This window comes from Citrobacter europaeus (assembly GCA_020099315.1).
Classification (GTDB): domain Bacteria; phylum Pseudomonadota; class Gammaproteobacteria; order Enterobacterales; family Enterobacteriaceae; genus Citrobacter; species Citrobacter europaeus.
Genome location: CP083650.1, coordinates 1,038,086 through 1,153,428, shown reverse-complemented (window position 1 = coordinate 1,153,428; position 115,343 = coordinate 1,038,086). Strand labels below are relative to the sequence as shown.

The window sequence follows — 115,343 nt, the reverse complement described above, 5'->3', positions numbered from 1 at the left end:
TGGCGCAGATTGGTGAATTTGCCTTTATCCTGGCGGGTCTGGGAATGGCGTTAAACCTGCTGCCGCAGGCCGGACAGAATCTGGTGCTGGCCGGGGCAATCCTGTCCATCATGCTTAACCCGGTGCTGTTCGCGGTGTTAGAAAAATACCTCGCCAAAACAGAAACGCTGGAAGAGCAGACGCTGGAAGAAGCCATCGAAGAAGAGAAGCAAATTCCGGTGGATATCTGTAATCACGCCCTGTTGGTTGGCTTTGGTCGTGTCGGTAGCCTGCTGGGTGAGAAATTGATGGCTGCGGGGATCCCGCTGGTGGTTATCGAAACCTCGCGTACCCGGGTAGATGAACTGCGCGAGCGCGGGATCCGCGCAGTGCTGGGAAATGCCGCCAACGAAGAGATTATGAATCTGGCGCATCTGGATTGCGCACGCTGGCTGTTGCTGACCATTCCCAATGGTTATGAAGCGGGTGAAATTGTCGCTTCTGCACGTGAGAAATGCCCGTCGATTGAGATTATCGCCCGCGCGCATTATGACGATGAGGTGGAATATATTACCGAACGCGGTGCCAATCAGGTCGTCATGGGTGAGCGTGAAATCGCCCGTACCATGCTGGAGCTAATTGAAACGCCGCCTGCCGGGGAAGTTGCTACCGCCAGTTAATGTACGTGCCGGATAGCGCTGTCGCTTATCCGGCCTGTGCCTGATTTAACGGTCCCAGTAAGACTCCTCAAGACTGTCTTCACGTTCCGGCAAACCGCGCGTCAGGCGCGGTGAATGCTGGTTCAGCACCTGATAACTCACGCGATTAGCATATTTACACACCTGGGCTAGCGACGAATAGGTCAGCCAGGTGAACTTGTGCTTGCTGGAGTTAGGCACGTTACTGCGGTGATAGCTGTTGGCGGTGATATCATGCAACAATGCCGCCAGCGCGCCGTCACCCGCGCCGTTGGTATTCATTATCTTTTCAGGCCCGCCCATATACGGCGCAATGTGCGAATACACGCGCAGCGGATTGATACAGTCTTTATGGCGCATGGCGCGGCTGAATTCGTACTGATTAAATTCGGCAATAGCCCCGGGCAGCAGCGGATGCTGGGTTTTACGTTTAACTTCTTCTTCCGTAAAGCCCGCCATATACAGACCCGCCGGACCCGCGGTGCACAGCACCAGGTCCACCCAATCCAGCGCTTTGTCGGACGCCAGCAGCGGATCGTTCTCGCCGGTCAGCGCTTCGGCCTCTTCTTCATTCATCGCCAGAATAGAGACATGCTCTTTAAGGAACGCCTGCCACCACTGCGGGTTATCGGCAATGACGAATTTGGTGCCCAGCGTCAGTACCACCGGCACATTGTGTTTTTTAGCATATTCAATTGCCTTCATGGTCGCTTCCGGCATCGGCTCGCCCGGCTCGCAGCGCACCAGATAGGACGTCAGCACCAGCGCGGACGCTCCGGCAATCACCGATTCAGGGATGCTATCTGCCCGTAGCTTATTCATATGCCCTGGGCTGATCGCGAAGGTACGCTCACCTGACTCGCCAATCAGCGTAAAGCAGCGGCCAATCGGTCCATTAACGCCTTGCAGATAGTTCAGATCGGTACGGCTGGAGGTATTGCATAAATAGCGGTACGCATAGCTGCCAATCTCGATATTGCTGCACATCACGCCCAGCAGCACCGAGCGGTCATCCGCCAGCACGGAGTAGTTGTGCATCGTGTTACCGATAGTACCGCCCGCAAACTGATGGGTGATCAAATTTTCACGCACCAGCTCCTGATAGAGCGCTTCTGCGACATCATCGGCAATCACCAGAGAATGCCCGGCGCTTAATCCATAACGTTTTACAAAGCCATCATCCACTTTGGCTTCAATATCCACCAGCGTCTGGTCAATACCCACCACCCAGGCTGCGCTGGTTTCATTTTCTGGCTGAATTTGTTGCAGCAACGGATCGCGCGCGCTGACGGGAAAATAGTGTTTGGATTTGCGTTTACCGGGAAATTTCATGGTCGATTTTACGGGTGGTTAACTGAGCGATGCATGGTAGCACATTCCCTGCTGCGCATGCGATGCGGCGCTGAGTTTCAATATCGGACGGTGAGATCGCAGTTTAAACGGGATTAATTTCTACAATAACTCACCTTCACAAGGAGCGTTTTATGAAGCCGGAAAACAAGATCCCCGTACTCGACAAAATTTCGGATGAAATGAAAAGCGTGGTGAATTTTCATCGCGACGATTTGCCGCCGTGGCCCGCTGCCGATGACATAGTGGCCCAGCGCCAACACTATATTCATGAACGACAGCTGTGGAATGCCGATGCGCCACAGATGAATACCCGTGAATGCGTTATTTCTACCGCGTGCGGCCCCGTTGCCACACGCATTTACGCTCCGCAGCCCCATAGCCAGGCGACGCTATATTACCTGCACGGCGGCGGTTTTATTCTCGGTAATCTGGATACCCACGATCGCATTATGCGCTTACTGGCGCACTATACGCAGTGCACGATAATTGGTATCGACTATTCACTCTCGCCGGAAGCTCGTTTCCCGCAAGCCATCGAAGAGATTGTCGCCGTTTGCCAGTATTTTCATCAGCACGCTGGCGACTATTCCCTTAATGTGGATCATATTGGATTTGCCGGTGATTCCGCCGGGGCCATGCTGGCGCTGGCCAGCGCACTGTGGCTGCGGGATAAACACATTGTCTGCGGCAAGGTGGCTGGGGTGCTGTTGTGGTATGGACTTTACGGCCTGCAGGATTCACTGAGCCGACGGCTGATGGGCGGAGCGTGGGATGGTTTAACCCGCGAGGACTTGCAGATGTACGAAAACGCGTACCTGCGTAGCACCGACGATCGCGAGTCACCGTATTATTGCCTGTTTAATAACGATCTGACGCGCGATGTGCCGCCGTGTTTTATTGCCGGCGCGGAGTTTGATCCGCTGATTGACGATAGCCGCTTATTATTCCAGACGCTACAGACGCATCAGCAGCCCTGCCAGTACAAAATGTACCCCGGCACGCTGCACGCCTTCCTGCACTATTCGCGGATGATGAAAACCGCCGACGATGCGTTGCGGGAGGGCGCGCGTTACTTCAGGGCGCAGCTTTAACGGTAAGCTGCAGTCAGATTGACCATCATTTCGATATGTTCCGGCGTGGCGTTCAGCGCCGGGATATACTCATATTGCTTACCGCCAGCCTCGAGGAAAATCTCCCGATTTTGTACCGCTATCTCTTCCAGCGTTTCGAGGCAATCGACCGCAAAGCCCGGACACATAACCTGGATATGTCGGGTCCCTTTCTCCGCCAGCATTTTTAACGTTTCGTCGGTATACGGCGTCAGCCATGGTTCGCGGCCAAAGCGAGACTGGAAGGTCATCATGACTTTTTCCGGCGGCAGACCAAGCGCTGAAACCAGCTCACGCGTCGTATCGCGACAGCGCTGCGGGTAGTCATCGCCTTCATCGGCGTAGCGCTGCGGAATGCCGTGGTAGGAGAGCAGCAGTAAATCAGGTTCGCCATGCTGAGCAAATGAATCCCGGGCGCTCTTGACCAGCGCATCAATGTAGCTGCTGTCATCGGCGTAATCACGAATAAACGAGACGCCAGGAATACCGCGTTTACGCGCTAAGATGCGCGCCAGTTCATCCCAGACCGCCGCTACCGTCGAACAGGAATATTGCGGGTACAGCGGTAACACCACTATGTGTTCTACCCCGCTTGCCAGCAGCTCATCAACTGCGCTTTCGAGCGACGGTGAACCGTAACTCATCCCCAGCGCGACAGGCGTATTTGGCAAACGTTGTGCCAGCGCCTGCTGTTGCGCCTTGCTGTAGACCATCAGCGGGGAACCGTCTTCCATCCAGATTGACTGGTACAGTTTTGCCACTCGCGGGGCACGCAGCGGCAAAATAACGCCGCGCAACAGTGGCCACCACAGCGCAGGTGACGTATCGACTACGCGTTGATCGCTTAAAAACTGGCGCAGATAGCGCTTAACGGCTTCGGGGGTTGGGGCATCGGGAGTACCGAGGTTTGCCAGCAGGATACCGGTTTTCGTCTGACGCATTACCGCCTCTTATCGATTCAAATTGTTGATAATTGTAGCGGAAAAGCGATAAAGAAGAACTAATTGCTGTGAGAGGTAAGACGAGAATTTGCCGGATGGTGGTGTATACACCACCATCCGGCATTAACCGCGTTAAAAAATTAACCGAGGATTTTTTCCAGCGCTGCGCGCACGTCAGCCACGGCCTGGGTGCCGTCAACTTTCGCGTATTTGGTGTTACCCGCCTGCGCTTCTTTAGAGTAATAGCCGATCAGCGGAGCGGTCATCTGATGGTATTCCACCAGGCGCTTACGTACGGTCTCTTCCTGATCGTCTTTACGGGTGGTCAGCTCTTCGCCGGTCACGTCGTCTTTACCTTCAACCTTAGGCGGGTTGAATTTGATGTGGTAAACGCGGCCAGAAGCAGCGTGTACGCGACGCCCCACGATACGGTCAACGATCAGCTCGTCAGGTACGTCAAACTCCAGAACGTAGTCCACGTTGATGCCTGCTTCTTTCATGGCGTCAGCCTGCGGAATAGTACGCGGGAAGCCATCAAGCAGGAAACCATTACGGCAGTCTTCCTGAGCAATACGCTCTTTTACCAGCGCGATCACCAGCTCATCAGTCACCAGCTTACCGGCGTCCATGATGTCTTTCGCTTGTTTGCCCAGCTCGGAGCCAGATTTCACGGCGGCACGCAGCATATCACCGGTGGAGATTTGCGGAATACCATACTTCTCCATGATGAACTGAGCCTGAGTTCCTTTACCCGCGCCCGGAGCGCCAAGCAGAATGATACGCATTACGAAAATCCCCTTAAAGGTTGTCGATATTTTTTAAAAAGCGCTAAACGATACCACCATCACGCAATTGGCTCAAGGAAGACGCCCGACGCTGAAACGGTTAACGGAGGAAAATGAAGAAAAGAGAGGATAAAAAAACGCCCGATGGCGCTACGCACATCGGGCTTTCATAAGCTGCCTGCTCGTTGGCCGGATAAGCGTTAGCGCCATCCGGCATTACATTACGGCTATCAGGACACCAGCAACTGGTTCATACGACGGATGAACTGGTTCGGATCTTCCAGCGTGCCGCGCTCGGCAAACAGCGCCTGATCCAGCAGCAGTTCAACCCACTCTTTGAACTGCGCTTCATCCTGGGTATCCGCCGTGCGTTTTACCAGCACGTGGTCTGGGTTCAGTTCAAAGATGTATTTCACTTCCGGTACGGCCTGGCCCGCAGCGGCGAACAGTTTCGCCATCTGGGTGCTCATTTCGTCCGCATCGGTGGTGACGATGGCCGGCGTGTCGGTCAGGCGGTGGGTCAGTCGCACTTCTTTTACGCGGTCGCCCAGCAGGGTTTTCACGCGCTCAACGAACGGCGTCAGCGCTTTTTCCGCTTCTTTTGCCGATTCGTCAACTTCATCCGCCAATTTGTCGATGGACTCGTCAGCTTTGGCGACGGACTGGAATGCCTTACCGTCGAACTCGGTCAGGTAGTTCATCATCCACTCATCGATGCGGTCAGAAAGCAGCAGAACTTCGATGCCTTTCTTACGCAGCAGTTCCAGGTGCGGGCTGCTCTTCGCCGCCGCATAGCTGTCTGCAGTGATGTAGTAAATTTTCTCCTGCCCTTCTTTCATCCGCGACACGTAATCTTCCAACGACACGGTTTGCGCGGAGGAGTCAGTGTGCGTAGACGCGAAGCGCATCAGTTTAGCGATCGTTTCCTGGTTGGCATGGTCTTCCGCCGGTCCTTCTTTCAGCACCAGGCCGAACTGTTTCCAGAAGGTCTGGTATTTTTCCGCGTCGTCTTTCGCCAGTTTTTCCAGCATCTGCAGTACGCGTTTGGTCAGCGCGCTACGCAGGTTACGGGTGACGGTGCTGTCCTGCAGGATCTCACGAGAAACGTTCAGCGGCAGATCGTTGGAATCTATCAGGCCGCGCACAAAGCGCAGATAGTTCGGCATGAACTGCTCGGCGTCGTCCATGATGAACACACGCTGAACATACAGTTTCAGCCCATGCTTGTGATCGCGGTTCCACATATCCCACGGTGCCTGGGACGGGATGTACAGCAGGCTGGTGTACTCCTGCTTACCTTCCACACGGTTGTGGCTCCAGGTCAGCGGGTCAGTGAAGTCGTGGGCGATATGCTTGTAGAATTCGTTGTACTCGTCGTCTTTGATTTCCGACTTGTTACGGGTCCACAGCGCCTGCGCCTTGTTGATCTTTTCCCAGGAAACCACGGTCTCGCCGTCTTTCTCTTCGGATTTTTCGATCTCTACCGGCAGCGCGATATGGTCGGAATATTTGCTGATGATGGAACGTACGCGCCAGTCATCCAGGAACTCGTCTTCGCCTTCGCGCAGATGCAGAGTGATTTCGGTGCCGCGATCGTCTTTGGTGATGTCGGCTACGGTGTACTCGCCTTCGCCCGCAGATTCCCAGAACACGCCGTTTTCCGGTTTATCGCCCGCAGCGCGGGTACGTACGGTAACTTTGTCCGCCACGATGAACGCAGAGTAGAAACCAACCCCGAACTGGCCGATCAACTGGCTGTCTTTCGCCTGATCGGAGCCCATGGATTCGAGGAAAGATTTGGTGCCGGATTTTGCAATGGTCCCCAGATGATCGATAACGTCATCGCGGTTCATCCCCACGCCGTTATCGGCAATGGTCAACGTACGCTTATCTTTATCGAAGGAAACACGTACACGCAGCTCACCATCACCTTCATACAGATCCGGGTTAGACAGAGCGCGGAAACGCAGCTTGTCTGCCGCATCCGAGGCGTTAGAGATAAGCTCACGCAGGAAGATTTCTTTATTGGAATACAGAGAATGGATCATCAGGTGCAGAAGCTGTTTTACTTCTGACTGAAAACCACGAGTTTCTTGTCCTTTCATGTAGATCTACCTCAACAATGCCATTTTCAATGGTAAAAACACGTTGAGGGTGAAATGGGGACAAGCGGGAAGGATTTCAAGCGGAAGCCGCCGTCGCGGCCTCCGTTTGTTCAGAATTTAATCTTGTGTCGTCCTGCCAGAGAGTGCGACAGCGTGGTGCCATCGACCATTTCCAGCTCGCCGCCTACCGGAACGCCATGGGCGATACGGCTGGCTTCAACGCCATACTGCATGCAAAGCTCAGCAATATAGTTGGCGGTCGCCTCTCCTTCGACCGTGGGATTGGTCGCCAGGATCAGTTCGTTGATTTGCTCAGACGCCAGTCGCTGTTCGAGACGATCCAGCCCGATATCATCAGGGCCAATACCGTCCAGCGGCGACAGGTGTCCCATCAGCACGAAGTAACGTCCGGAAAATTGCCCAGTTTGCTCAATGGCGTAGATGTCCGCCGGACTTTCCACCACGCAAATCTGACCGTTCTCCTGGCGACGCGGGTTCGAGCAGATGTTGCAGACGTCCTGCTCTGTGAAGGTGCGGCAATCGGCACAGTGGCCGATTTCCGACATCGCCTTCGTTAACGCCTGCGCCAGACGCATCCCGCCGCTGCGATCGCGCTGAAGCAGCGTGAACGCCATGCGCTGCGCAGACTTCGGGCCAACGCCCGGCAGACAGCGCAATGCTTCCATAAGCTGAGTTAACAGCGGGCTGGTTTGCATCAGAACGGCATCTTAAAGCCAGGCGGCAGCTGCATTCCGGAGGAAACAGAAGCCATCTTCTCTTTCTGCGTCTCTTCAATGCGACGCGCCGCGTCGTTGAATGCCGCAGCGACAAGGTCTTCCAGCATTTCTTTGTCGTCTTCCAGCAGGCTTGGATCGATCTCCACGCGACGGCAGTTGTGCGCGCCGTTGATGGTCACTTTAACCAGGCCCGCGCCAGATTCACCGGTCACTTCCAGCTTGGCGACTTCTTCCTGCATCTGTTGCATTTTTTCTTGCATCTGCTGGGCCTGTTTCATCAGGTTACCCAGACCGCCTTTACCAAACATAGGCTTCTCTCTCAATCACGTTAAGGGATGACGACCGTCAAACCATTAGGCTCACGATCAAATGGGGCGAATACTCTCTTCGTCCAGGTCCGCATCGAAAAAACGACGCAGCGTCTGAATGTTATTATCCGCAATAATCGACTCACGCGCCTGCGCGAGCTTCTCTTCATAAATGGCCTGACGCCACTCCAGCGGCGTACGCACCGCTGGATTATCATCTTCAACGATGGTCAATTCAACCGTTGACCCCGTTAAGGAACTCAGTGCTTCAGCCAGTTTTTGCTGCGCGCCGCTGGAATTAAGGTGTCGCTGCGTGGAACGCAGGTGCAGGCAAACCACGTTGCCATTCTCTTCTTTCCAGGCATTGAGCGCCACCTGCTCCACCAGTTTTGGCAACGAGAGCTGGCTTACCTGCGCAGCCCACGGGTCGCGTTCAATGGCTTCAGCCGCAAGCTTTGCCGCCAGCTCCGGCGTTTTTTCATGCTCAAGCGCTTTTTTCAGCGCTTTCGGCGTGGCGACGACTTCTTTAACTTCTGCAACAGGATTGGTCGCTTTCCAGCGATACGCTTCTTTCTTCGCTGGCGCTTTTTCCAGCGCAGAAACTGCCGGACGCGCCTGAACACGTTCCGACACCGAAGCCAGTCTTTCCAGCGCAGCATTATTCACCGGCCGCGCGCGGGAAGCGGCTGCCGGTTCACTCTTTTTTGGTTTGGTTGCTCCCTGAGCACGTTGCAACTGACTGCGCGCCGCCAGCACCTGGCTGGTGGCATCGGAGAGCGGCACATTCTGTTGCTGTTGCGCAGGCGCTGGCTGCTGCTGCACCTGCGTCGGGGTCATCACCGCAGTGGGTGCGACCGGGGCAAACGACTGTCGCTGGACTTCAGGTTCCGGGAGCGGCATGCGCGGATGAAAAGCCAGCGCACGCAGCAGCGTCATTTCGACGCCCATTCGCCTGTCCGGCGCATACGGCAGTTCTTTGCGCCCGATTAACAGAGTCTGGTAGTAAAGCTGCACATCGGTTGGCGGGACGATCCGCGCCAGCTCGCGCATACGCTGTTCAATGGCGGCCATATCGCTACCGAGCGCGGCGGGTGAAAGTTGAACCATAGCAATACGGTGCAGCAAAGCCGACATCTCAACCAGCAGCGCTTCCCATTCGATTCCACGCGCAGCGGCATCGTTAACCAGCGTCATAACGCGTTCACCGTCCGCAGCCACAACCGCTTCAACAAGCGAGAGCGCCTGGTCGTCGTCCAGCGTGCCGAGCATGGTGCTGACCGCGTCGGTCGAGACCTGACCATCGCCGCTGGCGATCGCCTGATCGGTCAGACTCAGCGCATCGCGCAGGCTACCGTCCGCGGCGCGAGCCAGCAGTTGCAGCGCACGTGGTTCATGCGCGATATGCTCTTCTTTGAGAATATGCTCAAGCTGATGACGAATCTGATCGACATCCAACGCTTTAAGATGGAATTGCAGACAGCGCGACAGGATAGTCACCGGCAGCTTCTGCGGATCGGTAGTCGCCAGCAGGAACTTAACGTGCGCGGGCGGCTCTTCGAGCGTTTTCAGCAAGGCGTTAAAACTGTGGCGCGACAGCATGTGCACTTCGTCGATCAAGTAGACCTTAAAGCGACCGCGCGCAGGCGCATACTGGACGTTATCCAGCAGGTCACGGGTGTCTTCGACTTTGGTGCGTGAGGCGGCGTCGATTTCAATCAGATCGACAAAACGCCCCTGCTCGATTTCGCGGCAGTTATCGCACACGCCGCACGGCGTCGCGGTGATGCCGGTTTCACAGTTTAATCCCTTCGCCAGCAAACGGGCGATAGAGGTTTTCCCGACGCCACGGGTGCCGGAAAACAAATAAGCATGATGAATACGCCCTAGCGACAAGCCGTTCGCCAGTGCCGTCAGCACATGTTCCTGGCCGACGACGTCAGCAAAGGTTTGTGGGCGCCATTTTCGGGCTAAGACCTGATAACTCATTGGCAGGCTCTGAAAGGCTGGAGGGTGGATTCACAGGGGGATAATGCTAACACAACCTCGCAGCGACGGCGAGGTTGTGTGTCTCGGTATTACTTCAGCCGGGATAAGATAGCCCGACTTAGTGGCCTGGGAATGGAACCAGGCTATAACAGGTCAGCCCCTGTTTTTCCAGACGCTGTTCGCCGCCCAGATCAAACAGGTTAATGATAAAAGCGGCATCGGTCACTTCACCACCCAGACGGCGGATCAGTTTCACGGTCGCTTCAATCGTGCCGCCGGTTGCCAGCAGATCATCCACAACCAGGACTTTATCGCCAGGTTTGATGGCATCAACGTGGATTTCCAGCTGATCGGTGCCGTATTCCAGTTCATAGCTCTCAGCAATAACTTCACGCGGAAGCTTACCGGGTTTGCGTACTGGAACAAAGCCGACGCCCAGACCCAACGCTACCGGCGCGCCAAACAGGAAGCCACGCGCTTCGGTGCCAACCACTTTTGTGATACCCGCATTTTTGTAGCGTTCAACCAGCAATTCAATGCTGAGGGCGTAGGCTTTCGGGTCTTCCAGTAAACTGGTGACATCACGAAAGAGAATGCCCGGTTTTGGGTAGTCGTGGATGCTTTTGATGCTATTTTTGAGAAACTCAAGCTGCTGTGCAGTCGCGGTCATAAGTTTGTGCCTGATTAATACAGTATTACTTCACGGCGCACTATACACTTCATCCTCGACGTATCTTGAATGATTTTGTGTCTATATATGAGTCAAGGTTACACTTGCTTAACCTTTGACCACCTGCGCCTGTGCTCGAAAACGGTCGAATTTACTGACTGTGGGAGACAATTGCAACAGCGTTTATTGCGCTTTACTGCTTTTGTTGTTTTTCATCAATCACCGGGATCCGCCACATAAAAATCAGTAAACAGGCGAGGATGACCAGCAGCAGGCCGCGTACCCACATCATATTGACCAGCCACAGTGAGATACCAAACGTCACCAGGATCAACAAAATAGCGCGCGGCTTCGCTCCCGGCGGCATCGCGCGGTGTTTTTGCCAGTGGCGCAGATACCCGCCGAACCACGAACGGTACAGCAGCCAGTCGTGAAAACGCGGCGATGAGCGGGCAAAACACCAGGCAGCCAGAAGTATAAACGGCGTCGTCGGCAACAGAGGCAATACAACGCCCAGCGTACCTAGCACTACCGCTATCCAGCCAATGATGATTAGAATAATGCGTTGCATAATATGAGTACTTAACACAGAGAATCGCTACTTTAGCATAACAGTTCTCATTTTCATCGGAGTGTTGTCGTGAAAACCGTCATGCTGCTTCAGACGCTCGAAAACCAGCTTAACCGCCTACGCCAGCGTTGTGCCCCGCTGGCGCACCATGCAACGCTTAGCGCCCGCTTTGACAGACATCTGTTTCACACCCGCAGCACGTTGCTGCAGGCCTGTCTGGATGAAGCAGATGATAATCTCGCGGCCCTGCGCCGCGCAGTCGAGCAGCAGCAACTACCACAAATTAGCTGGCTTGCGGAACACCTTGCCTCACAGTTAGAGGCGATTTCACGTGAAACCGCCAGTTGGTCGCTCCGGGAGTGGGACAGCGCATCTCCAGGTCTTGCGCGCTGGCAGCGCAAGCGAGTACAACACCAGGAGTTTGAACGCCGTCTGGTTGAAATGACGCGAGAACGCAAAGAGCGCCTGGCTCAGGCTACCGGCTTTGAAGAACAGCAAAAACTGCATCGTGAAGTAGAAGCATTCGAAGCGCGACTCGCGCGTTGTCGTCATGCACTGGCAAGAATAGAAAACGTGCTGGCGCGTTTAACCCGCTAATCCCCGGAGAATTTATGTCATTAGAGAACGCCCCAGACGAGGTCAAACTGGCCGTCGACCTGATTGTTTTACTTGAAGAAAATCAGGTTGCGCCTGAAACAGTGCTGAAGGCGCTAGAGATTATTAAACGGGATTACGAAAGGAAACAGCTCTCTTCTTCTAAAAAAGCGCTATAGCTGAAATGCCTGATGGCGTTGCACTTATCAGGCCTACGAATGAATCAAAGCTCGCGGGCCTGATGATTTTTTCTATTAACCTACCGAAGGCGTCGGATCGTCACCCTTGATGATGTCACGCTTAACCTCAGTCACGGTGTCGCCTTTCGCATTATGCAGGTGCACTTCGAGCTGGTTAAAGGCAATATCAATGTCGTTTTCACGGCACAAACGATCCACCGCACGGTTAAGTTCATCAACCGTATGACTACGATCGCGCAGTTCACGTACGTATAAACGCAGTTCATGATCCAGCGTACTGGCGCCAAAGGCGGTAAAGAACACCGCAGGCTCCGGATCGTGCATGACTTTCGGGTGTTCCATCGCCGCCTGCAGCAACACTTTCTTCACTTTGTCCAGATCCGAACCGTAGGCCACACCAATGCGGATCACCAGACGCGTGGTGGTATCAGAGAGCGACCAGTTAATCAAACGCTCCGTCACGAATGCTTTGTTCGGGATGATCACTTCTTTGCGATCGAAGTCGGTAATGGTGGTGGCACGGATACGGATCTTGCTGACCGTTCCTGAAAACGTACCGATAGTCACGGTATCGCCGATGCGGACCGGACGTTCAAACAGAATAATCAGACCGGAAACAAAGTTACCGAAAATTTCCTGCAGACCAAAACCAAGACCAACCGACAGAGCAGCTGCCAGCCACTGTAGCTTATCCCACGAGACGCCGAGCGATCCGAAGACCGTCATCGCGCCGATGGCGATGATGGCGTAGTTAAGGATCGTAGTGATCGCATAGGAAGCGCCCTGACGCATCTTCAGTCGCGAAAGCACCAGCACTTCCAGCAGGCCGGGTAAGTTACGGATCAGCGCCCACGCGACCATTGAGGCAATAATCGCAAACAGCAGACTGCCCATGGTGACGTCTTTCACCACCGCAGCCCCTGCTTCGGTGCCGTTGTAATGCCAGAGCGTTATGCTGTCGAGGTAGCTGAATACGGTTATCAAATCAGACCAAATAGCCCAGAACAGAACCCCAAACAGGGCAACCATCACCAGCATGGTGATACGCAGCGTTTGCTGGTTAACCTGCTCCAGCGCAATGGTCGGTTCTTCCTGTGGTTCTGCGCCTTCAGCCCCTTCTTTAACCAGGTTCTGACGACGCGCCAGCGCACGACGCCAGGCAATACGGCGTGCCGCTACGCTCAATCCACGCAGCACCGTCTGGTACAGCAGGTTCCAGAGGATAACCAGATAGACCGTTTCAATCCAACGACCGGCCAGGCGCAGCGTGGTGTAGAAATACCCTGTCGCCGTCAGCACCATTAGTGCAATCGGAATAATAGACAGCACGGTAATGGTGACCAGACGTAGACCATGCGACTCTTTGTCACGCCAGCTTTCGCGGCACATTGGCCATACCAGAAAGGCGATCAGCAGCAGGTTGAGGAAAATGACCACCTGGCCAAGCACATCGTCCATCAAATTAAGCGGCGACAGCTCAGCAATGACCGACCAGAAGTTGAGCGGCAACAACGCAAGGCTGATACGAACAATCTGGCGGCGCCAGTGGCTGGTCTGCTGCGCTGGCATGCCAAAATGACGAATCGCCACGCCATCTTTTTCCAGCACCTTCCAGCACAGACCAAACACCAGCCAGAAGATGGTCATCTTCTTGCTAAACGCCCACAGCAGGTCACTGATATTCAGCTGCATGGTCAGCAAAATCAGGCCCACCGCGAGGATAATCAGACATGCCGGCAAGGCTCTGATGAGATCGATCAGAATTGCTTTGGGTGTATTAAGCTGGCTGTCGTTACGCAGGTTCCCCACCGCGGCGGCTAATTTTGCCTGATAATCCTTCAGCCACCTCAAACGCCAGCGGATTAACCCGGCGATAAGCAGCAGCGGCAGCCCTGCCAGGAACGCAATAAATACGGCTGGCCAGGCTTTTTCCCAGTTCACCGTGATTTTCATCGACTTAAACTGGTCTTTTAGCGTTTGTGGGAAGGCTTTGATCCAGTCCCAGTCCATCGGACGGTTACTGTTAACCCAGAAAATTTGCTGCGTGAGGATCCCTTTCAGGTTTTTCGACACGCTCATTAACTGTTGCTGGTTGATTTGCAGATTAATCGCCATCATCAACTGGTTGCCCAACTGCTTATTTAGCTGATCCAACAGTTCACGACGCATATCCACGACCTGCATCAGGGCATCGTGGACTTCAGGATTAACTTCGTTGCTGTGCCCTTCTTCCAGTTTGGCGACAAACGCATCGTTCTGGAACAACGCATCACGCTGCTGGTTGACCTCGAACTGCTCCAGACGCAAATCGGCGATCCGGTTGGTCATATCGGCAAGCTCATCTGCCGACGGCAGCGTTTGTTGTTGCTGATATAAAATGCGCGACAGCAGCAGACTGCCTTTCAGAACGGCGATCTGCTCTTTAATGTTGCGTTCGGATTGCAGGGCGCGGTCAAGCCAGTTTTTAACTTTGATATTTTGCTGCATCAGGCTGTTGCCGTTTTCAGTCGCGGCAATCAGGCGCTGGCTGAGCTGATGGTTAACATCAAGCTCCTGCTTCACTAACGGATTGGACTGGATACGCTCGGCTTCGTCCGGCGTTACCGCCTCCTGCGCCGTCTTTTCGGTTAACGTCAGTCGTTTGCTGTTCACCGCTTCTTGCAAGAGCTGAAGCTGATGTTCAAGGCGGTTACTGTTCGCCGTCACGTAATCGCGTTGTTTTTGCAGGGTGTCCTGCAAAACCGTATTACCTTCGAGGCTCTTACGCTGCTGGTCGATCTGCGCATTCAGCAGCGCCTGCTGCGCCTGCAGCAGCACCTGCTGGCTGGGGCGTAAAGCCGCCTCTCCCACACTGGTGCCATCAAGTCGATTGCGAATTTGCTGCATCTGTTGCGACGCAGTGTACATCGCATTTTGTACGCGCTCTGGCTGCGTCTGCAGCGACACCAGTTGGCTGTTGTAAGCGGCAAGATCGTTTTGCGAACTTTGCAGGTCATCCAGAACCTGCGCCACGCGCGACTCAAGCTGTCGTAAGGAGAGCGTACTCAGCGTTTTTCGCGTTTCATCGTCATTATCAACATCGCTAAGCGAATTTAGCGCATCCGTCGCCTGACGCATTTTTTCCGGCGCCTGGGCAACTTTCTGCCGAAGCTGTACGGTTTCATCCTTCACGCGATCGATTTTATCCAGCGTGGCAATGGTATCGATGAGATCTTGTTGGACCAGCTTATCCTGCGCGGAGAGATCTTTTTGTTTATTCAGCGTGTCTAACTGGCTCTGAATATCCGCTTTCGTCGGCAGTTCACCACTCTGTTGCGCCCGCGCAAATGCAGATGACTGGCAGGATAGCAATAGAATGAAGAAAAGAATGGTAATAGCAATAAGATGCTGTGAACGTTTATAGAGCTGCAACATAGTCATGAGAATGAACGTTTCTGAACCGGAAAAGTGACCGAAAATAGTCAAGCGGCAAGAATATCACGGCTGTGACCGGCAGAATAGCAGCAGGCAAAACGACCAGGAGAATTCCTGGTCCAGACCCAAAGCGTTAGCAGGTTTTCGCCACGTTAACCCGCAGGCTTGGGCAGAGAAGACACATCTCCAGCAGTACAGCGATGTATTCCCGGGCCTCTTTTTTCAGATCAAAAGATTCTGGGGCAAATAACCAGTTCTCTATAATTCCGGTAACGTAGCTACGCAGCAGCACCGCCACGCGACGCGTGTTCAAATTTTCTGGCAGCATGTTGGCATTCATGCAGTGCCGCAATGTTTGTTCGATACGGTCGTAATTTTCAATACACAGACTACGTTGAGCTAACTGAACAGAGGCCATTTCCCCGACAAATTCGCATTTGTGGAATATAATTTCCAACAACAAACGTCGGCGTTCTTCTGTCACGGTAGCTTCAAGAACGTAAATTAAAATTTCTCTTAATACTGATAGTGGATCGTCGGGGAATTTTGCCTGATACTCAATCTCTAACTCATCAATGTTAGGTTTTGCTAGCTCCCAGATTTCACTGAATAAATCCGATTTGTTTTTGAAATGCCAATAGATTGCGCCGCGCGTGACACCAGCGGCTTTTGCGATCTCCGCAAGCGAGGTGGATGATACCCCTTGTTGCGAAAACAAACGCAGAGCGACATCGAGAATGTGCTGTCGTGTTTCCTGTGCTTGTTGTTTGGTTTTTCGTGCCATAGGTCAGTGAATTTACAGGCGTTAGATTTACATACATTTGTGAATGTATGTACCATAGCACGACGATAATATAAACGCAGCAATGGGTTTATGGGCTTTTAGCCATTGATCAATTTGAAATCGGACACTCGAGGTTTACATATGAACAAAAACAGAGGGTTAACGCCTCTGGCAGTCGTTCTGATGCTCTCAGGCAGCTTAGCGCTAACAGGATGTGACGACAAACAGGCCCAACAAGGGGGCCAGCAGATGCCAGAGGTTGGAGTTGTTACGCTCAAAACTGAACCTCTACAGATAACAACCGAACTCCCGGGTCGCACCAGTGCGTATCGCATTGCTGAAGTTCGTCCTCAGGTTAGCGGTATTATCCTGAAGCGTAATTTCACGGAAGGTGGTGACATCGAAGCGGGTGTATCTCTCTATCAGATTGATCCTGCTACTTACCAGGCCGCTTATGAAAGCGCAAAAGGCGATCTGGCCAAAGCACAAGCCGCAGCAAATATCGCTCAACTGACGGTCAAACGTTATCAGAAACTGTTGGGGACTAAGTACATTAGTCAACAGGATTACGATAGCGCGCTGGCAGACGCACAGCAGGCGAACGCCGCCGTTGTCGCCGCGAAAGCCGCGGTAGAAACTGCACGCATCAATCTGGCCTATACCAAAGTGACGTCGCCGATCAGCGGCCGCATTGGTAAGTCATCCGTTACTGAAGGCGCTCTGGTGCAAAATGGTCAGGCGACCGCACTGGCGACCGTTCAGCAGCTTGACCCAATCTATGTGGACGTGACGCAGTCAAGTAACGACTTCCTGCGCCTGAAACAAGAGTTGGCCAACGGCACGCTGAAGCAAGAAAACGGTAAAGCGAAAGTCGAACTGGTGACCAATGACGGTATTAAATTCCCGCAGTCCGGTACGCTGGAATTTTCTGATGTGACGGTTGATCAAACCACCGGATCGATTACGTTACGCGCAATCTTCCCTAACCCGGATCACACCTTACTGCCAGGTATGTTCGTTCGCGCACGTCTGGAAGAAGGGACTAACCCAACTGCATTACTGGTTCCACAGCAAGGCGTTACCCGCACACCGCGTGGCGATGCCAGTGCATTGGTTGTCGGTGCAGACGACAAAGTTGAAACTCGTCAAATTGTCGCCTCACAAGCGATTGGCGACAAATGGTTAGTCACTGATGGACTTAAACCGGGCGACCGCGTGATTGTCACTGGGCTGCAAAAAGTACGTCCTGGCGCGCAGGTAAAAGCGCAGGAAATCACCGCTGATAACAACCAGCAAGCAGCAAGCGGTAGCCAGCCTGAACAGTCCAAGTCTTAACTTAAACAGGAGCCGTTAAGACATGCCTAATTTCTTTATCGATCGCCCAATATTTGCGTGGGTGATCGCCATTATCATCATGTTGGCAGGGGGGCTCGCGATCCTCAAATTGCCGGTAGCGCAATATCCAACTATTGCACCGCCTGCAGTGACGATCTCCGCGACCTATCCTGGCGCTGATGCCAAAACAGTACAGGATACTGTTACGCAGGTTATCGAACAGAATATGAACGGTATCGATAACCTGATGTACATGTCCTCAAACAGTGACTCCACGGGTACCGTGCAGATCACCCTAACCTTCCAGTCTGGTACTGACGCGGATATCGCACAGGTACAGGTGCAGAACAAACTGCAGCTGGCAATGCCGCTTTTGCCGCAGGAAGTACAACAACAGGGCGTGAGCGTTGAGAAATCATCCAGCAGCTTCCTGATGGTTGTCGGTGTTATCAACACCAACGGCACCATGACGCAGGAGGATATTTCCGACTACGTGGGCGCCAACATGAAGGACGCCATCAGCCGTACTTCAGGTGTGGGTGACGTTCAGTTGTTCGGTTCCCAGTACGCGATGCGTATCTGGATGGATCCGAACAAACTGAATAACTTCCAACTGACGCCGGTTGATGTGATCAGCGCCATCAAAGCGCAGAACGCCCAGGTTGCAGCCGGTCAGTTAGGCGGTACGCCGCCGGTGAAAGGCCAGCAGCTTAACGCGTCGATCATCGCGCAAACCCGTCTGACCTCTGCCGATGAGTTCAGCAAAATTTTGCTGAAAGTGAATCAGGACGGTTCTCAGGTGCGTCTGCGTGACGTAGCGAAAGTCGAACTGGGTGGCGAGAACTACGACATCATTGCGAAGTTCAACGGTAAACCTGCATCCGGTCTGGGTATCAAGCTGGCGACAGGCGCTAACGCCCTGGACACCGCCAACGCTATCCGCGAAGAACTGAAGAAGATGGAACCGTTCTTCCCGTCAGGTCTGAAGATCGTTTATCCGTATGACACCACGCCGTTCGTGAAAATTTCTATTCACGAAGTAGTGAAAACGCTGGCGGAAGCAATCATTCTCGTGTTCCTGGTAATGTATCTGTTCCTGCAGAACTTCCGCGCGACGCTGATTCCGACTATCGCCGTGCCGGTGGTGCTATTGGGTACGTTTGCCGTCCTTGCGATTTTCGGCTTCTCGATAAACACGCTGACGATGTTCGGGATGGTGCTCGCCATCGGCCTGTTGGTGGATGATGCCATCGTTGTGGTCGAGAACGTTGAACGTGTAATGGCTGAGGAAGGGCTACCGCCGAAGGAAGCAACGCGTAAATCGATGGGCCAGATTCAGGGCGCACTGGTTGGTATCGCGATGGTGCTGTCAGCGGTATTTATCCCGATGGCTTTCTTCGGGGGTTCTACCGGCGCAATTTACCGTCAGTTCTCCATCACCATTGTTTCGGCGATGGCGCTGTCAGTCCTGGTGGCATTGATTCTGACCCCTGCCCTGTGTGCGACCATGCTTAAACCGATTGCTAAAGGCGATCACGGAGAAGGCAAAAAAGGCTTCTTCGGCTGGTTTAACCGCATGTTCGATAAGAGCACGCACCATTACACCGACAGCGTGGGCGGAATTCTGCGCAGCACCGGTCGTTATCTGGCGCTGTATCTGATAATCGTCGTGGGCATGGCCTATCTGTTCGTTCGTCTGCCAAGCTCGTTCCTGCCGGATGAAGACCAGGGGGTATTCCTGTCAATGGCTCAGCTGCCAGCGGGTGCAACGCAAGAGCGTACCCAGAAGGTGCTGGACGAAATGACGGATTACTATCTGACCAAAGAAAAAGCGAACGTTGAATCGGTGTTTGCCGTTAACGGCTTTGGCTTTGCTGGTCGTGGTCAGAACACCGGTATCGCGTTCGTTTCTCTGAAAGACTGGAGTGAACGTCCTGGCGAAGAGAACAAGGTTGAGGCGATTACTCAACGTGCGATGGGCGCATTCTCGCAGATTAAAGACGCAATGGTCTTTGCCTTTAACCTGCCAGCCATTGTGGAGTTAGGGACCGCCACCGGTTTCGACTTCCAGCTGATTGACCAGGCAGGTTTAGGTCATGAGAAACTAACCCAGGCGCGTAACCAGCTGTTTGGTGAAGTTGCGAAGCATCCCGATCTGTTAGTCGGCGTACGTCCTAACGGTCTGGAAGATACGCCGCAGTTCAAGATCGATATCGATCAGGAAAAAGCGCAGGCTCTGGGTGTTTCCATTAGTGACATTAATACAACGCTGGGTGCAGCATGGGGCGGAAGCTACGTGAATGACTTCATCGACCGTGGTCGTGTGAAGAAAGTTTACGTCATGTCTGAAGCGAAATACCGTATGTTGCCGGAAGATATTGGCAACTGGTATGTTCGCGGCAGCGACGGGCAGATGGTGCCGTTCTCCGCCTTCTCTACCTCACGTTGGGAATATGGTTCACCGCGTCTGGAACGCTATAACGGTCTGCCTTCTATGGAAATCTTAGGCCAGGCCGCACCGGGTAAAAGTACCGGTGAAGCGATGGCAATGATGGAGCAACTGGCCAGTAAACTGCCATCCGGTATCGGCTATGACTTGACCGGTATGTCCTACCAGGAACGACTGTCCGGCAACCAGGCCCCTGCCCTGTATGCCATTTCACTGATTGTCGTATTCCTGTGTCTGGCGGCATTGTACGAGAGCTGGTCAATTCCGTTCTCCGTAATGCTGGTAGTACCGTTGGGTGTTATTGGCGCATTGCTGGCGGCGACGTTCCGCGGCCTGACCAACGACGTTTACTTCCAGGTAGGCCTGCTCACAACCATTGGGTTGTCGGCGAAGAACGCGATACTTATCGTCGAATTCGCCAAAGACTTGATGGATAAAGAAGGTAAAGGTCTGATAGAGGCGACGCTGGACGCGGTACGTATGCGTTTACGTCCAATCCTGATGACATCGCTGGCCTTTATTCTGGGCGTAATGCCGCTGGTAATCAGCTCCGGCGCAGGCTCCGGCGCGCAGAACGCAGTAGGTACAGGCGTAATGGGCGGGATGGTAACGGCAACCGTGTTGGCTATCTTCTTTGTTCCGGTGTTCTTTGTGGTGGTACGCCGCCGCTTTAGCCGCAAAAGCGAAGATGTTGAGCATAGCCACTCAGTAGACCATCATTGATAGCTCTCTAAAGATAAGGCCGCGCAAGCGGCCTTTTTTCTGGAAAAATCATAAAAACCACTTATTGCGATATCGTTTATTTTCTCTGGGGTAAATAAGCGATATAATCCCTGTAGGCTTAAAGGCTATTCTTAAAAAACATTGAGAGTTCTTATTTACTTTAATAAATATTAAGATTATTCCTAGCTTTTGACTGGCATTGTCAACTGTTACCTTGCGTTGCTAAACCTAATCAAGATAACCCGATGATTGCCCGAAGAATAAAGAAGTTGTCCCATTCCGAATAGCCGTACGTATCTGTTAAAATGTAAAAATGACCTGACATCATAATTTTGCATAATTGTAATTTTTCGTGATATGACGATGAAATCTTTTTTAGAGTAGATTATAGTTAAATCATCAGGAGTCGCGGGCAAGTTCCAGGTAGTTTGTTGTATCCATCCCGAAAGGTGTTCGGTTAGTTTAAGCCACTAAGAAGGGGATGCGTTATGGATGAATACTCACCCAAAAGACATGATATCGCGCAGCTTAAATTTCTCTGCGAAACCCTGTATCATGACTGTCTTGCAAACCTTGAACAAAGTAACCATGGCTGGGTTAATGACCCTACCTCTGCCACCAGCTTGCAGCTCAATGAACTGATAGAGCATATTGCAACCTTCGCACTTAATTATAAAATTAAGTACAATGAAGACAATAAGCTGATTGCGCAGATAGATGAATACCTGGATGACACTTTTATGTTGTTCAGCAGTTATGGTATTAATACGCAGGATCTGCAGAAATGGCGGAAGTCAGGTAATCGTCTGTTTCGCTGTTTTGTCAATGCCACCAGGGCTAATCCTGTTAGTTTGTCTTGTTAAAAATTATTACAATCATAGGTAAGAGTTATGTCCGATAAACCATTAACTAAAACTGATTATTTGATGCGCCTGCGACGTTGTCAGACAATTGACACACTTGAGCGCGTTATTGAAAAAAATAAATATGAATTGTCCGACAACGAACTGGCTGTATTTTACTCAGCAGCAGATCACCGCCTTGCTGAATTGACTATGAATAAGCTCTACGACAAGATTCCAACTTCTGTTTGGAAATTCATTCGCTAATTGCTCACGGGTTAAGTCAGGTATAGCAGTACATTTGTCTGGCTGACCATTTTCGTATTTACAATAGTTATTTAATTCAAATCACGTGACTACGATCACAGCGAAACAACGGGAACGTTCCCCTTGCTGGCATTGCGTTTTACTGTGTTGAAATGATCTCCAGGACACAGGGAATTCGTAATGAGTAATGAAAAGCAAAAAATGATCGCCGGTGAACTTTATCGCCCGGCAGATGAAACATTGCGCAACGACCGGCTACGCGCTCGTCAGTTGACCCATCGCTACAATCACACCGCTCCCGATGAAAAAAGCGAGCGACAAGCTATCCTGCATGAGCTGTTGGGTCAGAGCGAGGGCGCTTATATTGAACCCTCTTTTCGTTGCGATTACGGCTACAACATCTATCTCGGTAAAGAATTTTACGCCAACTTCGACTGCGTTATGCTCGACGTCTGTCCGATCCATATTGGCGACAACTGCATGTTAGCGCCGGGCGTCCATATCTATACCGCGACCCATCCGCTGGATGCCACCGAGCGAAACAGCGGCATGGAGCTGGGTAAACCCGTGACGATTGGCAACAACGTCTGGATAGGTGGGCGCGCGGTGATAAACCCCGGCGTAACGTTGGGAGATAACGTGGTTGTGGCCTCAGGCGCGGTAGTCACTAAAAGCGTTCCGGCCAACAGCGTGGTTGGGGGCAATCCCGCGAGGATCATCAAAACGCTGTGATCTTAAATGTAACTGTTATGCTAAATTGTGGTTAATCTGTTACTTTCTTCAAAAGGTATCCCCTTTTAAAATAGGGCGATCACACTTGAATTTTGCAGACACCACGAAGGCAAGAGATGACAGAAATACAGCGCCTGCTTACTGAAACAATCGACGACTTAAATATTCGCGAAAAGCGCGACAACAAACCGCGCTTTAGCGTCAGCTTTATTCGCAAACACCCAGGGCTGTTCATCGGCATGTATGTTGCGTGGTTTGCCACGCTGGCGGTGATGCTACAATCAGAAACGTTAGTCGATTCAGTATGGCTGCTGGTGGTTCTGTTCGTCATACTCAACGCGTTTTTCTTTTTCGACGTTGCGCCGCGATACCGCTTTGAAGATATCGACGTACTGGATTTCAGAGTTTGCTACAACGGCGAATGGTACAACACGCGCTTTGTCCCCCCTTCACTCATCGACACCATCCTGCACTCACCCTCCGTCGATAGTGAACATAAAGCACAGCTGCAAAAAATGATATCGCGTAAGGGCGAACTCTCGTTTTACGATGTCTTTACCCTAACCCGCCCCCAGACCAGCCAGTAAAGGCGGCCTCAGTACAGATAAAAAAAGTGCGTCCCTGTGGAGGAAACGCACTTTAGTCCCTGAAATGCTGGCAAAGAAACTAACGTCTTTTTTTACGCCCCTGTACCGCTTTAAAGCGTGGGTTCGTTTTGCAGATAACGTACAAACGCCCTTTGCGCTTTACTATCTGGCAGTCAGGATGGCGCTGTTTCGCACTGCGAAGTGAATTGAGTACCTGCATCTTAACCTCGCTTAGCGCCAATAAAATGGCCAAAACGTTTCTGGAAACGAGCTGCGCTGCCTTCGTTATCAAAGGTTTTTTGTTTCCCGGTATAGTACGGATGCGATTTGGAAGAGATATCCAGGGTCACGTATGGGTACATTTTCCCCTCAAACTCAATCTCACGCTCAGTCTTGATGGTCGAACCGACCTTAAAGAACTCATTGGCACTGGTATCGTGAAACACCACGGTACGGTAAAAAGGATGAATATCCGGTTTCATGGCAACCCCAATTTGTTACGTTATAACATAACCAGCAAAATACACCACTCTTGTACAAACCACAACCTGATTTACGCTACAGAGAGTTAAACAGGATGATAAGTGGCCGTAAATATATGATGCCAATCGAATAGCTTTTTCGGCTTTCGGATATACTTTCCCTACGCTGTGTTAATAAGGATATCACTGTGACAACACGACATCTGATAAGCCTGGTGACAGGGGTACTGTTTCTTTCCATCCTCGCGCCCGTAGGTTTAAGCTTGTGGCTGGCACATCGTCAGGTCGAAACGAAATTTATCGATGAACTCGATATGTTCTCAACGCGAGTCGCATTACGCACGGAACGCGTAGGCGAGCAGGCCAGGAAAGCATTACGCCATATTGAAGCCTTTCAGGGGGTGCCTTGTAGTGAAGAGCATCTGCTGGAAATGCGTCGTTTGTCATATAGCTATCGCTATATTCAGGAAGTGCTGTACCTCAAAGATAACGTTCCGCAATGCTCATCTCTGGAAAAAAGAAGCCAGGCTGACGCATTTCCCCCCGCAATGAAAGTCACGCCTGATGGATATCGCGCATGGCTTACTACGCAGAACGATTTGGGGATTAAGCGCTTTATGGCGGCATTAGGGAGCGAACATTACGTTGTGATGGTCGATCCGAGCTCTTTCATAGACGTCATCCCGTTTGGCTCATGGCCAATTGAAGTCACTATCATTGGCACCGTGCGCAACGTCGTGGTTGCCAGTAGCGCCGATCTGCCTTCGGACGTTTTGCAGCATGTACAGCAAGAACGCTCGATTACCCATTTTCAGAAAGATGGCAGCATTTTTAACGCACGCCCTTTCCCGGAGCTGGGCATCACTATCGTAACCTGGGCCTCCACCCTGCCATTGCAAAAAACCTGGCACCGACAGGCGCTGATCTGGCTCCCGGCAGGTATTCTTATCGGCCTGCTCACCGCCGCCTTTGTACTGCGCATTTTGCGCCGCTTACAGTCGCCCCATCACCAGCTGCAGGACGCTATCCAGCATCGGGACATTAAAGTCCACTACCAACCGATTATCTCGCTCAAAACGGGGAAAGTGGTCGGGGCAGAAGCGCTGGCTCGCTGGCAGCAAGCCGATGGGAGCTATCTGTCGCCGGAAATCTTCGTCGCCATGGCGCAGCAGACCGGACTCTCAGAACAGCTCACCCGTTTGATTATTGAAAGCGTATTTGATGATTTAGGAAAATGGCTGCGCCAGCATCCGGAGCAGCATATCTCCATCAACCTTGAGTCAGCCGATCTGTCTTCCGAAACGCTTCCTGCCCTGTTAAGCCAGAAGGTGAACCACTGGCAGCTAAAACCTGCGCAAATCGCGCTGGAACTCACCGAACGCGAATTTGCCGACCCGAAAAACAGCGCGCCGTTTATTGCCAAATACCGTCAGGCGGGTCACTCAATTTATATTGATGACTTTGGTACCGGCTATTCCAGCCTGAGCTATTTGCAGGATCTGGATGTAGACATCCTGAAGATAGACAAATCGTTCGTCGATGCGCTGGAGTACAACAACGTCACGCCGCATATTATCGAGATAGCGAAAACGCTGAAGCTGGAGATGGTAGCGGAAGGTATCGAAACCGAGAATCAGGAAGCCTGGCTACGCCAGCACGGCGTGCAGTACGGTCAGGGGTGGCTTTACAGCAAAGCGCTGCCGAAAGCAGAATTTATTCTGTGGGCAGAAAAACGGCTTTAACATGGCTGTTGATGTTGAGATGGCTGGCGGCACGCCGCACAGCCAGTCACATCACTCTTCCATAATGGGCGCAAATCCACCGTAGATCATTCGCTTGCCATCAAATGGCATAGATTCACCGAATTCCTTCATACGGGGATCGGACATCATCTTCTGATTTGCCGCATCGCGGACCTCTTTGGAAGGGTATTCAATCCAACTGAATACGACTTCTTCATGATCCTGCGCTTTCACCGCCATGCGAAAATCGGTCAGTTTGCCGTCGGGGACATCATCTGCCCAGCACTCCACCACGCGCAATGCACCGAACTCCTTGAAAAGCGGAGCTGCTTTTGCCGCCATCGCAATGTACGCCTCCTTGTTTTCAGCGGGTACGGCAACCACAAAGCCATCAACATACTTCATGAGAAAAACCTCCGAAGTGTACTGCGCGGCAAGCCGATTCCGGCCGCGTCAGTCGAGGTTAAGTTTAGTCGCCAGCAGGCGATCGTGCCCCAGGCGCATTCCTGATGCGAATACGCGCCTGCGGCTGATGGCGAAACCATGGCAGGCAAATCTGAATGAGCGGCCCGATAGCCAGTGCATACAGCACGGTCCCTAACCCAACGGTTCCTCCCAGCAACCAACCGATAAGCAGCACCGACACTTCGATTGCGGTTCGAATTCGTCGTACTGGCCAGCCGGTACGCGCGTGAATACCGGTCATCAGGCCGTCACGCGGACCGGCGCCAAAACCGGCACCAATGTACAGACTGGTTGCTAACGCATTCAGGATCACCGCTGACACCAACAGCCCGCTGCGCGCCAGCAGGGATTCAAATCCCGGAATCACCAGCAGCGCGGCATCTGCCGCCAGCCCAATCATAATCACGTTGCTCAACGTGCCAAACCCTGGGCGCTGGCGCAGTGGTATCCACGCCAGCAGTACCAACACGCCCACGGCAATAATCACCACGCCGATATTCATCGACAGTAAATTTGCCACCCCCAGGTGAAACACGTTCCACGGATCGGCCCCTAAATCGGCACGGACAAACATCGCCGTCGACACACCGTACAGCGTCAGCCCGATAAACAGCTGAAGTAAACGACGCAGCATGCTTTTCCCTCTCACTATCAGATAACTTTCATCTTCACCGCAATTGGCACTATGATTAATGTCCAGTTTTCAAAAAGTGGACTGCTATGTCATCTCGCCGTTACGGAAGCCAGTCTTTGCAGCGCCTGCTCGGACACTGGCAGGAAAGCCCCTCGCGAACACCCATCTGGCGACAGCTGGCAGAAGCGTTACGTTTACTGATCCTCGATGGTCGACTGGCGCTGGATAGCCGCTTACCGGGTGAACGCGAGCTCGCCGCCGTTCTGCAAGTAAGTCGAACTACCATCGCCAGCGCTATGGCGCAGTTGCGTGAAGAGGGATATCTGGAAAGTCGTCATGGTAGCGGCTCGCGGGTGATACTGGCGGAACATATTCGCCATGTGCCGACCCGGACCAGCACCGGCACCGCGCTTGATTTGTCCACGGCGGCGCTGAACGCCGGTCCCGAAATTCATCAGGCTTACCAGCAGGCGCTGTTCGCAATGCCGCAGCACCTGCAGAGCTCCGGGTATCTGCCGCAGGGGCTGTCGGTTTTGCGTGAATCCATCGCCCGGCATTATTGCGAACGCGGACTCCCGACACAGCCAGATGAAATAATGGTCGTGAACGGCGCGGTCAGTGGCCTGGCGTTGATCCTGCGGTTACTCACCGGCCCTGGCGATCGCGTAGTGGTCGATCACCCCACTTATCCGCTGGCGATTGCCGCGATTCAAGGCGCATCATGTCGCCCCGTCGGCGTGTCGCTGCCCGAGCACGGTTGGGATACGGCGGGCCTGGTCGCCACCCTTGCGCAAACTGCACCGAGAATGGCTTATCTGATGCCGGACTTTCACAACCCGACCGGACGCTGTATGGATGCCGCAACTCGCCAGGTCGTGGCGGATATTGCTGAAAGAACCCACACTACGTTGGTGGTCGATGAGACCATGGTGAACCTGTGGTATGACGCCCCGCCGCCGCCGCCGCTTGCCGCATTCAACCGCGATGCGCCGATCATCCTGCTCGGTTCGGCAGGGAAAAGCTTTTGGGGAGGATTACGTCTGGGCTGGATCCGGGCATCGGCGCGAACCATTGCCGCGCTGGTACAAACCCGCGACACCTTCGACCTGGGCTCACCGGTGCTTGAACAACTCGCCACCAGTTGGCTACTGGATAACGCCGCCGACTTTCTTCCTGACAGAAGACGCCTGCTCACATCCCAGCGAGATCTGTGCTCGGACCTGATGAACTCACATTTCCCGGAATGGCAATTTACCCAGCCGCAGGGAGGGCTCTCTTTCTGGGTTGAACTGCCCGATACGCTGGCAACACTGTTCGCTACGCGCGCCGAAAGCGCTGGCATTCAGTTGGGAACCGGTACGCGGTTTGGCCTTGATGGCGCATTCGACCGCTTTTTGCGTATGCCTTTCACGTTACCGGATGACACAACGCGTGCCGCCTTCCAGGTATTGCAACCCATTTGGGATAATCTGCGTTTGCAGGCCAGCAGCGGGAAAATGCGTAAAATAATCTAAACGACGAGTCAAAGGACTCGTCTTTGAATGCCGTGATGGACGAGGATGCCCCTGCAATATTAGCGCTGAGGAGGTACCGGGAACCCCTTCAGGGAAATCACGAAATTCTCACCATCCTTCTTAATCTTTGCCCCGGCATCACACCAGTCGGAGGCGATACGGAAGAACTCATCGCTGCCGACGTTCCAGCTCAGACGAACATGTTTCACATAACCGGAGCGCAGCATTTCACAGGCTTCGCCGTAATTACAGGCGGTTGATAGCGATTGTTGTTTCATTTTTTCTTCTTCAGTAATCTTCGCAATGCTTTGATTTCTTTAGGAGTCAGTGCTTCAACTACGGATTCTTCCGTGTGCTGGCTATCGATATCCTCAGCGGAGACTCCCGCCTCTTCAACGGCGGAAAATGCGATCAGCAGTAGTTTTTCCGTCGCAATACTTAAATTTTCATTATGTACTTCAGCGTAATGGCGAAGCTTTTCTTTTAGCGCCTCATCAATTTTGACATTCAATACAGCGGTCGACATCGTAGAAAATCCTTGTGGTCAGCCAAAACACACCGAATGTAAGACCATGTCGTTACAGCGCGATGGCGGCGGCAAAAGCATCAAATAACATCCCCGAAACACATTGACAGCATTTGATGACAATAAAATGACATTACGATGACAAAGAAAAGAAGATAAACAGAAGGGAAATATCGGACGGCAGAAATGGGTGGGGGCCCTGCCAGCTACATCCCGGCACACACGTCATCTGCCTTGGCTGCTTCCTTCCGGACCTGACCTGGTAAACAGAGTAGTGTTGCGGGAGAACCAACAGAGCCCCCATTGAGAGCGTTGTTAACCAACGCGCAGGCGCATTATCACTGCTGCACCCTGTAATTGCAACCCATCCAGCATCGGATGCTGTTTTCTTGCGCAATGCGGCTTCACTCCTTCGCTTTTCGGCATTATGCTGGAGGATTAGCGCAGGAATAAATGATGGATATACAAGACACTTTCCCCCAACGCGTCTGGCAAATCGTCGCGTCAATCCCCGAAGGTTTCGTCACTACCTATGGCGATGTTGCCAGGCTTGCCGGTTCGCCGCGTGCTGCGCGCCAGGTAGGCGGCGTGCTCAAGCGTCTACCTGAAGGCAGCACTCTCCCCTGGCATCGGGTGGTTAATCGCCACGGAGCTATTTCGCTGACGGGTCCCGATCTGCAACGACAGCGTCAGGCGCTGCTGGCAGAAGGAATAGTGGTTTCAGGAAGCGGACAGATCGATTTACAGCGCTATCGCTGGGTGTACTAACCCTCTCCTGGCGGAGAGGGTTACAACTGCCTTAGTACTGCGTGGGAGCTGGAACCGCAGACGACGGATTCACCTGGGTTGGTGACGTTGACGGTACCGTGGTTGTCGCCCCACCGCTCGCCTGAACCGGTACTGCTGTTTGCTGTACAGGCACCAGCGTCAGGTCGGCTTTTTTACCACCCTGATTAATGACCGTCTGAACGGTATCAGTAATAAAGACCAGTTTATCATTCACCGTAATCGCCGCACTCAGCAGAATACGAGCGTTAGGCTGAATATCTGCCGGGTTAAACGGTAATACGAAGCTGAATGGCGCCTGTTTACCTTCAGTACGGACCGCTTTTTGCGACAGCACTTTTGACGGCGCATCGGCCAGTGAAGCATCCGACAGCGTAACGGTCAGCACCGCATCGGGTGGCAAGGCCACTTTCTGGCGGATCCATACCGTACCGGAAACATTCGGTTGTTGAATTTTAGACTGTGTGTCAGAAATTGACGTATTAGGGCTTGGCGCAGGCGTCTGAATATCAGCACTTTTATCGGCGCAGGCTGCCAGAGCGACCGCAACCGCTAAACCACTTACCATGTGCACGAGTTTCATTAAATTCTCCTTATCATCTATGCACCAGCGAGAACTTTCCCCGCCAGAAGAGTGGTTAACAAAAACATAACGTGACTAAGTGTGGCACAAGACAGCTATTTTTGCCTGTAATAGGCCAGTAATTCAGACAATTGCACCCATCGGACCACTTTCAAAATTGCGTTATACTCTGCCTACCTCGCTGCGAGATCGATATTACCTGGAGAGCACGTATGAGTCTGGCGCTGAAAAATTTGCTGACATTGTTAAATTTGGAAAAAATTGAAGAAGGACTCTTTCGGGGCCAAAGTGAAGACTTAGGGTTACGTCAGGTTTTTGGGGGGCAGGTTGTCGGTCAGGCGCTGTATGCCGCCAAAGAAACCGTACCAGAAGAGCGTCTGGTGCACTCTTTTCACAGCTACTTTTTACGTCCCGGCGATAGCCAGAAGCCCATCATCTATGATGTAGAAGTCCTGCGTGATGGTAACAGCTTCAGCGCACGCCGCGTTGCCGCGATCCAGAATGGTAAACCCATTTTTTATATGACCGCCTCTTTTCAGGCACCGGAAGACGGATTTGAACATCAGAAAACCATGCCGGATGCGCCGGGTCCCGATGAGTTGAAATCAGAAACGGAAATTGCCCGCTCAGTGGCGCATTTGCTGCCTCCGCTGTTGAAAGAAAAATTTATCAACGATCGTCCATTGGAAGTGCGTCCGGTAGAGTTTCATAACCCCTTAAAAGGTCACGTCGCACCTCCGGCGCGCCAGGTCTGGATCCGCGCTAACGGCGAACTGCAGGACGATCTGCGCGTCCATCAGTATCTGCTGGGTTATGCCTCAGACCTGAACTTCCTGCCTGTAGCGTTGCAGCCTTACGGGATTGGCTTCCTGGAAAAAGGGATTCAGATCGCTACCATTGACCATTCAATGTGGTTCCACCGTCCATTCAATATCAATGAGTGGCTGCTGTATAACGTCGAGAGCACTTCGGCCTCCGGAGCCAGGGGCTTTGTTCGCGGGGAGTTTTATACCCAGGACGGTGTGCTGGTCGCCTCTACCGTGCAGGAAGGGGTAATGCGTAATCGCAATTAAGAATTACCGGATGGTGGCGCAAAAGCGTTGCCATCCGGCAGATTGAAACATCAAGCGTTGTAGGCGTTTTCGCCGTGACTGTTCACATCCAGACCTTCGCGTTCCTGTTCTTCCGGTACGCGCAGACCCACCGTCATATCCGCCAGCTTATAGCCAATGAAGGCCACCACGCCGGACCAGACGATGGTGATCGCCACGCTTTCCAGTTGCACCAGCAGCTGATGCCCCATGGTCACGCCCTCAGCAAAGCCCACGCCGCCCAGAGAGCTGGCAGCGAAAACGCCGGTCAGGATGCAACCAACAATGCCGCACACGCCGTGAACGCCAAACACGTCGCACGGATCGTCCACGCGCAGAAAACGCTTCAGCATGGTTACGCCCCACAGGCCAGCCAGCCCCGCAACGACACCGATAATCAGCGCGCCGCCGACACCAATGTAGCCACATGCCGGTGTTACGCCTACCAGACCCGCAATAGCGCCAGAACAAGCGCCCAGCAGAGACGGTTTGCCACGCAGCGCCCATTCACCGAAGATCCATCCGAGAATGGCAGCAGCGGTGGCGACCACGGTATTGACGAAGGCCAGTGCGGCGATCTCATTCGCCGTTCCCGCTGAACCGGCATTAAAGCCAAACCAACCAATGTAGAGAATAGCGGTGCCGGTGAAGACCATTGGCAGGTTGTGCGGTTTAAAGGCTTCTTTGCCAAAACCGACGCGTTTGCCAATCAGATACGCACCAACCAGACCGGCTATCGCCGCGTTGATGTGCACGACCGTTCCGCCGGCAAAATCCAGCGCGCCATGGGAAGCCAGCAAGCCGCCGCCCCAGACCATATGGGCAATCGGGATATACGACAGCGTTAACCACACCACCACGAAAATCAGCACCGCAGAGAAGCGAATACGCTCAGCCAGCGCCCCGACAATCAGCCCAACGGTAATACAGGCGAACGAACCCTGAAAAGCAACGTGAATGTACTGGTAGAAACTCCCCGTGACCGCCGTCAACGCGATGTTCTTCAGCAATACCCAGTTGAAGTTGCCGAAGAAATTATTCCCTTCGCCAAAGGCCAGCGAGTAGCCATAAACTACCCATAAAATACAAACCAGAGCGAATGTCACTGTTACCTGAGTCAGCATCGACAGCACGTTCTTACCGCGAATCAAACCGCCGTAGAACAGCGCAATGCCAGGGATAGTCATAAACAGCACCAGCGCGGTACAGATCATCATAAAAGCGTTATCTGCTTTATCCGCAACCGCCGGTGCCGCCATCGCCAGTCCCGGCAGTAGCGCCAGTGAGGCAATACCCGTTTTCATCGTTGCTATCTTCATTTTTTGGTTTCCTATCACTGTGTGCCAGAAGTTACAGTGCGGCTTCGTCGGCTTCGCCGGTACGAATACGAATCACACGTTGCAGCTCGGCGACGAAGATTTTGCCGTCGCCAATTTTTCCGGTGTATGCCGCCTTACTGATGACATCAATCACGCCATCCAGTTGGTCGTCGGCAATCGCCACATCAATCTTCACCTTTGGCAGAAAATTGACGCTATATTCAGCCCCACGGTACAGCTCAGCATGACCTTTCTGTCGGCCAAACCCCTTCACTTCGGTGACGGTCAGCCCCTGAATACCAATAGACGACAGTGCTTCACGGACGTCTTCCAGTTTGAACGGTTTGATTACCACGGTAACCAGCTTCATAGATCCCCTCCAGTCAGAATTCAGTAGTGGCTGCAGATACACGAGAGGAATATTGCAAGGGATGTGCCAGGAATGAAAAACGCGGAATGATTCAGGTTCGTAGGGTACTGCCAGGAGAGAAAAAGAAAAAACGCACTATAACGGTGCATAGTGCGTTACATTTTTGCACCAGATTGTTGATTGCCGGATGGCGGCGTTTACGCCTTACCCGACCTACGACTCCGCGTGGCCGGATAAGCGCTGCGCCGTCAGGCGATAACAGAATCCTCTTGCGTACTGGCTGCCAGCTCTTCGCCCGCCAGCTGCAACTGATACATCTGCCAGTAACGGCCTTGCGCCGCCAGTAATTGCTGGTGCGTACCACGCTCAACCGCCTGACCGCGATGTAACACCAGAATGGTATCCGCATCAACAATCGTCGATAACCGATGCGCAATCACTACAAGCGTTGTGTGTTCACGGACCGCCGCCAGAGCTTGCTGAATGGCCTGCTCAGTACCGGAATCAATACTGGCCGTGGCTTCATCGAGGATCAGCACCTGCGGCGTTTCAACCAATACCCGCGCCAGCGCCAGCAGTTGTTTCTGCCCAACGGAGAGATTATTGCCCTGCTCACCCAGCCGGGTATGAATCCCCTCGCTCAAACCGCGGGCCAGTTCTGCCAGTTGCACGGTCTCCAGCGCCTGCCATACCCGCTCTTCTGAGATATCGCGACCCAGCGTGACGTTGGCCAGGAAGGTATCCGCCATCACCACGGGATCCTGCTGCACCATCGCGATGCCCTGACGTAACGCACCGTGGCTCAGCGAAGACAGCGGACGTCCGTCAAGTCGGATTTCACCCTGCGTCAGCGGGTAGTACCCCATCAGCAGGCTGGCCAGCGTACTTTTGCCGCTGCCGGTGTGTCCGACCAGGGCCACAAAGCTACGCGAAGGCACGGACAGACTGATGTTTTGCAGCACCAGACTGTCGTCGCGATAGGCAAATGAAACGTTATCCACCTCAATGTCACCGCTTTTGAGCGGTCGATCGTCTTCACCATAGCGCTGACGAGGCCCGTCCATCAATTCGAACACACGTTCACCGGCGACAACCGCCTGCTGCAGCATTGACTGCTGGGTTGTCAGTTCGATAAGCGGCTCGTTTAAACGGCCGAGGTAGCTGATAAACGCATACAGCACACCAACCTCGATGGAGCTACCAGAGGTAAAGCTGAACAGCATCAATAAACCGCAGAGGATCAGCGCCGAAAAAAGGCTCAGCAGCGGGCGCAACAAAAAGCCATCGAGTCGTAGGGTCTGCATACGCGCCATATAGTGCGAGCGGCTGGCCTCCCCCATTCTCTCGCCAAACCGCGCCTGCTGGCGGAACTGCTGGATAACGCTCATGCCGTTGATGACTTCGTTAAAGCCATCGTTAATATCCGCCAGATAAGCGCGAACCCGGCGCACAATCGGGGTGCTGTAGCGTTGATAAATCACCATCACCACCAGCACTGCCGGGAAAATAGCCATCGCCACCAGCGCCATACGCCACTCGAGGCTGAACATCGCGACCAGCATGGCGCCGATTAATGCCGCGCTGCGCAGAACCGTTGCAACCACCGTCACATACAGGTCGCGAATCACTTCGGTGTCATTGGTCACGCGGGAGATAAGCTGCCCTACAGGCTGAGTATCAAAGGCGCTGAGCGGCTGGCGCAGCGCAGCGTCCATTACGTCGGTGCGTAGCTGTTGTACTACGCCAACCGCCGCCTGGTTAAACAGCAATGACTGTGCATAATGCAGGCCTGCTGCCAGCAGTTGCAGACCGACATACGCCGCAACCAGCCCGGCGACCATCGCCAGCGGCAGATTGTTCTTCGCCACCATGTTATCGATAAAATAGCTAATCAGCAGCGGGCCGCTGACTTCCGCCGCAGCCGCCACCCACAGCATGACGACCGCAATCGCCAGCTGTTTTCGCCATGGGGAACCGTATGCCAGTAATCTTTTCAGAGTCGGCCATAATTGCCCGAAACTACGCATTAGCCGCCTCCTCGTTTATCTCTGGTGCATCAGACAGCGCCGCTTCCAGTTGCTGATAGCGGTACATATCACGATACCAGCCAGCCTGCTGCACCAGCACGTCATGCTCGCCGCGCTGGGCAATATGCCCATGCTGCATCACGATAATCTCGCTGGCTTCCGTCAGAGCCGATAAGCGGTGGGCGCTGATAATGACGGTTCGGCCTTCGCCCCACTGGCGCAGATTATGCAGGATCTGATGCTCGGTACGACCGTCCACCGCCGACAGCGCATCATCCAGGATCAGGATTTCAGCGTTCAGCAGTAGTGCCCGAGCGATAGAAATACGTTGTTTTTGCCCACCAGACAGCATCACCCCACGTTCGCCCACTTCGGTGTCGTAGCCCTGCGGAAGACGTAAAATATCCTCATGAACGCTGGCAAGGCGCGCCACATGCTCGATCTCTTCCTGCGTGGCCTGTGGGCGTCCTAACGCGATGTTATTACCGACGGTATCTGAAAACAGGAATGGCGTCTGGCTAACGACCGCCAGTCGGCTGCGCCAGCTATCAAGCTGTAAGCGCGTTAACGGGATATTATGAAAGCGTACATCGCCCTGAGTGATATCAAAATGACGCTGGATCAGCGACAGCACCGTGCTTTTTCCCGCGCCGGTCGGACCACAGATGCCCAGCATCTGTCCAGGTTTAAGCTGGAAATTCACATTTTCCAGCGCCGGGTGGGTGGTCTGCGGGTAACAAAATTCGCGAATCGCCACCGCCAGCTCGCCGCGTCCTTCCGGTACCGACTCAGTGCCGTCATCCACCACCGGCGCTTCGGCCAGCATAGCGCGAATCCGGCTGTAGGCAGCGCTACCGCGTTCGACGATATTAAACATCCATGCCAGCGCCAGCATCGGCCAAATCATCAGACCGAGATACATCATAAAGCTGGTGAGCTGGCCGAGCGTCAACGAACCGTGCACCACCATCCAGCTTCCTCCGGCAATCGCCAGCAGGTTAGCCATACCAATGGCAATATAAATCGTGGGATCAAAGCGGGCGTCAATGCGCGCCACGCGCAGGTTTTTCTTACCGGTATCCTCGGCATCGGCGGCAAATAATGCCGACTGCCGATCCTCCAGACCAAAGGCCTTGATCATACGAATACTGGTCAGGCTTTCCTGAGTACGATCATTGAGACTGGAAAACGCCGCCTGCGCCAGCTTAAAGCGATTATGGAGTCGATCGCCGTAACGTTTGATCATTATCGCCATCACCGGCATCGGCAGTAGCGCAATCAGTGTCAATTGCCAGCTTATCTGCGTAGACATCACGATCAGCACCGCACACCCCATCACCAGCGAATCCACCAGCGTCAGCACACCTTCTCCGGCGGCAAATACGACGCGATCGACATCGTTAGTTGCACGCGCCATCAGATCGCCCGTACGGTGACGCAGATAAAATTCTGGATGCTGGCGACTCAGCTGACGGTAATAATCTTCCCGCAGTTCAACCGCCAGTTGGTAGGATGCGCCAAACAACAGCACGCGCCAGACATAGCGCAGCAAATAAACCACCACTGCGATCAGGGCAATTGTTCCCACCCACATCAGCAGCCGCTCGGTGGTGAAGCGTTGTGTCGTCACGCCATCGACAATGATCCCAACCACTTTCGGCGGAATAAGCTGAAGGATAGCGATGATGATAAGCAAGGCCACTGCCCCGAGATAGCGACGCCACTCCCGGCGGAAGTACCAGCTTAATTGAGCAAATAATCGCACGCGTTATGTCCTGACAAGATTTCCGGCAATGAGCGCCGGGAGAATTATTCAATAGGTAGAGCAGTTGTGTATTTAATCTGTTCCATCGCAAAGCTGGAGGTGACATCAGACAGGCCCGGTACGCTGTTCACCAGGCGCTTATAGAATTCATCGTAGCTTTTCATATCGGCAACCTGCACTCGCATCAGGTAGTCATACTCCCCAGCCATACGCCAGAATCCCAGAACCTCGGGCATTCCGGTCACTTCAGTGACAAAGCGGCAATACCATTCGCTGCTGTGATGCTGAGTCTTGATCAGCACAAACGCGGTGAGTCCCAGCCCCAGCTTTTCTGGATCCAACAGCGCGACTCTGCCTAGCAGGATACCGTCATCCTCAAGTCGTTTGAGACGTTTCCAGCAGGGGGTGGTAGTCAGATTAACGGCATCTGCTAACGCCTGCAAAGAAAGGGTGCAGTCCTGTTGCAGTAAGCCAAGCAGCTTGCGGTCAATTTTGTCTAACATAACCACTCCACAGAGAAGAATTTTCTCCTTACATTCTATTTTAAAGGCTAAATGGCAACAATTTTTTCCGTGCTTTTCGCTATTCTGGGCACAAAATGACAAATGGATATCTATTAATGATGAATAGCTCCTGGGTTAAAAACGCCATCAATGAAATCAACGCGGATTATCAGCGTTCTGCGGATACGCATCTCATTCGTCTGTCGCTACCGGCGTTCCCGGGCATTCAGATCTATTTAAAAGATGAGAGCACGCATCCGACCGGGAGCCTGAAGCATCGTCTGGCGCGCTCACTGTTTTTGTACGGATTGTGCAATGGCTGGATCAAAGAAGGCACCACCATCATTGAGTCATCGTCCGGTTCAACGGCGGTTTCTGAGGCTTATTTCGCCCGACTGTTAGGACTGCCGTTTATTGCCGTCATGCCTTCCTGTACGGCGAAACGTAAAATTGAACAGATTGAATTCTACGGCGGTCGCTGTCATTTCGTGGAAAGCGCCTGCGAAATCTATGCGGCTTCTGAACAGCTGGCGCGTGAGCTGAACGGTCATTACATGGATCAGTTCACTTACGCTGAACGCGCCACCGACTGGCGTGGCAATAATAATATTGCCGACAGCATCTTTCGTCAGATGCAGTGCGAGCCCAACCCCGTTCCCCGCCATATCGTGATGAGCGCGGGAACCGGCGGCACCTCAGCAACCATTGGCCGCTATATCCGCTGTCAGGGCTACGACACTCAACTGATGGTAGTGGACCCGGAAAACTCAGTCTTTCTGCCCTTCTGGCAGGATCGCGATGCAACGTTGCGCAGCCCGGTAGGAAGTAAAATCGAAGGCATTGGCCGCCCGCGTGTCGAACCGTCTTTCATTCCTGACGTGGTTGATGAAATGTTGCGCGTACCGGATGCCGCAAGCGTGGCCACCGCGCACTGGCTGGAAACGCAGTTGGGCCGCAAAGTCGGCGCTTCAACCGGTACCAACATGTGGGGAACCCTGCAGCTTGCCGCTCGTATGCGCGATGCAGGCGTTACCGGTTCACTGGTAACGCTACTGTGCGACAGTGGCGAACGCTATCTGGAAACCTACTACAACCCACAATGGGTCGACGCGCAGATCGGTGATTTAACGCCGTGGAAAGGGGAACTCGCCCGACTTCTGAACACCCATTAACAGGATAAAAAAAAGCCAGACGCGAAGTCTGGCTTGCTGGAAGGGATCTCTCATTCGGGGGAATAAGGTAGATGCGGATTGTCCAGCCAATGCGTCAAAAAGTGTGATACTGCCTGATTGCGGCAATGCCCAATCACCGATAAATGAGGCAGTTCGGCAATCAGTTGCGGCATCGCGTTACCCATAATCAGACCGCGACCAACGCTGCCTAACATTTCGCGATCGTTCATGGCATCGCCAAACGCCATACACTCGGCCATTGAATAACCTAAGTGGTCGCTTAGTACCGCCAGCGCAGATCCTTTGTTACAGCCCAACGGCAGTACCTCAAGACAATCAAACGCGGAAAAACAGAGATTCGCCTGTTCACCCAGCGCTTCATTCAGCTGAATGCGTAATTGGATCAGGGAGTCATGATCGCCGCAGAAACAAACTTTCGTGACCTGATGAGCAGGAATACGTTTCACATCGACAATCTGGTAGCGAAATCCGCTATATACATGCGCCTGCAGCAGCGAGGGGATCTCTTGTCCGGTGAACCAACCGTTGTCATTAAAGACATGCATGCTGGCGGTGGTATCCCACTTCTGATGTAGCACGATATCCGCAACATTCGGATCCAGATCCTGACGGTGCAGCACATCGCCCTCAAGAGAGTGAATACGCGTGCCGTTACCCGTGATCAAAAAAGCGTCCAGTGACACAGAACCCAAAATATGGCGCATCTCCAGCACATGGCGACCGGTGGCAAAGGTCAGGGTGATATCTCGTTCACGCAGGCGCGCCAGCGTTGAAAGCGTTTCGTCACCTAAATGGTGATTCGGCATCAAAAGGGTGCCATCCATATCAAATGCAGCCAGACGAGCCATTTCTTTCTCCACACTGTGACGCGGTTAACTTGTGATTCAGTATCACCTGAGATATACGGAAGTAATAGTGAATAGATAAAATGAATTGTTCCGGGTTTATATGCGATTATTGAATCGACTGAATCAGTACCAGCGCCTGTGGCAACCGTCGAACGGCGAACCACAGTCAGTGACCGTGGGCGAACTGGCCAAACGCTGTTTTTGCAGCGAGCGCCACGTGCGAACCTTGCTAAAGCAAGCGCAGGATGCTGGCTGGCTGGAGTGGTACGCTCAGTCGGGGCGCGGGAAACGCGGGCTGCTACGTTTTTTGGTGACGCCAGATTCGCTGCGCAACACCATGATGGAACAGGCGCTGCAAAAGGGAGAACAGCTCAGCGTACTTGAACTGGCTCAACTGGCGCCAGGCGAATTAAGAACGTTGCTACAGCCGTTTATGGGAGGTCAGTGGCAAAACGACACGCCAACCCTGCGTATCCCCTACTACCGCCAGCTCGACCCTTTGCACCCTGGATTTCTCCCCGGTCGCGCGGAGCAGCATCTCGCCGGACAACTATTTTCTGGACTGACACGGTTCGACAGCAAGACGCAACGCCCCTGCGGAGATTTAGCCCACCACTGGAATATCTCCGCCGATGGCCTGCACTGGGATTTCTATATTCGTTCCACCCTGCACTGGCATAACGGCGATGCGGTCAGCAGCACGCAGCTACATCAACAATTGCAGAAGCTGTTAGCGCTACCCGCGCTGAATAAGCTGTTTATCAGCGTGAAGCGCATTGAAGTGACGCATCCCCAGTGCCTGACCTTTATTCTGCATCGCCCCGACTTCTGGCTGGCGCATCGTCTGGCAAGCTACAGCAGTCATCTGGCGCATCCTGAACATCCGTTTGTGGGTACTGGTCCGTTCCGATTGACGCTGTTTACTCCTGAACTGGTGCGTATCGAAAGTCACGATCACTACCACCTGAGTCATCCGCTGCTAAAAGCCATTGAATACTGGATAACCCCGCAACTCTTCTCCCAGGATTTGGGCACCAGCTGTCGCCATCCGGTGCAAATTGCGATTGGTAAGCCCGAAGAATTGCCCATGCTAAGCCAGGTAAGCAGCGGCATCAGCCTCGGTTTTTGCTATCTTACGCTCAGAAAAAGCGCGCGCCTGAATACGCAGCAGGCCCGCCGACTGGTCAATATTATCCACCGCTCTTCCCTGCTACAAACGCTTGAAGTGGATGAAAACCTGATTACGCCAAGCAATGCGCTGCTGCCAGGATGGACTATCCCACAATGGGATGAACTGGACGAGGTAACGCTGCCGAAAAAACTAACGCTGGCCTATCATCTGCCGGTAGAACTGCATGCGATGGCTGAACAGCTTCGCCAGGCGCTGGCGCTGCTCGGTTGTGAATTAACGCTTATTTTTCATAATGCCAAGAACTGGGATGGCGATCATCCTTTAGCCCAGGCCGACCTGATGATGGGCGACAGGCTAATTGGCGAAGCGCCTGAATATACCCTCGAACAGTGGCTGCGCTGCGATCAGCTCTGGTCACACGTATTGAGCGCGCCGGCTTATACTCATCTGCAAACCACTCTGGATGCCTTGCAAATTCAGGCTGATGAAGACGATCGTCACGCGGCTTTACAACAAGTTTTCGCCACGCTGATGCATGATGCTACCCTGACGCCGCTGTTCAATTATCACTATCGTATTAGCGCCCCTCCAGGTGTGAACGGCGTACGCCTGAACCCTCGCGGCTGGTTCGAGTTTACCGAAGCCTGGCTACCGCCGCCTTCAGCGTGAAGAAGCTGGTCGGCGACACGCCCAGGCGCTACCATAAGCGCTTTCGTTACTAGTCAGGAAAAGCCATGAAACGTGCCGTTGTTGTATTCAGTGGAGGCCAGGACTCCACAACCTGTCTGGCGCAAGCGCTGCATCAGTATGATGAAGTGCATTGCGTGACCTTTGATTATGGTCAGCGCCACCGCGCTGAGATTGATGTCGCACGTGACCTGGCCTTAAAACTCGGCGCGCGTGCGCACAAAGTCCTTGATGTCACGCTGCTCAGCGAACTGGCCGTCAGCAGCCTGACCCGCGATAACATTCCGGTACCTGATTACGAACCTGATGCCAACGGCATCCCCAACACCTTTGTGCCTGGACGCAATATTCTGTTTTTAACGCTGGCGGCGATTTACGCGTATCAGGTACAGGCAGAAGCGGTCATTACCGGCGTTTGCGAAACGGATTTCTCCGGATACCCGGACTGTCGCGATGAGTTCGTCAAAGCCCTGAACCATGCCGTAAGCCTGGGGATGGCAAAAGATATCCGCTTTGAAACACCGTTAATGTGGATCGATAAAGCCGAAACCTGGGCACTGGCCGATTACTGGGGCAAGCTGGACCTGGTACGCGAAGAAACGCTGACCTGTTATAACGGCATCAAAGGTGACGGTTGCGGTCACTGTGCGGCGTGTAATCTGCGCGCCAACGGCCTGAACCATTATCTGGCGGATAAATCGGCGGTGATGGCGGCAATGAAGCAGAAAACCGGGTTAAAGTAATACGTTGAGTGATGCCGGATGGCGCTTTTGCTTATCCGGCCTGCAGACACTCGCAGCCACTACTTCACCATCTGCTCCAATTTTTCGCGCAACTCCCCTTCAAGCGGCAGCGCTTTTTGCGTTTTCAAATCAATGCAGACGAAGGTAATCAACGCGTCTGCCACCACCTGTCCTTCCGGCTCCAGGGTGATGGTCTGGTTCAACACGCCGCTTTTACCATTTAGCTGTTGGACCTGGCTGGTGATGGTCAGCAGGTCACTCAGCACCGCAGGTCGGCGGTAGTTAATATTAATATTCACGACCACAAAAGCGATGTTGTGTGCGGTCATCCACTGAAAGCTGTCGCTGTTTTCCAGACCATCCCAGCGGGCTTCTTCCAGAAACTCCAGATAGCGGGCATTGTTAACGTGCTGATAGACATCAAGATGAAAACCACGAACTTTGATTTGTGTTTGCATAGCGCAGGAACCTTACGTTTTTATAGGAATATATTCAGGGTAGTGAGGCCATAACTGGTATGACCTCTCTAGTGTGGCAAATATTGGCCACTGCGCAAGTTATTAAAGTGTTAAAACTGCCAAATTACGCTCAACCAGCGAGCTACCCATGCCCGGCACCTGCTTTAAGTCCTCCACCGTTTTAAACGGTCCGTACTCTTCACGATAGCTCACAATCGCCTGCGCTTTCTTCAGACCAACGCCATTCATGACTCGAGCTAAATCCTCAGCAGAAGCACTGTTGATGCTTACCCTGGTACCTTCATCGTCGCTCGCTTTAGCCGCTGACGTGGCTTTGCTTTGCGCCACTGTGGAAGCATCCGCTTTGGCTTGAGTCGCCTGACTTTTGGCGACAGGCTCTGCAGCCAGTGCGCTTTGAGCCATGCCGGCACAGGTCAATGAAAGAGTGATAAGAAGGGTTTTGATTCCATGTTTCATACTGTTTTCTCCTTGTTTGTTAACAGTGGAATCACGATAGCGGGGTGCACAACGACAGACAAACGGCAAATATCAGAAATGGAAAAGGCCGCGAAAGCGGCCTTTTGTCGATACAACTTTTTGCAATTTTTTGCGAGCAGCCTCGGTTATTGCTGCTGTTCCAGCGCGTCACCGACTTTAATTTTTGCGGCTTTACGCAGGTTGCTCATCAGCGCTTCGAAGACAATCTGCGCGTTGTTCTGGGTAATCCCCTGAACCATCGCTTTCTTCTGCGCTTCAGGCATAGAACCGGCTTTCACCTCGTCCAGCGCCAGCAGAACAACATTACCCTGCATATCGTTCGCCACGCCGTAGCTCGGTTTGTCTTTCGCTGGCAGGCTCAGGCCAAAGGCCGCCTGGCTCAGCGGATCCTGCCCGGTACGGCTCAGGGTTTTCGCTTCGCCAAAGCTCAGACCCGCCGCTTTCATCGCTTCATCGCCTTTACCGGCTTTCAGATCCGCCAGCAGTTTATCGGCATCAAGCTTCGCCTGCTGCTCTGCTTTATTGTGCTTAACGAGCGCAGTTACCTGATCTTTCACTTCAGCCAGTGGCTTAACGGCTTCGGCTTTGTGTTCTGCAATACGCAGTACAAACGCACGATCGCCGTCCACGGTGATGATGTCGGAGTTACTGCCAGGCGTACCGTTTTCGCCAACCAGACCACCATTGAAAATGATGTCAGCGACCGGTTTGAAGTTCAGTTCTTCTGGCAGGCTGTCACGGCTAAACCAGCCCGTCTCAACCGCTTTCATGCCAGCAGCCTGCTCCGCGCCCGCCAGGGATTCGTTATCGTTGCTGGCGGCATCGCTCACTTTCTGCTGCAGTGCGTAATACGCGTCCAGCGCTTTTTCCTGCTTCACTTTCGCCGCAATGTCGTCACGGGCTTCGCTCAGCGGTTTAACCTGTGCAGGTTGTACGTCGTCAAGACGCGCAACGAGGAAACCAACGGAAGATTTAATCACGCCTGACAACTGGCCTTTTTCTTTCAGACCAGCACTTTTCAGCTCATCCGGAGTGGTGGAATCTTCCAGCCATCCCATGTCGCCGCCTTTACGGGCAGAGATGATGTCAGCAGATTTTTCTTTTGCCAGCGCAGCGAAATCACCGCCTTTGTTCAGTTCCTCCAGCACCGCTTTGGCTTCATCTTCCGTTTTGGTCTGAATGATGCTGTAGCGGTTACGCTGCGGCTGAGTGAACTGGTCCTGATGCTGGTCGTAGTAAGACTGAATATCCGCATCGCTGGCCGTCTCCTGCATAGCAGCGGCGTCCAGCTTGATGTAGCTCACGCGGAACTGTTCCGGCGTCATAAAGTTGTTTTTATTTTGCTCGTAGTAGCTGGCAACTTCCTGCTCGGTAACAGACTGCTTCGCGGCCAGTGCGTTAACGTCAATCGTCGCCTCGCGAACGATACGCTGCTGTGCAACCAGCGCCGCCAGCTCGTCCGTTTCGCCTTTCAGCATGAAGTCCGTACCGGCAACACCGTTGATCAGCTGCTGGGTAGTGAGCTGATTACGTAATGCCTGAGCGTACTGATCGGCGGTCATACCCATCTGATTAACAATCGCGTTGTAGCGGTTGTTATCAAATTTGCCGTCCACCTGGAACGCAGGCGTGGCGAAAATAGCCTGTTTGACCTGATCGTCGCTGATGTTGAGCTTAAGCTCGTGGGAGTACTGATCCAGCAGCGCTTCGTCAATAAGACGATTCAGCACCTGCTGACGCAGCGTTTTCATGTAGCCTTCGTTCGCAGCCAGTTCGGAGTATTGATCGCCCAGCTGTTGCTGCATGCGGTTACGTTCGCTGTTGAACGCATTCTCGAACTGCCCGCGGCTGATCTCCTGGCCATTCACTTTGGCGGCGAAGTTATTGCCCCCGCCAATCAGGTAACCACTCACGCCGGTCAAAATGAACGACACGATAATGATACCGAAAATAATCTTGAGCACGAGACTGTTAGCAGCCGTGCGTAAGCTGTCCATCATGGTGTAACCACACTCCGCTGTAGATGACTATACGCGTTATCTCTCAAGCCGCCTGCGCGCAGGCACAACAACGGCGGCAAGGATTTTGAGTATATATGCTTCACGCAGCATAGCGTTTCCTGAACGCTGCGCACAAAGGTCTATTGTGACAAGAAACAGGGGCAATTGTCAGCCCACAACGCGTAGAAAGTACCGGAATTACAAATAAAAAAGGCACATCAGTCGATGCGCCCTTGTACTTCGTCACATCCCCAAAGGGGAAATCACTTAGTTTACCGCGTCTTTCAGTGCTTTACCTGCACGGAAGCCCGGTACTTTAGCCGCGGCGATGGTGATCTCTTTACCTGTTTGCGGGTTGCGACCAGTACGGGCAGCACGCTCTTTAACGGCAAAAGTACCAAAACCTACCAGCGCTACGTCATCACCTTCTTTCAGAGATTCAGTAACAGAAGCAATAATTGCATCTAACGCACGTCCAGCCGCAGCTTTAGAGATATCAGCCCCTGCAGCAATTTTGTCGATCAGTTGAGATTTATTCACTCTTCTCTTCCTCTTTATAATTTATATCGCACCTGAATCCTTCAAAGTGCGAACGCGCAGCAGTTATATCAGGCCTGCCATGCCCTTACAACACCCGTTAATGATGGCAAGCCCAATCCGTCATCTAAATTAGCTATACAAAAAAAGGCTGGCAAGTCCGAAATGGCCTGCCAGCCCTGTTTTTATTAGTGCTCTTTGCGCGAGGTCACTATTTTGCGGTCACAACCTGCATTCCGGAGGGCTCATTTTGCAACGCAAGCGTCAGAACCTCCTCAATGCGTTTCACCGGATGGATGTCCAGATCGGCAATCACGTTGTCCGGAATCTCTTCCAGGTCACGTTTGTTTTCGTCTGGAATTAAGACCGTTTTAATACCACCACGGTGTGCCGCCAGCAGTTTTTCTTTCAAACCACCAATAGGCAGAACCTGACCACGCAGGGTGATCTCGCCGGTCATCGCCACGTCGGCGCGTACCGGGTTACCGGTCAGACAAGACACCAGCGCGGTACACATGGCAATACCCGCACTTGGACCATCTTTCGGCGTCGCCCCTTCAGGTACGTGAACGTGGATGTCGCGTTTTTCGTAAAAGTCCGGATTAATACCCAGTTTTTCCGCACGCGCCCGCACCACGGTCAGTGCTGCCTGAATGGATTCCTGCATGACTTCACCCAGCGAACCGGTGTAGGTCAGCTTACCTTTACCCGGTACGCAGGCGGTTTCGATAGTCAGTAGATCGCCGCCCACTTCCGTCCACGCCAGACCCGTTACCTGACCAACGCGGTTTTCGTTGTCCGCGCGGCCATAGTCAAAGCGTTGAACGCCCAGGTAATCGTGCAGGTTATCACCATTGATCACGATGTGTTTCAGCGACTTGTCGAGCAGCAGCTGTTTCACCGCTTTACGGCACAATTTGGAGATTTCGCGCTCCAGACTACGCACGCCGGCTTCACGGGTGTAGTAACGAATAATGCCCACAATGGCGCTATCGTCGACCGTTAGCTCTCCTTTTTTCAGCGCATTACGCTCAATCTGTTTCGGCAACAGGTGACGTTTAGCAATGTTCAGCTTCTCGTCTTCGGTATAACCGGACAGACGGATCACTTCCATACGATCCAGCAACGGCGCTGGAATATTCATGGAGTTAGAGGTCGCAACGAACATCACGTCGCTGAGGTCGTAGTCCACTTCCAGGTAGTGATCGCTGAACGCCACGTTCTGCTCTGGATCCAGCACCTCAAGCAGTGCGGAAGCCGGATCGCCACGCATGTCAGAAGACATTTTGTCGATCTCATCGAGCAGGAACAGCGGGTTTTTAACGCCCACTTTAGCCATTTTCTGGATCAGTTTACCCGGCATAGAGCCAATATAGGTCCGGCGGTGACCGCGAATTTCAGCTTCATCACGCACGCCGCCCAGCGCCATACGAATATATTTACGTCCGGTGGCTTTAGCGATGGACTGTCCCAGAGAAGTTTTACCTACCCCCGGCGGCCCAACCAGGCACAGGATCGGTCCCTTGATTTTGTTCACACGGCTTTGAACCGCGAGATACTCAAGGATACGATCTTTGACGCGTTCCAGACCGTAGTGGTCAGTATCGAGGATTTCCTGCGCCTGACGCAGGTCTTTTTTGACCTTGCTACGCGCATTCCACGGTACCTGAACCATCCAGTCGATGTAGCCACGCACTACGGTCGCTTCCGCGGACATCGGAGACATCATTTTCAGCTTCTGCAGTTCTGCTTCCGCTTTCTCTTTTGCCTCTTTCGGCATTTTCGCCGCGTCGATTTTACGCTTCAACGCTTCGTTTTCGTCCGGCGCATCGTCCATCTCGCCGAGCTCTTTCTGAATGGCTTTCATCTGCTCGTTCAGATAGTACTCACGCTGGGATTTTTCCATCTGCTTTTTCACGCGGTTGCGAATGCGTTTCTCAACCTGCAGCAGATCAATTTCAGACTCCATCATCGCCATCAGATATTCCAGACGTTCGTTAACGTCGGACATCTCCAGCACGGACTGCTTGTCAGCCAGTTTCAGCGGCATGTGTGCAGCGATGGTGTCCGCCAGACGTGCAGGATCGTCAATGCTGTTCAGCGACGTCAGCACTTCTGGTGGGATTTTCTTGTTCAGCTTGATATAGCCTTCGAACTGGCTGATAGCGGTACGCACCAGCACTTCCTGTTCGCGCTCATCAATGGCTGGCGAGTCAAGGTACTCCGCTTTCGCAGAGAAATGCTCGCCGTTGTCAGACAGCGCAGAAATACGCGCGCGCTGTAACCCCTCGACCAGCACTTTTACGGTGCCGTCAGGCAGTTTCAGCATCTGCAGAATAGAGGCCACGGTCCCGACGGTGAAAAGATCGTTTACACCCGGCTCATCCGTTGACGCTTCTTTCTGTGCGACCAGCATGATTTTTTTATCATGGTCCATAGCCGCTTCCAGACAACGGATAGATTTTTCCCGCCCTACAAATAAGGGTATGACCATGTGCGGATAAACCACCACATCGCGCAACGGCAATACGGGGATTTCAATGCGTTCAGAACGCTCAGGATTCATAGAGCTCTCTCTTAGTTTAGTTTCCGCCAGGTAATCAGGTGGTACGACTGTGCTCCACACCACCTTTAACATGTATGTCAGTATATGGGGATGTTTCCCACACATTCAACGCCATGTTTACGGAAAAATAAAAGGGGAGATAAAATCCCCCCTTTTTAATTAAATGTCTGTATGAATTGATGAATTATTCGCCAGATGCCTGCTGCGCTTCCGGCTTACCGTAAATAAGCAATGGCTTGCTCTGACCGCCAATCACCGACTCATCGATCACCACTTTTTCGACGTCTTCCATAGACGGCAGATCGTACATGGTGTCGAGCAGCGCGGCTTCGACGATTGAACGCAGACCACGAGCACCAGTTTTACGCGCCATCGCTTTCTTGGCGATCGCATCCAGCGCTTCCTCACGGAACTCCAGATCGACACCTTCAAGATTGAACAGCGCCTGGTACTGCTTGGTCAGGGCGTTTTTCGGCTCTTTGAGGATCTGAATCAATGCTTCTTCGCTCAACTCGCTCAGCGTCGCGACAACCGGCAGACGACCGATGAACTCAGGGATCAGACCAAATTTGATCAGATCTTCTGGTTCTACCTGCGACAGCAGTTCACCTTCGCTGGCTTTGTCAGACTGCGCTTTTACCGTTGCGCCAAAACCAATGCCGGAGCCGGTTTCAACACGGTTAGCAATCACTTTATCCAGACCGGCAAAGGCACCGCCACAGATAAACAGGATCTTAGAGGTGTCAACCTGCAGGAATTCCTGTTGAGGATGTTTACGACCACCCTGCGGCGGAACGGCAGCAACCGTACCTTCGATCAGTTTCAACAGCGCCTGCTGTACGCCTTCGCCGGAAACGTCACGGGTAATGGACGGGTTATCGGACTTACGAGAAATCTTGTCAATTTCATCGATATAGACGATCCCGCGCTGTGCTTTCTGCACATCGTAATCGCATTTCTGCAGCAGCTTCTGAATAATATTTTCAACATCTTCACCCACATAACCGGCTTCGGTCAGCGTGGTGGCGTCGGCCATCGTGAACGGAACGTCCAGCAGGCGCGCCAGCGTTTCAGCCAGCAGCGTTTTACCGGAACCCGTCGGGCCAATCAGCAGGATGTTACTTTTGCCCAACTCGACGCCATTGCTGGTGTCGCCGTTGCGCAGACGTTTGTAATGGTTGTATACCGCGACCGCCAGCACTTTCTTCGCCTGCTCCTGACCGATAACGTAATCGTCCAGGTGGTTGCGAATTTCATGTGGCGTCGGCAGCGCACTGCGTTCACGGTGCGGTGCTACTTCCTTAATCTCTTCGCGAATGATGTCGTTACATAAATCAACACATTCGTCGCAGATATACACGGATGGTCCGGCAATCAGCTTACGCACTTCATGCTGGCTTTTGCCGCAAAAAGAGCAGTACAACAATTTGCCCGAGCCATCTTTGCGTTTATCTGTCATGGGTCAAAACCTCTTCTTTGTTCTTTGTGCCGCACACGACGACGCAAATGCCATTCTCAGGCGCAAGACGCTAGTCAGCGTTGTGCCGCTCCAGGTAATTATAGCGGCACACCTGCGCGCTGGGCATTAATTACGATGGGTCAAAATCGAGTCGACCAGACCGTACTCTACCGCTTCAGAAGCGGAGAGGAAGCGATCGCGCTCGGTATCACGTTCAATCTGCTCAAGAGATTGACCCGTATGATGCGCCATAAGTTCGTTCATGCGCCCTTTTACCTTCAGGATTTCACGGGCATGAATTTCAATATCCGTTGCCTGGCCCTGGTAACCGCCCAGAGGCTGGTGGATCATGACGCGAGAGTTAGGCAGGCAAAAACGTTTACCTTTCGCCCCGGCAGTCAGCAGGAACGCGCCCATTGAGGCCGCCTGGCCCATACAAATGGTGCTGACGTCCGGCTTAATAAACTGCATGGTGTCATAGATAGACATCCCGGCAGTGATCACTCCACCAGGGGAGTTGATGTACAGGTAGATATCTTTTTCTGGGTTTTCTGCTTCCAGGAACAGCATCTGCGCCACGATCAGGTTAGCCATATGGTCTTCGACCTGGCCGGTCAGAAAAATGACGCGTTCCTTAAGTAGACGAGAATAGATATCAAAAGAGCGCTCACCACGTGAGGTCTGTTCAATGACCATCGGCACCAGCGCCATATGGGGTGCAAAGTTATCTCGTTCGCCGCTGTATGACATTTCCGTCTCCTGGATAAAATTTGAAAAAACCTGCTGTGCTGATTGTAACCTTATGGACGGATTATCAGCTAGTCCCTCAGTAATGGGTACGACATCGCCATAATTCAAGCATAACAATCTTTTGTTGTAACGCTAACACTGAAACGCTGTTTTCGCACTCTTCCCATGCAAAATGCGTGACAAAAAAAAACCCGCCACCAAAAGGTGACGGGCTTGCGTACGAAATTCGAGCTAAAAAAGCGACGAATTACGCCTGCTGGTTCATCAGCTCATTGAAGGAAGTGGCTTTTTCAGTCACTTTCGCTTTCGCCAGAACGGCTTCAACAGCCTGCTCTTCCAGAGCGACGTTACGCATATTGTCCATCAGCTCTTTATTTTTGCTGTAGAACTCAACAACTTCTTTCGGATCTTCGTAAGCAGAAGCCATCTCTTCGATCAGGCCTTTAACGCGATCTTCATCAGCTTTCAGCTCGTTGGTGCGAATCACTTCGCCCAGCAGCAGACCGACAACTACGCGACGCTTAGCCTGTTCTTCGAACAGTTCACGCGGCAGTTCCAGAGCTTGTTTCTCGTTGCCGCCGAAACGCTGTGCAGCCTGACGACGCAGAACGTCGATTTCGCTGTCGATCAGAGCAGCCGGAACGTCGATGTCGTTAGCTTTTACCAGACCTTCGATCGCCTGAGACTTAACGCGGTTACGCACAGCGCCTTTCAGCTCGCGTTCCATGTTTTTGCGTACTTCAGCGCGCAGACCTGCTACGGAACCATCTTCAACGCCGAAACGTTTGATGAATTCTTCAGTCAGTTCCGGCAGCTCGCGTTCTTCAACTTTCTTCAGGTTGATAACGAACTTAGCGGCTTTACCTTTCAGGTTTTCAGCGTGGTACTCTTCTGGGAAAGTCACGTCGATAGTGAACTCTTCGCCAGCTTTGTGGCCTTTAACGCCTTCTTCAAAGCCCGGGATCATACGACCCTGGCCCATCGCCAGTACGAAGTCAGACGCTTTGCCGCCTTCGAACTCTTCGCCGTCTACAGAACCGGTGAAGTCGATGGTTACACGGTCTTCTGCATCAGCAGCGCCGTCTTTGTCTTTCCAGGTAGCCTGCTGCTTACGCAGGGTATCCAGCATCACGTCAACGTCAGCGTCGGTGACTTCAACAACCGGTTTTTCAACTTCGATTGCTTCCAGGCCAGTCAGCTCAACTTCCGGGTAAACTTCGAACTCTACCGCGTAAGTAAAATCTTCACCCAGTTTGTATTCGCCCGGAACGTAGTTCGGTGCGCCAGCCGGATTGATTTTTTCTTTGATGATCGCGTCAACGAAGTTGCGGCTCATCAGGTCACCCAGAACGTCCTGGCGAACAGATGCGCCATAACGCTGAGCAACAACATTCATCGGTACTTTTCCTTTGCGGAAACCGTCAATACGCACTTTCTTCGCTACGTTGACCAGCTCGCTTTTCACAGCGGTCTCGATGCTGTCAGCAGCGATAGTAATCGTTACACGGCGGCCAAGGCCTTGAGTGGTTTCAACTGAAACTTGCATCTTGTTACCTCAAAAAATCACAGTGCTCGGTCAACTCTTCTCCGCAAGCACAGGTTGTTGGCTTCGCGGAACTGGGATGTTCTCATAAGCAATCACATTCCCTGTCGTCAGAATCATCCCGAAGACATTCCGAAAAATAAGACGCGCATTATAGCGGCATCACTTTTATGAGTCGAGAACGGTTATCGCGCGTTGCTGCGGCTTTTTTCACAATTCCCGGCTAATTTTTGTCTGAATACTGTACGAGCGCCCCAGAATTCAGACAAAACAAAACGGCCCGCAGGCCGTTTTCACATAATCTGTAGCAACATACTGGAAAAGCGTCGGTTGTTGCAAATCCGTTTTTACGCGATGCTTCCCGCCCCACGACACGGAGGCGATGCAAAAATCGTATCCTGCAACGCTTCCCACTCCTTAATGGTATAGGTATGCAGGGCAAGCGCATGAACGGTTGTGGAAAGCTCCGCCGTTAATGTGCTGTAAATCATCCGATGACGATTAAGAAAACGTTCACCTGTAAAGCGATCGCTAACCAGCACAACCTTAAAGTGGCTTTCAGAACCAGCCGGGACATTGTGACGATAGCTTTCATCCACAACTTCGAGGAATACGGGTTCGAACGCTGCCCTTAATTTTTCTTCTATTTGCTCACGAATCATCATGAAATTTTTCCTCCGACAACGCTGAGATGTCACCCATCCCTTTAAATACTAGCCGCTTTTACCGTTTTCATTACACCTTAGCAACAAAAAATTAGCCCTTGTCTGATTTTCTCAGCCAAACGGATGAAGTTCACTGAATCTACCCTTCGATTTATTGCAAAAAGTCCGTTAATGGTCTCCACAAAGTCATAAAACGGACAACACAATGAATTTACATGCGTTACCCACTTCCCCTCATCGTTGGCGATGTTATGATGGCGGGAATTTTCTCCAACCATACAATTTAGATTCGCTGAGAGCCCTGGCATGTTTAAAAAAATCCTCGTCCCGTTTGTCGCGCTGTTTATGTTAGCTGGATGCGCAACGCCGCCGACCACTATTGAAGTTTCCCCAAAAATCACTCTGCCGCAGCAGGACCCAAGCCTGATGGGCGTGACCGTTAGCATCAACGGTGCCGACCAGCGTCAGGATCAGGCGCTGGCAAAAGTCACCCGTGACAACCAGTTGGTTACCCTGACCGCGTCTCGCGATCTGCGCTTCCTGCTGCAAGAAGTACTGGAAAAACAGATGACCGCACGCGGTTATATGATTGGGCCAAACGGTGCAGTCAACCTGCAAATTATTGTTAGCCAACTGTATGCTGACGTGTCTCAGGGTAGCGTGCGTTACAACATCGCCACCAAGGCAGACATCGCCATCATCGCGACCGCCGCTAACGGCAACAAGATGACCAAAAACTACCGCGCAAGCTATTCTGTTGAGGGCGCACTGCAGGCCTCTAACAAAAATATCGCTGACGCCGTTAACAGCGTACTGACCGACACCATCGCTGATATGTCTCAGGACACCAGCGTTCACGATTTCATCAAGCAGAACGCTCGTTAATTTCTGCCCATATGGCCCGGCGCTCGTCGGGCCTATAGAAGCCCATGTCCAGTCATTACTTACGTATTTTTCAGCAACCACGTTCAGCTATCCTGCTCATACTGGGATTCGCCTCCGGTTTACCGCTCGCTCTGACCTCGGGTACGCTTCAGGCGTGGATGACGGTCGAGAATATCGATCTTAAAACCATTGGATTCTTTTCTCTGGTCGGCCAGGCCTACGTGTTTAAGTTCCTCTGGTCCCCGCTAATGGACCGCTACACTCCGCCGTTTTTAGGTCGACGCCGGGGTTGGCTGCTGGCAACCCAGGTACTGTTACTGATTTCTATCGCCGCGATGGGTTTTCTGGAACCTGGTACGCAGCTGCGCTGGATGGCCGCGCTTGCGGTGGTGATCGCGTTTTGCTCAGCATCGCAGGACATCGTCTTTGATGCCTGGAAAACCGACGTGTTGCCCGCCGAAGAACGCGGCACCGGTGCGGCTATCAGCGTGCTGGGCTATCGCTTAGGGATGCTGGTTTCCGGTGGGCTGGCCCTGTGGATGGCCGATCGCTGGCTGGGCTGGCAGGGCATGTACTGGCTGATGGCAGCACTACTGATACCTTGTATCATCGCGACCCTGTTGGCCCCCGAACCGACTGATGCCATTCCGGTGCCCAAAACGCTGGAGCAGGCGGTAGTCGCCCCGCTGCGCGACTTCTTTGGTCGTAACAACGCCTGGCTGATCCTGCTGCTGATTGTGCTGTATAAGCTTGGGGATGCTTTCGCCATGAGCCTGACCACCACCTTTTTAATTCGCGGCGTTGGGTTTGATGCGGGTGAAGTTGGCGTGGTGAATAAAACGCTCGGGCTGCTGGCCACCATCGTTGGCGCGCTGTACGGCGGGATCCTGATGCAGCGCCTTTCGCTGTTTCGCGCCTTGCTGATTTTCGGCATCCTGCAGGGGGCGTCGAATGCGGGTTATTGGTTACTATCCATCACTGACAAACACATGTTCAGTATGGCGGCCGCCGTCTTCTTTGAAAACCTGTGCGGTGGAATGGGCACGGCAGCGTTTGTCGCCTTATTAATGACGCTGTGCAATAAGTCCTTCTCAGCGACTCAGTTCGCCCTGCTCTCCGCGCTTTCAGCGGTTGGTCGCGTTTACGTTGGCCCGGTAGCGGGTTGGTTTGTCGAAGCGCACGGTTGGCCAACGTTTTATTTGTTCTCCGTGTTTGCCGCGATCCCCGGCCTCATACTGCTGCTGGTTTGTCGTCAGACGCTGGAGCATAGCTGGAAAAATGAAAGCTTTATTCCACGCACGGAATTTCGTGGGGCGTACAGCCTGGCATTAATGACGTTGGTAGCGGGCTGCTGCTTACTGCTGGCTTGGCTACTGCTGTTAACTATGAACGCACTGGATTACACCAACTTCTCCTTCCTGCCGGAACTGCTTGAAGTCTCAGTGGTGGTCGCGGTCTGTGGAGTCGTTTTTGGTGGATTGCTGGATTATCTGGCACTGCGCAAAACCCGTCTGGCGTAACAATCCGCATTAATATCGCCGTTGTAATCACCTTGCGTAATTATAACGGCTAAATAAACAACAATCGCTAAAAATATAATTTGTTATTTTGTGCGCCAAAGAATTTGGAAATTATTGACGCCTTTTATATATACTATTTTCCTTACTCGATTCAGCCACTACAGATTTATTTTTTGTTCTTTAATTGTCTTTTTATTGATAATCAATTGTTAAACAATTGTTTTATTTTCGTATTGGTTATACCAATTGCCCTCAGCAAGTCCCTCGCCTGCCCGCTTTCGTTATAACGTGATGTTGCAACAGGTTCTTAAAGCCAAAGCGACATATATTGCAACATATGTGACATGCGCGGCAGAACCCAGTAACACAGATCCAAGGATGTTTACAGTAATGTAACCTTCCCGTAAAATGACCTCACACTTTAAACGCCACCCGGTCCCGTGGAATTGAGGTCGTTAAATGAGACTCAGGAAATACAATAAAAGTTTGGGATGGTTGTCATTAATTGCAGGCACTGCGTTACTCAGTGGCTGTAATTCTGCGCTGCTTGACCCTAAAGGACAGATTGGACTGGAACAACGTTCATTGATACTGACGGCATTTGGCCTGATGTTGATTGTCGTTATTCCCGCCATCTTGATGGCTGTTGGTTTTGCCTGGAAGTATCGTGCAAGCAATAAAGATGCGAAGTACAGCCCGAACTGGTCACACTCCAATAAAGTGGAAGCTGTGGTCTGGACGGTGCCGATCTTAATCATTATTTTCCTTGCCGTACTGACCTGGAAAACCACTCACGCTCTTGAGCCAAGCAAACCGCTGGCGCATGACGAGAAGCCCATTACCATCGAAGTGGTTTCCATGGACTGGAAATGGTTCTTCATCTATCCGGAACAGGGTATCGCTACCGTGAATGAAATCGCCTTCCCGGCGAATACTCCGGTTGAGTTCAAAGTGACGTCCAACTCCGTGATGAACTCCTTCTTTATCCCGCGTCTGGGTAGCCAGATTTATGCCATGGCCGGTATGCAGACTCGACTGCATCTGATCGCCAACGAAGCCGGTACTTATGATGGTATCTCCGCAAGCTATAGCGGACCTGGCTTCTCCGGTATGAAGTTCAAGGCTATCGCAACAAAGGACCGCGCCGAATTCGACCAATGGGTTGCTAAAGCTAAACAGTCCACGAACACCATGAGCGACATGGCAGCGTTCGAGAAAGTGGCTGTGCCAAGTGAATACAACCAGGTGGAATACTTCTCCAACGTGAAACCCGATTTGTTTAAAGACGTTATTAACAAATTTATGGCTCACGGTAAGAGCATGGACATGACCCAACCCGAAGGTGAGCACAGCGCACACGAAGGCATGGACATGAGCCACGCGGAATCCGCCCACTCCAAGGGTTGAGGAAGAATACGATGTTCGGAAAATTGACGCTGGATGCAGTGCCGTTCCATGAACCCATTGTCATGGTTACGATCGCTGCAATAATCATCGGTGGTGCGGCCTTACTGGGCCTAATCACTTACTTCGGTAAGTGGACCTATCTATGGAAAGAGTGGCTGACTTCTGTTGACCACAAACGCCTTGGCATCATGTATGTCATCGTTGCAATCGTCATGTTGATTCGTGGCTTTGCCGACGCCATCATGATGCGTAGCCAGCAAGCGCTGGCTTCTGCAGGTGAAGCGGGCTTCCTGCCACCTCACCACTACGATCAGATCTTCACGGCTCACGGCGTGATTATGATCTTCTTCGTGGCAATGCCATTTGTTATCGGTCTGATGAACCTGGTGGTTCCGCTGCAGATCGGCGCTCGTGACGTTGCGTTCCCGTTCCTGAACAACCTGAGCTTCTGGTTCACCGTTGTCGGCGTAATCCTGGTTAACCTGTCTCTGGGCGTGGGAGAGTTCGCACAGACCGGTTGGCTGGCGTACCCGCCGCTCTCGGGAATAGAGTACAGTCCAAGCGTCGGGGTCGATTATTGGATATGGGCAGTTCAGTTGTCAGGTATTGGTACCACTCTGACCGGTATCAACTTCTTTGTGACCATCATTAAGATGCGTGCGCCAGGAATGACCATGTTCAAGATGCCGGTATTTAGCTGGGCATCTCTGTGTGCGAACATCCTGATTATCGCTTCTTTCCCAATCCTGACGGTTACCGTCGCGTTGCTGACCCTGGATCGCTATCTGGGTACCCATTTCTTTACCAACGATATGGGCGGCAACATGATGATGTACATCAACCTGATTTGGGCCTGGGGCCATCCGGAAGTGTACATTCTGGTTCTGCCGGTGTTCGGTGTATTCTCCGAAATCGCTGCAACCTTCTCGCGTAAACGTCTGTTTGGCTACACCTTACTGGTGTGGGCAACCGTGTGTATCACCGTTTTGTCGTTCGTTGTTTGGCTGCACCACTTCTTCACCATGGGTGCGGGCGCTAACGTAAACGCCTTCTTCGGTATTACCACCATGATTATCGCCATCCCGACCGGGGTGAAGATTTTCAACTGGCTGTTCACCATGTATCAGGGCCGTATCGTATTCCACTCAGCGATGCTGTGGACGATTGGCTTTATCGTCACCTTCTCAGTCGGCGGCATGACCGGCGTACTGCTGGCGGTGCCGGGTGCGGACTTCGTACTGCACAACAGTCTGTTCCTGATTGCGCACTTCCATAACGTTATCATCGGCGGCGTTGTATTTGGATGCTTCGCTGGTATGACCTACTGGTGGCCAAAAGCGTTTGGCTTCACGCTGAACGAAACCTGGGGTAAACGCGCGTTCTGGTTCTGGATCATCGGCTTCTTCGTGGCATTTATGCCGCTGTACGTGCTGGGCTTCATGGGTATGACCCGTCGCCTCAGCCAGCAGATTGACCCGCAGTTCCATCCGATGCTGGTCGTTGCCGCCTGCGGTGCCGCGCTGATTGCACTGGGTATCCTGTGCCAGCTGATTCAGATCTTCGTTTCTATTCGCGACCGCGAGCAGAACCGTGACCTGACCGGTGACCCATGGGGTGGTCGTACGCTGGAGTGGGCAACTTCTTCCCCGCCTCCGTTCTATAACTTTGCCGTTGTGCCGCACGTTCACGAGCGTGATGCCTTCTGGGAAATGAAAGAAAAAGGTGAAGCGTACAAGCAGCCTGCGCACTATGAAGAAATTCATATGCCGAAGAACAGCGGTGCCGGTATCGTCATTACCGCCTTCGCAACACTGTTTGGTTTCGCCATGATCTGGCATATCTGGTGGCTGGCGATTGCAAGCTTCGCAGGCATGATCATCAGCTGGATTGTGAAAAGCTTTGATGAAGACGTGGATTACTACGTGCCGGTCCCGGAAGTCGAAAAACTGGAAAACCAGCATTTCGATGAGATTACTAAGGCAGGGCTGAAAAATGGCAACTGATACTTTAACGCACGCGACTGCCCACGCGCACGAACACGGGCACCACGATGCAGGCCAGACCAAGATCTTCGGATTCTGGATCTACCTGATGAGCGACTGCATTCTGTTCTCTATTCTGTTTGCAACCTATGCCGTTCTGGTGAACGGCACCGCAGGTGGCCCAACAGGTAAGGACATTTTTGAACTGCCGTTCGTTCTGGTTGAAACATTCCTGCTGTTATTCAGCTCCATTACTTACGGCATGGCAGCGATTGCCATGTACAAGAACAACAAGAGCCAGGTTATCTCCTGGCTGGCGTTGACCTTCTTGTTCGGTGCCGGATTCATCGGGATGGAACTCTATGAATTCCATCACCTGATTGTTAACGGTATGGGCCCGGATCGCAGCGGCTTCCTGTCTGCGTTCTTCGCGCTGGTCGGCACGCACGGTCTGCACGTTACCTCCGGTCTTATCTGGATGGCGGTGCTGATGGTGCAAGTTGCTCGTCGCGGCCTGACCAGTACTAACCGCACCCGCATCATGTGTCTGAGTCTGTTCTGGCACTTCCTTGATGTGGTGTGGATCTGTGTGTTCACTGTTGTTTATCTGATGGGGGCGATGTAATGAGTCATTCTAACGAGAGCGGCGGCGCATCCCATGGCAGCGTAAAAACCTACATGACAGGTTTTATCCTGTCGATCATCCTGACGGTCATTCCGTTCTGGATGGTCATGACGGGTGCTGCCTCTCCGGCCGTCATTCTGGGAACTATTCTGGCAATGGCAGTGGTACAGATTCTGGTGCACCTGGTGTGCTTCCTGCACATGAATAGCAAATCTGATGAAGGTTGGAACATGACGGCCTTTGTCTTTACTGTGCTAATCATCGCCATCCTGGTTGTGGGCTCCATCTGGATTATGTGGAACCTTAACTACAACATGATGATGCACTAAGAGCGGCGATTATGATGTTTAAGCAATACCTGCAAGTAACGAAACCAGGCATCATCTTTGGCAACCTGATCTCGGTGATTGGGGGATTCCTGCTGGCCTCGAAAGGCAGCATTGATTATCCCCTGTTTATCTACACGCTGGTTGGGGTGTCACTGGTTGTGGCGTCGGGTTGTGTATTTAACAACTACATCGACAGGGATATCGACAGGAAGATGGAGAGGACCAAAAACCGCGTGCTGGTTAAAGGTCTGATTTCCCCTGCGGTCTCGCTGGTATACGCCACCCTGCTGGGTATTGCTGGCTTTATGCTGCTGTGGTTTGGCGCGAACCCTCTGGCCTGCTGGCTGGGGGTAATGGGCTTCGTGGTCTATGTGGGCGTTTATAGCCTGTACATGAAGCGCCATTCCGTTTATGGCACGCTGATTGGCTCACTCTCCGGCGCTGCGCCGCCGGTGATTGGCTACTGCGCCGTAACCGGTGAGTTCGATAGCGGTGCGCTGATTCTGCTGGCTATCTTCAGCCTGTGGCAAATGCCGCACTCTTACGCGATTGCGATTTTCCGCTTCAAGGATTATCAGGCTGCCAACATCCCTGTACTGCCAGTGGTAAAAGGCATTTCGGTCGCGAAGAACCATATCACGCTGTATATCGTGGCATTTGCTATCGCCACGCTGATGCTAACCTTGGGCGGTTATGCAGGTTATAAATACCTGATTGTTGCGGCGGCGGTGAGCGTCTGGTGGTTGGGCATGGCGCTGCGCGGTTATAAAGTGGAAGATGACAGAGTCTGGGCGCGCAAGCTGTTCGGCTTCTCCATCATCGCCATTACCGCGCTCAGCGTGATGATGTCCGTCGACTTTATGGTGCCAAACTCGCAGAACCTGCTGACTTACGTCTGGTAAAATCTGCGGATACGAAAAGGGTGCTTCGGCACCCTTTTTTATTACTAAGCAGTTTGGAGAGCATTAGGTCTCGTCTTTTTGTTTATCATCCCAGACCTCAAAAAGCCATTTCCCCGCTTCAGCCGACTCAGCAAACATCCTTACGGTTAACGGTATGCGTGTTGCTTCCACTTCTTCCCGGTTAGCTTTGAACCACCGAGTCAGAAGAGGCGTGTTTTCCCAAGGAAAATAGCGGGTCCAGTCAACATTCGATAAATCTACATTGAATACTTTCTGAAACTCTTCTACTGCATCTGAGAGGTCGTCTCGTGGCTCATCGAATAAATCTGTGTCCAATTCTAATGGGATCTCATTTCCGTCTTTATCGTCGTATCCAGGTATCTCCTTCCTGAATAGCTTCAACACTTCATTTTGTATGCTCATTAGAAAGATGTCCACTGTATGCGATCTTTTGGGCGGGCAATCAGATTGTATTTATTCTGTGTACGCCGTGAGATCTGGTAAATAGCGTTGGTTAACGCCACCCATCCTAACCAAGGGCAATAACGCCCAATCACAGCAGCAACCTTGTTAGTTTTCTTCATGGTAAAACCAACTGGTGTTTTAACTCTGAGACCAAAAGGTAATCGCATATCTCTCAGTATAATTCTTGCGTACTTTGAGGCAACACTTGTTCCTTTAGTCGCGTCTCGTGGTTTTTGCCTTGTCTTTAACCAGGGCTGACCAGCCAGAATAGCTGCTCCCGATTCAATGCCAATTCCTAACTCATCACAAAACTGTTCCAGAAAGATGAGATCATACAATTCCCCAGCTGATAGATTGCTGTGACCATGATACCAATAGGTTCCATTCACTTCTTCAGTGGTGTCCATTCAATCACCCATTATGCCGTCTGCCGGTCATTCCATGCGTCGGTATAGATAATGTTCCCGTCGCAATGCTTCCAGGTGATTTTTTCGTAGCGTAATTCTATGGTTTCAAGATGGTTATTGTTCATGTCCTCTGGACCAGCCATCGTGGGAGAAACGGAGACAATCCGCACGCCTTCCAGAAACATATTGAAGTATTCAACTTCCTGACCCGCATCATTAATTTTGTACCAACGAATCTCTGCGGACTTAAGATTCTGACCAGAAGCGACCGCTTTGTATAAATACGGGCTAGAGTAGTCAAACTCTTTGACGATCATCATCGGTGAATGCTGGCGTGTGCCTGTCGGTTTACCCGTTGCATTATCTGTTGGAATAGACAGATTGTGATGAAAACCTTTAAATTCAATACTGTATTCTCTTCCCTTTACATCACACCCGCCCTTTATCAGCGCGCCACCATCGTCATAAATCCACATATTGCCTGGAATCGCCATTTTCCTTTTCCCTCTTTCCATTAGAAACAACCACAAAAAGACTACACCCGTAATTATCACAAGTAAATTAGTTGCGTTGGCAATTATTTCAATTATCCCACTACACAATTCCACATATCGTAGAGGTTTACCCCACCCCTTCCCCGCTTTACACTAGGCGCGAAATTAATACAGAGGTGGGAATGAACGATTACAAAATGACGCCCGGTGAGTTGCGCGCCACCTGGGGTTTAGGGACCGTATTTTCGTTGCGCATGCTTGGCATGTTTATGGTCCTGCCGGTTCTGACCACGTACGGTATGGCGCTACAGGGTGCCAGCGAAGCCTTGATCGGACTCGCTATCGGTATTTATGGCCTGGCGCAAGCCGTTTTCCAAATCCCCTTTGGTCTGCTCTCTGACCGCATCGGGCGTAAGCCGCTTATCGTCGGCGGACTGGCGGTATTCGTTCTCGGCAGCATAATTGCCGCCCTCTCCGATTCAATCTGGGGCATTATTCTTGGTCGTGCCCTACAAGGTTCTGGCGCGATTGCTGCTGCCGTAATGGCGCTGCTGTCCGACTTAACCCGTGAGCAAAACCGAACGAAAGCGATGGCGTTTATCGGCGTCAGCTTTGGTATCACTTTCGCCATTGCGATGGTGCTGGGGCCGATCGTTACCCATGCGCTGGGGCTAAACGCGCTGTTCTGGATGATTGCCGCTCTTGCTACCACGGGTATCGTGCTAACCATTTGGGTCGTTCCCAACAGTACCAACCACGTGCTGAACCGCGAGTCGGGCATGGTAAAAGGCAGCTTCAGCAAAGTGCTGGCGGAACCTAAACTGCTGAAGCTCAACTTCGGCATCATGTGTCTGCACATTTTGCTGATGTCTACCTTCGTCGCCTTACCGGGCCAACTGGCGAAAGCAGGCTTCCCCGCCGCCGAACACTGGAAAATTTATCTGGTGACGATGCTGCTGTCCTTTGTTTCCGTGGTGCCGTTCATCATTTACGCCGAAGTGAAGCGCCGGATGAAACGCGTGTTCCTCGCCTGCGTGTTACTGATTCTTATTGCAGAAATTGTATTGTGGAGCGCTAACATTCGTTTCTGGGGGCTGATTGCGGGCGTTCAGATATTCTTCCTCGCCTTCAACCTGATGGAAGCCCTCCTCCCCTCGCTTATCAGTAAAGAATCTCCGGCTGGCTATAAAGGCACGGCGATGGGCGTTTACTCCACCAGCCAGTTCATCGGCGTGGCGATTGGCGGTTCGCTCGGCGGTTGGGTAGTCGAAATGTTTGATGGTCAGGCGGTATTCCTGGCTGGTGCGCTTCTGGCAGCAGTGTGGTTATTGGTGGCAAGTACAATGAAAGAGCCGCCGTATGTCAGCAGCCTGCGGGTGGAAATCCCACCTGAAATTGCTGCGGATGACACCCTGAAGCAGCGTCTGCTGGCTAAAGAAGGGATAAGCGAAGTGTTAATTGTCGCGAAAGAGCACTCGGCCTACGTGAAAATCGACAGCAAAGTGACGAATCGATTTGAGGTTGAGCAGGCCATCAGCCAGGCGTGAAGATTGCCGGATGGCGGCTATCACCTTATCCGGCCTACCAATAGCGTGTGCTACCTGTAGGCCTGATAAGCGTAGCGCCATCAGGCATTACGACTTAATCGCGGAAGTTCTTAAACTGGAATGGCTGGCCGAGATCGCCACCGCGAACCAGCGCCATAACGGATTGCAGATCGTCACGCGCCTTACCGGTCACACGAATTTCTTCGCCCTGAATCTGCGCCTGCACCTTCAGTTTGCTGTCTTTAATCAGCTTAACGATTTTCTTTTGCACCGCGCTTTCAATGCCCTGCTTCAGCTTAGCTTCCACAAACCAGGTTTTACCGCTGTGCACGAAGGTTTCTGGTACGTCCAGCGACGTGCCTTCAATACCGCGCTTCAACAGCTTGGCACGTAAAATATCCAGCAACTGGTTGACCTGAAAATCAGACTCGCTCAGCACCTTAATCGTCTTATTTGACTCATTCAGCTCAAAAGTCGCTTCAACGCCACGAAAATCAAAGCGTGATTCCACTTCACGGCTGGCGTTATCTACCGCGTTACGGGCTTCCTGAAGATCAACTTCAGAAACAATATCGAAAGATGGCATCTTTTCCTCTCCCTTCATTTTTGATGCGAAGCATAATACCTGCAAAGTTACACAACAGACAGCGCTATACTAGGCTGTATCCTTTAATTGTACGTGGTACTGACACCTGCGAACAATAATGGGGTACGGCCGATATGGATTAACACCTGGTGCTGTTGCAGGTGAGGAGGAAGAATGAAAATTACCGTACTGGGATGTGGAGCGTTAGGACAGCTTTGGCTAACCGCGCTGTGCAAACATGGACATGAAGTTCAGGGGTGGCTACGCGTACCGCAACCCTATTGCAGCGTTAACCTGATCGACACGGATGGGTCAGTTTTTAATGAATCCCTGACGGCAAACGACCCCGATTTTTTGGCGAAAAGCGACCTGCTGCTGGTCACCCTGAAAGCCTGGCAGGTTTCTGATGCGGTAAAAGGCCTGGCCGCAATACTGCCTGAAACCACTCCCATTCTGCTGATTCACAACGGTATGGGGACGATTGAAGAACTGCATAACATTAAGCAACCTCTGCTGATGGGCACCACCACCCACGCGGCACGCCGTGACGGGAACGTCATCATTCATGTCGCTCAGGGTACTACAAGGATTGGTCCGGCGCGTGAACAAGACGGTGATTTCAGCTATCTGGCTGAAGTCCTGCAAGAAGTGCTGCCGGACGTCGCCTGGCACAACACTATCCGCGCCGAGCTATGGCGCAAGCTGGCAGTAAACTGCGTTATTAATCCGCTGACCGCATTATGGGATTGCCCAAACGGCGAGTTACGCCATCATCCAGAAAAAATAGCACTCATCTGCGAGGAAGTAGCAGCGGTCATTGAACGCGAAGGCCACCACACATCAGCGGATGATTTACGCTATTATGTCGAGCAAGTAATTGACAGTACTGCGGAAAATATCTCATCGATGCTGCAAGACATTCGTGCGCTGCGCCATACTGAGATCGATTACATTACCGGCTATTTGTTAAAACGCGCCCGCGCGCACGGCATCGCCGTCCCGGAAAATGCCCGCCTGTTTGAAATGGTTAAGAGAAAGGAAAGTGAGTATGAGCGCTCAAGCACTGGTATGTCTCGCCCCTGGTAGTGAAGAAACCGAAGCGGTCACCACTATCGATCTGCTGGTTCGCGGCGGGATTAAGGTCACGACCGCAAGCGTCGCCAGCGATGGCGGCCTGGCTATTGTGTGTTCACGCGGAGTGAAGCTGCTGGCGGATGCGCCATTAGTGGAAGTTGCTGACGGCGATTTCGATATCATCGTGCTGCCGGGCGGAATTAAAGGCGCCGAGTGTTTTCGCGACAGCCCTCTGCTGGTCGAAACCGTGAAACAGTTTCATCGCTCCGGGCGCATTGTCGCAGCAATTTGCGCCGCTGCCGCCACCGTCCTCGTCCCACACGATATTTTCCCCATCGGAAATATGACGGGCTTCCCGGCGCTGAAAGACAAGATCCCCGCTGACCAGTGGCAGGACAAGCGCGTCGTATGGGATCCGCGCGTTAATCTGTTAACCAGCCAGGGACCGGGAACCTCAATCGATTTCGGTTTAAAAATCATTGATCTGCTGGTGAGTCGCGAAAAAGCTCACGAGGTGGCGTCACAGCTGGTGATGGCCGCGGGAATTTATAACTACTACGAGTAAACTTTCAGGCCACTCACATACAAGGAATTATAATGAAAGGATATCTGAGCACAGTGGCTTTACTGCTCTTTTCTGGTTACGCCTGTGCAACACAGCTTGAAATAAAAAACCTTGAGTATCGCTATCCCGCAAGCACTGAGATGCAGTATCGCGTGCCGTGGTTTACTTCAAAGGAAAGCCCACAGGTTGCAAAACGCATTAACGATTATATTTTCGCCAGCTTTATCAATCAGCTACCGGGAAATAATCCGCAAACGACAGTGAATCAGTTTGCAAATTCAGAGATGAACCCTACCGCAAACCTTGACTATACGATTGAGTATCGCGATGCCAATGTCCTGACCCTGAATATGTTTGTCGAAGGCTGCGGAGCGTATTGCGAGTCATACAATGTGCCGATCAGCTTCGATTTGGCCAGCGGCGCGGCAATTACCCTTAACGATCTTTTTTCCCGCTCCACGATGGCCGAATTAAACACCCGCATCAGAAAGGATATCCGCAGCCAAATTGATACCTTTGTTACGGCACAGAAGGACGGTGGAGATCCTGGCTATGCCGAATTCTACGCCTCATGCGCAACCTACATTGACGGGTTGTACTACATCGACAGATTCTCCCTGCAAAAAGATCATCTGGCTTTCCTGAACGGACGCTGTAGCAACCATGCCAACCGCGCGGGTGACGAGCTGGGCGATTTCACCACGAAAATCCCTACCGGTGAACTGCATAAACAGTTCACGCCATACGGCCAGTATCTGACTGGTGCAAAGAGTACAACACCGGTTGAGCCCACTCCCGGCATTGACGGCAAGGTCATGTACGGCACGTTGGGAAAAAGCATGCGTATTGTGCTGAAGGTGGACTGCAAATACGGTGATTTTTTTGAAGGGGCTTACTTTTACCAGAAATTTGGCGCACCGATTGAATTAACCGGTAAGTGCGACACAGCCGACAATCGACATTATGAACTGAAGACGTCTGCCGCTGAACAATCGGAAGAGAAGATAACGCTGGAGTTAAAAGACGGTGTCTATCAGGGCGTCTGGGAATCGAACGGAAAGACACTACCCGTGCGTTTTGAATAATATCGTTATATTGCCGGATGGCGGCGTAACCGCCTTATCCGGCTTACAACACGGTGTTTAGTCAATTACGGGCGGTACACCTTCACGTTTTCAAAGCCCTGCTCGCGCAGATACAGCGCCTGCAGGCGGCTCATCACCCCGCGTTCACACCACAGCAGCCAGGTTTTACTCTGGTCCAAATCGCCGAATTTAGTGCTCAGTTTGTAGAACGGCAGAGAAACGACGTCCACACCGTCAACTTTCAGCGGTTTGTCATCCTGTTCATCCACCGAACGGATATCCAGAATCACATCGTTCGGGCCGAAGCCGCTCACGGTTTCAACTTCCACCACGGTCTGCTGTGTCTGCTGAGCGATATCGCGAATATCGATATTGTTGGCTTCTTCAACCACCTTATCGAGGATAGAGAAATCGAAGTTTTCTTCTTCAGCCTCAATCTTCGCTTTAACCGCTTTCACCGTCGGGCTTTTTGAAATCACACCACAGTATTCCGGCATGGTACGGGCAAAGTCCTCGGTACCAATTTCACGCGCCAGATTGATGATGTGCTCTTTATCATGGGAGATAAGCGGGCGCAGGATCAGGGTGTCAGATACGTTATCGATCAGGCGCAGGTTGGTCAGCGTCTGGCTGGACACCTGACCCAGTGCTTCACCGGTGACCAACGCCTGTACGCCGTAGCGCTCAGCGACTTTCGACGCCGCGCGTACCATCATGCGTTTGAGGACCACGCCCATCTGGCCGTCGTCGACTTTCTCCAGGATCTCGCCAACCACCGGCTCAAAGTTGATTGCAACAAAACGCACGCGATGCGAGCTGCCAAAGCGATTCCACAGATAATGCGCCACCTGGCAAACGCCGATTTCATGCGCTGCGCCGCCGAGGTTGAAGAAGCAATAGTGTACGCGGCAGCCGCGACGCATCAGCATGTAGCTGGACACGCCGGAGTCGAAACCACCGGAGATCAGCGACAGTACGTCTTCCTGCGTACCAATCGGGAAACCGCCAATACCTTCATAGCGGCCTTTAACCAGCAGCAGACGGTCGTTTTCGATTTCAAGATTAACCGTCACGTCCGGCTTCGTCAGCTTCACGCGTGCGGATTCAATATGCTGGTTCAACCCGCCGCCAACATAGCGTTCCACCTCAATGGAGCTAAACTCATGCTTACCGCGACGCTTAACGCGTACACAGAAGGTTTTACCTTCCAGTTGATCGCGATACTGCACCAGCGCTTTCTCGAAAATATCGTGCATATCGGTAAACGGCACGTCTTCTACTTCGAGAATATGGTGGATCCCCGGAATACGGGTTAACGCGTCGCGTATATCCAGGCGCTGGCTTTCATCTTTAGCGCGAACCTCAACGTGATCCCAGTGACGGACAACGGCAAGGTCTTCATCATAATGCTTTAAAACGTTACGAATGTTCCCTGTCAGAATTTTTATAAAGCGCAAACGCACAGATTGGCTTTTGATGGTGATTTCTGGGAACAATTTAATGATAAACTTCATGGCGGCAATGGTTCTTTGGCAAGTCTGAACGACTTGTAATGGAAAAAAATACAGCAGCCCATACCCTGCGGCTGCATCCAGGCGCGCAAGTATACCACTATCATGGTCATCCTGTGCACATCGCCTTACCATTGCGCGTTATTTGCTTATCAGTACGAGTCCGTTACCATAGTCTTGTGCTGCCAATACAGAGAGTCAGACATTCATTATGCCGAAGAAAAATGAAGCGCCAGCCAGTTTTGAAACAGCGCTGAGCGAGCTGGAACAGATTGTTACCCACCTGGAAAGCGGCGACCTGCCGCTGGAAGAAGCGCTGAACGAATTCGAACGTGGCGTACAGTTGGCGCGTCAGGGACAGGTTAAATTGCAACAGGCTGAACAGCGCGTACAAATCCTGCTGTCAGATACTGAAGACGCCGCCCTTACGCCTTTCACACCGGATAATGAGTAAATGGATTTTACGCAGCAGCTACAGGCATGCGTTGAGCAGGCCAACCAGGCACTGAGCCGTTTTATTGCGCCATTGCCCTTTCAGAACACTCCCGTGGTCGAAACCATGCAATATGGCGCATTATTAGGCGGTAAGCGTCTGCGCCCGTTCCTGGTGTATGCGACCGGTCAGATGTTTGGCGTCAGCCTGAGTACGCTTGATGCTCCCGCTGCCGCCGTCGAGTGCATTCATGCCTATTCGCTAATGCATGATGATTTACCCGCGATGGACGACGATGACCTGCGCCGCGGTCTGCCGACCTGCCACGTAAAATTTGGCGAGGCAAACGCGATCCTGGCCGGAGATGCGCTGCAAACGCTGGCGTTCTCTATTATCAGCGATGCCCCGATGCCGGAAGTGTCCGATCGTGACCGCATCGCGATGATCTCTGAACTGGCCCGGGCCAGCGGTATTGCCGGTATGTGCGGCGGTCAGGCGCTGGATCTGGAAGCTGAAGGTCATCAGGTTGAGCTGGATGCACTGGAGCGTATTCACCGCCATAAAACCGGGGCACTGATTCGCGCCGCCGTACGTCTGGGAGCATTAAGCGCAGGCGATAAAGGGCGAGAATGCCTGGCAATACTCGACAAATACGCAGAAAGCATCGGTCTGGCCTTCCAGGTTCAGGATGACATCCTGGATGTGGTAGGCGATACTGCAACATTGGGTAAACGTCAGGGTGCTGACCAGCAGCTTGGCAAAAGTACCTATCCTGCACTTCTGGGTCTTGAGCAAGCCCAGAACAAAGCCCGGGATTTAATTGAGGATGCCCGCGAGTCGCTAAGTTTGCTGGCCGCACAGTCACTCGATACCTCGGCACTGGAAGCGCTAGCGGACTATATAATCCAGCGTGATAAATAAACCAACATATCCCATGAGCTTGCGATGAGTTTTGATATAGCCAAATACCCGACCCTGGCGCTGGTCGACTCCACCCAGGAGTTACGCCTGCTGCCAAAAGAGAGTCTGCCAAAGCTTTGCGACGAACTGCGCCGCTATTTGCTCGACAGCGTAAGCCGTTCCAGCGGGCACTTCGCCTCTGGTCTGGGCACGGTGGAACTCACCGTCGCGCTGCACTATGTCTACAACACCCCGTTTGACCAGTTAATCTGGGATGTGGGACATCAGGCTTACCCGCACAAAATTCTGACCGGCCGCCGCGATAAAATCGGCACCATTCGTCAGAAAGGCGGTTTGCATCCGTTCCCGTGGCGCGGTGAGAGCGAGTATGACGTACTGAGCGTTGGGCACTCCTCAACGTCCATCAGCGCCGGTATTGGTATTGCGGTTGCCGCCGAGAAAGAAGGCAAAGATCGTCGTACCGTTTGTGTGATTGGCGACGGCGCTATCACCGCCGGGATGGCGTTTGAAGCGATGAACCACGCGGGTGATATTAAGCCCGACATGCTGGTTATCCTCAACGACAACGAAATGTCGATTTCAGAGAACGTCGGCGCGCTGAACAACCACCTGGCGCAACTGCTCTCTGGCAAACTCTACTCCTCGCTGCGCGAAGGCGGGAAAAAAGTGTTCTCCGGCGTGCCGCCGATTAAAGAGCTGCTCAAGCGTACCGAAGAACACATCAAAGGCATGGTTGTGCCGGGTACGCTGTTTGAAGAGCTGGGCTTTAACTATATTGGTCCGGTAGACGGTCACGACGTGCTGGGGCTTATCACTACGCTGAAGAACATGCGCGACCTTAAAGGTCCGCAGTTCCTGCACATCATGACCAAAAAAGGTCGTGGTTACGAGCCTGCGGAAAAAGATCCGATTACCTTCCACGCGGTACCAAAATTCGATCCGTCCAGCGGATGCCTGCCGAAAAGCAGCGGCGGCCTGCCGAGCTATTCAAAAATCTTCGGTGACTGGCTGTGCGAAACCGCAGCGAAAGACAATAAGCTGATGGCGATAACCCCGGCGATGCGTGAAGGCTCCGGTATGGTGGAGTTCTCACGTAAGTTCCCGGACCGCTACTTCGATGTGGCGATTGCCGAGCAGCACGCGGTGACGTTTGCTGCCGGTCTGGCGATTGGCGGCTATAAGCCGGTCGTGGCTATTTACTCTACCTTCCTGCAACGCGCCTACGATCAGGTGCTGCATGATGTCGCCATTCAGAAACTGCCGGTCCTGTTCGCCGTTGACCGGGCTGGTATTGTTGGTGCAGATGGGCAAACCCACCAGGGGGCGTTCGATCTTTCCTTCCTGCGCTGCATCCCGGAAATGGTCATTATGACCCCGAGCGATGAGAACGAATGTCGCCAGATGCTGTTCACCGGCTATCACTACAACGACGGCCCAACGGTTGTACGCTACCCACGCGGTAACGCGGTGGGCGTTGAGCTAACGCCGCTGGAGCAACTGCCAATTGGGAAAGGCATCGTGAAGCGTCACGGGGAGAAAGTGGCAATACTGAACTTCGGTACCCTAATGCCGGAAGCCGCGCAGGTCGCAGAGTCGCTGAACGCCACGCTGGTTGATATGCGCTTTGTCAAACCGCTGGATGAAACGTTGATTCTGGAAATGGCAGCCCAACACGAGGTGCTGGTCACCCTCGAAGAGAACGCCATTATGGGCGGCGCTGGCAGCGGCGTAAACGAAGTGCTGATGGCCCATCGCAAACCCGTTCCGGTGCTGAACATTGGCCTGCCTGACTTCTTCATCCCGCAGGGGACTCAGGACGAGGCTCGCGCCGATCTGGGTCTTGATGCCGCCGGCATTGAGGCCAAAATCAAGGCCTGGCTGGCATAATCCTCTCTCCGCTCCTGCTATGCTTAACTCATCACGAGCTAAGCAGGAGTGGATTGATGAAATACAACACCTTAGGAAAAACCGACCTTCGGGTCTCCCGCCTTTGCCTGGGTTGCATGACGTTTGGCGAGCCCAATCGCGGCAATCATGCCTGGACGCTACCTGAAGAAAGTAGCCGCCCGATAATCAAACACGCTCTTGAAGGCGGCATTAACTTTTTCGATACCGCCAACAGCTACTCCGCTGGCAGCAGCGAAGAGATTGTCGGCCGCGCGCTGCGTGATTTCGCCCGCCGCGAAGATGTCGTGGTGGCGACCAAGGTTTTTCACCAGGTGGATGATTTAGCGGAAGGTTTATCCCGCGCACAAATCCTGCGCTCAATCGACGACAGCCTCAGACGCCTGGGTATGGACTATGTGGACATCCTGCAAATTCACCGCTGGGATTACAACACGCCGATCGAAGAAACGCTGGAAGCCCTTAACGACGTAGTGAAAGCCGGTAAAGCGCGCTATATCGGCGCCTCATCCATGCACGCTTCACAGTTTGCTCAGGCGCTGGCCTTACAGAAGCAACACGGCTGGGCGCAGTTCGTCAGCATGCAGGATCACTACAACCTGATCTATCGCGAAGAAGAACGCGAAATGCTGCCGCTTTGCTATCAGGAGGGTGTGGCAGTGATCCCATGGAGTCCGCTGGCGCGTGGTCGCCTGACGCGCCCCTGGGGAGAAACGACCGCCCGTCTGGTTTCCGATGAGGTCGGTAAAAATTTGTACAGCGAGAGCGATGAAAACGACGCGCAAATCGCCGAACGGCTGACCGGCGTCAGTGAGGAACTGGGCGTAACCCGTGCGCAGGTCGCGCTGGCCTGGCTGCTGAGCAAACCGGGTGTGGCAGCGCCGATTATCGGCACATCGCGCGAGGAACAGCTGGATGAGTTGCTCAATGCAGTGGATTTAACGCTGAAGCCGGAGCAGATTGCCGAGCTGGAAACGCCGTACAAACAGCATCCGGTGGTGGGATTTAAATAAGCGCGATTGTAGATTGTAGGCCGGATAAGGCATTTACGCCGCCATCCGGCAAACCCGTTAAATGATCCCTACCGGCCAGTGATGGCCAATAAAGTACAGTATCCCGGCGGACAGTATCCCGGCCACGATATCGTCGATCATAATTCCCGTACCGCCATGTACGTTGCGATCGAACCAACGAATCGGCCACGGCTTCCACATATCCAGAATACGGAAAATCACAAATCCGGCGGCAACCCACTGCCAGTCGTTGGTCGGCAGCGCCATCAGGGTTATCCACATCCCGACAAACTCGTCCCAGACAATGCTACCGTGATCGTGCACGCCCATATCTTTCGCCGTTTGATGGCACAGATAAACGCCGATACAGATAGATAACATCACCACCAGTGAATACAGCTGCCACGGCAGAAACGTCATTAAATACCAAAAAGGGATCGCCGCCAGCGATCCCATGGTGCCAGGAACAATTGGGCTCAGCCCGCTGCCAAAACCGGTGGCTAACAGATGCCACGGATTGCGCATACTCAGGCGGCTTTTGGCGACATCTTTTTTAAGGCGCGGCAAAATGGTCATATCCTTTCCAGTCGAACGTGACGGATTTTCCATCGCGCGTAAAGTGAATACCTTCCACGTCCGCGCTCATCTGTCCTATGCAGGTAAACGTTGCGCCGAGATTTCCCAGCGCTACGTCCAGCGCGCCACGATTAATTTCCGGTACGGTAAAGCATAACTCATAATCTTCACCACCCGAGAGTGCCCAGCGCAGGGCCTGTTCCGGCTCCACGTGCCGGGCAAACGCCGCGGAGTAAGGCAGCGCATCAACGTTAACCCGTGCGCCGCAGCCGCTGGCATTAACGATATGCCCCAGATCGGAAATCAGGCCGTCAGAGATATCGATAGCCGCACTGGCCAGATCGCGCAGGGCTTGTCCCTGCAAAATACGCGGCGTGGGACGCAGATGGCGTTTCAGCAGATAGTCTGCGTCTTTTACCTCTGCAACCTGCAAGCGATCCTGCAAAATCGCCAGCCCGGCAGCGCTGTCACCCGGCGTGCCGGTCACATAAATCCAGTCACCCGGTTTCGCACCGGAGCGTTTTAAGGCACGCCCAACGGGAACGTAGCCATGAATACCCAACGTCATCGACAGCGGTCCACGCGTGGTATCGCCGCCAATCAGCTGCATATCGTAGTAATTAAGGAGTTCAAACAGGCCATCGCTGAAAGCTTCAAGCCAGGCTTCATCGACGTCAGGTAACGTGAGCGCCAGCGTCAGCCACGCAGGATCGGCTCCCATCGCCGCCAGATCGCTCAAATTCACCGCCAGGGCTTTCCAGGCCAGATCGGTAGGATCAATGTCAGGGAGGAAGTGGTTGCCAGCCACCAGCGTATCGGTACTGATCGCCAGCGTCTGTTTTTCAGGGATGTTCAGAAGTGCGCAGTCGTCACCAATACCGGTTTCGACATCAAGACGAGACGTTCTTACGCGGTCAAAATAACGGGCAATCAGGGAAAACTCGCCGCATGCCATACGTTATGCCTCAGCAGAAAAAAAAGAAAAAGCCGGGGACAGCGGAAACAGGTTCCACCATCCAGCCGGCCTCGGGATTACTTTTTGTTGGGGCGAATCACAGGTGCTGCTTTATCCAGTACGCCGTTCACGAACTTGTGGCTGTCTTCAGCGCCGAAGGTTTTCGCCAGTTCAATCGCTTCGTTGATGGCCACTTTGTACGGCACATCACTACGTTTAGACAATTCAAACAGCGCAATACGCAGCACGGCTTTTTCTACCTGACCCAACTCTTCCAGCAGACGAGACAGGTAAGGCTTCATTAATCCATCCAGGTACGCGCTGTTAGTCGCCACCCCGGACAGCAGTTCACGGAAATACAGAACGTCAACATCTTTCACGTCCTGTTCCGCCAGGAACTGGTATTCAACATCAGCGATGTCGTTCTGGGACAACTGCCAGGAGTAGAGCGCCTGGACGGCACACTCACGGGCGCGGCGACGAGCAGCAGGTTTCACGGATTTCCCCTTACAAAAATCAGGCCTTGATGGCTTTCAATACATTAATCATTTCAAGCGCAGTCAGTGCAGCTTCTGCGCCTTTGTTGCCGGCTTTAGTGCCAGCACGTTCGATGGCTTGTTCAATACTTTCGGTGGTCAGAACACCGAAGGCTACCGGAATGCCACTGTCCTGAGCGACATGCGCCAGGCCATTGCTAGCACCGCCAGCCACATATTCGAAGTGAGCAGTACCGCCACGGATCACCGTACCGAGCGCAATCACCGCGTCGTATTTACCGGTTTTCGCCAGCGCGTCAGCCGCCAGCGGCAGCTCATATGCGCCTGGAACCCAAACGACGGTAATGTTTTCATCTTTTACCTGGCCAATACGTTTCAGGGCGTCAATCGCACCTTCCAGCAGGCTGTCATTGATAAAGTTGTTGAAACGCGCAATGGTGATGGCGACGCGAGCGTCCGGGGTAGCAACGTTAGCTTCAATAATGTTCATATTCTTCCTTCGGGTTCGATTTATGGCCCCGTAAGGGGGGCGGATTTTATCATAATATTCTGTGCGCTGCTTCCTCTAATTCAGAAAGCCTCACGCAGTGGTTAAATGCAGGCAAACGTCCGGGCCCACCTGGCGTATCTCGTTGAATTTGAAATGGGGCGCGTCGGCCAGTTTCTCAAGGCCTGGAAGAACACATAATCCTCGCGCATCGCTGCCTAACAGTTTAGGCGCAACATACACGATTAGCTCATCAACCAAACCGGCCTGTAATAACGCGCCCGCAAGCGTAGGGCCAGCTTCAACCCAAATGCTGTTAATTTGCTGTTTGCCCAACTGCATCATCAGCACCACCAGATCCAGATGCCCGTTATGTTCCGGCACCTTCAGGCTGCGTACCGCCTCCGGCCAGCTACGAGAATCGTCTTCAGTCCGGACAATCCAGGTTTCTCCTGGCTGTTGCACAATACGATGCTCCGGCGTGACCTGATTCTGGCTATCAAGAACAATGCGGATTGGCTGGCGCAGATTTTCCTGCGGGTAACTCGCCTGGGTTGACTCCCCAAGCTCCGACCAACGCACGGTAAGCAGAGGATCGTCGGCCAGCACCGTCGCGCTGCTGGTTAAGATGGCATGGCTTTGCGCCCGCAGACGTTGCACATCGCGGCGCGCCTGCGGCGAGGTTATCCATTGGCTTTCACCACTGGCCATCGCCGTACGCCCATCAAGCGACGCGCCAAGCTTAAGCTGCAGATACGGGAATCCGGTACGCATGCGCTTGAGAAAACCTTTATTAAGCTGCTCAACCTCGCTCATCATCAGCCCGTGGCTGACATCGATACCCGCCTGCTGCAAACGGTAGAGGCCACGACCTGCTACCTGTGGATTGGGATCCTGCATCGCCGCAACCACACGCGTCACACCCGCGGCAATCAACGCATCGCAGCATGGCGGCGTACGACCATGATGGCTGCAGGGTTCAAGCGTGACATAGGCGGTTGCCCCTTGCGCTTTTTCTCCAGCCATCCGCAGGGCATGGACTTCAGCATGCGGTTCGCCCGCGCGGTGATGATATCCTTCACCGACGATCTCCCCATCTTTCACAATCACGCAGCCCACATTGGGATTGGGATGCGTGGTAAAACGTCCGCGCGCAGCAAGCTTCAGCGCGCGCGCCATGTACAATTCATCCTGCATGGCTTAGTCCTGTAGGCGAGCAATCTCTTCGCCAAATTCTTTGATATCTTCGAAGCTCCGATAAACCGAGGCGAAGCGAATATAGGCGACTTTATCGAGTTTTTTCAACTGCTCCATCACCAGGTTGCCGATCATCTTGCTCGGCACCTCACGCTCGCCAGTTGCACGCAGTTGTGATTTGATATGGTTCAACGCCATTTCGACGTCATCAGAGCTGACCGGGCGTTTCTCAAGCGCTCTGAGCATGCCGCTGCGCAGCTTATCTTCATTAAAGGGTTCACGCACATCGTTGCTTTTCACAACGCGCGGCATAACAAGTTCAGCCACTTCAAAAGTGGTGAAACGTTCATTACAGACCAGACACTGCCGACGGCGGCGTACTGAGGAGCCCTCGCCTACAAGACGAGAGTCAATTACCTTAGTGTCTACGGCGAAACAGAATGGGCAATGCATACGGCGTCCTGTACCTCAGTGGTTAACAGAAATCTATTTTACCCTGAACTGGCGTGACAACAAAGGCGCAGCGCTTTTGAGACAAAGGATCGATGCCTTCGTGCTCAGTGCGCACTACCATTATGCTATCGCGACAATGAAGGAAGTAATCACAATGACAAGACGTTACCTAAGAATTGTCCTGGTGGGAAGTCTCTTTAGTCTTAGCGCCTGCGCACAGCAAAGCGAAGTACGTCAGATGCATCAAAGCGTTAGCACGTTGAACAAAGAGATGACGCAGCTCAATCAGGAAACGGTAAAAATTACACAACAGAATATGTTGAATGCAAAATCAACCAGCGGCGTCTATCTGTTGCCGGGTTCCAAAACGCCTGCCCGACTGGACAGCCAGATTGGCACACTACGTATGTCGCTAATCAATATTGCGCCAAACGCCGACGGCACACGTCTGACGCTGCGGATTCAGGGTGAATCCAACACACCTTTACCCGCCTTTAGCGCCACCGTCGAGTACGGACAAATTCAGGGCACCACAGATAACTATCAGGAAGTGAACGTTCAGAATCAATTGGTCACTGCCCCCGCGAGTATCCTTGCACCCAGCGACGTCGATATTCCGCTGCAGTTAAATGGCCTTTCTGCGGACCAGTTAGGGTTTGTGCGCATCCACGACATCCAGCCTGTTAACCAATAAACTTTTTTGCGGGACGTTTTGTGCGTTCCGCAACATCACTTCGCCTTATTTTGTTACTCCCCTGACATAACCAATATTTCTGTTAAAACTTGGCAACATTCATGGGAGCCAGTACAATTCGCCGCCTAAAGTACGCAAACGTGAACGCAATCGATTACGCGAATGATAGAACTGTGAAACAAGACATATTTTTGTGAACAATGATTTTTATAATAGGCTCCGAAGAAACACGAAATATTTCTACACAAAATCATGCAAGATGCATCGAGGCGGCAACTGCGTGAATCCCTGGAGCTTACATCAGTAAGTAACAGGGGTGAGCAAAGGCAGCCAACAAAGAGGCGTCTTGAAGGATGAAGTGTATAGAAACGCAAATTGCGCATTTTTCTATCCCGAAAGGGATTTCAAACAGTGGCATACATATGAAAAAAACATTACTTGCAGCCGGTGCAGTGCTGGCGCTCTCCTCGTCTTTCACTGCCAATGCAGCAGAAAATGACAAACCGCAATATCTGTCCGACTGGTGGCACCAGAGCGTCAACGTGGTGGGCAGCTACCACACCCGTTTCTCCCCGAAACTGAACAACGATGTGTATCTGGAATACGAAGCGTTTGCTAAAAAAGACTGGTTTGACTTCTATGGCTACATCGATATTCCGAAAACCTTCGACTGGGGTAACGGCAACGACAAAGGCATCTGGTCTGATGGTTCTCCACTGTTTATGGAAATCGAACCGCGTTTCTCCATTGACAAACTGACCGGTGCTGACCTGAGCTTTGGCCCGTTCAAAGAATGGTATTTCGCCAACAACTACATCTACGATATGGGTGACAACAAAGCCAGCCGCCAGAGCACCTGGTATATGGGTCTGGGTACCGATATCGATACCGGTCTGCCGATGGGTCTTTCCCTGAACGTGTATGCTAAATACCAGTGGCAGAACTATGGCGCATCCAACGAAAACGAGTGGGATGGCTACCGTTTCAAAGTGAAATACTTTGTGCCGATCACCCAGGTTTGGGGCGGTCAGTTGACCTACATCGGCTTCACCAACTTCGACTGGGGCTCAGATTTGGGTGATGATCCGAACCGCACCAGCAACTCTATCGCTTCCAGCCACGTTCTGGCGCTGAACTACGATCACTGGCACTACTCCGTAGTCGCGCGTTACTTCCATAACGGTGGTCAGTGGAAAGGTGGAGATACTCTGAACTGGGGCGAAGGCGACTTCAGCGCGAAATCTACCGGTTGGGGTGGTTACCTGGTCGTAGGTTACAACTTCTAATCCAGACAATGTTTCGCAGACAAGCCAGCTTAACCGCTGGCTTTTTTATGGCTGGTCTTCACAGCGTACTTTACGTAAAAAGTCACTTAGCGAGCGATCCGCCGATTCGCGAAAATGCCTGTCGAGCGGCGTGATCTTCAGACATCGATCAACGCGAAAGCAGCGATAATCGTCACGCTTCTCGCACCAGGCAACCAGCAGCCAGTGCTCGCCCCAGAAAAATAAGCCCAACGGTTGAACGTCGCGCCAGGAGAGGTTCCCGGACTCATCGCGATAATGCAGCGCCAGCGCCTGCTGCGCCGAAACCGCGCGATGTATGAGATCGAACGCACTGCGTGAATGCGGCTGATTACCAAAATCTGGCGCGAAAATCCGCGTTTGCTCGGCTCTGCGCCGACTCTCTGGCGGCAATATCGCCAGCACTTTTTCCTGCGCGGATTCCAGCGCCTGTGAGAGTGAATCTCCGCCCCATGTTTTCAGCAACCGAATCGCTACCATCAATGCTTCTGATTCGTGATGCGTTAACATCAACGGCGGCAGATCAAACCCGGCCATCAAGCGGTATCCGCTGCCCACTTCTCCTTCAATGGGCACGCCGGATAAAGAGAGATCGCGGATATCGCGATAAATCGTCCGTTCAGAAACTTCAAGGCGTTCTGCCAGCAGCGCCGCCGTTGTCACTCGCCTGCCACGCAGGATTTGTACAATCTGAAACAAGCGGTCGGCGCGTCTGCTCATGTTAATCCTCAGTCCTGAAAGTATTACGCGGGTTGATGTAAACCAACACGATTGCCTTCACTGTCAGTAAATAGCGCAATCGTACCAATGTCCTGCCCCAATTCGAGTGGGCCAAACACGCATTGACCGCCAGCAGTGGCGACGCGTTCAAGCGTGGCAGCCAAATCGTCCGTATGCAGATAAATAATAGCGCCCTGCGCTGAAGGCGTAATACCGTCAAATTTAGCCAGCGCCCCGCCGGGCGCGGGATCCTGATACGGGAATACGGCAAGCTCGGCGCAATCCATATTCTCCCGACGCAACGAAACCTGCATCACTGGCTCATAAAAAGCGATGGCGCGATCCATTTGTGCCACGGGGATTTCAAACCAGTTAATTACGTTCTTCATACTTCCTCCTGCCTGTGTGGGTAATCTCAGAAGGACTATAAGACAGGGCTACTGACAGCATACTGTCAGTAGTGTGTCGAGAGAAAAAGATAATGGTTTGCTGCTAAATCGCAGGCAAAAAAAATCCCGACCTTGCGATCGGGATTCCAGTATCTTCACTCTTAATGGTTAAGGCAGAATCGACGGTTGATCCGCCCCTTCTTTCTCGACCTTCTGCTGCAGCATGTGTTCACGCTTCATACCCAGCTTCAGCGCCAGCGCCGATGCCACGTAGATAGAAGATGCGGTACCGATGGAAACACCGATCAGCATCGTCAGCGAGAAGCCTTCCAGTACCGGACCACCGAACAGGAACAGCATCAGAATAACCATCAACGTCGTACCGGACGTAATCAACGTACGGTGCAGCGTCTGAGTCAATGACACGTTAAAGATTTCGTAAGGCGTACCGCGACGAATTTTGCGGAAGTTTTCACGAATACGGTCAGATACTACGATACTGTCGTTCAGCGAGTAACCGATTACCGACATCAGCGATGCGACGATAGTCAGATCAATCTCGATATGGAACAACGACAGGATCCCAAGTGTGATAATCACGTCGTGCGCCAGCGCGATAACTACCCCAGCCGCCAGTCGCCATTCAAAGCGAAAACCGACGTACACCAGGATGGAGATCAGCGCCGCCATCAGCGCCATCGCACCGGTTTGCGCCAGGTCTGCACCCACGCTCGGCCCCACGAATTCAATTCGTTTCACCGCGGCGTTTTGGTTGGTGGATTCGTTAATCACACTCAACACTTTGCTGCCCAGCACCTGACCGCCGTCTGCGCCTTCAGTTGGCGGCATACGTACCATAATGTCGTGGCTGCTGCCGAAGTTCTGCAGAAGCGGATCAACAAAGCCCGCTTTCTCCAGCGCATCGCGCATCACGTCCATATCGGCCGGTTTTTCCAGCGTGATTTCAATAACCGTACCACCGGTGAAATCGAGACCCCAGTTAAACCCGCGTACGCCCATCACCACGATGGCCGCAATCAGCAGGAAACCTGAAATGCCGAAAGCCCAGTAGTCCCAGCGCATAAAGTCCCAGACTTTACGGCCGTGGTTCAATTGTTCAACAGTATATTCCTGTGCCACTTCGCACTCCTCAGATTGACAGCTTTTTGACGCGCTTGCCGCCATACAACAGGTTTACGATGGCACGTGTACCGACAATCGCGGTAAACATCGACGTCGCCACACCAATACCGGTAGTAATCGCGAACCCTTTAATTGCCCCGGTGCCAACTGCGTACAGGATGATGACCTTGATCAGCGTCGTAATGTTCGCATCAAAGATGGAGCTAAATGCGCCCGCATAACCTTCATTGATCGCCTGCTGCACCGAACGCCCGTTACTCAACTCTTCTTTGATACGTTCGTTGATCAGTACGTTCGCATCGACCGCGACGGCAAGGGTTAAGACGATCCCCGCAATCCCCGGCATACTCAGCGTAGCACCCGGCAGCAACGACATAATACCGACAATCAGCACCAGGTTAGCAATCAGCGCACTGGTCGCAATCAGACCGAACTTCTTATAGAAGAAGATCATGAACAGGATAGACACCACCAGACCGGCCAGACATGCTTCCAGACCCTGTTTAATGTTCTGCATACCCAGGGTTGGGCCGATGGTACGTTCTTCAACAATCTGAATCGGCGCAATCAACGCACCGGCACGTAACAGCAGAGAAAGCTGACGCGCTTCGTTCGGGTTGTTGATACCGGTGATACGGAAGCTGTTGCCCAGGCGAGACTGAATGTTGGCGATGTTAATCACCTCTTCCTGTTTCACCAGCACTGCGCGACCGTTAGCATCTTTCTTACCGCTGTCTTTGTACTCCACGAACAGGGTCGCCATCGGCTTACCGATGTTGTCCTTAGTGAAGTTGGACATGATGTTACCACCCGCGCTATCCAGCGAGATGTTAACCTGCGGCTGATTGTATTCGTCCTGGCTGGAAGTAGAGTCGGTGATATGGTCACCGGTCAGAATCACGCGTTTGTACAGCACAACCGGCTGGCCTTCACGAGACTGTTTCACTTCCGAATCACCCGGAACACGACCCGATGCCGCAGCGGACTGGTCAACGTTGGTGTTTACCAGACGGAACTCCAGCGTCGCGGTTGCGCCCAGAATTTCTTTCGCACGCGCGGTATCCTGAATACCCGGCAGTTCGACCACAATGCGGTCAGCACCCTGGCGTTGTACCACCGGCTCAGCAACACCCAGTTGGTTAACACGATTACGCAGAATGTTGATGTTCTGCTGTACCGCGTACTCACGGGCTTCGCTCAAGCGCGCATCGGTCATTACCGCACGCAGAGCATTGCTGCCCTGGCTGGAGATAACCAGATCCTGGTGACGCTTGCTCAGGTAAGAGATAGCTTCATCACGGGCGCTGCTATCACGGAAAGTGATGCTCAGACCGTAGTTATCTTCTTTACGAACGGTAGTATAAGGAATGCCTTTTTCACGCAGATCGCTGCGCAGACTATCGATATTTTGTTCCTGCAACTTACTCAACGCGGTGTCCATATCCACTTCCATCAGGAAGTGAACACCGCCACGCAGGTCAAGACCGAGTTTCATCGGTTCTGCGTGAATGGCTGCCAGCCAGCGCGGGGTTGCCGGAGCAAGGTTAAGCGCCACGACATACTGATCGCCCAGTACGCCCATTAACACTTCACGTGCGCGCAGTTGGGTATCAGTGGAGTCGAAGCGCGCGAGAATAGCACCCTCTTCCAGAGCCACAGACTTAGGTGTGATTTTATCTTCTTGTAACGTTTTCTGGACCTGGATCAGCGTTTGCTCACTGGCGGCGGCACCGCGCACGCCAGTGATTTGAACAGCCGGATCCTCACCATACAGGTTGGGAAGCGCATAGAGCAGACCGACGACAATAACGACGATCAGCATGACATACTTCCACAAAGGATAACGGTTTAACACGGCAGTTCCCTTTGGGAAAACAATAAATTACAGCGCCTTCATGGTGCCTTTCGGCAGAACGGCAGCTACGAAATCACGTTTAATAACCACTTCAGTGGTGTCGTTCAGCGCGATAGCGATGTAGCCAGATTCTGCTACTTTGGTCACGCGACCCACCAGACCACCGTTAGTCAGCACTTCATCGCCTTTCGCAATGGAGCTCATCAGATTTTTATGTTCTTTGGTACGCTTTTGCTGCGGGCGCAGGATCATGAAGTAGAAAATCAGACCAAACACCACCAGCATCAGAATCAGAGACATAGGGCTGCCCTGCGCCGGAGCACCTGTTGCCGCTACCGCATCAGAAATAAAAAAGCTCATTCAAATTCCCTCATTATTAAAATTAATCAACGTTCACAGGTGGAACTGGTCTACCCTGACGTTGGTAAAAATCGGTCACGAAGCTCTCTAATTTACCCTCTTCAATAGCCTTGCGTAAACCCGCCATCAAACGCTGGTAGTAGCGAAGGTTATGAATCGTGTTGAGACGCGCGCCCAATATTTCGTTGCAACGGTCGAGATGATGCAAGTAAGCGCGCGAATAATTGCGACAGGTGTAGCAATCACACTCAGCATCGAGCGGACTGGTGTCGCTTTTATGTTTCGCGTTACGAATTTTTACCACGCCGTCAGTCACAAACAAATGACCATTACGGGCATTTCGCGTTGGCATCACACAGTCAAACATATCGATACCGCGACGCACGCCTTCAACCAGATCTTCTGGTTTGCCGACGCCCATCAGGTAACGCGGTTTATCTGCCGGAATCTGTGGGCATACATGCTCCAGGATGCGGTGCATATCTTCCTTCGGCTCACCGACAGCCAAACCGCCGACAGCGTAGCCATCAAAGCCGATATCTACCAGACCTTTAACAGAGATATCACGTAAATCTTCGTAAACGCTGCCCTGAATGATGCCAAAAAGCGCATTTTTGTTGCCGAGACTATCAAAACGGTCGCGACTGCGCTTCGCCCAACGCAGAGACATCTCCATCGAGCGTTTAGCATAGTCCCAGTCGGCCGGATACGGTGTACATTCGTCGAAGATCATCACGATATCGGAACCGAGATCGTATTGAATCTCCATCGACTTCTCGGGATCGAGGAAAATCGGATCGCCGTTGATCGGGTTACGGAAATGCACGCCCTGCTCGGTTATCTTACGGATATCGCCCAGGCTGAACACCTGGAAGCCGCCGGAATCGGTGAGGATCGGCCCTTTCCACTGCATAAAATCGTGCAGATCGCCGTGCAGCTTCATGATTTCCTGACCCGGGCGCAGCCACAGGTGGAAGGTGTTGCCGAGGATGATCTGTGCGCCGGTCGCTTCAACTTCTTCCGGCGTCATGCCTTTTACGGTGCCGTAAGTACCGACCGGCATAAAAGCAGGCGTTTCTACTACGCCACGATCAAAAACCAGGCGGCCGCGACGCGCGCGACCGTCTGTGGTATCCAGTTCAAATTTCATTTTTTCTCCTGCATCAGAGAGACAGTCTGATGATTAAACTTTCCCCATGGATTCACTCCACGGAGTAAAAATATCTTAACCCACTGGCGAAGGCGCAATCGGCGCAGCCAGTTTGGGGGCGACCAGCGCACAGCCACCGGAGCGTACACGCAGTACGTGAGGATGGCGAGCACTGCCCGCCATCAAAATGGCAAGTGAGATAGCCTTCTCACGGTCGCTCAGAAATAGCCTGCGGATTGTACGTGATAAACATCGCATCACCGTAACTAAAAAAGCGATATTCCGCTTTTACCGCTTCATGATAGGCGTGCATGGTGTTTTTATAACCAGCAAACGCGGAAACCAGCATGATCAGCGTCGATTCCGGCAGGTGGAAGTTGGTTACCAGGGCATCAATCACCTGATATTTATAGCCTGGATAAATGAAAATTTGCGTATCGCCGAAGAATGGCTCGATAAGGTCGTTTTTGGCAGCCTGCGCTGCGCTTTCCAGTGAGCGTACAGAGGTGGTGCCCACCGCAATCACGCGGTTGCCGCGCGCTTTCGCCGCCAGCACCGCGTCCACCACATCCTGCGGCACTTCCGCATATTCAGAGTGCATGATGTGGTCTTCAATGGTGTCTACGCGCACCGGCTGGAAAGTACCCGCGCCGACGTGCAGCGTGACGAACGCCATTTCAATACCTTTATCGCGCAGTTTAGCCAGCAGCGGATCGTCAAAGTGCAGACCCGCAGTCGGCGCGGCGACGGCACCCGGTTTTTCACTATACACGGTCTGGTACAGCTCGCGGTCGGCGTCTTCATCGGGACGGTCGATATACGGCGGCAACGGCATATGGCCGATGGCGTTGAGGATATCCAGCACGCTGCGTTCGTCGTTAAACTCAACTTCAAACAGCGCGTCATGGCGGGCGACCATCGTCGCGTTAATACTTTCGTCGTCGCCCAGCAGCAACTCAGCGCCCGGCTTCGGCGCTTTCGAAGCACGAATATGCGCCAGAATACGTTTGTCATCCAGCATACGCTCGACCAGTACTTCAATCTTGCCGCCGCTGGCTTTACGGCCAAACAAACGCGCAGGAATGACGCGAGTGTTGTTAAAGACCAGCAAATCTCCAGGGTTGAGCTTATCGAGCAAATCGGTGAAAGTACCGTGCGTCAGCGCGCCCGTCGGCCCGTCCAAAGACAGCAAGCGGCAGCTACTGCGCTCAGCTTGCGGATAGTGGGCAATCAGGGATTCGGGTAGTTCAAAGGTGAAATCGGTAACGCGCATGACACTGACTCAGACTAAAATAAGAGGCGGGTAGTCTAGTGCCGGGGCGTTCTCCCTGCAACCTTTACCCCTCTGGATAAACGTTTAACTATGAATTTTCTTGCACATTTGCATCTCGCTCATCTTGCCGACAGCTCGCTTTCCGGCAATCTGCTGGCCGATTTTGTCCGGGGTAATCCGGAAACGCACTATTCGCCTGACGTGGTGGAAGGCATCTTCATGCACCGTCGTATCGACGTGATGACCGATAACCTGCCGCAGGTGCGTGAAGCTAAAGAGTGGTTTCGTAGCGAAACGCGCCGCGTCGCACCGATTACGCTGGATGTTATGTGGGATCATTTTCTGTCGCGCCACTGGTCGGAAATCTCCCCTGACTTCCCGCTGACGGACTTTGTGCGCTATGCCCGTACCCAGGTAACCACTATTTTGCCGGAATCGCCGCCGCGCTTTATCAATCTGAACAACTATATATGGTCAGAGAAATGGCTTGAGCGCTACCGGGACATGGATTTTATCCAGAACGTCCTGAACGGCATGGCCAGCCGCCGCCCGCGACTCGATGCCCTGCGCGACTCATGGTATGACCTCGATACGCATTACGATGCGTTAGAAGAACGTTTCTGGCAATTTTATCCGCAAATGATGGACCAGGCGCGGCGTAAAACCCTTTGATTGCAGCCCGCATTCCCCGCCGGATAAGCGTAGCCGCGATCCGGCAAAAGATTGATAGACAAAACCTGTCTCATTGATTGCCAACGCCTCTTTGTCTTATTCCCGAACACTCTCTATACTGGCCCGCGTTGCGTTCCAAAAACCCCTTAACATTGCAGGAGAATTATATGGTACTGGTAACTCGTCAGGCTCCGGATTTCACAGCAGCTGCGGTACTGGGTAGCGGTGAGATCGTTGAAAACTTCAACTTCAAACAGCATACCAACGGTAAAACTACCGTTCTGTTCTTCTGGCCGATGGACTTCACCTTCGTTTGCCCGTCTGAACTGATCGCATTCGACAAACGTTACGAAGAATTCCAGAAGCGCGGCGTTGAAGTTGTTGGCGTTTCCTTCGACTCTGAATTTGTCCACAACGCATGGCGTAACACCCCTGTCGACAAAGGCGGCATCGGTGCAGTGAAATACGCAATGGTTGCTGACATCAAACGCGAAATTCAGAAAGCCTACGGCATCGAGCACCCGGAAGCGGGCGTTGCTCTGCGTGGTTCTTTCCTGATCGACGCTAACGGCGTTGTTCGCCACCAGGTGGTTAACGATCTGCCGCTGGGTCGTAACATCGACGAAATGCTGCGCATGGTTGACGCGCTGCAGTTCCACGAAGAGCACGGCGACGTTTGCCCGGCACAGTGGGAAAAAGGTAAAGAAGGTATGAACGCGTCTCCGGACGGCGTGGCAAAATACCTGACCGAGAACGTTTCCAGCCTGTAATTGGCATGAATCGACAAAAGGCCCGCAATGCGGGCCTTTTTTATTGGTTTATGTCGGATTACCCTTTTTCACTTCTCGCCAGATTCTCCACGCCATCAGAGCCAGTACGGCGACGCCAAGTATCAACGCCCCCCATACCAACAGCGTTTTCCACTGGCTTTGTTGCTCAGCGACTGACGTTGCCGTCAGCCTTGCCTCGCCACCCAGGGTGACCCGTTCATCCTCAAAAGCCTGCGACATTTTGTCGGGGTCGTTGTGTTTGCGTAACGCCTCCGGGATCAGCATCGCCAGACTGATGCTCGCCGGTTCCGCTGCTTTGTTTCCCCATGCCAGGATAAACGGGCTTTGGCCTTGCGCGTTAAAAATCACTTTATAGCTTTCACGCTCCCCTCTGAGCACGGGTAAGGTGGCAGGCAAACGCGCCTGAAGCGTCGTCATCCGGACAGCCTCAACCAATTCACCGGAGAGCGGAATATCATCCGAATACTGATTTTCCAGATTGTAGAGAACCGTTCGGGTTAAAGGCTGCCAGGCCTCTTTTTCTGCCTTGCGCCATTCAAGTTCAACCGGCAACACGCCTTCGTTATCCAGTGAAACCTTTAATGAGGTCAACGGTTGCGGCCTGGACCATCGCCAAATCGCCTGGTTTTCGGCGATTCTCTCCGCTTCAGCATTCATCGAAACAGGCCGGATAAGCGAAGGCTCCTCACGGGTTATCCCACTCACCCCGCTCAGATTCAGCGCAGGACTTTGCGAATCAAGAATCAGCAGCAGCCAGGGGACGCCATCAGCGGACATTCGCAAATCATCAACGCCTAAGGTGTCCATTTTCAACCGGTCGTCGCTATGCGTCAGATCCATCAGCGGCGCATTTCCTGTAATCAACCTCCAGTCACGCAAATCGCGGCTGTAATAAAGCGATGCCGTTCCCTGCCAGTTTTTCGCAGGCGCATCCCAGATCAAACGTAACTGGGACAGCGATGGCGTCTCTTTCACATCGTCTGGCAAAGCGATTAAATAACTCTGCCCGATGGATTGCTGGTTTTCACTTTCGAAGCGAATTTCTATGCCATTTTTAGAACGCAGCAGGACCGCGGGTCGTTCATTATCTTGCGTTGGCGTCACCTGCTGCGCCGTAGAATCAAACGGGAAAAGGCGCAGAGGAATGGTTTTCGGGGACGTTGCCTGCGCTTTTTCTGCCAGCAGAGTGAAAGGCACTACGTCACCCTGACGGTTGAACACCCTGATATCACGTAAGTCCGGCCAGACTGCCTCGTGGTATACCGCTAAAGGCAGAGGGAGGCTATACCACTGCTCTGACCCAGGCGTAAAGAGCTTCACTCCCGTCGCGTAGTCTGCTGGCGCATCCGTAGCCGTATTACTGCCCGACGCAGCGCCGGTTGCTCCTAACAGAGCACTCCAGAGAACCGCTTTCATCCATTTCATTTTTCTTCTCCAGTTTTGGGCGGTAAGGGTGAAAAATAGCCAATAATCAGCACCAGAATGGCCACGCCAATAAACGCGACCGCGCGCGCCAGGCCGCCGCCTCCCGCGCTGTCCACCAGCATCAGTTTAACGATGACTATCCCCAGCAAAACCGCGCCACATAGCCATTCCTGGCGCGAGCGACGCCGGGTCGCTCGCAGCATCACCACCAGCGCCGCTAACATCCAGAACAGAGCAAAACAGGTTTGAATCAGCCGCGAATCCCATAGCGCCTGGACATTCCACGCAACTTCGCCATACCAGGACAACGCGCGCAGCAGCAAACCATTAAGCCACCAAAAGCTGAGCGCCATCAGCGCCACAACCGGCCATGGGCGACATATGGAAAGCTGAACCGGGAAATAGCGTTGAGACACGCGATAAAACACCACCAACCCCAGCAGGGCAAACGCTGCGCCCTCTTCCAACGGGTTGAGCAACGGCAGATACGTCTGACGATAAACCACGCCATCCTGTAAATTCGTCAGCACGAGCAAACCGACCAGTGCCAGCGCAACGGGAATCATCGCCTGAACAGAATAGAGGGCCGGCCAGATGCGAAACGGCCAGAGCTTGCGATGAACCGCTTGATAAACCATGAAAACCAGCAGCCCACCAGCCGCCATCATCAGGCCGCTTCCCCACGCAGCCCTGCCCCACGGCAGCGCCTGCGCGAACCAGAACAGCTCAACCGCCAGCGCCAATAAAATCATCCAGAAGAACGACAAATGCGCCAGCCGGGAAAGCGCTGGCGGTAATATCTGCGCGTCACGCCAGAGCAGCGCCAGCGCAACAACTAGCGCCGCACACCAGGCCAGATTCGGCCAACCCGCCGCAAAAATCTGCTGCAAAGAGATTTGATACATCAGCACCACGAGCATCATCGGCCACAGCAGCCATTTACTGGCATCCAGCTCCCGCCATGCCAGGCGACCAGCAATCGCTCGCCAGCCCCAAACCGATACCGCCATTAATGCCAACACGCCAGACAGCACCCACCGATCCTGTTTCAGGATGAGTTGCGATGCCGCAACAAGTGCAATAATCCAGAAAAGCAAACCACCCGCGAGAAGCCCCCAACTGCCCTGTATCCGAATGTTGCGCCATAGCCATGCACCAGCCAGCCAGCTAAGGCTAAGCACGGCAAAAATCAGCATCATCGAAAGTGCGGTTGTGCCGTTCGTCAGCGCCCATAGCGCGCTGCCCACGGCCAGCACGAGCAGCGCCGTACCGCTATAACTCATGCGTCGTTGCTGTTGTTGCACGCCCAACCAGAGGATACCCAGCCCCTCCAGCGACCAGGCCATCGCCGTCCAACGGGCTGAAAGCGCCAACGGAATGGCCAGGGTGGTAAATGCGCCGCCGAGCGCCAGGGCAGCTAATACCAGAGGTCTCCCCAGAGAAGACGAACGCCGCAAGGCAAGCGTCGCCAACACCAGATAGAAACCACCGTAGCCTAGCGCGCTGAGCGCCGGACCATATGCCATATGTCGGGTAATGGCATACTGCATGCCAAAACCTATCAGTGGAGGAGCAAACAGCAGCACGCCGTCAATAATCTGTTTGCCTTTTTCCTGCGCCCGAAGCGATAGCGCCACGCTCAGCACGCCAAAAATAATGGTGTTGGCGATCAGGAAAAGTTGGCAGCTCAGGTAATACTCAGGCCGATAGTCATCCAGTCCCCACAAACCACCAACACCAAAGGTAAACAGCAGGCCGAGCAGATTCAGCTCCCGCCAGTGCTGCCAGATGCTGATGGCGAGAATGCCCACCGAGAGCAAAAGATAGAAAGAGAAGAGTGCGACATGACTGCCGCCGCCGGTGGAAAGCAGCAGCGGCGCGAGATAGCCGCCAAGGCTTGCCAGCATCGCCAGGCTGAGTGCCTTTTGCAAAATAGCCAGACCCACACTGGCCGCGCAAATCGCCACCAGCAGCGCAAATGCCAGCGTCATGGGCAGCATTTGCCACAGCCGGAACGCGCCAAAGACGGTGAGATAGAGTGCCCCCGTAGCCCCGCCCTGTAGGATCAGCGCATAGACCGGTTGCTTATGCCTTAACCGCCAGCCCAGTGCCAACAGGACAATAGCAAACAATGCGGCAGCCACCAGGCGCAGCTCAAGCGGAAACAAAGAATGTTCGACGGTGTAACGCAACAGGAAAGAAAGCCCCAGGAACAGGAGCAAAATACCGAGCTTTGCCAACGGGTTGCCCTGCATAAACCAGCGCACCAGCGATGACATCACCCCACCAAAAGCAGAAGGGCGCTCGACGTTGGGCGTGGATACCGCCGCTTTCTCCGGCTTCGGCTGCGAAGCCCACGGGTTAACAAGTTCCGGCGTCGGCTCAGTGACAGGTTCCGGCACCACGTTGCTAATCGCAGACGTTGGCGCATCAGAAAGAATACTCTCTGTTGCAGGCGTCGGCTCAATGGCTGTTGCCTGCGCCACAGACTCTGGCACCACGCCGCGCAGCTCAAGTTCCTCTACCCGACGGCGCAAGGCCACCAGTTCGGAACGTACCGCCGCACTGCGTCTGTATGCCACGATCGCGAGGCAAGGTACCACTACCAGCGCGAAGAATAAAACAATGCAGCCAAGGGTTAGCAGCTCATCCATGTTTCCACCTTCACTGTATAAAGACAGACCAGAATGACACAATTTGTTGCAGTTACGCCATATCTGTTAACACTATGACCCGCTTTTCAGAAAATACAATCAGCCCCTGCGTTTGGCCAGGGGCTGTGAGGAGGGATTAAAACGCGAAGCAGGAGCAACCAAGTGCGCCCCAGAAAGCCCGATCGTCCGACACCGGAATCCCCGACTTACGCGCAATATCATGCTGGTGACCGTGTACGCCGCAGCTGCCGCAGCACTGGTGCATCTGCACCATTGCGCCAATTTTCGCCGCAGCAGGTGGCGCTGAGCGATAGTGCCCCGGCACCTTCACTACCGGCGACCAGTCCGGCACAACCGGAATGGCTGGCGGTGCCAGCGGAGTGAAATACCCTGCCGCGTACACCACTTTGCCATCGACAATGGTCATCACCGACTCGATGCCTTTGATCTCTTCTTCCGGCACGCTGAAGTAATCTTTAGACAGCACCACCAGGTCGGCCAGTTGATCTTTCTCGATGCGCCCTTTCTTACCCTGTTCGCTGGAGAACCAGGCGCTACCGGCCGTCCACAGTTCCAGCGCCACATCGCGTGGCAGGCGATTGTTATCATCGTACATCGCCATACCACCAACGGTACGGCCCGAAACCAGCCAGTAGAGCGCGGTCCACGGGTTGTAGCTGGCCACGCGGGTGGCGTCAGTCCCCAATCCGACCGGAACGTCAGCCGCCAGCATTTTCGCCACCGGCGGTGTATGTTTGACCGCATCTTTACCGTAGCGATCGACAAAATATTCGCCCTGGAACGCCATACGGTGCTGAACCGCTATCCCGCCCCCCAGCGCTTTTACACGCTCGATATTCCGTTCGGTAATCGTTTCGGCGTGATCGAAGAACCAGTGCAGACCATTGAACGGGATATCACGATTTACCTTCTCAAACACGTCCAGCATTCGGCTGATGGATTCATCGTAGGTAGCATGCAAGCGGAACGGCCAGCGGTGCTCAACCAGGTGTCGCACCACGCGCTCCAGCTCATCTTCCATACCTTCCGGCAGATCCGGGCGTGGCTGGAGGAAGTCTTCAAAATCCGCGGCCGAGAAAACCAGCATTTCCCCTGCCCCATTGGCACGATAGAAGTCGGTTCCCTGCCCTGGCTTGAGCATATCGGTCCAGCGTTCAAAGTCTTCCAGTTCCTGCTTCGGACGCTGGGTAAACAGGTTGTAGGCGATACGCACCGTCATCTGTTTATTGGCGTGTAGCTGCTCAATTATCTCATAATCTTCCGGGTAGTTCTGGAACCCGCCGCCCGCATCGATGGCGCTGGTCAGTCCCAGACGGTTCAGCTCGCGCATAAACTGACGGGTCGAGTTAACCTGCATTTCCAGCGGCAGTTTTGGTCCTTTTGCCAGCGTCGAATAAAGGATCATGGCATTGGGTTTGGCAATCAACATTCCGGTCGGGTTGCCGTTGCTATCACGCACAATCTCACCGCCCGCCGGATCCGGCGTCGCTTTGGTGTAACCGACGGCTTTCAGCGCGGCGCGGTTGAGCAAAGCCCGGTCGTAGAGATGCAGAACAAAAACCGGAGTATCGGGAGCAGCTTCATTCAGTTCTTCGAGGGTTGGCATGCGACGTTCGGCAAACTGGAATTCACTCCAACCTCCCACCACGCGTACCCATTGCGGCGACGGCGTTCTGTCCGCCTGCTCTTTAAGCATACGTAGCGCGTCCGCCAGCGACGGCACGCCTTCCCAACGCAATTCCAGATTGTAATTCAGACCGCCGCGAATGAGATGCAGGTGCGAATCGTTCAGACCCGGGACCACCGTATGTCCCTGCAGATCAACAACCTGCGTCCCTTCGGCGGCAAAGCTCATTACCCGCTCGTGGCTCCCGGTCGCCAGGATTTTACCATTGGCGATCGCCACCGCCTCAACCTGCGGGTTTTGTTTTTCGAGAGTATGAATTTTTCCGTGAGTCAGAATTAATGTGGCAGTTTGCGACATATCAATCTCCTGAGAAACCGGTCAGGCTTTTTTCAGCCATCCGGCAAACAGACGGGTTACGATGGGCATCCAGAACCAGACCACCAGCGCAACCACAAAGGCATCATTGATGAGATGCAGGAGTAACGAGCCCTTCATTGCAGGCAGCACCATGCCGGTCAACCACGGCACCAGATTGGTGCTGGGAAATATCACCAGCAGGGTTATCAGAAACTGTTTCCAGCGTTTGGGCTGGCGTACATGGGGCGCGGGCGGCGTAAACCAGAATGCCGCTTCGGTACGAACTTCGGTTTTGTCACCTTCCGCCAGCAGTGGAGCAATCTCTTCGACCAGCACGCGGCGCGTATCGGACTGGGTCCAGTTATACAGATGCTCAAGCGTGTCGAAGCGGATAATGATGTTCCACAGGTTGTTGCCATCTGCTGGGCGAATCACGTTCGCGCCGAGATGACCGGGAAATTCAGCCGCTACAGGCATGATTTTCCCCAACCACTGCTCATACCGCTGCGCCTGCTCAGGTAGCAGGGTGTGGGTAATCACCAACGTCACATGTTTGCTCTGCGCCATGAAGGGTTCCTTGTTGAGAGGAAACAGGCCGCTTAGGCCAGGAAAGCAATACACAAAAATCATTCATGGTGCATCGAGGCGGCAAGGTTGTGGATCCCCGGGAGCTTACATAAGTAAGTGACCGGGGTACGCAAACGAAGCCAACAAAGATGCAACATGAAGGATGACGTGTATTTAAGCTTTACGTTCCGGCGCGCCATGCACCATGGTATAGGCATAATCCACGCCCATACCGTAAGCGCCGCTGTGCTCGCGCACCAGATCCATAACGGCGTCGTAAGTTTCTTTGCGTGACCAGTCGCGCTGGTACTCGAGAAGAACCTGTTGCCAGGTCACGGGAACGGCGCCCGCCTGCACCATACGATCGATAGAACGTTCATGGGCATCTACGGACGTACCGCCGGAAGTGTCGGTCACCACATACACTTCGTAGCCCGCTTCCAGCGCCATCAGCGCAGGGAAAGTCAGACATACCTCGGTCCACAGCGCGGAGATAATCAGTTTTTTACGTCCGGTCGCTTCCACGGCCTTCACAAACGCCGCATCTTCCCAGGAGTTCATTGAGGTGCGTTCAATGGGTTTTACATCAGGATGAACCGCTAACAATTCTGGCCAGATATATCCGCTAAAACTTTTCGTTTCCACAGAAGTATAAATCACCGGAACATTGAATATTTTCCCGGCTTTCGCTAATGCCACGGTATTATTTTTTAAAGTCTGGCGATCAATATTCGCTACACCAAATGACATTTGCGGCTGATGATCAATAAAAATAAGCGTAGAGTTTTGAGGGTCAATCAGTTCCCGAATAGACATATCACACCTTCTTAATCAATAAGTTAAAAGGCAACGGTCTGTATCTGCCGTCAGCAGCAGGATCCTGAATCAGAAAGCTTGTTGAGTATAGCGGGAAATTTCTAACGAGTTATTAAAGAAAACTTACCATCCTGTGAAACTATTAATTTTGTATTGCGATATATCCTAAACAACATCAAAAAAATGCGCATAACTCATCTAATTTATTCACTGGCATTGTTTTTCTTCATTCGGTACAACAGAGGGGTTTAATTTTCAGGATATTTTCTGCTTATGCGCATCAATCTGGATGTTTTGCTCATTCTCGACGCACTCGACAAACAGGGTTCATTTGCCGCGGCGGCCGAATCGCTGTTTAAAACCCCTGCGGCACTCAGCTATATGATTCAAAAGCTGGAAAGCGACCTGAATATCGAGTTGCTTGACCGTTCTGGACACCGGGCTAAGTTTACCGACACCGGACAGATGATGCTGGAAAAGGGACGTTTGCTGCTGAGCGCGGCAAAAGATCTCGAAAAGCAGGCAGTGCAGCTGAGTTCAGGCTGGGAAAAAGAGCTGGCAATTGCGCTGGACGATTCCTTTCCCCTCGCCTCGCTGTTGCCGATTATCGATGAATTTCACGCGCTGAATAAGCAAACTCGCCTGAGCTTTACCCACCATACGCTGGCGGGTTCCTGGGAGGAACTGACCCATAATGGAGCAGATATTATTCTGGGAGCGATTAATGAACCGCCAACGTCTGCGGCCTGGTCCTACAAAATGCTCGGTACGCTGGACAATGTGTTTGTCGTTGCGCCTGAGCATCCGCTGGCCGCAGCACCGGACGGCCTGACCAACGAGCAGTTGTGCCTGCATCGGGCGATTGTTATCAGCGACAGTGCGCGCTTTTGTCATCCGCTACAAACCAATCTGATGGAAGAACAAGCGCAGATCCGCGTCGATGACTTCCACAGTAAAGTGATGCTACTTCGGGCCGGCATGGGCTGCGGATTTCTCCCACGTCATATTGCCAGCCCGTGGCTTGCCACGGGCGAGCTGGTGGAAAAAACGGTTATCTCATTTCGCCAAAAAGACGTGGCCTATATGGCCTGGCGCAATAACCGTGATGGGCTGGCACAGCGCTGGTGGCGAGACGCGCTGCTGGCAAGCCGGGAGGTTGCGCGCTTATATCAATGACCTGACCACACCGAGGCGGTAATCGCCGGCAGCGTCAGGATATCATCAGCAAGCAGGCCTTTACCCTCTTTGTGCTGCCATTGGCTAACGCTCAGTAATGGCGAGGCTGGCAGGACCACTTCACAGGCGTGGCCACGGTTAATCGCCACCAACACTCGCTGACGGTTTAGCACGCGGACAAACACCACCACGTTATCCTCGGCGTAAATCACCTGACAACCGCCATGGCGTAACGCCTGGCTTTGATGGCGTAATTTAGCCAGCCGCTGGTACAACGCCAGCAGGTTAGCGTCCTGTTTTTCAGGCTGCCACGGGAACGGTTTGCGACAAAATGGATCGTTGTTCCCATCCAGCCCCACTTCGTCACCGTAGTAAATACAGGGCACGCCAGGCCAGGTAAACAGCCACACCACCGCCAGCGGTAACCGTGCAACGTCTTTACCAAGCAGAGATTTAAAACGGGTGGTATCGTGGCTGTCGAGCTGATTAAACATCCGCAGTTGCTGCTGATGCGACAAACCCGCACGGTAGTTGTCCATCCACGCCATACAGGTCTGGGCATCAATAGATTGCGGATCGTATGAGATATCAGTATTGGCGAGGAATCCCCAGAGGGGGAAAGTAAAGCCGCGATAGTTCATGGCGGCATCTTCGGCATCAGCCTGCAACCACTGGCGCGCATCGCCAAAATGTTCGCCCACCACATACGCCCCTGGCTGGGTTTCTTTTGCCGCCTGCGTAATACCGGCCACGTGCTGCAGGTTGTTGCGCGCGCCACCGGTCTCTCCCAGCATGTGCACCACATCCAGACGCCAGCCGTCCATACTCCACGGCGCTTTCAGCCAGTGGCGGACGATACTGTCTTCGCCGCGATAAATTTCATTCACCAGGCTTGCGGAGGAAAAGTCCAGCTTAGGCAGGCTGGCATACCCCAGCCAGTCGAGCGCGACACCATCATCTGAAAAATGATACCAGTCGCGCCAGGGAGATTGCGGATTATGGCACGCCCCGTCGGTTCCCCGATTATGCCGGTCAAACCAGGCGTGCGAATCGCCGCTATGGTTAAAAACACCGTCGAGAATCAGCCGTATGCCCTGCCGTTGGGTGTTGTGACGCAGGCGCAGCAGTGCTCTGTCGCCGCCAAACTGTGGATCAACATGGCGGTAATCTTCGGTATCGTATTTATGCACGCTCGGCGCGGTAAACACCGGATTCAGATACAGCGCCGTGACCCCTAACGTTTTCAGGTACGGCAGCTTTTCACTGATGCCATCCAAATCACCGCCATAAAACGTGGAGCCGCCGGCCTGAGCCATAAGCGGCTCGTCCCACTCGCGCCGCACAATATCGTGCCCGGCCGCGTGGTGGTAATAGACATTATCCTGAGCCGCTTCACGCGACTGGCTGCGGGCAAAACGGTCCGGGAAAATTTGATAGAAAATCTGATCGGCGACCCACTGCGGACCGTTATCCGGCACATCAATCGCAAACTGCTCCAGACGCGCAGGCGGAAAACGGCTGAAACCCTGCGGGGTAAACCACAGCTGACGATCGAGCCAAAGTAATTTAAAACTATAGCGTCGACGAGGCTGCCCGCTGGAGAGATCGATTGCCGCTCGCCACGCGGTCACGCCCGGCTGCGGCTGGCTGCGCTGCTTGTGCATAGCCAGCGAAATCTCTTCGTTATCGTTTTCTGCGCGTAGCGTCACCCGCTGGGGTGGATTCTCCCCCGCCAGCCATAATGTAATCGTCAGTTGATCTTTGTTTTGCTTAACAAATGGGGCAACCGGAAGGTGCCAGGCGTTCAACATCACGTATCCCCTTTGATGATAATGACGTCACCTTGCCATAGCGAAGTGCAGGATCACTCCTCATCTTAACGTTTATTGGGGGAGGAGCTCGGGGGAGGAGAAAATTGCCGGGTAACATCAGGCTACCCGGCAAAAATATTACTGCGCTTCAGCCAGTTGACGCTCGCGACGGCGCTTGAAAACCCAGCCGGCCAGCAGCAGGATAATCCACGCAAAGCCGACGTACAGCGAAATACGGGTATCCGGATGATAGCCGATAAGCGCGATGATAAAGACCAGGAAAATCAGGCCAATAACGGTCGTCACAACCCCACCCGGCACTTTAAATTTCAATGCCTTGACCTCTTCCGGCGGCAGACGACGACGGAAGGCAATCTGCGACAGCAGGATCATAATCCACACCCATACCGTGGCGAAGGTCGCCAGAGAGGCGATCACCAGGAAGACGTTTTCCGGCATGATGTAGTTAAGATACACCGCAAACAGCAGCGCGATGGTCATCACCATCACCGTGACCCACGGCACGCCACGACGCGAGGTCTTAGCGAACATTTTCGGGGCGCTGCCCTGCTCTGCCATACCGTGCAACATACGACCCACGCCGAAGACGTCAGAGTTGATGGCCGACAGCGACGCGGTCAGTACGACAAAGTTGAGGATCCCGGCGGCAAAGGTAATGCCCATATGCTGGAACGTCAGAACGAACGGGCTACCGTCGGTGCCAACCTGGTTCCATGGGTAAATGGACATGATGACGAACAGCGTCCCCACGTAAAACACGAGGATGCGCATCGGTACGGAATTGATGGCGCGCGGAATAGATTTTTCCGGGTCTTTGGCTTCACCTGCGGTAATCCCGATAATCTCAATCCCGCCGTAGGCGAACATCACCATTTGTAACGACATCACCATGCCGAGCCAGCCGTTGCTGAAGAAACCGCCGTTGCTCCACAGGTTATGGATACCGGTCGGTTGCCCGCCGTTGCCAATCCCCCAAATGATGATGCCGAAACCGGCGACAATCATGATGATAATGGTGGCGACCTTAAAGAACGAAAACCAGAACTCCAGCTCGCCAAACACCTTCACGCTCATCAGGTTGATGGCACAGATAATCAGCACCACGCTGAGGACCCAAATCCAGTGCGGAACGGCAGGGAACCAGACCCCCATGTAAATACCAAAGGCAGTCACGTCGGCAATAGCGACAATCAGGATTTCAAAACAGTAGGTCCAGCCGGTGATGTAGCCTGCCAGCGGTCCAAGGTTTTCCTGCGCGTAGCGCGAGAAGGAGCTGGCAGCCGGGTTATGAACGGACATTTCGCCCAGCGCACGCATAATAATATACGCCGCTACACCGCCGATAATATAGGCCAGCAATACGCTTGGCCCCGCCATTTTTATGGCATCGGCCGAGCCGTAGAACAGCCCAGTGCCAATTGCTGAACCTAATGCCATAAAGCGGATGTGCCGGGTGCTCAGCCCACGCTTTAGCTTGTTATTACTTTCCATCGATTCCTAACCTGTTAACACAATAAAAAAACCACGGGGCCATATTAATAGCCCCGTGGTTAAAACTTATTGTCAGTGATATTAGTGTGCGCTGGAGGTCACTTGTCGACCCGCTGCGCGATCCCAGATAACTGCCAGGATCACCATCACGACTGTTGGCATCAACCACGCCAGCCCCTGCTCCGCCAGCGGTAAACGCTGGGTCCAGGCCGGTAACACGTCGCCAATTGCAGAAGCTTTAATGCCATCAAGGATACCAAAAATCAGGCTGATAAACATCGCAGGTGCAATGACGCGGGAAGAATTATGCCACCATGAGCGGGTAAAGCTTAATACAACCAGTGCGATACATGGCGGATAGATAGCCGTCAGCACCGGAATAGAGATCTGAATCAGATGGCTCAGACCCAGGTTAGAGACCACCATCGAGAAGCCGCCGAGGATAAATACCAGCGTACGATAAGACAGTGGAACATACTGGGCAAAGAACTCTGCGCATGCGCAGGTCAGGCCAACCGCGGTGACCAGACAGGCGATGAAAATCAGCGCCGCCAGCAGGAAGCTTCCCGCGCCACCAAAGGTGTGCTGAACATACGCATGCAAAATTGCCGCGCCGTTAGCAGACTGATCGACCAGAATCGCGCTATCTGAACCCAGACGGAACAGCGCGAGATACAGCAGCGTTAAGCCCACACCTGCCATTAAACCCGCCCAAACGGTGTAACGGGTCAGCAGACGCGCTTCAGTAACGCCACGCGAGCGAGCAGCGTTAACGATAACAATACCAAATACCATCGCGCCCAGCGTATCCATGGTCAGATACCCGTTCACGAAGCCATTAGAAAACGCCGCAGTTTGATAGGCCTCCATCGCATTACTGATCGGGCCCGCTGGCCAGACAATTGCAGCGACAGACAGTACCACCAGCGCCAGAATTTTCAGCGGCGCCAGGAAATTACCAACCGTATCCAGCAGTTTACCCGGATACAGTGAAACCAGAATGACAATCGCGAAATAGATAACGCTATAGATAAACAGCGGCAACGCAGAGTCACCGGTCAGCGGTGCAATCCCGACTTCGAAAGAGACCGTCGCGGTACGTGGAGTAGCAAATAACGGCCCAACTGCCAGATAGCAAACGGTCGCCAGCAGCAGACCGGCGACTTTACCGATAGGCGTGCTCAGTCGGTCCACACCACCACCGACTTTCGCCAGCGCGACAACGGTAAGCACCGGCAAACCAACGGCGGTAATCAAAAAGCCAAAAGCCGCAGTCCAGACGTGTTCACCTGCCTGCAAACCAACCATTGGGGGGAAGATGATGTTACCTGCACCAACGAACAGTGCAAATGTCATAAATCCCAAAGCGATAATATCGCGCGATTTTAACTGATGGGTCATAAAGTCTTACTGCCTGTGGATGTGGTGTTGAAAATAATAAATTTTTGCCTTTCCCTGGGGGACAATACAGCGGCATTTTTGCTCAATTCCAGCGGGAAACACTCCCGAGCTGGCGCGGCGAAGAATAGTTTTTCGATTTACCGCGCAAATGCAGTCGGTATGACAGCACCTGGAGCGCAATTTAAACGCTTATAACGTTTTAAAGCAAGGTGGGATCCAAAAACCAGAACAATATAGCGATATGAAAAATTGGGTTAGCACAAAACACCATTTCATGGAAAAAGGTATGGGTAATAGTTCGAACAAAAAACAATCAAACGTCGTAAAATTCAGGAGTCATATATTGACCGCATGGAAAAAGCCAGCTTGTGCTGGCTTTTGGAAAGTTAATCTTACGAATGTGCTTTAACCGTTACTTTTGGCAATCAAACGTTCCGGGATCACGAAACTAAATCGCGTCCCCTGACCTGGTTCGCTTTCGATATTCAAGCGGCTGTCGTGATGATGCAGCGCATGCTTCACGATGGCCAGACCCAGCCCGCTACCGCCTGTTTGCCGCGATCGCGCTTTATCCACTCGGTAAAAACGTTCGGTCAAACGTGGAATATGCTCGGCGGCAATGCCCGGACCGTTATCTTCCACACAAAACTCCGCCCCCGACGCCACATGCTGCCAGCGTACGGTAATGTGCGTTCCCGCAGGCGTGTGGTTTACTGCGTTGTAGACGAGATTCGAGATAGCGCTACGCAACTGTTCCTCGTTACCCCGCACGTTCAGGCTGTTATCAACATCAAAGGTAAACGTATGTTTTTGCTGGCTCAGCGTCTGCGCTTCATGCTCAACTACGCGCAGCATCATGGGTACATCGACCTTCTCATTCAGTTGCAACGTCGGTGCAGCCTCAATTTTTGACAGCGTCAGCAGCTGTTTCACCAGTCCTTCCATGCGGTACGTTTGTTCACGCATGGTATGCAGCGCTTTTTCACGCGTCGTCCCTTCCAGCGGATGCTCCTGCATCATTTCCAGGTAACCCTGTAACACCGTCAGCGGCGTACGCAGCTCATGGCTGGCGTTGGCAAAAAAGTTACGTCGTGAACCTTCAAGTTGGTGCATCTGGGTAACGTCGCGCGCCACCATCAGCAGTTGCTTATCGGTGTAGGGCATCACGCGAATTTCCAGATGCCGTCCGGTATTGAGCACCAGATTGATAGGCCGGCTAAAGTCGCGCGTTTTCAGATATTGTGTGAATTCCGGATAGCGAAGCAGGTTAAGAATATTTTGCCCGCTATCGTCCGGCCAGCGCAGTCCCAGAACCTGCTGAGCCAGTCCGTTACACCAGAAGATACCGCCTTCTTCGGTGGTCAACACCACCGCGTCGGGTAGCGATTCCGCCCCGCTGCGAAAACGTTTAATCAGGTTACCCAGTTCTCGACGGCGCTTTTTGTTGCGAAGCTGCATTTGATGCAGCCCATATAACAGCGGCTCCCAACTGCCTCGCCCCGGCGGCGGCGTCATGCTTCTGTCGACCCATAGCCACCAGGACAAACGTAATAGATTCCAGAAATGCCAGATAAGCAGGCCCGTTACCGACGCCAGTAAAAACCAGGGCAGGTAACCGAAAAAAGCGCTAAGGATAAATGCCGGTATGCAGCACAGGATCAGCTCCAGTACCAACCTTTTCCATGACAATCGTTCTAGCAAACGTCTTACTCCATTTACGGCCTAATCCATCAGGCCATGATTCTTGTCAGTCAGAAGCGGGTCGAAAAACGATATCCCGTCCCGCGAACCGTCTGCACCATACGATCATGTCCGCTGTGCTCCAGCGCTTTACGTAAGCGGCGGATATGCACATCCACTGTCCGGTCTTCCACGTAGACATTGGTTCCCCAGACATGATTGAGGAGTTGTTCACGGCTGTAGACACGCTCAGGGTGAGTCATAAAGAAGTGCAACAGTTTGAATTCGGTCGGCCCCATATCCAGCGGATCCTCGCCGGTCATCACGCGATGCGAGGTCGGATCAAGGCTTAGCCCCTGCATCTCAATAACCTCTTCCACCGCCATCGGGGAAATACGACGCAGAACCGCTTTAATACGCGCCACCAGCTCCTTGGGAGAAAACGGCTTGGTAATATAGTCATCCGCGCCGGTTTCCAGACCCCGAACGCGGTCTTCCTCTTCACCTCTCGCCGTCAGCATCATCACAGGGATGTCCCGCGTCATCGCTTCGCGCTTGAGATGTTTAATAAACTGCAGACCCGAGCCGCCGGGAAGCATCCAGTCAAGTAAGACGAGATCCGGCCAGGGTTCATTGAGTTGGTTCACAGCACTGTCATAGTCTTCGGCTTCAACGGGTTGAAATCCGTTTTGCTCGAGCACGAAGCAGACCATTTCACGAATTGGAGCTTCATCTTCTACGACCAGAATACGTCTCGCCATGATTTGCCCTGTTTATAATTAAATCGTTTGCCATCAATACAGTGCCATTATGCGTCAGTTTTATGACAGATTTATGAAAAGATAGCCCAGGTTTAACGCAGCCCGGCGAATTATGACAGCCCGGAGACAAGATATTAACGTCCTTACAGGGTTATAATCCCCGCCATTGTTTTATCGTCATGGAACTCTTATGCGCATCCTTCACACGTCTGACTGGCATCTGGGCCAAAATTTCTACAGCAAGAGCCGCGCCGCTGAACATCAGGCCTTTCTCGACTGGCTGCTGGAAACGGCGCAATCCCAGCAGGTGGATGCCATAATTGTGGCAGGCGATATTTTCGATACTGGCTCACCGCCAAGCTATGCCCGAGAGCTGTATAACCGCTTTGTCGTCAATTTGCAGCAAACCGGCTGTCATCTGGTGGTGCTGGCAGGTAACCACGACTCCGTCGCCACGCTCAATGAATCTCGCGACATTCTGGCATTTCTCAACACCACGGTCGTTGCCAGCGCCGGCCATGCGCCGCAAATTCTGCTGCAACGCGACGGCACCCCGGGGGCAATCCTGTGTCCGGTTCCTTTTTTACGTCCGCGCGACATCATCACCAGCCAGGCTGGACTGACAGGACAAGAAAAACAGCAGCATTTGCTGGGCGCGATTACTGATTATTACCAGCAGCAGTATCAGGACGCCTGTACGCTGCGCGGCGATCGGAATATCCCCATCATTGCGACCGGACATTTGACCACCGTCGGCGCCAGTAAAAGTGACGCCGTACGTGACATTTATATCGGTACGCTGGACGCCTTCCCGGCACAAAACTTCCCACCAGCGGACTACATCGCGCTGGGACATATTCACCGGGCGCAGGTTATCGGCGGCACGGAACATATCCGCTACTGCGGTTCGCCGATTGCGCTCAGTTTTGACGAGTGCGGCAAAAACAAATGTGTACATCTGGTGAGCTTTGAAGCGGGGAAACTCAGCGCCGTCGAAAATCTCACCGTCCCGGTCACGCAGCAGCTTGCAGTACTGAAAGGCGATTTAGCCGCCATTACCGCCCAGCTTGACCAGTGGCGCGACATGCAGCAAGAGCCGCCGGTGTGGCTGGATATTGAAATCACCACCGACGACTATCTGCATGATATGCAGCGCAAAATCCAGGCCTTAACCGAAGATTTACCGGTAGAGGTGTTACTGGTGCGCCGCAGCCGGGAACAGCGCGAACGTATCATGGCCAATGAACGGCGTGAAACGTTAAGTGAACTGAGTGTGGCGGAAGTTTTTGACCGCCGTCTGGCGCTGGAAGAACTCGAAGAACCACAGCGTGAGCGGCTTAACCAGCTGTTTAGCGCAACCTTGCACACGCTTGCCGGGGAGGCTGAAGCATGAAAATTCTCAGCCTGCGCCTGAAAAACGTCAACTCCCTGAAGGGAGAATGGAAAGTCGATTTTACCGCCGAGCCTTTTGCCAGCAACGGGCTGTTTGCCATCACCGGACCAACGGGGGCGGGGAAAACCACCCTGCTGGACGCGATTTGCCTTGCGCTGTACCACGAAACGCCACGCCTGAATACCGTGTCACAGTCGCAAAACGACCTGATGACCCGCGACACCGCAGAGTGTCTGGCCGAGGTCGAATTTGAGGTGCGGGGCGAAGCCTACCGCGCTTTCTGGAGTCAGAACCGGGCACGCAACCAGCCTGAGGGCAACCTACAGGTCCCGCGCGTAGAACTGGCCCGCTGCGCCGATGGTAAAATCCTCGCCGATAAAGTCAAAGACAAGCTGGAGATGACCGCCGAGCTTACCGGGCTGGATTACGGTCGTTTTACCCGTTCGATGCTGCTGTCTCAGGGGCAGTTCGCCGCATTTCTTAATGCCAAACCGAAAGAGCGCGCCGAGCTGCTGGAAGAGCTAACCGGCACTGAGATCTACGGCCAAATTTCCGCGATGGTGTTTGAAAAACACAAATCAGCGCGTACGGCGCTGGAAAAACTGCAGGCCCAGGCCAGCGGCGTTGCGCTATTAGCACCAGAGCAGGTGCAGTCCCTGACGGAAAGTTTGCAGGTACTTACTGACGAAGAAAAACAATACATTACCAGCCAGCACGTCCAGCAACAGCACCTCAACTGGCTTATTCGGCAAAATGAGCTACAAACGGACATAAATCGCCACCAGCAGGCATTACAGGCTGCTCTTCAGGCGCAAGAAGACGCGCAGCCACAACTGGCGGCGCTGAGTCTGGCGCAACCGGCCAGAGCGTTACGCCCACACTGGGAGCGAATCCAGGAACAAACGGCTACTATCGCGCGCACGCGGCAGAAGATTCAGGAAGTGAATGCTCGCTTACAAAGCAGCTTAGCGCTGCGCGGGCGCATCCGTCAGCAGGCGCACACGCAATCGACCGCGATGCTCGCCGGACAACAGACGCTAACCGACTGGCTGAACGAACATGACCGCTTCCGCTTGTGGAGTTGCGAACTGGCAGGCTGGAAAGCGCTGCTGGCCCAACAGTCCGATGCCAGTGCCCAGCTACGCCAGTGGCAGCAGTTGCGAGAAAACGACATGCGTAAGCTCGATGCGCTGGCGCTTCCCACGCTGACCCTTTCGCCGCAGGAGGTAACACAAGCGCTGGCGCAACATGTGCAGCGTCGTCCGTTACGCCAGCGACTGAGCAACCTGCACGGACAAATCGCCCCGAAGCAAAAGCAGCTGGCGCAACTACGCGCCACGCTTGTACAGCGTCAGCATGAGCTGACTCAACGCAACGCGGTGCTTGCCGAAAAACGTCAACGTTATAAAGATAAAAATCAGCAGCTTGCCGATGTGAGAATCATTTGTGAGCAGGAAGCCCGTATCAAAGATCTGGAAAGCCAGCGGGCATTACTGCAATCCGGTATGCCTTGCCCGCTTTGCGGCTCCACCGCACATCCGGCAATTGAGCGCTATCAAACGCTCGAACTGAGCGTGAATCAGACGCGACGTGAGGCGCTGGAAAAAGAGGTTAAAACGCTGGCCGATGAGGGTTCAACGCTACGCGGACAGCTCGAGGCAATAAGCCAGCAGCTTCAGCGGGATGAACGCGAAGTACAGACGCTTTCTCAGGAGGAGCAAGCACTTACTCAAGAGTGGCAGACGGTCACCGCCAGCCTCAACGTGACACTGCAACCGCAGGATGACATCGCCCCATGGCTTGCCACCCAGGAAGAGCATGAGCAGCAGCTTCACCAATTGAGCCTGCGCCATACCCTGCAGGCGCAAATCACCGCGCATACAGAGCAAATAACTCAGATCCAGCAGCATATTGAACAGCGTCAGGCGGCGCTAACCGCCGAGCTGGCCCGTCATGGCCTGTCCCTTCCGGCTGAGGATAACGTCGCCTCATGGCTGAGCGAACGGGCGAACGAAGCCCAAATGTGGCAACAACGCCAGAGCGAACTGAGCGCTTTACAGACCCAAATAGCCCAGCTTGCGCCGCTGCTGGAAACGCTGCCAGAAACCGAGGCACTTCCTGAAAACAATGAGGGTCTGTCGCTGGAAAACTGGCGGCAGGTGCACGACGATTGCCTCTCCTTACAGGGGCAGTGGCAAACTTTGCAACAGCAGGAGGCGCAGGACGTTCAGCGCGCCGCAGAAATTCAGGCACAGTTTGATGCCGCATTGCAGGCCAGTATTTTTCCCGATCGCGATGCCTTTATTGCCGCCCTGCTGGATGAAGAGACCTTCACCCGTCTTGAGCAGTTAAAGCAGTCACTCGAAGGCCAGCAGCAACAGGCGCAAACCCTGCTTAATCAGGCTCAGCAGGCGCTGGCGACTCATCAACAACAGTTGCCAACTGGGGTGGATCTCACACTCACGGCACAACAACTGCACGACGCGCTGGCAAAACTCACCCAGAAGCTACGGGATAACACCACTCGTCAGGGCGAAATTCGCCAGCAGTTGAAACAGGATGCTGACAGCCGCCAGCAGCAGCAGGCGCTGATGCAGGAGATGGAAAAGGTCGCGCAGCAGGTCGAAGACTGGGGGTATCTGAATGCGCTGATCGGCTCGAAAGAGGGAGATAAGTTCCGCAAGTTTGCCCAGGGGCTAACGCTGGATAATCTGGTCTGGCTTGCCAACAACCAGTTGACCCGTCTGCACGGCCGCTATCTGTTGCAGCGCAAGGCCAGCGAAGCGCTGGAGCTGGAAGTGGTTGATACCTGGCAAGCCGATGCCGTGCGTGACACGCGCACGCTCTCCGGCGGCGAGAGCTTCCTCGTGAGTCTGGCGCTGGCGCTGGCGTTGTCCGATCTGGTCAGCCACAAAACGCGGATTGACTCCCTGTTCCTCGACGAAGGTTTCGGCACGCTGGACAGCGAAACGCTGGATACCGCCCTGGATGCGCTGGATGCGCTTAATGCCACCGGCAAAACGATTGGCGTCATCAGCCACGTTGAAGCGATGAAAGAGCGCATTCCGGTACAGATCAAGGTTAAAAAAATCAACGGACTGGGCTACAGCAAACTCGACAAGATGTTTGCGGTGGAGTAATCGACCAGCGGATGTTGTTTCACAGGACGGATAAGCGCTGGCGCCCTCCGGCACTCTATGTAGCACAATATTGCATACTCAGGGACGGATATGAAATGGCATTCCACTTCGCTTATCCGCAAGCTATCGCTATTGGCGGCGAACGTTCGCCGCTATGACGCACGTCCTGCGTCTTTCTTGTTGGCAGGTGGTATGAAAAAAGTCATTTTCTCTTTAGCGCTGGGGACATTTGGTCTGGGCATGGCCGAATTTGGCATCATGGGTGTACTCACCGAGCTGGCGCGGGACGTGGGCATTTCCATCCCTGCTGCCGGCCATATGATTTCGTTTTACGCTTTTGGCGTGGTGCTGGGCGCGCCCATTATTGCGCTCTTTTCCAACCGCTTTTCGCTCAAGCATATTCTGCTGTTTCTGGTCACGCTGTGCGTGATTGGCAACGCCATCTTCACCCTCTCCTCCTCTTACTTCATGCTGGCGGTAGGCAGGCTGGTTTCCGGCTTCCCGCATGGCGCGTTTTTCGGCGTAGGCGCGATTATCCTGTCGAAGCTGGCCCGTCCGGGAAAAGTCACCGCCGCCGTCGCGGGCATGATTTCGGGGATGACCGTGGCCAATCTGGTTGGCATTCCCGTCGGCACCTGGCTGAGCCAGGAATTTAGCTGGCGTTACACGTTTCTGCTGATAGCCGTCTTTAATATTGCCGTAATAGTCTCGGTCGCTTTTTGGGTCCCCAATATCAGCGATGAGGCAAAAGGGAAACTGCGCGAACAATTTCACTTTTTGAAAAGCCCCGCCCCGTGGTTCATCTTTTCCGCCACCATGTTTGGTAACGCCGGGGTATTCGCCTGGTTCAGCTACGTCAAACCGTACATGATGTACATTTCCGGCTTCTCCGAAGCGCTGATGACCTTCATCATGATGCTGGTGGGATTAGGAATGGTGTTGGGAAACCTGCTGAGCGGTCGGCTGTCTGGCCGCTATACGCCGCTGCGCATTGCGGTAATAACCGACTTTGTGATTGTGCTGGCTCTGCTGTTGCTCTTTGCCTGTGGCGGAATCAAAGCCGCGTCGCTGACCTTCGCTTTTATTTGCTGCGCAGGCCTGTTTGCGCTGTCGGCGCCGCTGCAAATTTTACTGCTGCAAAACGCTAAAGGAGGGGAGCTGTTGGGTGCGGCTGGCGGGCAAATTGCCTTTAACCTCGGCAGCGCGATTGGCGCTTACTGCGGTGGCATGATGCTGACGCTGGGCTTTGCCTACAACTACGTGACGCTGCCGGCGGCACTGCTGTCGTTTTCTGCGATGTCGTCGCTGCTGCTATACGCTCGCCTGAAGCGCGCAGTCCCCCAGATGACACACGCTGCCGGATAGCATCTGCGCTACCCGGCTACGCGAACATTACTCCTGCGGCCACAGCCAGGCCGCACCGCGAACGCCGCTGGAGTCACCGTGTAGCGCTCTGCGTAAAGGCGTTTCGCATTCGCCGCCAAAGACAAACTGCTTAATCAACGTCGGAACATTTTGATACAGTCGGTCGACATTGCTCATTCCGCCGCCCAGCACAATGACGTCCGGATCGAGAATATTTACCACATGCGCCAGTGATTTCGCCAGACGAAGCTCATAGCGGCTCAACGCCTGCTCCGCCAGAGCATCCTGCGCATTAACGAGGCTGATAATTTCACTGCCCTTGAGCAGCTTACCGCTCAGACGCTGGTAGTCGGTGGCAAAACCGGTCCCGGAAATGAAAGTTTCAATGCAACCTTGTTTGCCACAATAACAGGGGACTTCCTGTCGAAAACGCAGCTCATCTTCATCCATCCACGGCAGCGGATTATGCCCCCACTCCCCTGCGGTACCGTTGCCGCCCGTGTGCGCCCGACCATTCAGCGCCACGCCAGCGCCACATCCTGTGCCGATGATCACCGCAAACACGGTTTGCGCCCCTGCCGCCGCGCCATCCACCGCCTCTGAAACCGCCAGACAGTTGGCATCATTTGCCAGCCGAACTTCACGATTCAGACGCGCACTCAAGTCTTTGTCAAAAGGTTGCCCGTTAAGCCAGGTCGAGTTGGCATTCTTCACCACCCCGGTGTAAGGAGAAATTGAACCAGGAATGCCCATCCCCACGGTTCCCGTCTGCCCGGTGGCTTTTTCCGCCATCTCCACCAGCGCAGCGATGGTTTCTATCGTTTGCCGATAATCATCGCGCGGCGTGGGCAGGCGATGGCGAAAAAGCTGTTCGCCCGCATCGCCAAGCGCGATAACTTCCGTTTTCGTACCGCCCAAATCGATACCTATACGCACTGTTTACTCCTCTTCCCGATTAACAATGCAAGCATAGCGACAATTCGCTATCATGCCCGCTGGATTTAACGACAAGGCCGTGGAAATTATCATGCTGTGGTTCAAAAATTTAATGGTTTACCGTCTTAGCCGCGATGTTTCTTTGCGTGCCGAAGAGATGGAAAAACAGCTGGCATCAATGACGTTCACCCCTTGCGGTAGCCAGGATATGGCAAAAATGGGCTGGGTTCCGCCGATGGGATCGCACAGCGATGCATTAACGCATACCGCCAATGGCCAAATTATTATCTGCGCCCGCAAAGAAGAAAAAATTCTGCCATCGCCGGTTATCAAACAGGCGCTGGAAGCCAAAATATTCAAACTGGAAGCTGAGCAAGGTCGCAAACTCAAGAAGACCGAAAAAGACTCGCTGAAAGATGAAGTTCTGCACTCATTGCTGCCGCGCGCCTTTAGCCGTTTCAGTCAGACAATGATGTGGATCGACACCGTCAACGATCTGATCATGGTTGATTGCGCGAGTGCGAAGAAAGCCGAAGATACGCTGGCGCTGCTACGTAAGAGTCTCGGTTCGCTGCCGGTCGTTCCGCTGACGATGGAAAACCCTATTGAGCTGACGCTGACCGAATGGGTTCGCTCCGGCACAACGGCTCAGGGATTCCAGTTGCTTGATGAAGCCGAACTGAAAGCGATCCTTGAAGACGGTGGTGTGATCCGCGCGAAAAAGCAGGATCTGGTCTGCGACGAAATCGCCGTGCATATCGAAGCGGGCAAACTGGTCACCAAGCTGGCTCTCGACTGGCAACAGCGCATTCAGTTCGTTATGTGTGACGATGGCTCTGTTAAGCGTCTGAAGTTTAGCGACGAGCTGCGCGATCAGAACGAAGATATCGACCGCGAAGATTATGCTCAGCGTTTTGATGCCGATTTTATCCTGATGACGGGTGAACTGGCGGCGCTGATTAAAAGTCTGGTGGAAGGATTAGGCGGCGAAGCGCAACGTTAAGCCGTTTTTACCGAATGGCGGCTCAATGTCGCCATTCGTCATTTTTACGCTTACAGATAGCGGCAAAGATAGGATGTTGGCTCTGCCACCTGCAGATGAAACTCGCTGCTGCCCGGCACGTTAAACACGTCCCCCGCGGCATACACTTTCCACTCGGTTTCCCCTGGTAGCAGCACGTTCAGTGCGCCGCTGACGACCGTCATCTCTTCAGGCGCCGCGGTACCAAAGGTATATTCACCTTCAGCCATCACGCCTACACTGGCGCGGCCAGTACTGCTGCTGGTAAAACCGATCGATTTTACTTTGCCGGAAAAGTATTCATTACTTTGAAGCATACAACTGGCCCTATCTCGTGATTAAGTTAACAACCAATATAGGGGGGTGACGTTCCACCTGTCACGCAAAATTACGTCAGCAGCTCCGAAGCCAGCCGGGCAATCAGCACATTGGACAGAAGAACCGGGACATCCAGCGATTTTTGCAGTAAATCGCGATGGCGTTGATTGAACCCCAGGCAGTCCAGCATGATGACATCCGCACCTTGCTCCAGCAGTTCTTTCCCGGCATCAATCAATTGTTGTTCGCTACCGTGGATCGGATTCGCCACGGCATACACTGGTGGGGTTTGTAGCGCCTGCCATTTTTGCGCCTGGGCTTTAAGCAATTCAGTGACGGGAACAATAACCCCGACCTGATGCCCATCGACAATCGAGGCCACCAGCGGTGGGATAATCCGTAACGGTTCCAGCAAAATGCTGTTGCGGGCGGTCAGGCGAGCGATTGAGGCGGTACTCATCAGCAGGATCACGTCAAAGCCCTGGTTATCCAGCACCTCCACGATACTTTGCAGCGAGCGTTCTACCTTCTGGCGTGAGACATGCGCGAGTTGGTGGTCGCTGAGCAGCGTTAATAAATGCTCGTCACCGGGCGAAACGCCGTACTCAGCCATCACATCCTCTCGCCGCATCTGTCCCAGCAGACTGTGGTGAGTGATGTGCTGTTCATCGATATATTCCGTCAGGAGCGGTAACACCTCACACATCGGCACAACGCCAATCGTGAGGATAGCCAACGACGTACTCATTTGTTGCTCCACCGTCTTCTTACTTTGCTGTGAAATCCCGGACATGTGCCGGGCGCTGACCTGCGCTACAAATGCTCAAAAGCGTAGCAGCAGATCGGCGGTGTCTTGTGTAAAGATTCCAAATAATTCCAGTACTGGATTGTTATTGTTTAATTTTCAATTTTTACTGTATACGGCGAAATTTAAAAAAATGTGATGCACGCCCGTACTGGCACTTTTCAGAATCGTGCCAGGGCGGTGATTAAGATCAGGCTTTATCGGGGTCTTCGTAGCGCTTTTTGGCATCCATAGCTTCCTGCGCAGAAGGATGCTCACTGATCAACGAATTCGGTTTAGGGTGATCGGCTCGAAGCTGATACCAGGTTACCGTCTGGCCTGGCGTCCCTTTTTCAACCGTAACAATCGTCGCTTGACGTGGGTAAGGTGGTTTTGTCGGCATAGTTCTTCCTTTTCACTGGATGAACATTAAGTATAGACACCGCCCTGCAACCGTGGCGCGGCCTGCGCCAGTATCCCAAGAATGTCTTCCACCACCTGTGAAGGCGGATTGGTGGCATCAACGATATAGTGCGCAGCCTCACGATACAGAACATCGCGCTGGGCGAGCACTTCCTGCACCTCTTCAGTCAACGGCTTACCGGTTAAAGTTGGGCGCAACCCCTCTTCAGGCGTCGCCTCCAGACGATCGACCAGTACTGATACCGGTGCGCTTAAATAGATAACCACGCCGTGGCTGCGCATGTAATGACGATTAAATTCGGTAAGTATGATACCGCCGCCGGTCGCAACAACCGTTGCCGGGGCTGTGACGGCCTGCAGAGCGGTCGTCTCCTGGGCACGAAACCCTTCCCATCCTTCTCTTTCGACGATCTCCGCCACGGTCATCTGCACGTGCGATTGCAACCAGCGATCGGTATCAACAAACTGGAAATCGATAGCCTTCGCCAGCGCCATACCGGTAGTTGTCTTACCACACCCCCGGGGGCCAACAAGAAAAAGAGGTTGCGTCATTACAGAAATTCCCCAGAGAGCCGCGAACGAGCGGGATCTGATGCGGTTAAAGATATAATCATATCATCAAACTAGTACATGCCAAAGCGTAAAGAAAAAATTACAGATGGAGTGGCGATATCTATTAATCCCTACTATAACAAGAATTCACAATGAATAAAGTGTAAATAATAAATTACAAATTTTATTTTCTACGCTGTACTTCCAGCCACCACTTATCAAGCTCAGCCGCAAAATGCTGCCTGTCACGCGGTGAAAGGCTGTCCGGCCCTCCGGTCTGAATACCGCTGGCGCGCAGCGTATCCATAAAATCACGCATCATCAGACGCTCACGGATCGTGGCTACGGTATAACGCTCCCCGCGCGGGTTAAGCGCCGCTGCACCTTTTTCAATCACTTCAGCCGCCAGCGGGATATCTGCCGTTATCACTAAATCACCGGCGCTACACTGGCGCACAATCTCATTGTCCGCCACGTCAAACCCGGCGGGAACGCGTAGTGTACGGATAAAACGCGAAGCAGGAACGCGCAAGCTTTGGTTTGCGACCAAAATAAGCGGCATCTGCATGCGCTCTGCAGCGCGGTACAAAATATCTTTAATCACATTCGGACACGCATCGGCGTCCACCCATATTGTCATAACCTCTCCCCACTGATGTGCAGTCGCACATTGTCTCGTGCTTTTACTTTCAGGCAAAGTGCTGTTTCTCCTTCTGCACATATTCATTCCGCGCTAAGCTTAGCTTTCCCAGGTTTACCCCAAATAATTCAAGTTACTTGAAGTAATTAGGGTATAAAACAATGAATATCATCCATAGGGAGTGACAAATGGACAAGAAAATTGGTTTTATCGGCTGCGGTAATATGGGCAAAGCAATTCTTGGCGGCATGATCGCCAGCGGCCAGGTTCTCCCGGGACAAATCTGGGTCTACACCCCCTCCCCCGATAAAGTCGCAGCATTACACGACCAGTACGGTATTAATGCGGCGCAGTCTGCGCAAGAAGTCGCGCAAATCGCCGACATCGTTTTTGGCGCCGTAAAACCAGGCATTATGATTAAGGTGCTGAGCGAAATTACCTCCAGCCTGAACAAAGACTCCCTGGTCGTCTCGATTGCTGCTGGCGTCACCCTTGACCAGCTCGCCCGCGCGCTGGGCCATGACCGAAAAATCATTCGCGCAATGCCAAACACGCCGTCACTGGTGAACGCCGGAATGACTTCCGTCACGCCGAACGCCTTAGTCACACCGGAAGATACGGCCGACGTGCTGAATATCTTCCGCTGTTTTGGCGAAGCTGAAGTCATTGCGGAGGCAATGATTCATCCGGTCGTTGGCGTTAGCGGTTCAGCACCGGCATATGTCTTTATGTTTATCGAAGCGATGGCAGATGCCGCCGTGCAGGGCGGCATGCCTCGCGCGCAGGCTTATAAATTCGCGGCGCAAGCGGTTATGGGTTCGGCGAAGATGGTGCTGGATACGGGTAAACATCCTGGAGAACTGAAGGATATGGTGTGCTCGCCTGGCGGAACCACCATTGAAGCGGTACGCGTCCTGGAAGAACGCGGTTTCCGTTCATCAGTGATTGAAGCGATGATTAAGTGCATGGAACAGTCGGAAAAACTCAGCCGCTCCTGAGTTAACACCGCCGGACGTCAGGCCGCAGCTTCAGTGCGGTTACGTCCGGAATTCTTTGCTTTGTAGAGCGCCATATCCGCCGACTTTAACCATTCTCGGTAATGCTCGGTTTCTGAGGTCAGCGGCGCAACGCCCACGCTGATACGCAGAGCAACCTGCGGCGCGCAGGATAAACGCAGTTGGCTAAGTCGTTCGTGAACACGAGACATCGCCGCAATCGCGCTGGTTGCTGGCGTGCCGCACATAATCACCGCAAACTCATCTCCGCCAAAGCGCCCAATCACATCGCTACCGCGTAAGGTCATCTGCAACTGGCGGGTCAGCGCGACAATCGCCTGGTCCCCAACGTCATGACCCCAGGTATCATTAATGCTCTTGAAATGGTCAATATCGATAATCAGTAACGTGGCGTCACGCTGATAGCGACGGCAATTATCAAATTCATTACGCAGCAACAGTTCCCAATGGCGGCGGTTGTACACCCCGGTCATGCCATCTCGCGTACTCATCACCTGTAAGCGGCGTTTATGTTCCGCCAGTTTGATGACCGTCTGGTAGCTGACCCAGGCAAACAGCAGCGGATAAATCACCAGCACCGGCAGCGTCAATAGCACGCTAAGTTGAGTACTGCTTAACGCGACGGAGATATCAGTTAGCTGTAACGTCACCAGGCATGAAACCACCATCAAAACGGCGCCTGCGATGAAAATTCGCATCCCTCCTGCGCCCATCAGGTTGATGCAGGTAATCATCAGCAGCGCCGTGGATGGCAACAGATTCACTCCCATAATTCCTATCCACATACCGGCGAGAATGGCATCGGCTTTTAAGTTGGTAAATTCGCTATGCAGAGGATCGTCAGCTTTGCTTGCCCACTGCCAGGCCAGGTGCGGCCAGACAAACGCCCATCCCACCAGTAACAGCCACCAGCCACCGGTAATGGGCTGAGCAACGAGTACCGACGCGATAGGGAAAAACATTCCCCCCAATCCCACCGCTCGCGGCAGCCTGATCCGTCGGGCGAATCGCAGACCGGAACGCTGGTGGTCATTCTGATGGAGCGATAAAAACGCTTCATTCGGGACGACCTTCTTTTGATAAAAGTTTTCATCATTCATCGTATTTGGGAATATTCTGAAACAAATTTCCCAAATTATAGGAAGGGGTATGGCGGCGGAAGTATGATATTTCGGGTGAGCGATTTTACCTGCTCACCCGTAAGTGCTACGCAGATTTTTTCAGGCAAGCGCTCATAAATTTATTACGATCATCACCTTTCAGAGACTGCTCCGTCGCCTTGACGTTGCATTCACGCATTTTCTGCTGCTGCGGCGTCAGGCTCTTTTCCTCAGGCGCAGATTTACTGTTTTTCAGGCAATCACTCATATATGTTTTACGCGCGTCCCCTTTTAAGGTCTGCGCCGTTGCCTGCTGATTGCAGGTGGTCATACGTTGTTGTTGCGGGGTTAATGTCTTCTCGGCAGCACCGACGGTAGTTAAAAAAATAAGACCAAAAAGCAACGTCATTAATAATGTAATTTTCATAGCACCATCCTTTTCTGAACGACGACACACAGGTAAGTTTGGCTGCTAACGATAAAAATACCACCCGGCGGCAAAAGTATTACCGCCGGGCGTCGGGTTATTTCAGTCCTAACGCCGCTTTCATGGTGTAAAACAGGTCGGTTTGATCGGTCAGACCAACCACATTCGCCGCGTGCGGGCCATAGGCTGCAAT

112 protein-coding genes, 1 other RNA gene and 1 other annotated feature (2 of these 114 running past the window's edge) are annotated in these 115,343 nt (G+C 53.1%); of the genes, 42 read left to right on the top strand and 71 right to left on the bottom strand.

The window, feature by feature from the left end; all coding sequences use genetic code 11:
* Positions 1 to 659, top strand: partial view of a Kef family K(+) transporter gene (locus tag LA337_05380; protein ID UBI17132.1) — the 3' portion only. The gene continues 1,021 nt to the left of window position 1, outside the view; only the last 659 of its 1,680 coding nucleotides appear in the window; its start codon lies off the left edge, out of view; its stop codon occupies positions 657 to 659.
* A 45-nt stretch (positions 660 to 704) separates the two neighbouring features.
* Here the strand turns inward: LA337_05380 and gsk are convergent, their stop codons facing one another.
* Entirely contained in the window at positions 705 to 2,009 is a 1,305-nt protein-coding gene (gene gsk / locus LA337_05375) for an inosine/guanosine kinase (GenBank protein ID UBI17131.1), read from the bottom strand.
* Positions 2,010 to 2,161: 152 nt separating this feature from the next.
* On the opposite strand from gsk, the gene aes reads away from it, so the two are divergent.
* Positions 2,162 to 3,121: an acetyl esterase gene (gene aes, locus LA337_05370; GenBank protein ID UBI17130.1), complete on the top strand. Its 960-nt coding sequence runs from the start codon at positions 2,162 to 2,164 to the stop codon at positions 3,119 to 3,121.
* Here aes and hemH read toward each other — a convergent pair.
* The 8 genes from hemH to LA337_05330 form a co-directional block, all read right to left on the bottom strand.
* Positions 3,118 to 4,080: a ferrochelatase gene (gene hemH / locus LA337_05365; protein ID UBI17129.1), complete on the bottom strand. Its 963-nt coding sequence runs from the start codon at positions 4,078 to 4,080 to the stop codon at positions 3,118 to 3,120. The two genes, aes and hemH, sit on opposite strands and share 4 nt — an antisense overlap.
* A gap of 140 nt (positions 4,081 to 4,220) precedes the next feature.
* A complete protein-coding gene (gene adk / locus LA337_05360) occupies positions 4,221 to 4,865 on the bottom strand; it encodes an adenylate kinase (GenBank protein UBI17128.1) in 645 nt (214 codons plus the stop codon).
* A 230-nt stretch (positions 4,866 to 5,095) separates the two neighbouring features.
* On the bottom strand, positions 5,096 to 6,970 hold the full coding sequence (gene htpG, locus LA337_05355; protein ID UBI17127.1) for a molecular chaperone HtpG: 1,875 nt from the start codon (positions 6,968 to 6,970) through the stop codon (positions 5,096 to 5,098).
* A gap of 110 nt (positions 6,971 to 7,080) precedes the next feature.
* A complete protein-coding gene (recR, locus tag LA337_05350) occupies positions 7,081 to 7,686 on the bottom strand; it encodes a recombination mediator RecR (GenBank protein ID UBI17126.1) in 606 nt (201 codons plus the stop codon).
* Positions 7,686 to 8,015 (bottom strand): YbaB/EbfC family nucleoid-associated protein, encoded by a 330-nt coding sequence (locus LA337_05345; GenBank protein UBI17125.1) that lies wholly within the window; start codon positions 8,013 to 8,015, stop codon positions 7,686 to 7,688. The genes recR and LA337_05345 overlap by 1 nt, the downstream gene beginning before the upstream one ends.
* Positions 8,016 to 8,072: 57 nt before the next feature.
* Positions 8,073 to 10,001, bottom strand: coding sequence for a DNA polymerase III subunit gamma/tau (gene dnaX / locus LA337_05340; GenBank protein ID UBI17124.1), 1,929 nt, complete (start codon positions 9,999 to 10,001; stop codon positions 8,073 to 8,075).
* Positions 8,676 to 8,740 (bottom strand) — a sequence feature (DnaX frameshifting element). (Overlaps the previous gene by 65 nt.)
* Before the next feature lie 118 nt (positions 10,002 to 10,119).
* Positions 10,120 to 10,671 carry an adenine phosphoribosyltransferase gene (gene apt / locus LA337_05335; protein ID UBI17123.1) on the bottom strand — a complete coding sequence of 184 codons (552 nt, stop codon included), beginning with the start codon at positions 10,669 to 10,671 and terminating at the stop codon, positions 10,120 to 10,122.
* A 193-nt stretch (positions 10,672 to 10,864) separates the two neighbouring features.
* Positions 10,865 to 11,242, bottom strand: a complete 378-nt coding sequence (locus tag LA337_05330) for a DUF454 family protein (protein UBI17122.1) — start codon at positions 11,240 to 11,242, stop codon at positions 10,865 to 10,867.
* Positions 11,243 to 11,311: 69 nt separating this feature from the next.
* Here LA337_05330 and priC point away from each other — a divergent pair, with 69 nt between their 5' ends.
* Positions 11,312 to 11,839 carry a primosomal replication protein N'' gene (gene priC, locus LA337_05325; protein ID UBI17121.1) on the top strand — a complete coding sequence of 176 codons (528 nt, stop codon included), beginning with the start codon at positions 11,312 to 11,314 and terminating at the stop codon, positions 11,837 to 11,839.
* A gap of 14 nt (positions 11,840 to 11,853) precedes the next feature.
* The gene (rsmS, locus tag LA337_05320; protein UBI17120.1) at positions 11,854 to 12,015 is read left to right on the top strand and encodes a pleiotropic regulatory protein RsmS; all 162 of its coding nucleotides are present in this window, start codon (positions 11,854 to 11,856) and stop codon (positions 12,013 to 12,015) included.
* Between the two features lie 75 nt (positions 12,016 to 12,090).
* Here rsmS and mscK read toward each other — a convergent pair whose 3' ends face one another.
* Both mscK and acrR read right to left on the bottom strand, forming a co-directional pair.
* On the bottom strand, positions 12,091 to 15,456 hold the full coding sequence (mscK, locus tag LA337_05315) for a mechanosensitive channel MscK (protein ID UBI17119.1): 3,366 nt from the start codon (positions 15,454 to 15,456) through the stop codon (positions 12,091 to 12,093).
* Between the two features lie 127 nt (positions 15,457 to 15,583).
* Positions 15,584 to 16,234 carry a multidrug efflux transporter transcriptional repressor AcrR gene (gene acrR, locus LA337_05310; protein UBI17118.1) on the bottom strand — a complete coding sequence of 217 codons (651 nt, stop codon included), beginning with the start codon at positions 16,232 to 16,234 and terminating at the stop codon, positions 15,584 to 15,586.
* Between the two features lie 141 nt (positions 16,235 to 16,375).
* Here acrR and acrA point away from each other — a divergent pair, with 141 nt between their 5' ends.
* The 6 genes from acrA to LA337_05280 all read left to right on the top strand — a co-directional run bounded on the left by acrA (position 16,376) and on the right by LA337_05280 (position 23,169).
* Positions 16,376 to 17,569, top strand: a complete 1,194-nt coding sequence (gene acrA / locus LA337_05305; protein UBI17117.1) for a multidrug efflux RND transporter periplasmic adaptor subunit AcrA — start codon at positions 16,376 to 16,378, stop codon at positions 17,567 to 17,569.
* A 22-nt stretch (positions 17,570 to 17,591) separates the two neighbouring features.
* Positions 17,592 to 20,741: an efflux RND transporter permease AcrB gene (gene acrB / locus LA337_05300; GenBank protein UBI17116.1), complete on the top strand. Its 3,150-nt coding sequence runs from the start codon at positions 17,592 to 17,594 to the stop codon at positions 20,739 to 20,741.
* A 488-nt stretch (positions 20,742 to 21,229) separates the two neighbouring features.
* Positions 21,230 to 21,604 carry an Hha toxicity modulator TomB gene (tomB, locus tag LA337_05295; protein UBI17115.1) on the top strand — a complete coding sequence of 125 codons (375 nt, stop codon included), beginning with the start codon at positions 21,230 to 21,232 and terminating at the stop codon, positions 21,602 to 21,604.
* Positions 21,605 to 21,631: 27 nt separating this feature from the next.
* Complete coding sequence (gene hha / locus LA337_05290; protein ID UBI17114.1) at positions 21,632 to 21,850, top strand: hemolysin expression modulator Hha; 219 nt, start codon at positions 21,632 to 21,634, stop codon at positions 21,848 to 21,850.
* Positions 21,851 to 22,030: 180 nt separating this feature from the next.
* Positions 22,031 to 22,582 carry a maltose O-acetyltransferase gene (gene maa / locus LA337_05285; GenBank protein ID UBI17113.1) on the top strand — a complete coding sequence of 184 codons (552 nt, stop codon included), beginning with the start codon at positions 22,031 to 22,033 and terminating at the stop codon, positions 22,580 to 22,582.
* A gap of 116 nt (positions 22,583 to 22,698) precedes the next feature.
* Positions 22,699 to 23,169 carry a YlaC family protein gene (locus LA337_05280; protein ID UBI17112.1) on the top strand — a complete coding sequence of 157 codons (471 nt, stop codon included), beginning with the start codon at positions 22,699 to 22,701 and terminating at the stop codon, positions 23,167 to 23,169.
* Between the two features lie 79 nt (positions 23,170 to 23,248).
* Here the strand turns inward: LA337_05280 and ykgO are convergent, their stop codons facing one another.
* Together ykgO and LA337_05270 are read right to left on the bottom strand one after the other, a co-directional pair.
* Positions 23,249 to 23,389 (bottom strand): type B 50S ribosomal protein L36, encoded by a 141-nt coding sequence (gene ykgO, locus LA337_05275; GenBank protein ID UBI17111.1) that lies wholly within the window; start codon positions 23,387 to 23,389, stop codon positions 23,249 to 23,251.
* Position 23,390: 1 nt separating this feature from the next.
* Positions 23,391 to 23,651: a type B 50S ribosomal protein L31 gene (locus tag LA337_05270; GenBank protein UBI17110.1), complete on the bottom strand. Its 261-nt coding sequence runs from the start codon at positions 23,649 to 23,651 to the stop codon at positions 23,391 to 23,393.
* 188 nt (positions 23,652 to 23,839) lie between these two features.
* Between LA337_05270 and LA337_05265 the strand changes: the two genes are divergently transcribed.
* Positions 23,840 to 25,393, top strand: a complete 1,554-nt coding sequence (locus LA337_05265) for an EAL domain-containing protein (protein UBI17109.1) — start codon at positions 23,840 to 23,842, stop codon at positions 25,391 to 25,393.
* 51 nt (positions 25,394 to 25,444) lie between these two features.
* On the opposite strand, the gene LA337_05260 is transcribed toward LA337_05265, so the two are convergent.
* Positions 25,445 to 25,798, bottom strand: coding sequence for a DUF1428 family protein (locus LA337_05260; GenBank protein ID UBI17108.1), 354 nt, complete (start codon positions 25,796 to 25,798; stop codon positions 25,445 to 25,447).
* Between the two features lie 64 nt (positions 25,799 to 25,862).
* Complete coding sequence (locus LA337_05255; protein UBI17107.1) at positions 25,863 to 26,492, bottom strand: hypothetical protein; 630 nt, start codon at positions 26,490 to 26,492, stop codon at positions 25,863 to 25,865.
* 86 nt (positions 26,493 to 26,578) lie between these two features.
* Between LA337_05255 and LA337_05250 the strand changes: the two genes are divergently transcribed.
* Positions 26,579 to 28,006 carry a PLP-dependent aminotransferase family protein gene (locus tag LA337_05250; GenBank protein UBI17106.1) on the top strand — a complete coding sequence of 476 codons (1,428 nt, stop codon included), beginning with the start codon at positions 26,579 to 26,581 and terminating at the stop codon, positions 28,004 to 28,006.
* Between the two features lie 59 nt (positions 28,007 to 28,065).
* On the opposite strand, the gene LA337_05245 is transcribed toward LA337_05250, so the two are convergent.
* The 3 genes from LA337_05245 to ffs form a co-directional block, all read right to left on the bottom strand.
* Positions 28,066 to 28,284, bottom strand: coding sequence for a hypothetical protein (locus LA337_05245; GenBank protein ID UBI17105.1), 219 nt, complete (start codon positions 28,282 to 28,284; stop codon positions 28,066 to 28,068).
* Positions 28,281 to 28,532, bottom strand: coding sequence for a hypothetical protein (locus LA337_05240; protein ID UBI17104.1), 252 nt, complete (start codon positions 28,530 to 28,532; stop codon positions 28,281 to 28,283). The genes LA337_05245 and LA337_05240 overlap by 4 nt, the downstream gene beginning before the upstream one ends.
* Before the next feature lie 197 nt (positions 28,533 to 28,729).
* Positions 28,730 to 28,826, bottom strand: an RNA gene (gene ffs / locus LA337_05235) — signal recognition particle sRNA small type.
* Positions 28,827 to 28,985: 159 nt separating this feature from the next.
* Here ffs and LA337_05230 point away from each other — a divergent pair.
* A complete protein-coding gene (locus LA337_05230) occupies positions 28,986 to 29,300 on the top strand; it encodes an MGMT family protein (protein ID UBI17103.1) in 315 nt (104 codons plus the stop codon).
* A 31-nt stretch (positions 29,301 to 29,331) separates the two neighbouring features.
* On the opposite strand, the gene LA337_05225 is transcribed toward LA337_05230, so the two are convergent.
* On the bottom strand, positions 29,332 to 29,901 hold the full coding sequence (locus LA337_05225; GenBank protein ID UBI17102.1) for a YbaY family lipoprotein: 570 nt from the start codon (positions 29,899 to 29,901) through the stop codon (positions 29,332 to 29,334).
* Between the two features lie 212 nt (positions 29,902 to 30,113).
* Here LA337_05225 and tesB point away from each other — a divergent pair, with 212 nt between their 5' ends.
* Positions 30,114 to 30,974 (top strand): acyl-CoA thioesterase II, encoded by an 861-nt coding sequence (gene tesB / locus LA337_05220; protein ID UBI17101.1) that lies wholly within the window; start codon positions 30,114 to 30,116, stop codon positions 30,972 to 30,974.
* 50 nt (positions 30,975 to 31,024) lie between these two features.
* On the opposite strand, the gene amtB is transcribed toward tesB, so the two are convergent.
* From amtB to decR, 5 genes are all read right to left on the bottom strand, one after another.
* Positions 31,025 to 32,311: an ammonium transporter AmtB gene (gene amtB, locus LA337_05215; protein ID UBI17100.1), complete on the bottom strand. Its 1,287-nt coding sequence runs from the start codon at positions 32,309 to 32,311 to the stop codon at positions 31,025 to 31,027.
* Between the two features lie 31 nt (positions 32,312 to 32,342).
* The gene (glnK, locus tag LA337_05210; GenBank protein ID UBI17099.1) at positions 32,343 to 32,681 is read right to left on the bottom strand and encodes a P-II family nitrogen regulator; all 339 of its coding nucleotides are present in this window, start codon (positions 32,679 to 32,681) and stop codon (positions 32,343 to 32,345) included.
* Between the two features lie 248 nt (positions 32,682 to 32,929).
* Positions 32,930 to 34,708 carry a SmdB family multidrug efflux ABC transporter permease/ATP-binding protein gene (locus LA337_05205; protein UBI17098.1) on the bottom strand — a complete coding sequence of 593 codons (1,779 nt, stop codon included), beginning with the start codon at positions 34,706 to 34,708 and terminating at the stop codon, positions 32,930 to 32,932.
* Positions 34,701 to 36,473 carry a SmdA family multidrug ABC transporter permease/ATP-binding protein gene (locus LA337_05200; GenBank protein ID UBI17097.1) on the bottom strand — a complete coding sequence of 591 codons (1,773 nt, stop codon included), beginning with the start codon at positions 36,471 to 36,473 and terminating at the stop codon, positions 34,701 to 34,703. The genes LA337_05205 and LA337_05200 overlap by 8 nt, the downstream gene beginning before the upstream one ends.
* 44 nt (positions 36,474 to 36,517) lie before the next feature.
* A complete protein-coding gene (gene decR / locus LA337_05195) occupies positions 36,518 to 36,976 on the bottom strand; it encodes a DNA-binding transcriptional regulator DecR (GenBank protein UBI17096.1) in 459 nt (152 codons plus the stop codon).
* A 116-nt stretch (positions 36,977 to 37,092) separates the two neighbouring features.
* On the opposite strand from decR, the gene LA337_05190 reads away from it, so the two are divergent.
* A complete protein-coding gene (locus tag LA337_05190; protein ID UBI17095.1) occupies positions 37,093 to 38,148 on the top strand; it encodes a PLP-dependent cysteine synthase family protein in 1,056 nt (351 codons plus the stop codon).
* A gap of 50 nt (positions 38,149 to 38,198) precedes the next feature.
* Here the strand turns inward: LA337_05190 and cof are convergent, their stop codons facing one another.
* Entirely contained in the window at positions 38,199 to 39,017 is an 819-nt protein-coding gene (gene cof, locus LA337_05185; protein UBI17094.1) for an HMP-PP phosphatase, read from the bottom strand.
* A gap of 100 nt (positions 39,018 to 39,117) precedes the next feature.
* Here cof and LA337_05180 point away from each other — a divergent pair, with 100 nt between their 5' ends.
* Together LA337_05180 and queC are read left to right on the top strand one after the other, a co-directional pair.
* A complete protein-coding gene (locus LA337_05180) occupies positions 39,118 to 40,818 on the top strand; it encodes an SgrR family transcriptional regulator (protein UBI17093.1) in 1,701 nt (566 codons plus the stop codon).
* 65 nt (positions 40,819 to 40,883) lie between these two features.
* Positions 40,884 to 41,579: a 7-cyano-7-deazaguanine synthase QueC gene (gene queC, locus LA337_05175; GenBank protein UBI17092.1), complete on the top strand. Its 696-nt coding sequence runs from the start codon at positions 40,884 to 40,886 to the stop codon at positions 41,577 to 41,579.
* Positions 41,580 to 41,638: 59 nt separating this feature from the next.
* On the opposite strand, the gene fadM is transcribed toward queC, so the two are convergent.
* From fadM to bolA, 9 genes are all read right to left on the bottom strand, one after another.
* A complete protein-coding gene (gene fadM / locus LA337_05170; GenBank protein ID UBI17091.1) occupies positions 41,639 to 42,037 on the bottom strand; it encodes a long-chain acyl-CoA thioesterase FadM in 399 nt (132 codons plus the stop codon).
* 102 nt (positions 42,038 to 42,139) lie between these two features.
* Positions 42,140 to 42,514, bottom strand: a complete 375-nt coding sequence (locus tag LA337_05165) for a helix-hairpin-helix domain-containing protein (GenBank protein UBI17090.1) — start codon at positions 42,512 to 42,514, stop codon at positions 42,140 to 42,142.
* A 146-nt stretch (positions 42,515 to 42,660) separates the two neighbouring features.
* Positions 42,661 to 44,535: a peptidylprolyl isomerase gene (gene ppiD, locus LA337_05160; GenBank protein UBI17089.1), complete on the bottom strand. Its 1,875-nt coding sequence runs from the start codon at positions 44,533 to 44,535 to the stop codon at positions 42,661 to 42,663.
* A gap of 267 nt (positions 44,536 to 44,802) precedes the next feature.
* Entirely contained in the window at positions 44,803 to 45,075 is a 273-nt protein-coding gene (hupB, locus tag LA337_05155) for a DNA-binding protein HU-beta (GenBank protein UBI17088.1), read from the bottom strand.
* A 208-nt stretch (positions 45,076 to 45,283) separates the two neighbouring features.
* Positions 45,284 to 47,638: an endopeptidase La gene (gene lon / locus LA337_05150; GenBank protein ID UBI17087.1), complete on the bottom strand. Its 2,355-nt coding sequence runs from the start codon at positions 47,636 to 47,638 to the stop codon at positions 45,284 to 45,286.
* A 184-nt stretch (positions 47,639 to 47,822) separates the two neighbouring features.
* A complete protein-coding gene (clpX, locus tag LA337_05145; protein UBI17086.1) occupies positions 47,823 to 49,097 on the bottom strand; it encodes an ATP-dependent protease ATP-binding subunit ClpX in 1,275 nt (424 codons plus the stop codon).
* A 126-nt stretch (positions 49,098 to 49,223) separates the two neighbouring features.
* Positions 49,224 to 49,847, bottom strand: a complete 624-nt coding sequence (gene clpP, locus LA337_05140) for an ATP-dependent Clp endopeptidase proteolytic subunit ClpP (protein UBI17085.1) — start codon at positions 49,845 to 49,847, stop codon at positions 49,224 to 49,226.
* Between the two features lie 247 nt (positions 49,848 to 50,094).
* Positions 50,095 to 51,393: a trigger factor gene (gene tig, locus LA337_05135; GenBank protein UBI17084.1), complete on the bottom strand. Its 1,299-nt coding sequence runs from the start codon at positions 51,391 to 51,393 to the stop codon at positions 50,095 to 50,097.
* A gap of 344 nt (positions 51,394 to 51,737) precedes the next feature.
* Entirely contained in the window at positions 51,738 to 52,055 is a 318-nt protein-coding gene (bolA, locus tag LA337_05130) for a transcriptional regulator BolA (protein UBI17083.1), read from the bottom strand.
* Between the two features lie 306 nt (positions 52,056 to 52,361).
* Here bolA and LA337_05125 point away from each other — a divergent pair, with 306 nt between their 5' ends.
* From LA337_05125 to cyoE, 7 genes are all read left to right on the top strand, one after another.
* A complete protein-coding gene (locus tag LA337_05125) occupies positions 52,362 to 52,940 on the top strand; it encodes a lipoprotein (protein UBI17082.1) in 579 nt (192 codons plus the stop codon).
* Between the two features lie 44 nt (positions 52,941 to 52,984).
* Positions 52,985 to 54,460: a muropeptide MFS transporter AmpG gene (gene ampG, locus LA337_05120; protein UBI17081.1), complete on the top strand. Its 1,476-nt coding sequence runs from the start codon at positions 52,985 to 52,987 to the stop codon at positions 54,458 to 54,460.
* 459 nt (positions 54,461 to 54,919) lie between these two features.
* Positions 54,920 to 55,867 carry a cytochrome o ubiquinol oxidase subunit II gene (cyoA, locus tag LA337_05115; GenBank protein ID UBI17080.1) on the top strand — a complete coding sequence of 316 codons (948 nt, stop codon included), beginning with the start codon at positions 54,920 to 54,922 and terminating at the stop codon, positions 55,865 to 55,867.
* An 11-nt stretch (positions 55,868 to 55,878) separates the two neighbouring features.
* Positions 55,879 to 57,870 carry a cytochrome o ubiquinol oxidase subunit I gene (gene cyoB, locus LA337_05110; GenBank protein UBI17079.1) on the top strand — a complete coding sequence of 664 codons (1,992 nt, stop codon included), beginning with the start codon at positions 55,879 to 55,881 and terminating at the stop codon, positions 57,868 to 57,870.
* Entirely contained in the window at positions 57,860 to 58,474 is a 615-nt protein-coding gene (locus tag LA337_05105; protein UBI17078.1) for a cytochrome o ubiquinol oxidase subunit III, read from the top strand. The genes cyoB and LA337_05105 overlap by 11 nt, the downstream gene beginning before the upstream one ends.
* Positions 58,474 to 58,803, top strand: a complete 330-nt coding sequence (locus tag LA337_05100; GenBank protein ID UBI17077.1) for a cytochrome o ubiquinol oxidase subunit IV — start codon at positions 58,474 to 58,476, stop codon at positions 58,801 to 58,803. The genes LA337_05105 and LA337_05100 overlap by 1 nt, the downstream gene beginning before the upstream one ends.
* A gap of 11 nt (positions 58,804 to 58,814) precedes the next feature.
* On the top strand, positions 58,815 to 59,705 hold the full coding sequence (gene cyoE / locus LA337_05095) for a heme o synthase (protein ID UBI17076.1): 891 nt from the start codon (positions 58,815 to 58,817) through the stop codon (positions 59,703 to 59,705).
* Positions 59,706 to 59,768: 63 nt separating this feature from the next.
* Here cyoE and LA337_05090 read toward each other — a convergent pair whose 3' ends face one another.
* The 3 genes from LA337_05090 to hcp are packed head-to-tail and all read right to left on the bottom strand — an operon-like array spanning position 59,769 to position 61,071.
* Positions 59,769 to 60,143: a DUF1493 family protein gene (locus LA337_05090; GenBank protein ID UBI17075.1), complete on the bottom strand. Its 375-nt coding sequence runs from the start codon at positions 60,141 to 60,143 to the stop codon at positions 59,769 to 59,771.
* Positions 60,128 to 60,577, bottom strand: a complete 450-nt coding sequence (locus tag LA337_05085; GenBank protein UBI17074.1) for a hypothetical protein — start codon at positions 60,575 to 60,577, stop codon at positions 60,128 to 60,130. The genes LA337_05090 and LA337_05085 overlap by 16 nt, the downstream gene beginning before the upstream one ends.
* A gap of 11 nt (positions 60,578 to 60,588) precedes the next feature.
* A complete protein-coding gene (gene hcp / locus LA337_05080; protein UBI17073.1) occupies positions 60,589 to 61,071 on the bottom strand; it encodes a type VI secretion system tube protein Hcp in 483 nt (160 codons plus the stop codon).
* Between the two features lie 182 nt (positions 61,072 to 61,253).
* Here hcp and LA337_05075 point away from each other — a divergent pair, with 182 nt between their 5' ends.
* A complete protein-coding gene (locus tag LA337_05075; protein UBI17072.1) occupies positions 61,254 to 62,618 on the top strand; it encodes an MFS transporter in 1,365 nt (454 codons plus the stop codon).
* Positions 62,619 to 62,712: 94 nt separating this feature from the next.
* Here LA337_05075 and LA337_05070 read toward each other — a convergent pair whose 3' ends face one another.
* Positions 62,713 to 63,204, bottom strand: a complete 492-nt coding sequence (locus LA337_05070; protein ID UBI17071.1) for a YajQ family cyclic di-GMP-binding protein — start codon at positions 63,202 to 63,204, stop codon at positions 62,713 to 62,715.
* Between the two features lie 174 nt (positions 63,205 to 63,378).
* Between LA337_05070 and panE the strand changes: the two genes are divergently transcribed.
* From panE to LA337_05055, 3 genes are read left to right on the top strand one after another with little or no spacing between them, the layout of a single operon-like run.
* The gene (gene panE / locus LA337_05065; protein ID UBI17070.1) at positions 63,379 to 64,290 is read left to right on the top strand and encodes a 2-dehydropantoate 2-reductase; all 912 of its coding nucleotides are present in this window, start codon (positions 63,379 to 63,381) and stop codon (positions 64,288 to 64,290) included.
* Positions 64,253 to 64,843, top strand: a complete 591-nt coding sequence (gene yajL, locus LA337_05060) for a protein deglycase YajL (protein ID UBI17069.1) — start codon at positions 64,253 to 64,255, stop codon at positions 64,841 to 64,843. The genes panE and yajL overlap by 38 nt, the downstream gene beginning before the upstream one ends.
* Positions 64,844 to 64,875: 32 nt before the next feature.
* Positions 64,876 to 65,928, top strand: a complete 1,053-nt coding sequence (locus LA337_05055; protein ID UBI17068.1) for a hypothetical protein — start codon at positions 64,876 to 64,878, stop codon at positions 65,926 to 65,928.
* Between the two features lie 65 nt (positions 65,929 to 65,993).
* Here LA337_05055 and thiI read toward each other — a convergent pair whose 3' ends face one another.
* A complete protein-coding gene (thiI, locus tag LA337_05050; GenBank protein ID UBI17067.1) occupies positions 65,994 to 67,442 on the bottom strand; it encodes a tRNA 4-thiouridine(8) synthase ThiI in 1,449 nt (482 codons plus the stop codon).
* 208 nt (positions 67,443 to 67,650) lie between these two features.
* Between thiI and xseB the strand changes: the two genes are divergently transcribed.
* From xseB to yajO, 4 genes are read left to right on the top strand one after another with little or no spacing between them, the layout of a single operon-like run.
* Entirely contained in the window at positions 67,651 to 67,893 is a 243-nt protein-coding gene (gene xseB, locus LA337_05045) for an exodeoxyribonuclease VII small subunit (protein ID UBI17066.1), read from the top strand.
* Positions 67,894 to 68,793, top strand: a complete 900-nt coding sequence (ispA, locus tag LA337_05040) for a (2E,6E)-farnesyl diphosphate synthase (GenBank protein UBI17065.1) — start codon at positions 67,894 to 67,896, stop codon at positions 68,791 to 68,793. It begins immediately after the preceding gene.
* A gap of 24 nt (positions 68,794 to 68,817) precedes the next feature.
* A complete protein-coding gene (gene dxs, locus LA337_05035; GenBank protein ID UBI17064.1) occupies positions 68,818 to 70,680 on the top strand; it encodes a 1-deoxy-D-xylulose-5-phosphate synthase in 1,863 nt (620 codons plus the stop codon).
* 56 nt (positions 70,681 to 70,736) lie between these two features.
* Complete coding sequence (yajO, locus tag LA337_05030; protein UBI17063.1) at positions 70,737 to 71,711, top strand: 1-deoxyxylulose-5-phosphate synthase YajO; 975 nt, start codon at positions 70,737 to 70,739, stop codon at positions 71,709 to 71,711.
* 57 nt (positions 71,712 to 71,768) lie between these two features.
* Here yajO and pgpA read toward each other — a convergent pair whose 3' ends face one another.
* From pgpA to nrdR, 6 genes are all read right to left on the bottom strand, one after another.
* On the bottom strand, positions 71,769 to 72,287 hold the full coding sequence (pgpA, locus tag LA337_05025; protein ID UBI17062.1) for a phosphatidylglycerophosphatase A: 519 nt from the start codon (positions 72,285 to 72,287) through the stop codon (positions 71,769 to 71,771).
* Entirely contained in the window at positions 72,265 to 73,242 is a 978-nt protein-coding gene (gene thiL, locus LA337_05020; GenBank protein UBI17061.1) for a thiamine-phosphate kinase, read from the bottom strand. The genes pgpA and thiL overlap by 23 nt, the downstream gene beginning before the upstream one ends.
* A gap of 77 nt (positions 73,243 to 73,319) precedes the next feature.
* Positions 73,320 to 73,739 (bottom strand): transcription antitermination factor NusB, encoded by a 420-nt coding sequence (nusB, locus tag LA337_05015; protein ID UBI17060.1) that lies wholly within the window; start codon positions 73,737 to 73,739, stop codon positions 73,320 to 73,322.
* A 19-nt stretch (positions 73,740 to 73,758) separates the two neighbouring features.
* Complete coding sequence (gene ribE, locus LA337_05010; GenBank protein UBI17059.1) at positions 73,759 to 74,229, bottom strand: 6,7-dimethyl-8-ribityllumazine synthase; 471 nt, start codon at positions 74,227 to 74,229, stop codon at positions 73,759 to 73,761.
* Positions 74,230 to 74,319: 90 nt separating this feature from the next.
* Positions 74,320 to 75,423, bottom strand: coding sequence for a bifunctional diaminohydroxyphosphoribosylaminopyrimidine deaminase/5-amino-6-(5-phosphoribosylamino)uracil reductase RibD (gene ribD / locus LA337_05005; GenBank protein UBI17058.1), 1,104 nt, complete (start codon positions 75,421 to 75,423; stop codon positions 74,320 to 74,322).
* 3 nt (positions 75,424 to 75,426) lie between these two features.
* Positions 75,427 to 75,876 (bottom strand): transcriptional regulator NrdR, encoded by a 450-nt coding sequence (nrdR, locus tag LA337_05000; GenBank protein UBI17057.1) that lies wholly within the window; start codon positions 75,874 to 75,876, stop codon positions 75,427 to 75,429.
* A gap of 154 nt (positions 75,877 to 76,030) precedes the next feature.
* On the opposite strand from nrdR, the gene LA337_04995 reads away from it, so the two are divergent.
* Together LA337_04995 and LA337_04990 are read left to right on the top strand one after the other, a co-directional pair.
* A complete protein-coding gene (locus tag LA337_04995) occupies positions 76,031 to 76,570 on the top strand; it encodes a DUF3251 domain-containing protein (protein ID UBI17056.1) in 540 nt (179 codons plus the stop codon).
* Positions 76,571 to 76,992: 422 nt separating this feature from the next.
* The gene (locus tag LA337_04990; GenBank protein ID UBI17055.1) at positions 76,993 to 77,856 is read left to right on the top strand and encodes a nucleoside-specific channel-forming protein Tsx; all 864 of its coding nucleotides are present in this window, start codon (positions 76,993 to 76,995) and stop codon (positions 77,854 to 77,856) included.
* Positions 77,857 to 77,901: 45 nt separating this feature from the next.
* Here the strand turns inward: LA337_04990 and LA337_04985 are convergent, their stop codons facing one another.
* The 7 genes from LA337_04985 to queA form a co-directional block, all read right to left on the bottom strand.
* Positions 77,902 to 78,594 carry a YafY family transcriptional regulator gene (locus LA337_04985; protein ID UBI17054.1) on the bottom strand — a complete coding sequence of 231 codons (693 nt, stop codon included), beginning with the start codon at positions 78,592 to 78,594 and terminating at the stop codon, positions 77,902 to 77,904.
* A 23-nt stretch (positions 78,595 to 78,617) separates the two neighbouring features.
* Positions 78,618 to 78,983, bottom strand: coding sequence for a VOC family protein (locus LA337_04980; protein UBI17053.1), 366 nt, complete (start codon positions 78,981 to 78,983; stop codon positions 78,618 to 78,620).
* Positions 78,984 to 79,151: 168 nt separating this feature from the next.
* Positions 79,152 to 80,123 (bottom strand): protein translocase subunit SecF, encoded by a 972-nt coding sequence (gene secF, locus LA337_04975; protein UBI17052.1) that lies wholly within the window; start codon positions 80,121 to 80,123, stop codon positions 79,152 to 79,154.
* A gap of 10 nt (positions 80,124 to 80,133) precedes the next feature.
* Entirely contained in the window at positions 80,134 to 81,981 is a 1,848-nt protein-coding gene (gene secD / locus LA337_04970; GenBank protein ID UBI17051.1) for a protein translocase subunit SecD, read from the bottom strand.
* A 27-nt stretch (positions 81,982 to 82,008) separates the two neighbouring features.
* The gene (gene yajC, locus LA337_04965) at positions 82,009 to 82,341 is read right to left on the bottom strand and encodes a preprotein translocase subunit YajC (GenBank protein UBI17050.1); all 333 of its coding nucleotides are present in this window, start codon (positions 82,339 to 82,341) and stop codon (positions 82,009 to 82,011) included.
* Between the two features lie 22 nt (positions 82,342 to 82,363).
* Positions 82,364 to 83,491 carry a tRNA guanosine(34) transglycosylase Tgt gene (gene tgt / locus LA337_04960; GenBank protein UBI17049.1) on the bottom strand — a complete coding sequence of 376 codons (1,128 nt, stop codon included), beginning with the start codon at positions 83,489 to 83,491 and terminating at the stop codon, positions 82,364 to 82,366.
* Positions 83,492 to 83,699: 208 nt separating this feature from the next.
* Positions 83,700 to 84,764, bottom strand: coding sequence for a tRNA preQ1(34) S-adenosylmethionine ribosyltransferase-isomerase QueA (queA, locus tag LA337_04955; protein UBI17048.1), 1,065 nt, complete (start codon positions 84,762 to 84,764; stop codon positions 83,700 to 83,702).
* A gap of 90 nt (positions 84,765 to 84,854) precedes the next feature.
* On the opposite strand from queA, the gene acpH reads away from it, so the two are divergent.
* Both acpH and LA337_04945 read left to right on the top strand, forming a co-directional pair.
* Entirely contained in the window at positions 84,855 to 85,436 is a 582-nt protein-coding gene (acpH, locus tag LA337_04950) for an ACP phosphodiesterase (GenBank protein ID UBI17047.1), read from the top strand.
* A gap of 167 nt (positions 85,437 to 85,603) precedes the next feature.
* A complete protein-coding gene (locus LA337_04945) occupies positions 85,604 to 86,206 on the top strand; it encodes a peroxiredoxin (protein ID UBI17046.1) in 603 nt (200 codons plus the stop codon).
* A gap of 48 nt (positions 86,207 to 86,254) precedes the next feature.
* Here LA337_04945 and LA337_04940 read toward each other — a convergent pair whose 3' ends face one another.
* From LA337_04940 to LA337_04920, 5 genes are all read right to left on the bottom strand, one after another.
* Entirely contained in the window at positions 86,255 to 87,652 is a 1,398-nt protein-coding gene (locus LA337_04940; protein UBI17045.1) for a DUF3999 domain-containing protein, read from the bottom strand.
* Positions 87,649 to 90,306 (bottom strand): DUF2339 domain-containing protein, encoded by a 2,658-nt coding sequence (locus LA337_04935; GenBank protein UBI17044.1) that lies wholly within the window; start codon positions 90,304 to 90,306, stop codon positions 87,649 to 87,651. Before LA337_04935 ends, LA337_04940 begins: the two co-directional genes overlap by 4 nt.
* Before the next feature lie 136 nt (positions 90,307 to 90,442).
* Positions 90,443 to 92,311 (bottom strand): amidohydrolase, encoded by a 1,869-nt coding sequence (locus LA337_04930; protein UBI17043.1) that lies wholly within the window; start codon positions 92,309 to 92,311, stop codon positions 90,443 to 90,445.
* Positions 92,312 to 92,332: 21 nt separating this feature from the next.
* Positions 92,333 to 92,878 (bottom strand): antibiotic biosynthesis monooxygenase, encoded by a 546-nt coding sequence (locus LA337_04925; protein ID UBI17042.1) that lies wholly within the window; start codon positions 92,876 to 92,878, stop codon positions 92,333 to 92,335.
* Between the two features lie 174 nt (positions 92,879 to 93,052).
* The gene (locus LA337_04920) at positions 93,053 to 93,694 is read right to left on the bottom strand and encodes a hydrolase (GenBank protein UBI17041.1); all 642 of its coding nucleotides are present in this window, start codon (positions 93,692 to 93,694) and stop codon (positions 93,053 to 93,055) included.
* A 273-nt stretch (positions 93,695 to 93,967) separates the two neighbouring features.
* On the opposite strand from LA337_04920, the gene LA337_04915 reads away from it, so the two are divergent.
* Positions 93,968 to 94,870 carry a LysR family transcriptional regulator gene (locus tag LA337_04915; protein ID UBI17040.1) on the top strand — a complete coding sequence of 301 codons (903 nt, stop codon included), beginning with the start codon at positions 93,968 to 93,970 and terminating at the stop codon, positions 94,868 to 94,870.
* On the opposite strand, the gene malZ is transcribed toward LA337_04915, so the two are convergent.
* The 5 genes from malZ to phoB all read right to left on the bottom strand — a co-directional run bounded on the left by malZ (position 94,864) and on the right by phoB (position 102,035).
* Positions 94,864 to 96,681 carry a maltodextrin glucosidase gene (gene malZ, locus LA337_04910; GenBank protein UBI17039.1) on the bottom strand — a complete coding sequence of 606 codons (1,818 nt, stop codon included), beginning with the start codon at positions 96,679 to 96,681 and terminating at the stop codon, positions 94,864 to 94,866. The two genes, LA337_04915 and malZ, sit on opposite strands and share 7 nt — an antisense overlap.
* Positions 96,682 to 96,819: 138 nt before the next feature.
* A complete protein-coding gene (proY, locus tag LA337_04905) occupies positions 96,820 to 98,193 on the bottom strand; it encodes a proline-specific permease ProY (GenBank protein ID UBI17038.1) in 1,374 nt (457 codons plus the stop codon).
* 81 nt (positions 98,194 to 98,274) lie between these two features.
* On the bottom strand, positions 98,275 to 99,594 hold the full coding sequence (gene brnQ, locus LA337_04900; GenBank protein ID UBI17037.1) for a branched-chain amino acid transporter carrier protein BrnQ: 1,320 nt from the start codon (positions 99,592 to 99,594) through the stop codon (positions 98,275 to 98,277).
* 405 nt (positions 99,595 to 99,999) lie between these two features.
* Positions 100,000 to 101,295: a phosphate regulon sensor histidine kinase PhoR gene (gene phoR / locus LA337_04895; GenBank protein ID UBI17036.1), complete on the bottom strand. Its 1,296-nt coding sequence runs from the start codon at positions 101,293 to 101,295 to the stop codon at positions 100,000 to 100,002.
* Between the two features lie 50 nt (positions 101,296 to 101,345).
* Positions 101,346 to 102,035 (bottom strand): phosphate response regulator transcription factor PhoB, encoded by a 690-nt coding sequence (gene phoB / locus LA337_04890; protein ID UBI17035.1) that lies wholly within the window; start codon positions 102,033 to 102,035, stop codon positions 101,346 to 101,348.
* Between the two features lie 190 nt (positions 102,036 to 102,225).
* Here phoB and sbcD point away from each other — a divergent pair, with 190 nt between their 5' ends.
* The 3 genes from sbcD (at position 102,226) to araJ (ending at position 107,933) form a co-directional block, all read left to right on the top strand.
* Entirely contained in the window at positions 102,226 to 103,428 is a 1,203-nt protein-coding gene (gene sbcD / locus LA337_04885) for an exonuclease subunit SbcD (protein UBI17034.1), read from the top strand.
* Positions 103,425 to 106,568, top strand: a complete 3,144-nt coding sequence (gene sbcC, locus LA337_04880) for an exonuclease subunit SbcC (protein UBI17033.1) — start codon at positions 103,425 to 103,427, stop codon at positions 106,566 to 106,568. The genes sbcD and sbcC overlap by 4 nt, the downstream gene beginning before the upstream one ends.
* Before the next feature lie 192 nt (positions 106,569 to 106,760).
* Positions 106,761 to 107,933: an MFS transporter AraJ gene (gene araJ / locus LA337_04875; GenBank protein ID UBI18404.1), complete on the top strand. Its 1,173-nt coding sequence runs from the start codon at positions 106,761 to 106,763 to the stop codon at positions 107,931 to 107,933.
* A gap of 27 nt (positions 107,934 to 107,960) precedes the next feature.
* On the opposite strand, the gene mak is transcribed toward araJ, so the two are convergent.
* Positions 107,961 to 108,869, bottom strand: coding sequence for a fructokinase (gene mak / locus LA337_04870; protein UBI17032.1), 909 nt, complete (start codon positions 108,867 to 108,869; stop codon positions 107,961 to 107,963).
* A 91-nt stretch (positions 108,870 to 108,960) separates the two neighbouring features.
* Between mak and rdgC the strand changes: the two genes are divergently transcribed.
* Positions 108,961 to 109,872 (top strand): recombination-associated protein RdgC, encoded by a 912-nt coding sequence (gene rdgC, locus LA337_04865; protein UBI17031.1) that lies wholly within the window; start codon positions 108,961 to 108,963, stop codon positions 109,870 to 109,872.
* Between the two features lie 50 nt (positions 109,873 to 109,922).
* Here rdgC and ppnP read toward each other — a convergent pair whose 3' ends face one another.
* From ppnP to LA337_04840, 5 genes are all read right to left on the bottom strand, one after another.
* A complete protein-coding gene (ppnP, locus tag LA337_04860; protein ID UBI17030.1) occupies positions 109,923 to 110,207 on the bottom strand; it encodes a pyrimidine/purine nucleoside phosphorylase in 285 nt (94 codons plus the stop codon).
* A gap of 71 nt (positions 110,208 to 110,278) precedes the next feature.
* Positions 110,279 to 110,956, bottom strand: a complete 678-nt coding sequence (locus tag LA337_04855; GenBank protein UBI17029.1) for an AroM family protein — start codon at positions 110,954 to 110,956, stop codon at positions 110,279 to 110,281.
* A 247-nt stretch (positions 110,957 to 111,203) separates the two neighbouring features.
* Complete coding sequence (locus LA337_04850) at positions 111,204 to 111,395, bottom strand: hypothetical protein (protein UBI17028.1); 192 nt, start codon at positions 111,393 to 111,395, stop codon at positions 111,204 to 111,206.
* A gap of 26 nt (positions 111,396 to 111,421) precedes the next feature.
* On the bottom strand, positions 111,422 to 111,967 hold the full coding sequence (gene aroL, locus LA337_04845; GenBank protein ID UBI17027.1) for a shikimate kinase AroL: 546 nt from the start codon (positions 111,965 to 111,967) through the stop codon (positions 111,422 to 111,424).
* 184 nt (positions 111,968 to 112,151) lie between these two features.
* Positions 112,152 to 112,607, bottom strand: a complete 456-nt coding sequence (locus LA337_04840) for a YaiI/YqxD family protein (GenBank protein ID UBI17026.1) — start codon at positions 112,605 to 112,607, stop codon at positions 112,152 to 112,154.
* Positions 112,608 to 112,795: 188 nt separating this feature from the next.
* On the opposite strand from LA337_04840, the gene proC reads away from it, so the two are divergent.
* Positions 112,796 to 113,605, top strand: a complete 810-nt coding sequence (proC, locus tag LA337_04835; protein UBI17025.1) for a pyrroline-5-carboxylate reductase — start codon at positions 112,796 to 112,798, stop codon at positions 113,603 to 113,605.
* 17 nt (positions 113,606 to 113,622) lie between these two features.
* Here the strand turns inward: proC and adrA are convergent, their stop codons facing one another.
* From adrA to phoA, 3 genes are all read right to left on the bottom strand, one after another.
* The gene (gene adrA / locus LA337_04830; GenBank protein UBI18403.1) at positions 113,623 to 114,738 is read right to left on the bottom strand and encodes a diguanylate cyclase AdrA; all 1,116 of its coding nucleotides are present in this window, start codon (positions 114,736 to 114,738) and stop codon (positions 113,623 to 113,625) included.
* A 91-nt stretch (positions 114,739 to 114,829) separates the two neighbouring features.
* On the bottom strand, positions 114,830 to 115,150 hold the full coding sequence (psiF, locus tag LA337_04825; GenBank protein UBI17024.1) for a phosphate starvation-inducible protein PsiF: 321 nt from the start codon (positions 115,148 to 115,150) through the stop codon (positions 114,830 to 114,832).
* 97 nt (positions 115,151 to 115,247) lie between these two features.
* On the bottom strand, positions 115,248 to 115,343 hold the end of the coding sequence (gene phoA / locus LA337_04820) for an alkaline phosphatase (GenBank protein ID UBI17023.1). 1,320 nt of this gene lie beyond the right edge of the window; 96 of the gene's 1,416 nt are visible here — the last part of the coding sequence; its start codon lies beyond the right edge, outside the window; its stop codon occupies positions 115,248 to 115,250.

Coding starts and splice junctions, on each gene's coding strand:
- gsk (UBI17131.1), bottom strand. CDS start 2,009: ATGAAATTTCCCGGTAAACGCAAATCCAAACACTATTTTCCCGTCAGC.
- aes (UBI17130.1), top strand. CDS start 2,162: ATGAAGCCGGAAAACAAGATCCCCGTACTCGACAAAATTTCGGATGAA.
- hemH (UBI17129.1), bottom strand. CDS start 4,080: ATGCGTCAGACGAAAACCGGTATCCTGCTGGCAAACCTCGGTACTCCC.
- adk (UBI17128.1), bottom strand. CDS start 4,865: ATGCGTATCATTCTGCTTGGCGCTCCGGGCGCGGGTAAAGGAACTCAG.
- htpG (UBI17127.1), bottom strand. CDS start 6,970: ATGAAAGGACAAGAAACTCGTGGTTTTCAGTCAGAAGTAAAACAGCTT.
- recR (UBI17126.1), bottom strand. CDS start 7,686: ATGCAAACCAGCCCGCTGTTAACTCAGCTTATGGAAGCATTGCGCTGT.
- LA337_05345 (UBI17125.1), bottom strand. CDS start 8,015: ATGTTTGGTAAAGGCGGTCTGGGTAACCTGATGAAACAGGCCCAGCAG.
- dnaX (UBI17124.1), bottom strand. CDS start 10,001: ATGAGTTATCAGGTCTTAGCCCGAAAATGGCGCCCACAAACCTTTGCT.
- apt (UBI17123.1), bottom strand. CDS start 10,671: ATGACCGCGACTGCACAGCAGCTTGAGTTTCTCAAAAATAGCATCAAA.
- LA337_05330 (UBI17122.1), bottom strand. CDS start 11,242: ATGCAACGCATTATTCTAATCATCATTGGCTGGATAGCGGTAGTGCTA.
- rsmS (UBI17120.1), top strand. CDS start 11,854: ATGTCATTAGAGAACGCCCCAGACGAGGTCAAACTGGCCGTCGACCTG.
- mscK (UBI17119.1), bottom strand. CDS start 15,456: ATGACTATGTTGCAGCTCTATAAACGTTCACAGCATCTTATTGCTATT.
- acrR (UBI17118.1), bottom strand. CDS start 16,234: ATGGCACGAAAAACCAAACAACAAGCACAGGAAACACGACAGCACATT.
- acrA (UBI17117.1), top strand. CDS start 16,376: ATGAACAAAAACAGAGGGTTAACGCCTCTGGCAGTCGTTCTGATGCTC.
- acrB (UBI17116.1), top strand. CDS start 17,592: ATGCCTAATTTCTTTATCGATCGCCCAATATTTGCGTGGGTGATCGCC.
- tomB (UBI17115.1), top strand. CDS start 21,230: ATGGATGAATACTCACCCAAAAGACATGATATCGCGCAGCTTAAATTT.
- hha (UBI17114.1), top strand. CDS start 21,632: ATGTCCGATAAACCATTAACTAAAACTGATTATTTGATGCGCCTGCGA.
- maa (UBI17113.1), top strand. CDS start 22,031: ATGAGTAATGAAAAGCAAAAAATGATCGCCGGTGAACTTTATCGCCCG.
- LA337_05280 (UBI17112.1), top strand. CDS start 22,699: ATGACAGAAATACAGCGCCTGCTTACTGAAACAATCGACGACTTAAAT.
- ykgO (UBI17111.1), bottom strand. CDS start 23,389: ATGCAGGTACTCAATTCACTTCGCAGTGCGAAACAGCGCCATCCTGAC.
- LA337_05270 (UBI17110.1), bottom strand. CDS start 23,651: ATGAAACCGGATATTCATCCTTTTTACCGTACCGTGGTGTTTCACGAT.
- LA337_05260 (UBI17108.1), bottom strand. CDS start 25,798: ATGAAGTATGTTGATGGCTTTGTGGTTGCCGTACCCGCTGAAAACAAG.
- LA337_05255 (UBI17107.1), bottom strand. CDS start 26,492: ATGCTGCGTCGTTTACTTCAGCTGTTTATCGGGCTGACGCTGTACGGT.
- LA337_05250 (UBI17106.1), top strand. CDS start 26,579: ATGTCATCTCGCCGTTACGGAAGCCAGTCTTTGCAGCGCCTGCTCGGA.
- LA337_05245 (UBI17105.1), bottom strand. CDS start 28,284: ATGAAACAACAATCGCTATCAACCGCCTGTAATTACGGCGAAGCCTGT.
- LA337_05240 (UBI17104.1), bottom strand. CDS start 28,532: ATGTCGACCGCTGTATTGAATGTCAAAATTGATGAGGCGCTAAAAGAA.
- LA337_05230 (UBI17103.1), top strand. CDS start 28,986: ATGATGGATATACAAGACACTTTCCCCCAACGCGTCTGGCAAATCGTC.
- LA337_05225 (UBI17102.1), bottom strand. CDS start 29,901: ATGAAACTCGTGCACATGGTAAGTGGTTTAGCGGTTGCGGTCGCTCTG.
- tesB (UBI17101.1), top strand. CDS start 30,114: ATGAGTCTGGCGCTGAAAAATTTGCTGACATTGTTAAATTTGGAAAAA.
- amtB (UBI17100.1), bottom strand. CDS start 32,311: ATGAAGATAGCAACGATGAAAACGGGTATTGCCTCACTGGCGCTACTG.
- glnK (UBI17099.1), bottom strand. CDS start 32,681: ATGAAGCTGGTTACCGTGGTAATCAAACCGTTCAAACTGGAAGACGTC.
- LA337_05205 (UBI17098.1), bottom strand. CDS start 34,708: ATGCGTAGTTTCGGGCAATTATGGCCGACTCTGAAAAGATTACTGGCA.
- decR (UBI17096.1), bottom strand. CDS start 36,976: ATGTTAGACAAAATTGACCGCAAGCTGCTTGGCTTACTGCAACAGGAC.
- LA337_05190 (UBI17095.1), top strand. CDS start 37,093: ATGATGAATAGCTCCTGGGTTAAAAACGCCATCAATGAAATCAACGCG.
- cof (UBI17094.1), bottom strand. CDS start 39,017: ATGGCTCGTCTGGCTGCATTTGATATGGATGGCACCCTTTTGATGCCG.
- LA337_05180 (UBI17093.1), top strand. CDS start 39,118: ATGCGATTATTGAATCGACTGAATCAGTACCAGCGCCTGTGGCAACCG.
- queC (UBI17092.1), top strand. CDS start 40,884: ATGAAACGTGCCGTTGTTGTATTCAGTGGAGGCCAGGACTCCACAACC.
- fadM (UBI17091.1), bottom strand. CDS start 42,037: ATGCAAACACAAATCAAAGTTCGTGGTTTTCATCTTGATGTCTATCAG.
- LA337_05165 (UBI17090.1), bottom strand. CDS start 42,514: ATGAAACATGGAATCAAAACCCTTCTTATCACTCTTTCATTGACCTGT.
- ppiD (UBI17089.1), bottom strand. CDS start 44,535: ATGATGGACAGCTTACGCACGGCTGCTAACAGTCTCGTGCTCAAGATT.
- lon (UBI17087.1), bottom strand. CDS start 47,638: ATGAATCCTGAGCGTTCTGAACGCATTGAAATCCCCGTATTGCCGTTG.
- clpX (UBI17086.1), bottom strand. CDS start 49,097: ATGACAGATAAACGCAAAGATGGCTCGGGCAAATTGTTGTACTGCTCT.
- clpP (UBI17085.1), bottom strand. CDS start 49,847: ATGTCATACAGCGGCGAACGAGATAACTTTGCACCCCATATGGCGCTG.
- tig (UBI17084.1), bottom strand. CDS start 51,393: ATGCAAGTTTCAGTTGAAACCACTCAAGGCCTTGGCCGCCGTGTAACG.
- bolA (UBI17083.1), bottom strand. CDS start 52,055: ATGATGATTCGTGAGCAAATAGAAGAAAAATTAAGGGCAGCGTTCGAA.
- LA337_05125 (UBI17082.1), top strand. CDS start 52,362: ATGTTTAAAAAAATCCTCGTCCCGTTTGTCGCGCTGTTTATGTTAGCT.
- ampG (UBI17081.1), top strand. CDS start 52,985: ATGTCCAGTCATTACTTACGTATTTTTCAGCAACCACGTTCAGCTATC.
- cyoA (UBI17080.1), top strand. CDS start 54,920: ATGAGACTCAGGAAATACAATAAAAGTTTGGGATGGTTGTCATTAATT.
- cyoB (UBI17079.1), top strand. CDS start 55,879: ATGTTCGGAAAATTGACGCTGGATGCAGTGCCGTTCCATGAACCCATT.
- LA337_05105 (UBI17078.1), top strand. CDS start 57,860: ATGGCAACTGATACTTTAACGCACGCGACTGCCCACGCGCACGAACAC.
- LA337_05100 (UBI17077.1), top strand. CDS start 58,474: ATGAGTCATTCTAACGAGAGCGGCGGCGCATCCCATGGCAGCGTAAAA.
- cyoE (UBI17076.1), top strand. CDS start 58,815: ATGATGTTTAAGCAATACCTGCAAGTAACGAAACCAGGCATCATCTTT.
- LA337_05085 (UBI17074.1), bottom strand. CDS start 60,577: ATGGACACCACTGAAGAAGTGAATGGAACCTATTGGTATCATGGTCAC.
- hcp (UBI17073.1), bottom strand. CDS start 61,071: ATGGCGATTCCAGGCAATATGTGGATTTATGACGATGGTGGCGCGCTG.
- LA337_05075 (UBI17072.1), top strand. CDS start 61,254: ATGAACGATTACAAAATGACGCCCGGTGAGTTGCGCGCCACCTGGGGT.
- LA337_05070 (UBI17071.1), bottom strand. CDS start 63,204: ATGCCATCTTTCGATATTGTTTCTGAAGTTGATCTTCAGGAAGCCCGT.
- panE (UBI17070.1), top strand. CDS start 63,379: ATGAAAATTACCGTACTGGGATGTGGAGCGTTAGGACAGCTTTGGCTA.
- yajL (UBI17069.1), top strand. CDS start 64,253: ATGAGCGCTCAAGCACTGGTATGTCTCGCCCCTGGTAGTGAAGAAACC.
- LA337_05055 (UBI17068.1), top strand. CDS start 64,876: ATGAAAGGATATCTGAGCACAGTGGCTTTACTGCTCTTTTCTGGTTAC.
- thiI (UBI17067.1), bottom strand. CDS start 67,442: ATGAAGTTTATCATTAAATTGTTCCCAGAAATCACCATCAAAAGCCAA.
- xseB (UBI17066.1), top strand. CDS start 67,651: ATGCCGAAGAAAAATGAAGCGCCAGCCAGTTTTGAAACAGCGCTGAGC.
- ispA (UBI17065.1), top strand. CDS start 67,894: ATGGATTTTACGCAGCAGCTACAGGCATGCGTTGAGCAGGCCAACCAG.
- dxs (UBI17064.1), top strand. CDS start 68,818: ATGAGTTTTGATATAGCCAAATACCCGACCCTGGCGCTGGTCGACTCC.
- yajO (UBI17063.1), top strand. CDS start 70,737: ATGAAATACAACACCTTAGGAAAAACCGACCTTCGGGTCTCCCGCCTT.
- pgpA (UBI17062.1), bottom strand. CDS start 72,287: ATGACCATTTTGCCGCGCCTTAAAAAAGATGTCGCCAAAAGCCGCCTG.
- thiL (UBI17061.1), bottom strand. CDS start 73,242: ATGGCATGCGGCGAGTTTTCCCTGATTGCCCGTTATTTTGACCGCGTA.
- ribE (UBI17059.1), bottom strand. CDS start 74,229: ATGAACATTATTGAAGCTAACGTTGCTACCCCGGACGCTCGCGTCGCC.
- ribD (UBI17058.1), bottom strand. CDS start 75,423: ATGCAGGATGAATTGTACATGGCGCGCGCGCTGAAGCTTGCTGCGCGC.
- nrdR (UBI17057.1), bottom strand. CDS start 75,876: ATGCATTGCCCATTCTGTTTCGCCGTAGACACTAAGGTAATTGACTCT.
- LA337_04995 (UBI17056.1), top strand. CDS start 76,031: ATGACAAGACGTTACCTAAGAATTGTCCTGGTGGGAAGTCTCTTTAGT.
- LA337_04990 (UBI17055.1), top strand. CDS start 76,993: ATGAAAAAAACATTACTTGCAGCCGGTGCAGTGCTGGCGCTCTCCTCG.
- LA337_04985 (UBI17054.1), bottom strand. CDS start 78,594: ATGAGCAGACGCGCCGACCGCTTGTTTCAGATTGTACAAATCCTGCGT.
- LA337_04980 (UBI17053.1), bottom strand. CDS start 78,983: ATGAAGAACGTAATTAACTGGTTTGAAATCCCCGTGGCACAAATGGAT.
- yajC (UBI17050.1), bottom strand. CDS start 82,341: ATGAGCTTTTTTATTTCTGATGCGGTAGCGGCAACAGGTGCTCCGGCG.
- tgt (UBI17049.1), bottom strand. CDS start 83,491: ATGAAATTTGAACTGGATACCACAGACGGTCGCGCGCGTCGCGGCCGC.
- queA (UBI17048.1), bottom strand. CDS start 84,764: ATGCGCGTTACCGATTTCACCTTTGAACTACCCGAATCCCTGATTGCC.
- acpH (UBI17047.1), top strand. CDS start 84,855: ATGAATTTTCTTGCACATTTGCATCTCGCTCATCTTGCCGACAGCTCG.
- LA337_04945 (UBI17046.1), top strand. CDS start 85,604: ATGGTACTGGTAACTCGTCAGGCTCCGGATTTCACAGCAGCTGCGGTA.
- LA337_04940 (UBI17045.1), bottom strand. CDS start 87,652: ATGAAATGGATGAAAGCGGTTCTCTGGAGTGCTCTGTTAGGAGCAACC.
- LA337_04935 (UBI17044.1), bottom strand. CDS start 90,306: ATGGATGAGCTGCTAACCCTTGGCTGCATTGTTTTATTCTTCGCGCTG.
- LA337_04930 (UBI17043.1), bottom strand. CDS start 92,311: ATGTCGCAAACTGCCACATTAATTCTGACTCACGGAAAAATTCATACT.
- LA337_04925 (UBI17042.1), bottom strand. CDS start 92,878: ATGGCGCAGAGCAAACATGTGACGTTGGTGATTACCCACACCCTGCTA.
- LA337_04920 (UBI17041.1), bottom strand. CDS start 93,694: ATGTCTATTCGGGAACTGATTGACCCTCAAAACTCTACGCTTATTTTT.
- LA337_04915 (UBI17040.1), top strand. CDS start 93,968: ATGCGCATCAATCTGGATGTTTTGCTCATTCTCGACGCACTCGACAAA.
- malZ (UBI17039.1), bottom strand. CDS start 96,681: ATGTTGAACGCCTGGCACCTTCCGGTTGCCCCATTTGTTAAGCAAAAC.
- proY (UBI17038.1), bottom strand. CDS start 98,193: ATGGAAAGTAATAACAAGCTAAAGCGTGGGCTGAGCACCCGGCACATC.
- brnQ (UBI17037.1), bottom strand. CDS start 99,594: ATGACCCATCAGTTAAAATCGCGCGATATTATCGCTTTGGGATTTATG.
- phoB (UBI17035.1), bottom strand. CDS start 102,035: ATGGCGAGACGTATTCTGGTCGTAGAAGATGAAGCTCCAATTCGTGAA.
- sbcD (UBI17034.1), top strand. CDS start 102,226: ATGCGCATCCTTCACACGTCTGACTGGCATCTGGGCCAAAATTTCTAC.
- sbcC (UBI17033.1), top strand. CDS start 103,425: ATGAAAATTCTCAGCCTGCGCCTGAAAAACGTCAACTCCCTGAAGGGA.
- araJ (UBI18404.1), top strand. CDS start 106,761: ATGAAAAAAGTCATTTTCTCTTTAGCGCTGGGGACATTTGGTCTGGGC.
- rdgC (UBI17031.1), top strand. CDS start 108,961: ATGCTGTGGTTCAAAAATTTAATGGTTTACCGTCTTAGCCGCGATGTT.
- ppnP (UBI17030.1), bottom strand. CDS start 110,207: ATGCTTCAAAGTAATGAATACTTTTCCGGCAAAGTAAAATCGATCGGT.
- LA337_04855 (UBI17029.1), bottom strand. CDS start 110,956: ATGAGTACGTCGTTGGCTATCCTCACGATTGGCGTTGTGCCGATGTGT.
- LA337_04850 (UBI17028.1), bottom strand. CDS start 111,395: ATGCCGACAAAACCACCTTACCCACGTCAAGCGACGATTGTTACGGTT.
- aroL (UBI17027.1), bottom strand. CDS start 111,967: ATGACGCAACCTCTTTTTCTTGTTGGCCCCCGGGGGTGTGGTAAGACA.
- LA337_04840 (UBI17026.1), bottom strand. CDS start 112,607: ATGACAATATGGGTGGACGCCGATGCGTGTCCGAATGTGATTAAAGAT.
- proC (UBI17025.1), top strand. CDS start 112,796: ATGGACAAGAAAATTGGTTTTATCGGCTGCGGTAATATGGGCAAAGCA.
- psiF (UBI17024.1), bottom strand. CDS start 115,150: ATGAAAATTACATTATTAATGACGTTGCTTTTTGGTCTTATTTTTTTA.